Here is a 115343-nt window from a genome sequence, read left to right as displayed (position 1 = left end):
CCGGTGTATGGCCTCGACAGCGGCATCGTGCCCACGGTCGGCACGCACATCGACCAGAAGCGCCGCCAGGCCGGCTTCTACCTGCAGGACCAGATGCACTGGGAGCGCTGGAGCGTGGTGCTGGGCGGCCGCTACGACAAGGCCCACACGGCCACCCGCACGCTGACGCCGGCCAACGGCCGCGTCACCCAGGTCACGCAGAGCGACGGCGAGTTCACCGGCCGCGCCGCGCTGATGTACAGCTTCGACAGCGGCGTGGTGCCCTACCTGAGCTACTCGACCTCGTTCCAGCCCGCGGCCGGCACCGACCGCCTGGGCAACGTCTTCGAGCCGACGCAGGGCAAGCAGACCGAAGTTGGCGTGAAGTATCAGCCCGTGGGCTCGAAGGCGCTGTTCACCGCCGCCGCCTACGAGCTCACGCAGGCCAACGTGCTGACGCCCGATCCGCTGAGCCGCTCCTTCAGCGAGCAGACCGGCGAGGTGCGCGTGCGCGGGCTCGAACTGGAAGCGCGCGGCCCGATCGCGCGCGGCCTGGACCTGATCGCTTCCTACGCCTACACCGACAGCCGGGTCACGCGCGCCAACCCCAATGCCTCGGGCGCCAGCACGCTGGGCAAGCGCTTCGCCTACGTGCCCGAGCGCCAGGCCGCGGCCTGGCTCGACTACAGCTTCCAATCGGAGGCGCTGGCTGGCCTGGCCTTCGGTGTGGGCGAGCGGCACACCAGCGCGACCTTCGGCGACAACGCCAACGTCTACCGCGTGCCGGGCGTGACCATGTACGACGCGGCGCTGCGCTGGGACCTGGGCCGCGTGCGGCCTTCGCTCAAGGGCGTGCGGCTGGCGCTCAACATCGCCAACCTCGCGGACAAGGAATACGTCGCCACCTGCCTCGCGGCCGCGGGCTGCTACTACGGCGAAGGCCGCAGCGTCTACCTGACGGCTGGCTACAGCTGGTAAGGGCAGGCAGCGCCGGCCGCGCCGGCCGCCGGCTGCAGCTCAGCCGGCGGCCGCCCGCGGCGCGTTCACCGGCTCGAACACCGCCGTGTTGTCGCGGAGCCAGCGCTCGGACAGGCCGCTGTCGTGCTGCGACGGATGAAAATCTGCGCGGAAGTAGGCGCGCCAGGCCGGGACGTTGCCGCGCAGCAGGCCGTCGCGCCCCAGCAGGATGCGCGCGCCGCTGCGCCAGGTCGCCCACTTCCACAGCTGGCCTTCGTGGCGCAGGTTGGCCACGGTCTGCCGCGCGAGGTCGGCGAGGAACATGGTCGTCACGCGCCGGAACCATCGCGTGCGCCAGGCCTGCGAGCCGCCCGCCGCGCGGTAGAGATCGAAGGCCGTGTTCTTGTGCTCGGATTCCTCCGCGCAATGCCAGAGCCACATCGTCTTCAGCCGCGGCTCGGCGCCGTCGAGCACCTGCGGGCGGGCCAGCAGCCAGTCGGCGAACATCGCGGTGAAGTGCTCGGTCGCGGCGGTGATCGCCAGCGCATGGCGCGGGTCGGCACCATCCAGCGCCTTCATGCGTGCCATGGCGCGCGGCGTCCAGCGATCGACCAGGCCCTGGCGTTCGAGCTGTTCGTTGAACAGCGCGTGGATGCGGCGGTGCGTGGCCTCCTGCCCGATGAAGCCCTTGACCTCGGCCCGGTGCCGCGCCTGCAGTTCAGGCGGCAGCGTCTCGACGGTGTCGCGCACCGCATCGATGAAGAACTGCTCGCCGTAGGGAAAGCTCATGGAGAGCGCGTTGAAGAACGCGGTCGAGAAGGCATCGCCGCCGCACCAGTCGCGCGCGAAGGGCGGTTGCAGGTCGATGAGCAGGCGGCGGACGACGAGATCGGTCATGGCGGTACGGTGTGTGGGCTGGCCAATGGATGCTGGCAGGTGTTGGTACGGTTGCGTACCGTCATCGTGAGCGACCGATCTGGTACTGTCAAGTACCAACCCCTTCGACAATCAGGCCGCATGACGTCCACCGACACCGCCTCAGAGCACGCCGAACTGCAGCACGCGCATCACTACCGTTTGCTCGAAGGCATGGCGAAGGCGGTGGCGGCCAAGGGCTATGCCGACACGACCATCGCCGACATCGTGCGCGAGGCCGCGGTGTCGCGGCGCAGCTTCTACGAGCATTTCGCGACCAAGGCCGACTGCCTGATCGCGCTCTACGAATCGGCGAGCGAGCAGGCGCTGATGGTGCTGAGCGCGGCGGTCGATCCGCTGCAACCGTGGCAGACACAGGTCGAGCATGCGGTCACGGCCTACCTCGATTTCCTCGCGCAGGACCCGGTGCTGCTCAAGACGCTGTTCGTCGAGATCCTGGGCCTGGGTCTGGCCGGCCTAGCGGTGCGCCGCAAGGTCAACGCGCAGATCGCGAGCTTCGTGGCGCTGGCCACCGGCTCGGAAGGCGGCGCGCGCCTGTCGCCCGAACTCGCGATGGCCGTGGTCGGCGGCATCAATGAGCTGATCCTGCAGGCCGTGGAGCAGGACCGCTCCAGCGACCTGCGCGCGCTGGTCGCGCCGGCCACGCGCTTGATCCGCGCCGTGGCCGAGCCGCGCTGATCAGCGTGCCGTGCCGATCGCCGTGATGCGGTCGGCCGCGGGCGGCACGAGCGCCGGGTGGGCCTGGAGGTAGGCCTCGAAGGCGTCGATGTCCAGGTCGCCGCCGAGCACCTCGGTGCCCTGGTTGAACACCGTGAAGTTGTCGCCGCCGCTGGCCAGGAAGCTGTTCATGGTCACGCGGTAGGCGCCGCCGTCGGCCAGCGGCACGCCATTGAGCGCCATCCCGTCGATGCGCTGGCCAGCCGGCCGCGACAGGTCGTAGCGGTAGCGGAAGCCGCGCGAGGGCAGCAGCACGCGCGGCGTGGCCACGGTGTTGGTGCCGCTGGCGAACTGCTGCTCGAGCAGGGCGCGGATCTGCGCGCCCGTCAGCGTCTTCACCACCAGGCTGTTGCCGAAGGGCTGCACGCTGAACAACTGGCCGTAGCGCAATTCGCCGCTCGCTCCGGGCACCAGGTCCGCGCGCACGCCGCCCGGATTCATGAACGCGATCTGTGCGCCGCCCTTGGCCGCGGGCGCCGTGGCCGCCAGCTGCGAGTCGGCAATCAGGTTGCCCAGCACGCTCTCGCGCGACGCCGTGAGCGCGCGGGGGGCCGGTGCCGTGAGCCGACCCACCACGCGCTGCACCAACGGTGCCGCGACCGCGCGGTAGCGCGCGATCAATGCTTCGATGCCGGCATCGGCCGCGAAGCGCGGGTAGTGCTCGCTCAGCGCCACCGTGCTCGCGCCGCGCGTGAAGGCCTCGCCCTGGACGATCCGGTTGTTCGCCGACTTCGCAGTGACCTTGCGCGTCGTCGTGTCCACCACCAGGTCGATGTCGGTGAGCAGCGTGCCGTACTGGCCTGCGCTGGTCAGCAGAAAGGGCTTGGCCGGATTGATCCGGCCGTAGTCGCAGACGTAGGCGCTGTGCGTGTGGCCGGAGATCACCACGTCGACACCCGCGTCGAGCCGGTCGAGGATCGGCCGCACATTGCCGCTGAGCCCGGCACAGGTGTTGTCGTTGTAGCCCCCGGTGGTCGTGCCGCCCTCGTGCATCACCACCACGATCACGTCGGCGCCCTGTGCGCGCAGGCCGGGGATCAGCGCATTGGCCGTGTCGGCCTCGTCCTGGAACGCGAGCCCCGCCACGCCCGCGGGCGTGACCGCGGTCGGCGTGGCCTTGAGCGTCAGGCCGATGAAGCCCACCGTGACTTTCGCGTCGCCCTGCCTGAAGGTCTTGAGCCCCGTGGCCGGGAACAGCGTGGTGCCGTCGCCTTTCACCGTGTTGGCCGCGAGAAAGCCGAAGTTGGCGCCCCCGAAGGCGGCGTTCACCTGGCAGGGCGCGAGCGCTGTGTACTTCGCGCAGCCGCCATGCTGCATGCGCAGCAGTTCGGCCTGGCCCTTGTCGAACTCGTGGTTGCCGACCGCATTGAAATCGATCTGCATCGCGTTCACCGCCTCGATGGTCGGTTCGTCGAGGAACAGCGCCGACACCAGCGGCGAGGCGCCGATCATGTCGCCGGCCGATACCACGGCATGGTGCGGGTTCGCTGCTTTCAGGGCTGCAATGGCCGAAGCCATGTACGCCGCACCGCCCGCCGGGACGGCCACCGTACCGCCGGTGGCGGAGGGCGCCGCGATGGCGAGCTTGGGCGGTTCCAGGTTGCCGTGGAGGTCGTTGAAGGCGATGAGCTTGAGGGTCAGCGACGAGCGGACGGTGGCGCCTGGGGCCGCGCCTGCGTCTGCTTCTCCGGGAGGCGTGCTGCAGGCGACCAGCGCCGTCATCAGCAGGATGCCGACTGGCCAAGGCTTTCGCCAGAGCAGGCGCATCTCCAAACTCCAATGTGGGGGAAGACCGATGGTCGGAAGGGCGCGTGACCGCGTGATGACGCGTACGCTTCGCGTGTCGGATTTTTGCATGGCAGCAATGGCCAGGCGATTCCAACGAGATGCATGCCTTCGTACCGGCGTGTCCCGCAGCAAACAGCGCGGGACACTTGCATCGATGGGACGCGAAGCGGTTCTGTGGTCTCATGCGTTCGATCGTTTGCGCGTATGCCCAACCCATAAACCAGCGAAAGGAACCCAGGACCATGGGACTGTTCGATTTCCTGAAGAAGAAGCCCGCCATGCCGGCGACCCTGGAAGCCGGCATGGCCTCGCAGGCCAACGACTTTGTCGACGCGTTCTCGCATCCGGACGCGCCCATCGACAGCGCGCAGCTCGACTACACGGCCGCTTCGCTGGCCCTGGTCGACCGTGTGCTCGACGATTTCTTCAAGCAGCAGGCGCCCTTGCCCGACGACCTTCACTTTCTGGCGTCGGCTTATGTGTTCGAAGTGGCGCGCCGAGAGTTCGGCGGACGCTACCTGCGCGGCGACGAGGAAAACCCCTTCGTGCTCGTCATCGGCCAGGGCGATGCGGAGGTGGGAGTGTGCGTGATGGGCAAGGTGCGCGGACGCGCCGTGAACGGGCCGGAGGACGACCTGGGCTTCTTCTATGCCGGCATCGCTCCGGTGGTGGCGCGCGGAGTGAGCGCCACGCTGATCTGAAGGCCGCGCCGTGGGCCACACCGTACACGCGGTGGCACCCGACAAGAAGGCCGGCGACTGGGTGCACACCGCCATCCACGACTTCGAGGGCGCACAGACCTACAGCGAAAAGCCGGGCCACCGCTTCACGCTGAACGCCAACTTCGCCGACGTGAAGCCCGAGGCCTATGACGCACTGGTCATTCCCGGCGGCCGTGCGCCCGATTACCTGCGCATGCACAGCCGCGTGGTCGAGATGGCCAGGCACTGGGCCCTCAGTCCTGTGCCGGGGCCGGGGGCCGCACGCTTTCGCGCGCATAGGCTTCGATCAGCGCCGGGAAGGCCTCCATCGCGGGCAACTGGCCGAAGCTGTGCACCGCGGGCGTCGACGCCCAAGGCAGCTTCTCGTCGGTCCAGGTCTCGGCGAAGGGCACGAACCATCGGTGTTCGTCGAGCATCGTCGGGCGCAGATTGACGAATTCGTCCATGCCCTCGATGCGCGTGAACATCCAGCTCTTGCAGTGCGGGCAGCAGTAGTGGTGCAACGCGCCATGCAGGCCGCCGAGCACCGGCTCGCCGGCGGTGATCTCGAAGCCCGGCGTGGGGATCGCGATCGACAGCGAGAAGGCACTCGCGCTCATTCGCTGGCAGCCCGTGCAATGGCAGGCCATGGCCAGCAGCGGCGGTGCGCTGACGCGCAGCCGAACCTGGCCGCAGCGGCAGCCGCCTTCCCAGGGGAGTTGCCAGTCGTCGGTGGGGCGTGCGTGGTCGGTCGGTGTGGTCATGCAATGTCTTGCTCGGAAGTGGGGTGTGGATCGGCGAGGCGCGAGAAACTGCCCTCGATCGACCGGACCCCCGAAGCGTAGCCGCCCTCGAAGCCGACATGGCCACCGTGCGCTTGCGCGATGGCCTGCAGCAGCACGCGGCGACGGGCCTGCGCGCGCGCCGGTGCCGCCTTCGGCTCGTCCGCGGCCGGCGCGGCGTCAGCCGCTCCCTCGGCATGGACGGCCATGCGGAAACGATCGCCCGCGACCTCGCTGATCACGATGACCCGGACCGGCGCCGCCGCGCTGCAGAGCTCTTCCAGCGCCAGGTTCAGGAACTGCGCCATGCGTGCTGGATCGCCCATGCAGTCGCCATCGCCGAGCCGGTCGTGCTCGACCGCCACGCCCGGCACGATGAACCGACAGGCATCGAGCGCATCCCGCACGATGGTGTGCAGCGCGCAGCGCACCGGCGAGACCGGGAGCGTGCGTCCCGCGGCCAGGCGCGTCAGGTCATCCAGTTCGACGACCAGGGCTTGCGCCCGTTGCGCGGCGTTGTCCATGTGCGCCAGCACCGCGGAGGGCGGTTGTTGTTGCTGCTGCTGCGAGGCACCGTCGCGCCGGCCCAGCAGTTCGAGCCCCAGCTGGATGGCGGACAGCGAATTGCGCAGGTCGTGCAATGCGAGGCTCAGCATCGGCTCGACGGCGGGCCCGGTGGCGGTTTCCTTCGATGGCCGTGTGATGCGCGGGAGCGCGGTCGAGCCGACACCCCAGGCAGAGCGCGCCCACGATGCAGCCGAAAAAGAAGTAGAAGTCGAAGATGGCGACACGGCAGTGGCACCCGCCTGAGCGGGTGGACCCGGCACACCGTCGACGGGGGCCGGGGCCGGGGCCGGGGCCGGGTCGGCATCGACGGGTCGCATGGAAGCAGGCATCGGGACTTTCCCCGCAGGGCGTTGATGAGAAGAAGGCAGGGGGCCTCGAGGGCAACTGCGTCGAAACCCATGCCGCAGCCGGTGTCCCGACCGGTTCATGCTGAGGTCGGCGGCGCAGCCCGTTTGTAAGAGTTCGTCACCGCGCTTGTAGGATAGGCGACCGCCGGTGTGCATCGTGTCCGGCGGCCACCGCTTGACATCCCGCCGCATGCCCTGATGTGATGAAGCCGTGCCTCTCGCCGCCTTCCGCCCTGCCGTCGCCCGCTGGTTCCAGCGGACCTTCCCCGCCCCCACCGCGGCCCAGGTCGCCGCGTGGCCGGCGATCCGGGCGCACCGCGACACGCTGGTGGCCGCGCCCACGGGGTCGGGCAAGACGCTGACCGCTTTCCTGGCTGCGCTCGACGACCTCGTCGTCCGGGGGCTGGAGGACGACGGCTTGCCCGACGAGACGGTCGTGCTCTACGTCTCGCCGCTCAAGGCGCTGTCCAACGACGTCAGGCTCAACCTCGAGGCGCCGCTGGCCGGCATCCGGGCCGAGCTGGCGGCACTGGGCCTGCCCGACGTCGACATCCGCACGGCGGTGCGCACCGGCGACACGCCCCAACGCGAGCGGCAGCAGAGCCTGCGCAAGCCGCCGCACATCCTCGTGACCACGCCAGAATCGTTGTATGTGCTGCTGGGCTCGGTCTCGGGCCGCAAGATGCTCTCGACGGTGCGCAGCGTGATCGTCGACGAGATCCACGCGGTCGCGGCCAGCAAGCGCGGCAGCCACCTGGCGCTGTCGCTGGAGCGGTTGCAGGCGCTGTGCGACACCCGCCCCGTGCGCATCGGCCTGTCGGCCACGCAGAAACCCATCGACGAGGTGGCGCGCTTCCTAGTCGGCGCGGGCGCGCTGCGGCCCGACGGCTCGGCCGACTGCACCCTCGTCGACATCGGCTATGCCAAGCAACGTGATCTGGCGCTCGAATTGCCACCCACGCCGCTCGAGGCCGTGATGTCCAACGAGCAGTGGACGCAGGTCTATGCGCGCGTGGCCGAACTCGTCTGGCTTCATCAGACGACGCTGGTCTTCGTCAACACGCGCCGCATGGCCGAGCGCGCGGCCCGGCATCTGGGCGAGATCCTGGGCAAGGAGGCGGTGGCCGCGCACCATGGCAGCCTGTCGAAGGAAACGCGGCTCGAGGCCGAGCAGCGTCTGAAGCGCGGCGAACTCAAGGTGCTGGTCGCCACCGCCTCGCTCGAGCTGGGCCTGGACATCGGCGACGTCGACCTGGTCTGCCAGCTGGGCTCGCCGCGCTCGATCGCGAGCTTCCTGCAGCGGGCAGGGCGTTCGGGCCACGCGGTGGGCGGCGTGCCCAAGGCGCGGCTCTTCGCGCAGTCGCGCGACGAGCTGGTCGAATGCGCGGCGCTGCTCGACTGCATCCGCCGCGGCGAACTCGATGCGCTGCGCATACTGCCCGCGCCGCTCGACGTGCTGGCCCAGCAGATCGTGGCCGAGACCGCCTGCCGCGAATGGCACGAGGATGAACTCTTCGCCCTGGTGCGCCGTGCCTGGCCCTATGCGCAGCTGACACACGCGCGCTTCATGGAGGTGGTGCGCATGGTGTCCGAGGGCTTCACCACGCGCCATGGTCAGCGCGCCGGTTATGTGCACCGCGACGCGGTGAACCACCTGCTGCGCGAACGCAAGGGCGCGCGCATGACCGCGCTGACCTCCGGCGGCACGATCCCCGAGACCGGTGACTACACCGTGATGCTCGAGCCGCAGGCCGACAAGATCGGCACGGTCAACGAAGACTTCGCGGTCGAGAGCCTGGCCGGCGACGTGTTCCAGCTGGGCAACACCAGCTACCGCATCCTCAAGATCGAGCCCGGCCGCGTGCGCGTGGAAGACGCGCATGGCGCCGCGCCCAACATTCCCTTCTGGCTGGGCGAGGCGCCGGGTCGCAGCGACGAGCTGTCCTTCGGCGTGTCGCGACTGCGCGAGGAGGTGGCGCAGGCGCTGGCAGACGGCGGGCGCGAGGGCGCGATCGCGTTGCTCACGCAGAGTCTGGGCCTGGACGAAGAGGCCGCGCGCCAGATCATCGAACACCTTGCGCACGCCGCGGCCGTGCTGGGCACGCTGCCCACGCAGCGCACGCTGGTCATGGAGCGCTTCTTCGACGCCTCGGGCGGCATGCAGCTGGTGATCCATTCACCCTTCGGCAGCCGGCTCAACCGCGCCTGGGGCCTGGCGCTGCGCAAGCGCTTCTGCCGCACCTTCAACTTCGAGCTGCAGGCCGCGGCGACCGAGGACGCGATCGTGCTGTCGCTGGCCACCCAGCACAGCTTTCCGCTCGACGAGGTGGCGCGCTACCTGCATTCGAACTCGGCGCTCGACGTGCTGGTGCAGGCGCTGCTCGACGCGCCGCTGTTCGGCGTGCGCTGGCGCTGGAACGCGACCACCGCGCTCGCGCTGCCGCGCTTTTCCGGTGGTCGCAAGGTCGCGCCGCAGTTGCAGCGCATGCGCTCCGAAGACCTGCTTGCGGCCGTGTTCCCCGACCAGGTGGCCTGCGCCGAGAACCTCGTGGGCGAGCGCGACATCCCCGAGCATCCGCTGGTCGCGCAGACGCTCGACGACTGCCTGCACGACGCGATGGACGCCGAGGGCTGGCTCGCGCTGTTGCGTCGCCTGGAATCGGGCGAGGTGCGCATGCTGGCGCGCGACCTGCCGGCCCCGTCGCCGCTCGCGATGGAGGTGCTGAACGCGCGGCCCTACGCCTTTCTCGACGATGCGCCGCTGGAGGAGCGCCGCACGCTGGCCGTGCAGAACCGGCGCTATACCGACCCCGAGAGCGCCGACGACGTGGGCCAGCTCGATGCCGAGGCCATCGCCAGCGTGCGCGAGGAAGCCTGGCCGCAGCCCCGCGGCAGCGACGAGATGCACGAGGCGCTGGGCATGCTGGGCGCGGTGAGCGACGACGAGGTCGCGGCGCATGCCGACTGGAAGCCATGGCTGACGGCGCTGGCCAAGGCGGGCCGTGCGACGCGGGTGCTCGTCGAGGGCAAGGGCCGCAGCGCCCGCGGCCTCTGGGTCGCGGCCGAACGCCTGCCTTTGCTTCAGACCCTCGCGCCCGAGGCGCCGACGCAGCCTGCCATCCAGGCGCCCGCCGATGCCGAGCGCCACGAGGACCGCGACGCCGCGCTGCGCGAACTGCTGCGCTCGCGGCTGGGCGGTCTCGGTCCGATGACGGTGGCGCAACTCGCAGAACCGCTGTGCCTGCCGGTGGCCGATGTCGAAGCCGCCTTGCGCGCGCTGCAGACCGAAGGCAGCGTGCTGCAGGGCCGCTTCACGCCGGGCACCGAGACCGTCGAGTGGTGCGAGCGCCATCTGCTCGCGCGCATCCACCGCTACACGCTCAAGCGCCTGCGTCGCGAGATCGAACCGGTGGAACCGCGCGACTTCGCGCGCTTCCTGTTCGAGTGGCAGCACCTGGGCGCAGCCTCGCGCGTGCGCGGGCCCGAGGCGTTGTCGGGTGTGCTGTCGCAACTCGAAGGCTACGAGGCGCCGGCACCGATCTGGGAGGCCGAACTGCTGCCCGCGCGCGTGGCCGACTACGCGGGTGCCTGGCTCGACGACCTGTGCACCGCCGGCCGCGTGCTGTGGACGCGGCTGCGGCCGTCGGCGAGCGAAGGCCGCAAGGGCGCGGGCAGCCTTTCGCTGCGCGCCACGCCGGTGGTGCTGTTGCCGCGCCGCAGCGCCGCGCTGTGGACCGGTCTCGCGCCCGCGCCGATCGACGACGACACGCTGGGCTCGCGCGCTGCGCGCGTGGCCGCGCACCTGCAGCAGAACGGCGCCTGCTTCTTCGACGAGATCGCGGGCGGCACGCGGCTGCTGCCGGTCGAGATCGAGGAGGCATTGACCGAACTGGTGGCCAAGGGCCGCGTGCGTTGCGACAGCTATGCCGGGCTGCGCGCGCTGTTGGTGCCGGCCTCGAAACGTGCCTCGGCCGACACGCGGCGGCGCCGCCGCGTGCCCTTGTTCGGCATCGAGGATGCGGGGCGCTGGACGCTGGTGCGCCCGCCGACGAAGGACCACGCCAGAGACACCGCGGAACCGGCTTCGCCGGGCCGCCGGTCTCGCCCCCTTGAGGGGGAGGCGGCTGCACGAAGTGAGCCGCATCGGGGGTGGGCCGATGAACAGGTCGTCCACGTGCTGCTGCGCCGCTACGGCGTGATTTGTTGGCGCCTGCTCGAACGCGAGGCCGCGTGGCTGCCGCCCTGGCGCGACCTGGTCCGTGTGTGCCGAAGGCTCGAAGCGCGCGGCGAGATCCGCGGCGGCCGCTTCATCGCGGGCGTCACCGGCGAGCAGTTTGCGCTGCCCGAGGCGGTGGCCGCGATGCGGCAGGTGCGGCGCACGCCGGGCGACGGCGCCTTCATCGTGCTCGCGGCCAGCGACCCGGCGAACCTGCTGGGCACGATCGTGCACGGCGCCAAGGTGCCGCGCGTCGCGGGCTCGCGCGTGTTGTGGCGCGACGGCCTGCCGATCGCGACCAGCATCGCGGGCGAGGTCGCGTGGCTGGTGTCGCTCGATGCGGCCGAGGCGCAGGCCGCGCACCGTGCGCTGGGCGGGGTGCCCTCGCTCAGCGCGGCGCTGGAATGATGCGTTCGGCCTCGAGCCGGCGGAACAGGTCGAAGAAGGCGTCCGGCGTGCTCTGGTAGTCGAGGAAGCCGGCCTGTCGACTCTTCGTCATGTCGGCCAGCACTTCCATCGGCCGGCCCAGGTCGGCGTCGGTGTGCCACCAGGAGGCCAGCTTGCCGATGTCGGGCTCGGCGAGCTGATACCGGGCCGCGATCCCGGCCCATTGCGCGGGCGCGTCGGCCGTGCGCTCGGCCAGCGGGCGCGTCGTGCCGTCGAAGGGCGCGGCCTCGATGCCGAAGTACGCGGCCAGGCGCGGCCACAGCCATTTCCAGCGGAACACATCGCCGTTCACGACATTGAAGTCGGCATCGTGGCCGCCCGCGTGGGTCGATGCCCAGGCAAGGTGCCGGGCCAGCAGGCGCGCATCGGTCATGTCGGTCAGGCCGTCCCATTGCGCGGCCGAGCCGGGGAAGACGAAGGGCTGGCCGGTTTCCCTGCACAGCGTGGCGTAGACCGCCAGCGTCACGCCCATGTTCATCGCATTGCCCACCGCGTAGCCGATGATGGTGTGCGGCCGGTGCACGCTCCAGCCGAAGCCGTGGCGCGCGGCCGCTTCGAACAGGCGGTCTTCCTGCGCGTAGTAGAAGTTGTCGACCGGCTGGCGGCCCTGTTCCTCGCGGAAGGGCGTGGTCGGCACCACGCCGGTGGCGTAGGCCTCGAACGGGCCGAGATAGTGCTTGAGCCCGGTGACCAGCGCCGCATGGCCACCGCGCAGCGACGGGCCGACCGCATCGAGCACGTTGCGAACGATGGCGCCGTTGACGCGGATGTTCTCCTTCTCGTTGGCCTGGCGCGACCAGGCTGCGAAGAAGACATGGCTGAACGCGGTGCCTTGCAAGGCGCTGCGCAGTTCATCGGGCTGCGTCAGGTCGGCCGTGATCGGCACGCAGCCCGACGCGACGGCCGTGCGGCCGCGCGACAGTCCATGCACCGACCAGCCATCGGCCAGCAGGTGCTCCGACAGTGCATTGCCGATGACGCCGCTGACGCCGACGATGAGCGCTCTGTTTTGCATGACCAACCTTCGGAAGACGGAAGCGGCGAAGCCTACGCGTTTCGCGCCGTTCGCCGCGACGGTCGATGCCTTGACCTTGCGGCGCGAGACAGGACTCCAGCAGCGGCACTAGACCATGAGCCTGGGCGTGTACTGCTCGGCTTTGGGGGCCTTGGGCGATGGATCGCAAGCGGTCAGGGCCAGTGCGGCCACACAGGCGATGGCAGTCAGGACGATGTGTTTCATGGAGGACTCCTCGGCGACGTTGCGTGGGTGGGCGCGCTCAGTGCGCGTCCTTCCGGGGCTTGGCGGTCTTGGCGGACTTCTCGAAGTCTTCCTTGTCGGGAGCGCCAGGCGAACCCGGTTTGCGCATGTGCTCGCCACTCCCGTTCTGGATGCGCTCCTGCTTGGCGTGGATGTTGGCATACAGGCCTTTTTTCTTCGCGGGCATGGTGGGTCCTTCGAGTGGCGGTGGCGCTCACTCTAGAAGGGGTCGCAGGGCGCTGCGCCCGATAGGACCGCGTGCGGACGTAGGAGAGCCGGCGGGCCCTCTAGTGAGGTAGCGGCTTCGGACTGAGCGTGTAGACCAGCGCGCCGAGCAGCACCATGCCCGTGGCACACAGGAAGATGCCCGAATAGGTGCCGGCCGCGGTCCAGCCGTTGCGCAGGCTCGCGTCGGCGATCAGGCCGAAGAACCACGAGGTGGCGGCCGAGCCCAGAAAGACGAAGGTGTTGAGCACGCCCAGCCCGCGTCCCCGCAGCGACTGCGGCACCAGCCCGCGGCCGTGCGCCATGACCATCGGATGCACCATGCCGACGGTGGCCAGCAGCGTCAGCAGCAGCACGCCGGGCAGCAGGCCGGCGTCGGGAAAGAGGGCCAGCAGGGTGCCGCTGGCCATCGACATCAGGGTCCAGCAGAGCAGGGTGGTCTTGATCGAACTGCGCCGCACGAGCACCGGCAGCAGCAGCGCGGTCAGGAACCCTCCGAGGCTCACGAAGGCCAGTGCCAGCCCGCGCGCGCCCGCATCGAGCCGGAACACGTCGGCCAGGTACGGGCCGCCCCAGGCGTTGCGGAAGGTGGTGCCCGCGGCCAGCGCCACGCACAGCGGGATCAGCGTCCAGAGCGCGGGCACGGTCAGCAGGCGCGCGCTGCCCATGAGCAGCGCGCCGGTGGGTTCGTGCCGCGCTTCGGCATGGCCTTCGTCACGGACGCCGCGCCACACGCCGATGCAGGCCAGCAGCATGAAGATGGCGGCCAGCGCCATCGCCGGGCGCCAGCCGATGCTGTGCGCGGCCCAGCCCAGCGGCACGGTCGCGCACAGCGCGCCGACCATCGAGATCGCATTGGCGCGGCCGACCACCGTGGCGTAGCGGTGCACGGGCAGCTGTTCCGAGGCGTAGTGCATGAGCCCCATGAAGACCGGGGCGCAGGCCAGCCCGAGCCCGACCTGCGCGACCATGGCGGTCGCGCCGTTGGGCGCCACCACGAAGAGCAGCGCGGCGATCACGCCCACGGCGCTCAGCAGCCGGGTCGGCGCGCCGACGCCGTAGCGGTCGAAGGCGACGCCGATCGGGATCTGCGCCACCGCAAAGGCCAGGAAGAAGCAGGACGACAGGGTGCCGAAGCCCGCGGGCGACAAGCCGAGGTCGTGCTGGAGTTCGGGCGCGATGACCGCAAGGCAGGTCCGGAAGAACTGGCTGAGGGCGAAGGCGAAGGTCAGCGCGCGGATGCCGCGCGTGGGGTCGGAAGAGGGCATGGAGAAGGAGAGGCGCGCGTCAGCCGCCGAGCATAAGCGTTCCCGGTTTGGCGCGCTGTCGCGGCAGCGCGAGAATCACGCCCATGAACCGCCTGACCCTCGCCATCCTCCCCTTCGCCATCGTCCTGAGCTTGTCCTCGGGCGCTTCGGCCGACACCCTCAAGAAGCCGCAGCTCGATGCACTGGTGGCCACGCCCGCGCTGCGGAAGGCGCCGGACTTCCCGCGCTTCCTCGCGCAGGCCGCCAAGGCCGACCCCAGCCTGAAGCGCGCCGCCGCGGCCTATGCGGCCAAGCGCCCGCTCGCCGGCGACGATCTGGTCAACGTGAGCCGTGTGCTGGGCCTCTACAACCGGCTGCACCATCACGACGCGGTGATCGCCACCATCGGCGAGATGGTCGCGATGCCCACGGTGCGCGCGGCCGACGTGCCGCCGCACGAGAGCCCGGCCATTCAAGAGATCGGCCGCAAGATCGAGGCCATGGCACGCGACTTCGGCCTGCAGTACCGCAACGTCGACAACCGCATCTTCGAGGTCAAGCTGCAGGGCAGTGGCACCGAGGAGTTCGGCATCCTCACGCACGCCGACGTGGTGCCGGCCAACGCGGCCGAATGGGTGCTCGACGACGGCACCAGGCTCGACCCCTTCAAGCTCACGCGCGTGGGCGACTATCTGTATGGCCGCGGCACCATCGACGACAAGGGCTCGATCGCGGCCGTGCTCTATGCGATGAAGGCGGTCAAGGACAGCGGCCTGCCGCTGGCGCGCACCATCCGGCTGATGGTCGAGACCACCGAGGAGACCGGCGGCGATGCGATGAAGTACTACCGCGAGAAGACCACGCTGCCCGCCCACAACATCGTGCTCGACAGCAAGTACCCGGCGGTGGTGGCCGAGAAGGGCTCGGGCGCGCTCAAGGTCTCGTTCGCGGGCGGGCCGGCCGATGCCTCGGCGACGGCTGTCACGGCGATGACCGGCGCGCCGTCGGCCAATGCGATTCCGCAGACCGCCACCGCGAAGCTGCAGGGCGGCGACCTCGCGGCCGTGGCCATGAAGCTCGAGGCGGCCAAGGCGGCCTTCGTGCAGAAGTACGAGGGACAGGGCGGCAAGTTCGGCATCGACGTGGCACGCGGCGCCGACAGCATCGACCTCAAGGTCACGGGCGTCTCCGCCCACGGCTCGCGCCCGGAGGAGGGCGTGAACCCGGTGCCGCGGCTCGCGCTGTTCCTGCAGGAGGCCGGCGTGCCGCTGGCCGACAACGGCTACGCGCGCGCAGCCCGGTACATCGCCACGCTTTACGGCCCCGGCTACCTGGGCGAACGCATGGGCGTGGGCTACCAGGACGACTTCATGGGCCCGCTGACGCTGTCGCCGACGCTGATCCGCGGCGCCGCCGACGGCAAGGTCGACGTCACGGTCAACGTGCGCATGCCGCGCGGCCGCACGCCCGATGAACTCAAGCAGCTGATCACCGAGAAGATCGGCGCCTGGTCCGCGAGCGCGGCGATCCCGGCCGAGGTGGCCTACGACCAGGGCAACTGGATGGCGCGCGACCCGAGCGGCGCCTGGCTGTCGACGCTGCTCAACATCTTCGGCGACACCACCGGCCTCGAAGCCAAGCCCGTACCCACGGCCGGCAGCACCACGGCCAAGCTCATGCCCAACGCCATCAACTTCGGCCCGGCCATGCCCGGCAAGAAGTACACGGCGCACAACGCCAAGGAGTTCAAGGAAGTGGTCGACCTCGACGCCGACATGCAGATGTTCACCGAGATGCTGGTGCGCATCGGCAACCTGCCGCGCATGCAGTAGCCGTCGCGCAGTTCAGCGCGGCGCCATGCGCTGGTGGTGCGCGCGCAGCCCCTGCACCGCCAGCAGCACGAAAGCGCCGATCACGCCATGGAGATGCGCCACGGCGACGATCCGGCCGCCGATCTGCCGCTCCTCGGCCGCCGCGGGGCCGGCGATCAGTTGCCAGGTCATCCAGCCCAGCACCGTGGCCAGGCCGAGCCCTGCGATGCGGTCGCCCCGGGCCGCGGCCGGCGCCAGGCCCAGCACGAACAGGCCATAGAGCACGCCCGACAGGCCGACGTAGTGCGACAGCTGCGGCGAGAAGGCGAGCAGCAGCAGCGACACGCAGCCGCCGAGCCACAGCCCGTCGCACAGCAGCCGTCGCACGCCGAAGCGTGCCGGCGCGATCCAGGCGCAGAGCAGCAGGCCGCAGGCGTTGAGCAGTGCATGGGCCCAGCCCAGGTGCACGAGGTGCGCGGTGAAGAGCCGCCAGAGTTCCCCGTGCAGCAGCGCCTCGCGCTCGTAGCGCAGCAGCAGCCTCGGCGCATCGCCGGCCGCCTGCAGCGCGACGAGCAGCAGCGCCGCAAGGGCCGCATGCGTCAGGGCGCGTCCCGGCGTGGCCTCAGGCATGAGGCTCGGGACGCCGCCAGAGCCAGGCCAGCACGCAGGCCATCGAGCCGATGCCCAGGGCCGCGAGCCAGGGCTTGTGCGCGGTCAGCAGGATCACGACTGCGCAGAAGGCCATCGCCGCGGTGGCGCTCCACTTGGCGCGGCGGCTCACGGTGCGGCCGTTTTCCCAGTCGCGCAGGATCGGGCCGAACAGTTTGTGGTCGAGCAGCCAGCGGTGTAGCCGCGGCGAGCTGCGTGCGGCCGCCCAGGCGGCCATCAGCACGAAGACGGTGGTCGGCATGCCCGGCACGATCACGCCGATCACGGCCAGCACCAGGCACAGGCCGGCGAAGGCCAGCAGCAGCCAGCGCGCGACGAGCGGCAGCGGGGGGCGCTGCGGTGGCGGCACCGGGGTTTCGGCGTTGCGGTTCTGTTCGACGGACATCACGGTCGATTGTGTTCCTTGTGGAGCGCGCACCGGCTCAGCGCAGCACGCGCAACGCGATCGCGCCGTGGCGGTTGCCGATCAGGTTGAGCACGTGGGCCAGCGCGTCCTCGCGTCCGGCTTCGGCCTGCGCCTCGCCGCGGAAGCGCAGCTGGCCGGCGGTCCATGCGCCCTGGCCGCGGAGTTGCAGCGGACCCTGCAGCGTGGCGAGCGTGAAGCGCAGCGGGCCCTTGCGCGCGCCGGGCGTCGCGTCGCCGTCGAGCTCGAAGCGGTAGCTGCCCAGCGGGCGCAGCGCCGAGATGCGCGACGAGACCGATTCCGCGGTGAGCGAGAGCCGGCCGTCCAGCTGCATCCGGCCGTGCTGCCGGCGCAGGTGCAGCGCCTGGGTCGACACCCGCAGCCGGCCCTCGAAGCCCAGCGTGTTCCACGGCGTGCCCAGGCCTTGCACCACCTCGACCGGGCCGTGCCAGTCGAGCGCGGCCAGCCGCAGGTCGGCGCCGCCCGGGCCGATCGCGATCCGCGCCTGCGCAGGCCGGTCGAGGCAGCAGCTCTGGTCGATCGCGAGCCTGAAGCCGGCGGCGAGATCCGGGCGCTCGGGCATCGCGGGCCGCAGCCGCCAGTGCGTGCGTCCGGGCAGGGCGCGCAGCCCGTGGCTGCCCGGACCGGCCGCGAGGCTCAGCACGGCCGAGCCGTTCCAGAGCGTGCCGCGCACATCGGCGAGCCGCAGGCGTTCGCCCGTGGCGCGTTCCACGGCGGGCGTGAGCCAGCGCGCGGGCAGCTGCAGGCCGAGCGTGGCGAGTGCGCCGCACAGCGCACCGGCCGTGGCCCAGGGCCACAGGCGGCGCGTGGGGCGCGCGCCGTGAGAAGAACCCGGCAGCGTCAAGCCGCGGTGTCCAGCGCGAACTGCGCCGCCAACAGGTCGCCGAAGCGATCGTAGGCGGCCACTGCGCCGGCGATCACGCGCTCGTGCACGTCGGACAAGGCCGGTGCATCGAGCGCCTCGACGAAGCGCTTCCACACGCGCGCCCGGCCTTCCGGATAGGCCGCGAGGTTGCGTGCGCCGAATTCGGCCGTGAGGCCGAGCTTGTCGCCCACTTCCTTGAACAGGAAGGCCGCGCCCAGCGTCGAGCCTTCCGACACGTAGAGCCAGCCCAGCGCCTCGGGCATCGTCACGCCCTCGGTCGCGAGGGCATCGGTGGGCACGCGGGCCTCGAGGTCGTGCAGGTCGGCCAGCGAGGCCTCGGCGCGGCCGCGCTCGGCCAGGTCGGGCACGGCGGCCTGCACCTGCGCATCGGCGAACAGGTGCTCGACGTCACGCTGGAACACGTACTGCGCGGCGACGAAGCGCGCGTACTGCGCGCGGCTCGCGAAGGGGTCGGCCGTGGCCATCAGCGCGTGCATGCGTTCGTGCTGGGGGGCGGTCTCGTGCTTGAGGCGCTGCGACAAGGCGGAAGAAGAAGTGGTGGTCATGTCGTGGAGGTCGTGGTCGTGGGGAAATGAAAGGATCAGCCGCGCCGCGCGAAGCGGCGGGCCAGGCCGAGCGCGGCCAGCGGCAGCAGCAGCCAGGGGCTCAGCGGGCCGCCGCCGTCGCTGCGGTTGTCGTTGCGCTCCCAGGTGCCGGTGCCCGAGCCGTCGGAGGTCGCGGGCGGCGCCACGGTCACGGCCTTGACGGTGATCGACACCGTCTGCACCGCGGCCGGCCCGCCCGCGTTGCTCTCGCAGCGCAGCGTGAAGGTGTTGACGCCGGTCTTGTTCAGCGCGCCCGACAGCGGGATCTGGCTGCCTTGGGTCTGCTGCGCGCCGCGCCAGGTGTCGCCGTTGCTGCCGCTGGCGGTGCAGCTGGCGGCGTTCTGCGTGGCCCAGCTCAGGGTCGGGCGGTCACCGATCAGCGCGCTCGAAGCCGAGGCGGTCAGCGGCGTGGTGAAGCTCACGCTGGGCAGCGGCACGTCGATCGAGAACACGGTGCCGTTGCCGGTGGTGTCGGGCGATGCGGGGTTGATGGTTTCGCCCGGTCCGCCGCTGGCCGTCGCGCCGTAGAGCTTCTGCACGCCGTCGACCGAGGTGCCCAGGCTCAGGCCCACGGGGCGCGCGCCTTCGACGGCCACGTCGAAGCGGTGCAGCACTTCATAGCTGTCGTCCGCGCGGTCGGCCTTGCTGCCGACGACGACGCGGAACAGCGTGCCTGCGCCCGAGGGTGTGGGCAGGCCCGTCGCGGACCTGGACAGGCTGGAGCCGTCGCGCGCGGTGGTGCCGTAGATGTTGCCGTCGGCGGCCAGCACCAGCGGGCCGTTGGGCGTGGCGCCGTCGGCCTGCGCCGTTTCGTCCTTCGCCAGCGTGTCGGCGCCTCGGAAGCGGTGCAGCACGGTGAAGCTGGCCGGGTCGTCCTTCTTCACGCGCCACAGCGTGCCGCCATAGCGCAGGTCGTTCACGCCGCCGGCGGTTGGGGCGTTGGCGTAGCTGGTGCCGTAAAGCCACTCGCCGGCCTCGACCAGCGCGCTGTAGCGGTCGCCCACCGAGGTCGGCGCGCCATCGCGGTTGCGCAGGAAGGTGTGCAGCACCTTCACCTTGTCGGCGGAATCGAGCTGGCCGTTGTGGGCCGCGCCTTCGTCGAGCGCGGCCTGGTCGATCTTCACCAGGGTTCCGAAGGCCCGACCTGCGTTGTCGCTGGCCTGGGTGCTGTCGAACACGCCGGCGGCGCCGACACTGGTCAGCACGTAGAGCGCCTGGTCGGTTCTGCTCCAGACGCTGGCCACCGGAGCGCCCCCCTTCTCGTGCAGCTGCAGGCGGCCCACGACGGTGAAGAACTGACAGAAGTCGAAGGCCTTGGCATAGCTGCCGTCGGGGTTCATGCGCCACAGGCCGGCGGCGAGCGATCCGTTCGCGTTGCAGGTGCTCGGCCCGTCGCCGCCGCCGAAGTACACACGCTTGTCGTCGTCGATCGCCAACTGGCCGCGTGGGCGCACCGGCGGGGTCGGCAGCGCGGTCGCCACGTTGGCCTTGAGGCTGAACATGGCGGCGGTCGAGCCGAAGGGATTGGCGCTGGTGTCGTTGGCGACGTTGGACGAGCCGGCGCCGCCGTAGAAGTTGCCTGCCGCGTCCTGCACCAGGGTGGTCGTCGATTTGGAGATGTCGCCCAGCAGCCGGGCCTGGTAGCCCGTGCCCTTGAGTGCGTCGAGCCGGTAGCTCACGCCCTGTCCGAGCACGAAGGTCAGCGGTGTGCCGCCGTTGAAGGTGTGGCCTTGCAGCTGGCCGCTGCCGTCTTTTGCCAGAACCGGCGGCACCATGGGCATGCCGCCGAGTTGGGCCGTGTCGGCGGTGCCGGTGAAGCGGTGCAGCACGGTGGGCTTGAAGGCCATGCCCGTGGTCTGGGCGATGGCGGGCAACGCGGCCAGGCTGGCGAAGGCCAGCGCGGTGAGCAGCAGGGGCCGCGATCCGAAGGAGGGCGTGGACGAATTCTTCATGTCAGTTCTTCTGTGTGTTGGAAGTCGATGCGGTGCTGCGCCGGGCCTTGCGCTTGCGGCGCAGTGCGGCCGCGCGGCCCAAGGTGGCCAGTGCGAGCAGCCAGACCGGGGAGGCCGCGCCGCCGCCGCCGTTGCCGAAGCTCACGGTGTTGCCGTCGGCGGCCGTGGCGTCGGTGCCCACGTAGACCGTGGTGCTGGCCGAGACCTGCGCGCCGAAGGCGCTGCCCGCAACGTTGCAGGTCAGCGTGTAGCGGTAGGTGCCGGGCTTGGGCGTGACCGAGACGGCGCCGAAGTCGGCCACCGCGCCGCGCCAGTCGTTGGCCGACGAGGCCGCGGTGCACTGCGTGGCGTTGCTGCTGATCCAGGTCAGCGTGCCGGTCTCGCCGGCCTTGAGCTGGGTCGGGCTCGCCACCAGGCTCACGCTGGCGTCGGGCGCGCCGTCCGAATCGACCGCCGCCTGGAACACGGTGCCGAAGTCGGTCGGCACCATGACGCCCTGGCTGTCGGCGTAGCTGCCGCCCATCGAGGTCACGCCGTAGAGCCGGCCGTCGGCGCCGTTGCGCACGCCCAGCGGGATGCGGCCGTCGTTGCCGGAGAAGCTGTGCACCTTCTCGAAGCCGCCGTTGGCGACATGGCCGCCGCCCTCGACCGCGATGGCCGAGGGCCGGATGCGGTAGAGCGTGCCGCATCGCACCTCGGCGTTCGCGGTGTTGCGGTGGCTGCAGACGTTGGTGCCGCCCGCGAGCGTGGTGCCGTAGATGGCGCCGTCGGCGGCCAGCGCCAGCGGGCCGCGCGGCGTGGCGCCATCGTTCTCGTTGAAGGTGTGCAGGACCTGCAGGCTGCCGCTGCCGTTGCGCGCGATGCGCCAGACCGCGCCATAGGGTCGGGGGCCGTCGTGGTACGGATAGGCGCCGGGGTAGGAGAAGGCGTTCGGGGCGGCCGCCCACGAACGGAAGCCGCACAGCGGGCTGTTGCGCGTCACCGATGGCAGCGCCGTGAGCGTGTTGAGGTTGTTGACGTAGGTGTAGCAGTCGGCCACCGAGGTGGTGCCGTACAGATAGCCGTCGCCTCCGTCGACCAGCGACGACAGCCCGTTCTGCTCGCCCGAGCTCAGGCTGCGCAGCGTGGCCGGTCCCGTCGTTCCGGGGAGCACCCGCTGCTCGCTGGGGTACAGGCGGTAGCCTTCGTGCGTCACGTTGTCCCCCACGTTGAGCTCGCCCTCGGCCAGCGTGAAGGTGTGCAGCACGCTGAAGCCCGACGCCGCGTCGGGGTCGATGCGGTAGAGCGTGCCGGTCGGCGTGTCGGGCGCGTTCGGCGTGCCGGGGGCCAGCGGCAGGCCGCGGCGGTAGGCAGTCACACCGTAGAGCAGGCCGTCGGCGCCCAGCACGATGTCGTTGGCCACCTGCTTCATGCCGTTGGGGCCGACACCGAACTCGTGCACCGTGCTCAGCACGCCGGTGCCCAGGTCGATCCTGAAGATCCGGCCCTGGCCCTGCGGTCCCTTGTCGACGCCGTAGAGCTTGTCCTTGGCATCGATCACCAGCGCGCCGTTGGGCGCGTAGAGCTTGCCGCGCGACGACTCCACCACCGAGGGATAGGCGCCATCGAAATCGGTGCGCACGATCAGGCCTCGGCCGACGGTGGCCGAGTAGGTGTGGTTGCTCTTCTCGTCGGTGCCCGCGTACTGTTCGCCGTAGAGGCTGGTCATGACCGCGTAGAGCGCGCCGCTGCTCGCGCGCACCGGCGTACTGTTGATCCGGCCCTGCAGGTCGGCGTCGACGTCGAAGGCCAGCCGCTCGTAGACCGACACGCCGGCGCGCATGCTGTAGAGACCGACCGCGGTGTACAGCGTCGGTCGGCCGGCGGTCCACCCGGCCCCCAGGAAGCCGCCGTAGAGGTAGCCCGTGGTGGTGCCGGGCTTGACCGCGAACAGCGGCGGCGAGGTGGGGTAGCGCGCGCCGGGCCAGCCCACGGTGCCGTCGGACGAAGTCACGTCCTCGCCCGACGGACGCATCGAGGCCAGCGAGGTGACGCGCACGCCGGAGACGTGCGTCTGCGCTTGGGCGACGGGCATGGCGGTGACGGCCAGTGCGGCCAGAAGCGCGAGCGAGAGGCCGAAGCCCGCGGGTCGCGACGCGGCGGAAAGAGGGTGTGGAGAGTGCATGCGGACAGGGGGTGAGGGAAGACGGGTCGGTGCGCGCGGCACCGCTTAGAACTTGAGCGACAGCGTGACCATCGCGGTGCGGCCCGGACCGACGAAGTAGCCGCCGCCCTGCATCTCCGCGTAGTTCTTGTCCATCAGGTTGTTGATGGCCAGCCGCAGCGTGGTGTGACGGTTGAGCTCGTAGCTGGCCCAGAGGTCGTACAGGTGCCAGGCCTTCTGGTTGTAGGCATCGCCCTGCAGCGTCCAGACGCTGGTGGTGGCGGTGGGCGACTGGAAGCGCATGCGGCCGCCCAGCGTCAGCTTGTCGTCGAGAAGCCGAACGCCGGCCGAGACGCTGAGGTTCTTGCGCGGCGGCAGCGTGTACCAGATGTTGGCGTCGCCCGGGGTGCCCAGCGTGTTCGACGGGAAACCCATCATGCTGCCGAGCGGGAAGGGGTCGTAGCCGCCCTTGCCGGTCTTGACCATCATGTGCGTGTAGCTCAGGCTGCCGAACACACGGCCGGTGTCGTAGTCGGCTTGCAGCTCGAGCCCCTTGCTGCGGAACGGGTCGTCGAGGTTGACGTAGGCGTAGGGACCGAGCAGGCCGCCGCCCGCGGTGTCGTTGGGCGCCATGATGCGGCCCAGCGTGACGTAGTTCTTGACCTTGCTGTCGAACCACGCGGCCTTGACGCGCAGCGCGTCGCGCCCGGTCAGCAGGCCCTTGAAGATCGCGTTCACGCCCAGCTCCTGGTTGCGCGAGTACTCGGCGCGCAGGTCGGGATTGGGGTAGTAGGGGAACAGGCTGCCCACGTGCTGGCCCCATTGCAGTGATTCGGTGATCGCTGGTGGCCGCATGCCGCGCCCGATGCTGGCGAAGAACTGCAGTTCCTCGATCGGCTTGACGGCCACCGACAGCCGTGGCGCCATCGAACCGCCATGGCGGTCGGTCTGGAAGCGGGTGTAGAGCGCGGTGGTCGAGGGGCGCACGCCCGCCGGGTTGCTGATCGAGCCGATGCGCATGCGCCCGTCGCCCTGCAGGCCGTACCAGTCGTAGCGCAGGCCGCCCGTCACCTCGAGCCAGCCGCCGTGCAGCAGCGTGGCCTCGCCGAAGAGGCTGGCGACGGTGCGCTTGCCCTCGGGCGTGGCGCCGGTGTAGAGCGCGGTGGTGCCGGCATCGGCGCCGATCGACAGCGACTGTGCCTGGGGGCTGGTCCAGTCGTGGAAGAACTCGCCGCCGGTCTTGAGCACCGCGTCGGTGGTCTTCGCGAGCGCCAGGCGCGCCGTGTTCTCGAGCGTGCCGCCGACGGTGCTGGTCTGGTAGCGCAGCTGGTAGGCGTTGTCGTCGAGTTGGCCGCCGGCGTGGCGGAAGGCTTCGTTGCGCGTGCGCGTGTAGTAGAGGCTGGTCTTGAGGTCGATCAGTTTCGAATCGGCCGGGTTCCAGCTGTAGTTGGCCAACAGCGTGTCGGTGCGCACGTGGTTCGTGAGACCGCCGGCCGAGGCCGACTGCGCCTTCTCGCCGAACTGCGCGTCGAGCCCGATGTAGCTCAGCTTGACCTGGTGGCCGGGCGCGAAGCGCCAGGTGCCCTTGAGCAGCGCCGAGCTCTGGTCCTGGTCGGTGAGCTGGCTGATGCCGTGCACCACCGCATCGAGGCCTTCGCGCACCGAGCCGCGCTTGCCCTTCTCGAACGCGCCGACCTTCTTGCGGCTGAGCACCATCACGCCGTCGAAGTCCTCGCCGGCCTTGAGGCCCAGCGCGGCGCTGCCCGCGAAGTCGTAGGCGTTGCTGCCGGTGGTGGTGTTCACGCGGCCGCCCAGCGTCTGCCCGTCCTGCAGCAGGTCGGCGACCTCCAGCGTGCGGAAGTTGACCAGGCCCGCGATCATGCCCGCGCCGCCCACCGTGGAGGTCGGGCCCTTGGCGATGTCGGCGCCGCCCAGCAGCTCGGGGTCGAGGTAGACCGAGCCGTTGGAGCCGTGGCCGCTCTGCTGGTAGTTCTGGCGCGTGCCGTCGATCATCACGTTGACGCGGCCGAAGTCCTGCAGCCCGCGGATGTTCACGCTGATGCCCGGGTCCATGCGCGACTGCGAGGTGTAGACGCCGGGCACGTCGGTCAGCAGATCGGCGGTGTTGCGCGGCGGCAGCCGGTCGATCTCCTCGCGGGTGATCACCGCCACCGAGCCGGGCGTGTCGTAGACCTCCTGTCGGCGGTCGCGCGCGGCGGTCACGGTGGTGGTGGGCAGCGTGACTTCGGTGGCCGGCGGTGGCGCGGCGTCGGCGGCCCGCGGTGCAGCCGAGCCCACCCGCGGCGCGGTGGTCTGCAGCACGTAGTGGCCGGGTGCCTGCAGCCGTGCGGCGTAGCCGCTGCCGTCGAGCAGGCGCGTGAGGCCGGTCTCCACCGAGAAGCTGCCCTCGAGCCCGCGGCTGCGCAGGCCGTCGACCTGCCGCGGCGTGAAGGACAGCGTGATACCGGCCTGGCGCGCGAAGCGGTTGAGCGCGTCGTCGAGCGGGCCCGCGACGATGCGGTAGGGCCGCGCGTTGGCATCGACGGCCGGAGGCGTCTGCGCAAAGCCGGAAGAAGGCAGCAGCGCCAGGCACAGCGCGCCGTGCAGGCAGACCGCCAGCGTGGAAGGCCGGAAGCGGGCGGGCAGATGTGGGAGTGGCATGGGAGGCAAAGAAAAGCGATGTGTCCTGTCCATGCCGGACGGGACGGCGAAACCCGACAGAAAAAATGAGAAAGAGTTTTTTCAGCGCATCGAGACCTGCACCCAGAAGCGGGTGCGGTGGTCGATGCGCACGGGCAGCACGCTGGGCAGGAGCGCCAGCAGCCGCTCGGTGTCGTCGAGGCGGTAGACGCCCGACAGCCGCAGATCGGCCGCGCGTGGGTCGCAGCCCACATGGCCGCGGCGGTAGCGGCCGAGCTCGGCCAGGAAGTCCGCCAGCCGCATGTCGCGGATCACCAGGGCGCCGTCGGTCCAGCCCGTGGGGTCGAGGCCGCCGGTGTCGGCGGGCACGGCCTCGGTGCGGCCGAGCCGGTACACCGTGCCGGCGCGCGCGACCACGCGCTCGGCGCCCGCGGCCGCCTGCGCCGGCTGCATCGCGACCGCGCCTTCCTCGACCGACAACAGGCTCGCGTCGGCATCGAGCCGCACCACGAACTGCGTGCCCAGCGCCTCGAGCAGGCCGTCGCGCGTCTGCACGCGCAGCGGGCGCTTGAGCGCCGATTGCGCATCCGCGCCCGAGACCAGTGCGATCTCGCCGCGCGTGAGCACCAGCAGGCGCTGCAGGCCGTCGAAGCGCAACTGCACCGCGCTGTCGGTGTTGAGTGCGAGGGCCGTGCCGTCGGCGAGCGTGATGCTGCGCCGTTCGCCCTTGGCCGTGCTGTGGTCGGCCGTGAGCCGCTGCCAGGGCGCGAGCTCGCCGGTGAGCCACGCGATCGGGCCCACGACGGCCGCGCCGACCGACAGCTTGGCCAGCAGGCGCCGCCGGCTCAGGCGCTGCGCGCCGGCCTGCAGGGCTTCGAACGATGCGCCACCGGCACCGGAGGGCAGGGCGCCGAAGTCGGCGCGCAGCGCCTGGCCGACCTCCTGCGCTCGTTGCCAGGCGCGTTCGTGTTCAGGGTCGGCGCTGCGCCATTGCGCAAACGCGCGCTGCGTGCGTGCATCGGCGGGGCCCGATTGCAGGCGGACCATCCAGCCGAAGGCCTGGCGCACCGCCGAGGGCGCCGGGGATGCGGGCTGCGCCATGTCAGTCCGAAGCCAGCGCGAGGTGGCAGTGGTACAGCGCCTCGGCCACATAGCGCTCGATCGAACGCACGGTCACGCCCATGCGCTGCGCGATCTCGGCATAGGGCAACTCCTCGATCTGCGCGAGCAGGAACGCGGCGCGCACCCTGGGCTTGAGCCCGTCGAGCAGGCGGTCGATGCGCGCCAGCGTCTCGACGATCAGCAGGTGCGCCTCGGGCGAGGGCGCGAAGTGCTCGGGCTGCAACGCCAGCGCTTCCTTGTAGGCGCGCTCGATCTCCTGGCGGCGCCAGCTGTCGATCACCAGCCCCTTGGCGATGGTCGTGAGGAAGGCCCGCGGTTCGGCGATGCGCGTCCGGTTGCGCGAGGCCAACACGCGAACGAAGGTGTCATGCGCGATGTCCGCCGCGTCGGCCGCATTCGCCAGCTTCTTGCGCAGCCACATTTGCAGCCAGCCGTGATGCGCCAGGTAGAGCGATTCGACGGCAGGCGCAAAAGCGGGCAGTGGCGGCAGGGCTGGCACGGTGAAGAAGCTCCATTCGGGCGAGCTGCTTCACTGCCGGAACGTACCGGATGCAACAACTCAAATGAGAATTGTTCGCATTGTATGCGGCTTGTCAGACGCTGGCATTTGCTCTTGCCATGACGGGGCCGGCAAGGGCTTCGCACCGTGCCTTGCATCCTGCCATGAAAGAAGTGCGTGCACGGCCCCCGGAGGAATCAGGGTGCAGCTTCTCCCGCATCGGCACCCATCACCCCGCCCAATCGGACGTGCACCCGACCGATGCCATCCAGTTGCGCCTCGATGGCGTCCTCTGACTGGGCCAGCATCAGCGGGAGGCATGAACCCGTGAGGATGAGTTGACCTCGCCGCAGCCCGATCTCGCGGCGAGATGTGTGGTTGGCCAGCCAGACCAGCAAACGTGTGATGTCTCCAGCCGGGTTCTGACTGACGGAGGCGAGCGCCGGGCCCGAGTGCAGCCGCAGCCGGGCGTGGGGCCACTGCCATGCGGTGACGGGATGGGTGCCCACTCCGGTGGGCAGATAGACCGCCGCGCCGTGGCTGGCCAGGTCTGCGAGGGTGGAGAGGCGACCCACCCGATCCCGGTCCCGAAAGCGTGACTCGACGATCTCGACCGCCACGCAGACGTAGTCGATGGCCGCCAGCACCTCGTCCAGCAGGTAGGGCTGTGCGCGGGGTGGCAGGTCTTGCCGGAGCACCACGCCGGCTTCGACTTCCACGCCGCGCAGGTGCAAGCGATCCGCATCCAGGCCCGCGGGGCCCGCCTGGATGCCGGCCTGTGGCAAGGGTGCGCAGGTGGGCTCCGCATCGGGGCTGGGCGCGCCCACCTTCCACCCACCCACCGGGCCCAGCTGTTGCAGGACCAGGTCCTGAATGGCATAGGCCTGTTCCAGCGTGGTGGGGCGGCAGGATATTGGAAGCTCGTCCAGCGTCTGTCCGCTGTGGTGGGCCTGCACCAGCAGGCGTGCGGCTTCCTGGAGGGGGTCGAGGTGCGTGTGCATCACCATTTCAGCAACGCGCGGCCGAGAGCGACAGCGACGGTGGCTTGCGTAGGTTCCACCACGGGAATGCCCAGATGGCTTTGCAGCTCCTCGCGCATGCCGGCCATGCCGGCGCACCCGAGAACGACGGTGTCGGCGCGGTGCTGGTCGCGCAACTGACGGCCCACGGCCACCAGGCGTTCCATGGTTTTCGCCCGGTCGACCAACTCCTTGACGCCCATGCCGATCGACAGGTCGGCTGCCAGACGGTCGGTGACGCCCATTGCACCGAAGTAGCGCAGATGGCGCGGAATGGACGCCGGCAGGATGGAGATCACGCCGAAACGGTGGCCCAGGCTGAGCGCGGTGAGCACGCCGGTTTCGGCAATGCCCAGCACCGGCACGCGGGTGATCTCACGCAGCGAGTGGAGGCCCGGGTCGCTGAAGCAGGCAACCACGAAGGCTGAAGCCTCGGCTTCCAGCGACTGCGCCTGGCGGCACAGCGGGTCGACCAACTGGTCGATGTCGCGCTGGCTCTGGATGCCGGGCGGGCCTTCGGCCAGCGTCATGCAGTGGATTGCCGGGCCACCGGGCAGGCGCAGCGGCGCCATGGCGGCGTCGATGCCATCGGTGACGACCTGGCTGGAATTGGGGTTCAGGACAAAGATCTTGGGGGTCATGGCAAAAGCCTTTCTTCTTTTCGGCGTGCTGTCCAGGCGTCCAGCGTGTACTTGGTGGACTGGAAGCGGGACTTCATGTCCACATACCAGTCGGTGCCGTGGATGCGGCCGATGGGGTCGAGCGCATCGATGTCGATGTGCCCCTTGTCCGTCAGGATGTCGTCGCGGCAGTGCAGGTGCACGATCTCGCCGATGACGACATGGCGGTGCGGCCCGATCTCCAGCGTGGTGTGCAGCCGGCATTCGAACTGCACCGGCGACCCGGCGATGCGCGGCGCGGCGATCTGCAGGCTGGGCAAGGTCCCCAGTCCCGCGTGCTCATGCTCGGACTGGCCCGAGGGAAAGGGCACGCCGCAGACGCTCATGGCCTCGGCCAGCGCCTTGTCGACCAGGTTGACGACGAATTCCCGCGTCGCCAGGATGTTGCGCGTCGTGTCCTTCAAGCCGTCGGCCGCGTTCGCGTCGCCCTCGAGGCCCAAGGCCACGATGGGTGGCTCGGAGCCCATGACGTTGAAGAAGCTGAAGGGGGCGGTGTTCACCACCCCCTTGGCGCTGCGCGTGCTGACCAGTGCGATGGGCCGGGGCAGCACGGTGTTCACCAGCAGCCTGTAGATCTGACGTTCCGTCAGCGCGTCCGCGCGCCAGTCCATGCGCGCTTACGCCGTCAGGCGCTGGTCCAGCGTCAGCAGGGTCTGGCAAAGCACGCGCGTGCCGTCCAGCAGTTGCTCGGGCGTGATGGACTCTTCGGGGCAATGGCTGCGGCCGTTCAGGCAGGGGATGAAAACCATGCCCACCGGGCCGGCCTTGGCCAGGTAGACGGCGTCGTGACCCGCGCCGCTGGGCATGCGCCGGCTGGCGTAGCCCAGCTCGGCGGCAGCATCGGCGATGGCCTGCATCACGCCTTCGTCGCAGTCGGTCGGCGCCGCCTGGCTGACGCGGCTGTAGCGCAATTCCAGGCCCAGGGCCTTCAGGTCCGGCTCGACGGCGGCGAGCAGTTCTTCGCTGAACACATCCAGGATGGCCTGCCGGTCGCTGCGCACTTCCAGCATCATCTCCACGCTGCCGGGCACTGCGTTCGAGGCGTTGGGCGTGAGGATCAGGTGGCCGATGGTCGCGACCAGGTAGTCGGTGCCGTCCAGGAAGGTGCGGGCTTTCTGGTCCACGGCGCTGATGATCTTCGCCGCGCCGACCAATGCATCGCGCCGGATGTCCATCGGCGTGGTGCCGGCATGGTCCGGACGGCCCATGACGGTGACGCGGTGGCGGCAGATGCCGACGATGTTGGTGACCACGCCGATGGGCAGGCCCAGGCTTTCGAGCACCGGGCCTTGCTCGATGTGCAGCTCGACCATGGCGGCCATGCTGCCGGCCGGACGGAGCGCGCGGCCCAGTTCCTCGGGGCGACCGCCGACGCGGGCGATCCCCTGTGCCAGGGTTTCGCCCTGCGCGTTCTTTTCCTGCAGCATGGCGGCCGACAGCACGCCGGCCATGGCGCGGCTGCCCACGCAGGACACGCCGTAGTCGCTGGGCTCTTCCGAAAGGAAGTCGACCACCTCGAAGGGGTGGTCGAGCATGACGCCCTGTTCGTTCAGTGCATGGGCGATCTCGATGCCTGCCAGCACGCCGATGATGCCGTCATAGCGGCCGCCGCTCAGCACGGTATCGCAGTGCGAGCCGGTCATCAGGGGCCGGGCCGCCGGGTTGCGGCCTTCACGGCGCCCGACCAGGTTGCCGCCGGCGTCCAGCGTCACGGTCAGGCCTGCGGCTTCGAATTGCTGGCGCAGCCAGACACGGCTGTCCATGAACAGCTCGGAGAACGCGCGGCGCGTCCACGGTTGTCCGGGGCGCGTCATGGTGGACAAGTCCTCCACGAGCCGCCACAACCGGGCCTTGTTCAATGACGGCTCGGCCACCTTCATGACGCTTGGCCTGCCTTGTGCGGACGGATGAACTGGCCGCTGCCCGCCGTGTTGCGGATCTGCTGGCCGTCCCAGGCCTGCTGGCCGCGCACGTAGGTGGCTTCGATGCGGACCTGGAATTCACGGTCTTCGAAGGAGCTCCACTTGACGGCCGACAGGCTGGTGGACGGATCGAAGCGGTAGGTTTCAGGCTTGACGACGACGATGTCGGCGTCGGCGCCCACATTCAGCGTGCCCTTGCGGTGTTCCAGCAGGAAGTGCTTGGCCGGGCCATGGCACAGCTGCTTGACGACCATGCTCGGCGAGATGCCGTGCTCGGCGCAACCCGTCCAGAAGGCGGGCAGCAGCGTTTCGAGACCGGGGCCGCCGGACGAATTCTTGAACACGTTCTCGTTCTGCTTGCGCTCCAGGCCCCAGCTCACGTGGTCGGAGGACACGAAGGTGCACTCGTCGTTGGCGATGTGCGTCCAGAGCAGGTCCATCTCGGCCTTGGGACGGATCGGTGGGTAGTGCTTGGTCTTGGCGCCGAAGCGGCGTGTGTGTTCTTCGTGGTTGAGCATCAGGTACTGCACGCAAGTCTCGATGGAGGCATGGTGGCCGGCCTGGCGGTACATGTTGCAGATCTGGAAGCCGCGGGACAGCGACACGTGCACGGCGTGGGCGCGTGCGCCGGTCAGGGCGCCGAGTTCATAGATCGTGGCGGTGGCCAGGTTCTCGATCAGCGGCGTGTGAGCGCGCAGGAAGGCGTCCCAGCCCGTGTCGCCGGCTTCGACCATGCGCGAGATGTTCTTGCGCGTCAGTTCCTGGTCCTGGTTGTGCACGCCGCAGGCCAGGCCCGACGGGGCGATCAGCCGGAAAGCCTCCATCAACACGTCCTCTTCCACGCGCGGGAAACGGCCGGGGCTGGCCTCGAAGGTGGAGAACTTGAAACCGCAGACGCCGCCTTCGATCAGGCCGGCTGCCGCTTCCAGCCCGTGCTTGTCGTTGAGCGTGCCGTAGCAGGCCACGTCCACATGGCAGTCGCGCTCGATCTCGGCGACCTTGTTTTCCAGTTGGGGGCGCGAGGCCACGGGTTCCGGGTCGTCGTAAGGCATTTCGACCATGGTGGTCACGCCGCCGGCGGCTGCCGCGCGGGACGCCCAGCCCAGGCCTTCCTGGTTGGCCTGGCTGCCGGAGTGCACCTGGCCGTCCAGCACGCCGGGCATGACCCACATGCCGCGCGCGTCCACGCTGTCGCGTGCCTGCGGGGCCGGACCCACGCCACGGGCGGCGACACGACCGCCGGATACGGCCACCCAGCCGTTGTCGATCACGCCGTCGCATTCGACGATGTTGCCGCGTACTACCAAATCAAAATCACTCATCTCGTTCCTTGTGATCGAAGCGCCTGTTGCACCGCAATGGTGGTCAGTTCCTGGGGTTGGGGGTCGTCCAGAGGGGGGCTGGGCGGGGGGGGGAGAGGGCAATTTAAGCAAGAAGAATCCAAAATGTCTTATGCTTATTTATCAATCATTCATAACATTGAATTAAGCATGCTTCTCAATCTCCGGCAGATCGAAGTCTTCCGCGCCATCATGATCACGAGCTCCATCAGCAAGGCCGCCCAGTTGCTGAATGTCTCCCAGCCGGCCATCAGCCGCCTGCTGTCGTACACCGAGTCGCGAATCGGTCTGGTGCTGTTCGAGCGCATCAAGGGCCGCCTGTACCCGACCCCCGAGGCGCGCCGCCTGTTCCAGGAAGTCGAGCAGGTCCACCAGAGCGTGCAGCGGGTCAACGAGGTGGCCAGCGACCTGATCGAAAAACGCCAGGGCAGCCTGCACATGGCGGTCAGCCCCAGTCTGGGCCAGACGCTGATCCCCATGGCGGTGACCAAGTTTCGCCAGGCCTTTCCCGATGTGAAGGTGTATGTGCGCACCCTGATTTCCACCGACCTGGTGCAGGCTCTGCTGACGCAGCAGGTCGAGGTGGGTGTGGCCATCGTGCCCCTGACGCATCCGAGTCTGCACGCCGAGGCGATCTACGAAAACCACCTGGTGGCCGTGTTGCCGGCGACCCATCCGCTGGCCGACAAGGAGGAACTGCACACCAGCGATCTGGAGGGGCTGGACCTGATCGGTTATGGCGTGGAAACGCCCTATGGGCAGATGGTTCAGCAGCTTTTCGGCAACCGTCCAGGCCTGCCGCGCCTGGTGGTCGAGGTGCGCCTGACCCACATCGCCTGCGCCATGGTGCAGGCGGGTGCTGGAATTGCTGTGGTGGACGAGTTGGCCGTGATGGGGCGGGTGTGGCCCGACGTGGTGGTCCGTCCCATCAAGCCGCGCACGAAGATGTCCTTGCACATGCTCTATTCCAACGTGGCGCCGGTGTCCCAGACGGCCAAGGAATTCATGCAAATCCTGAAGACCACCGAGTACCGCGGCATGCGCACGACCTTCTAGTGGTAATTACTAGGATTAATTTGATGTTATGCAAAGGAAATAAAAAAGCATATGACGTCAAGTTTCGAAGCCTCCAGAATCCGCAGCTCGATATCCCCGCAACTAGGAAGCTCATGCACAGCCTTTCATTTTCTGTTCGTTCGCCGCGAGTGCCCCCCCGCCAGTGCCTTGGCACGTTCAGTACGTGCCGTCACAGGCCTGGTGTTGGCGGGCTTCCTGGCGACGGTGGCCCTGTCGGGACCCGCTGTGGCCCAGGTTCAGAACAAGCGCTTCAAGGTCGCTGCCGATATCGGCCTGGTCCCGTTCTTTATGAAGAACAGCAACGGCCAGATCGACGGTTTTTCCAACGATCTGGCGACCGAGCTGGCCAAACGCATGGGGAACGATGGCCTGGAGGTGGTCGACACGCCTTTCTCGGCCATCTTTGCCGGCCTGTTTTCGTCGCGCTATGACATGGTGGCGGGCCCGATCAACATCACGCCCGAGCGCGCGCAACAGATGCTGTTCACCGAGCCCTACATGGCCGGTGGCCTGAGCTTCCTGACCAGGAAGGGTGTGACCGTTCGTTCGCTGGACGATCTCAAGGGCAAGATGATCGCCGTGAACAACGGCAGCTTCTCCGACAAGTGGCTGCAGGACAACCAGGCCAGGTACGGCTACGAAATCCAGCGCTTCAACAAGAACACCGATGCCGTCCAGGCCGTGGTGATCGGCCGCGCCTTCGCCAATCTGTCGGAGACGCCGCTGGCGCGCTACATCGCCACGCAGACGCCCGCGCTGGTCTCCGCCTACGACTACACCACCGACAGCAACTACGGTTTTGTGTTCCGCAAGGACGACGCCGCCCTGCGCAACAAGGTCGAGGATGCCCTCGAGTGCATGAAGGCCGACGGCGCGCTGTCCAAGCTCCACGTCAAGTGGTTCGGCGCGGAGCCGGCTGCCGGCACATCCATGACCAAGGTCTACCCCGGGTATGGAACGCCGGGCACCCCTGGCTACGACGCCACCGAGCACAAGCCGAACTGCGCCAAACCCTGAGGCGCTTCCGTGCCGGCCGTTTGTCGCCCAGTGGGTGGCAGGCGGCTCTTTTTTTGCCCAAAAGACCCCACATCAGGCCCGCACGCGGGCGCAACAAGGTAATGCCATGAGTGACATCGTCCAGATCAAGGAGCTGCGCAAATCGTTCGGGGACACGGAGATCCTCAAAGGAATCAACCTGGATGTCAGAGCTGGAGAGGTGGTTGTCATGATCGGCGGCTCCGGCTCCGGCAAAAGCACCTGCTTGCGATGCATCAACCGGCTGGAGACGCCTACCAGCGGCTCCATCGTGGTGGCCGGCACGGAGATCACGCATCCCAAGACGGACCTGAACCAGGTCCGCCAGAACATCGGCATGGTGTTCCAGGGCATCCATCTCTACCCGCACATGTCCGCACTGGCCAATGTCACGCTGGCCCTGCGCAAGGTCAAGAAGATGCCCAAGGCGCAGGCCGACGCGCTGGGTCGCAAGCACCTCGAACAGGTCGGGCTGGCCGAGCGCATGGACCATCACCCGAGCCAGTTGTCCGGTGGCCAGCAGCAGCGCGTGGGCATCGCCCGCGCCCTGGCGCTGGAACCCAAGGTCATGCTGTTCGACGAACCCACGTCCGGGCTGGACCCGGAACTCGTCGGCGAGGTCCTGAACGTGATGATGCGCACCCGCGACGCGGGCATGACCATGGTCATCGTCACGCACGAGATGCAGTTCGCGCGCGAAGTCGGCGACCGCGTGGTGTTCATGGACAAGGGTGTGATCCTGGACCAGGGCACGCCGGAAGAAATCCTCATCAAGCCCCGCCACAAACGGATTCAGGAATTCCTGAGCCGGCTGAACTGAGCCCGCCATGGAAAAGATCTTCTATTACTTCTTCAACTGGCCACTGATCAGCCCGCACCTGCCGGCGATCCTGCAGGGTTTCTGGGTGACGCTGCAGATGGCGGTGCTGACGGTGGTCTGCGGCACGCTGCTGGGCCTGGCGCTGGCGGTGATCCGCAGCTACGGCCTGCGGCCCGTCAACCTGTTGATGGTGCTCTTCGTCGACATCTTCCGCGCGATTCCGCAACTGGTCATCATCGTGCTGGCGTTCTTTGCGCTGCCGGCCTTCGGCATCGTGATCGAACCGTTGCCGGCCACGGTGCTGGCGCTCAGCCTGGTGCTGGCGGCTTTCGCCGAAGAGATCTTCTGGGCCGGCATCGCCGCCGTGCCGACCGGCCAGTGGGAGGCGGGGCGCTCGTCGGGCATGAACTTCACGCAGACGTTGTTCTCCATCATCTTGCCGCAAGCGATCCGGATCGCCATTCCGCCTCTGACCAATCGCGCCATCGGCATCACCAAGGGCACCACCCTGGGCTCGGTCATCGCGGTGCCCGAACTCCTGAACGTGTCCAGCAATGTCCAGTCGACCATTGCCAACCCCACGGCGCTGACCGCCGGGGCCATCTTGTTCTGCCTGATCTTCTTTCCGTTTGTGCATTTCACGCGCTCATTGGAAAAGCGTTACGCGATCAAGAAATAGGCCGGGACTTCCATGAACCTGATTGAAACCTTCTTCAACCTGGAAGTGCTCGAGGCCAGCTGGCCGATGCTGCTCCAGGGTCTGTGGCTGACCATCAAGCTGGCCGTCGTGATCGTGCCGGTCTCGGCGCTGCTGGGCCTGCTGATCGCCTGCGTGTACTACCAGGGCCACAAGATCATCAACCGGCTGATCCTGCTGTACGTCGATTTCTTCCGCGCCTTTCCTCCGCTGGTGCTGCTGATCTTCATCTACTACGGCCTGCCTTTTCTGAACGTGCCGCTCGACGAGTTTTCGGCGACCGTGCTGGCGCTGGTGCTCAACAGCAGCGGCTACTTTGCGGAGATCTTCCGCGCCGGCCTGCAATCCGTGGGCGTCGGCCAGAACGAAGCGGCCCGATCGACCGGTCTGAACGCTCGTCAGGCGATGGCCTTCGTGATCGTGCCGCAGGGCGTGCGCAACGTGATTCCCGACCTGGCCAGCAACACGCTGGAAGCCGTCAAGCAGACCTCGATCGCCTCGGCCGTGGCATTGCCCGAGTTGTTGCGTGCGGCGCAGATCGCGCAGGGGCAGACCTACAGCCAGACGCCGTTGATCGCAGCGGCCCTGATGTATTTCATTCTTCTCTGGCCCCTGGTGCGCGCGATCTCCCGCATGCAGAAACCAGTGGTGATTCCCCGTTGATCGAGGACACCCCATGATGAGAGCAGAAGGTGTCTTCTCCATTTGTCCCACCCCGTTCACGCAGACCGGCGAACTGGACCTGCCCAGCCTGATCCGGCTGGTGGACTTCCAGCTGTCGGCGGGCATCCATGGCCTGGCCATCCTCGGCGTCATGGGTGAACTGCACAAGCTGACCTCCTTCGAGCGCCGGCGAGTCATCGAAACGGTCGTGGCCCATGCCGAAGGCAGCGTTCCGGTCTGGGTCGGTGTGCGTGCGTTCGGTACGGCCAGCGCGGTGGAGCAGGCCCGCACGGCCGAAGACCTGGGCGCCGACGCCGTGTTCGTCGCGCCGCTGGCCGGCGTGGACGACAACATGATGGTCAGCTACTTCCGGCAGGTCAGCGCGGCGATCCGCATTCCGGTGGTCATCCACGACTTCCCGGAACTGTTCGGCAGCAAGGTCAGCCCGACACTGGTCCTGCGCCTGCACCAGGAAGCCGCGGTGCACATCCTGAACAGCGAAGACCCGCCGGTCGGCCCCAAGATCAGCGACGTGCGGGCCCTCACCGGCGACGCGGTCAGGATCCTCAGCGGCCTGGGCGGCACGCACTTCATGGAAGAACTCGAGCGCGGCGCCGATGGCATCGTGACCGGTTTCTCTTTCCCCGAGATCCTGCTGCGCGTGCATGCGCTGTTCAGGCAAGGCGAGCCCGTTCAGGCCGCGGCCGTGTTCGACCACTACTGCTCGCTCATCCGCTACGAGTTCCAGCCGCAGATCGCGCTGGCGCTGCGCAAGTATTCCTATATGCGGCGCGGCGTCATCACCAGCGACACCATGCGCACACCGTCCACCCTCATCGACGAGGTCAGCCGGCGGGAGTTCGAGGCCGTGGTCAGGCGCGTGGGCCTGAACCCCGATGCACCCGGCCTGCAACCCGTTATCAGCGAGCGGCCGCGCTAAGGCCGAGACAAGGAAATTTCCATGTTGATTCTGAGAGCCAAACACGCACTGATCGATTCCCATCTCAAGCAAGAAGGCGTGCTGGACAACGTGGCCGTGGTCATCGACCAGGGCCGTGTGCTGGAGATCGTGCCGGACACGCCGGCCAGCCTGGCGCGCTTCCCCGAAGCGCAGGTGCTGGGCAATGGGCGGCAACTGCTGATGCCGGGCCTGATCGACGCGCACAGCCACGGCCGCGGCCTGTCGCCCATCCAGAAAGGCGTGCGCAACGACTTTCTCGAGAACGCCCTGTTCGACTGGTCGGCCATGATCGTGTTGCCGCCCGAGCTGACCTCCGCCATGTGCGCCTACCGGCACTTGCGCAGCGGTTGCACCACGCTGCATCACAACGGCTTCGACGACGACGTGTCCGGCGCCCAGGCCGCACACACCGCCATCGACCATTACCTGCGCACCGGCCTGCGCCTTGCGTTCTCGCCCGGCCTGCGCAACGAGTCCAAGCTTGCGCTGGATGAGTTCGCCTTTTTCGAAACGCTGCCCGACGACCTCAAGGACTGGGCGCGGCCCCGCGTGTTCTATGACAAGCAGGCGCTGGAAGACAACTACTTCGAGCTGTTCGACGACCTGCACAGCCGCTACGACGACGAGGACACGCGCATCCTCCTGTCGCCCTCGTGGGCGCATGGCGCCAGCGCGTCTTTTCTGCAGCGCAGCCGTGCCGAGTCCGATCGCCGTGGCGGCGTCAAGATCCACATCCACACCTTGCAGACGCCGGTGCAGAAAGCCTACGGCTTCAGGCAGCACGGGGTGTCGACCGTGCAGTGGCTCGACGACGTGGGCTTTCTCAACGAGAACGTGGTGTTCGGCCATGCCATCCACATCACCGAAGCCGACATCGACCTGATGGCAAAACGCGGCGTCGCCATGACGCACCACCCCAGCTGCAACTTCATCATGCGCAACGGCCTGGCACCGTTGCCCCAACTGCTGGAGGCGGGCGTGCTGGTGGCCATGGGCATGGACGACAAGACCATCAACGACGACGAAGACGCGATCATGGAAAGCCGCATGATCCACAAGATGCACCGTTGCGCGACCTACGACCTGACGCAGTCCGCCATGGACGCCTACACCGCCCTGGAGCTGTCCACCGTCAACGGCGCGCGGGTCTGCGGCTTCGGCGGCACCCTCGGCACCTTGAAGCCCGGCATGAAGGCCGACGCCATCCTGGTCGACCTGGACAACATCAGCGACGACCCCTGGCTGGACTCACGAGCCGACATCGTCGAAGCCTTTCTCCAGCGCGGCTTGGGACGGGATGTATCCAGTGTCGTGGTGGGCGGCAAGGTCGTGGTGAAGGACCGGCAGTTCCAGCAGCTGGACGTCGAATCCCTGTTCCGCGAAGTGCGCGACTTCTGTTCGCGTGGCATTTCCGACGCGCAGCGCGAGCGCATGGCCCAGTTGCAACGTCTCAAGCCCTATGTGCATGCCTGGTACGAGGGCTGGCACGACACCATGCTGGATACCCCTTTCTACCGTTTCAACAGTCGAAGCTGAGCGGCCCTTCGAGCGACGTTCCCTAGCGCTCGCCCTTGCGATAAGGCTTCATCAGCGCCTGCGGATAGCTGGCCTTGCGCGCCACCAGCACCAGCGCCAGGATCGACAGCAGGTAGGGCAGCATCAGGTACAGCTGGTAGGGCAACGCGGCGTCGCCCGACTGCTGCAGTCGCAGCTGCAGCGCATCGAAGAAGGCGAACAGCAGTGCGCCCAGCAGCGCCTTGCCAGGCCGCCACGAGGCGAACACCACCAGCGCCACGCAGATCCAGCCGCGGCCGTTGACCATGTTGAAGAAGAAGGCGTTGAAGGCCGACAGCGTGAGGAAGGCGCCCGCCACGCCCATCAGCGCCGAGCCCGCCACGATGGCGCCGGTGCGCGTGGCCGCGACCGACACGCCCTGGCCCTCGGCCGCCTGCGGGTTCTCGCCCACCATGCGCACGGCGAGGCCGACCGGCGTGCGCAGCAGCACCCACGCGACCACCGGCACCGCCAGCAGCGCGAACAGCGTGAGCGCGGTCTGCGCATTGAGGATCGGGATCGGCAGCCAGTCCATCGGCGCGAAGGGCGTGACCGTGGGTGGCGTGCTCACCTTGGGAAAGCTCACGCGGTAGCCGAAGTAGCTGAGCGCCGTGGCCAACAGCGTGATGCCCAGCCCCGAGACGTGCTGCGACAGCGCGAGCCCGACCGTCAGGAAGGCGTGCAGCAGGCCGAACACCGCGCCGGTGAGCGCGGCCACGCCCACGCCGATCCACAGCGGCGCGCCCGCGTACACCGCGAGCCAGCCGGTGAACGCGCCCGCAACCATGATCCCTTCGATGCCGAGGTTGAGCACGCCCGCGCGCTCGCACAGCAGCACGCCCAGCGTGCCGAGAATCAGCGGCGTGGCGATGCGCAGCGTCGCGACCCAGAAGGAGGCGTTGGAGAGGATGTCGAAGAGATCGGTCATTTGTCTTTGCTCCCTCCCCTTCCGGGGGAGGGCTGGGGTGGAGGCACGCGGCGCGCGATGGAGAGGCTGTGGCCCCCATCCCTGCCTTCCCCCGGAGGGGGGAGGAGCAAGTCCGCAGGGGCGCTGACCATCATTTGCGCCGCACCCGGTACTGCGTCAGCAGCGTCGCCACCAGCACCGCGATCAGCGAGGCGGCGACGATCACGTCGGCGATGTAGGTCGGCACACCGACCGCGCGGCTCATGCTGTCGGCGCCGACCAGCACGCCGGCCACGAACACGCCCGCGGCAATCACGCCCAGCGGGTGCAGGCCGGCGAGCATCGCGATCACGATGCCGGTGTAGCCATAGCCCGGCGACATGTCCAGCGTCACGTAGCTGGTGCGGCCCGCGACCTCGATCGCGCCGGCCAGGCCGGCCAGCGCGCCCGACAGCAGCGCCACCATGACCACGGTGCGCGTCACGGGCACGCCAGCGAAGGCCGCGCCGCGTGCGTTGGCGCCCACCGCGCGGATGTCGAAGCCCAGCACCGTGTACTTGAAGATCGCCCAGACCATCACCGCCAGCGAGACGGCCCAGATCAGCCCGGTGTGCACGCGCGTCTGCGCGATCAGCTTGCCGAGTTCCAGATCGCCCTGCAGCGCCACGCTCTGCGGCCAGCCCATGGCCGTCGGGTCCTTCATCGGGCCGTCGAGCATGGCCGAGACCGCGAGCAGCACGATGAAATTGATCAACAGCGTGGTCACGACCTCGTCGACGCCCAGCCGGGTCTTCATCAGCGCCGGGCCCAGCAGCAGCAGTGCGCCCGCGACGGCCGCGGCCCCCATCATCAGCGGGAACAGCAGCCAGGGCGAGAGTTCGAAGCCCGTGCCGCCGTGCATGCCGCCGACGGCGATCGCGGCCAGTGCGCCCGCGTAGAGCTGGCCCTCGGCGCCGATGTTGAACAGCCGCGCCTTGAAGGCCACGGTGGCCGCGAGGCCGGTGAGGATCAGCGGGATGGCGCGGGTCAGCGTCTCGCTCCAGGCGAAGACCGAGCCGAAGCCGCCCTGCAGCAGCAGCGCGTAGGTCCGGCCCACGGGGGCGCCCGCCCAGAGCACCAGCAGGGCGCTGACGGCGAGCGTGAAGACGACTGCGCCGACGGGGGCGAGCACGAGGGCCAGGGGGGAGGTCCGGTGACGGCGTTCGAGTCTCATGAGGGTTCCGTGCCGGCCATGGCCAGGCCGATGGCTTCGCGCGTCCAGGCTGTGGCGGGCCGCGGTTCGCCCAGGTGGCCGCCGTGCATCACCGCCACGCGGTCGCCCAGTGCCAGCACCTCGTCGAGGTCGTCGGAGATCACCAGCACCGCTGCGCCGGCATCGCGCGCGGCGATCAATTGCTGCTGCACATAGGCGACCGCACCGATGTCCAGGCCCCAGGTCGGCTGGTGCGCGACGATCAGCCGCGGCGGCCTGCGCTGGCCGTTGGCGGACTCAGGCGCCATCAGCGCGCGGCCCAGGATCAGCTTCTGCATGTTGCCGCCCGAGAGCGAGCGGGCGGGCGACGACAGGCCCGCGCCGCGCACGTCGTAGGCCTTCTCCACGCGTGCCGCATAGGCACGCGCCGCGGCGCGCCGGACCCAGCGCAGGCCCAGCGGCGTCCAGCGCGAGAAGGCCGGGCTGCGCAGCCGTTCGGACACCGCGTTCTCCCAGACCGGCAGGTCGCCGATCACGCCCACGGCGTGCCGGTCTTCGGGAATGCGCGCGACGCCGCGCGGCACCAGCCGGGCGGGCGAGGGGGGCAGCGCGCGGCCCATCAGCTGCACCGAGCCGGCCACCGCGCGGCGCGTGCCGCTCAGCAGCTCGGCCAGTGCGACCTGGCCGTTGCCCGACACGCCCGCGATGGCGACGATCTCGCCGGCCCTGAGCGTGAGCGTCACGCCGTCGAGCCGGTCATGGCCGCTGCCGCCGGTTTGCACATGGTCGAGCACGCAGACCGCGTCGCCCACGCTGCGGGACGGCCGGCGCGCGGTCTTCTCGACCGCATGGCCGACCATCCAGAGCGCGAGCTCGGCCTGCGTGGTGTCGACCGCGCGCGCCTGCGCCACCAGCTTGCCGCCGCGCAGCACCGCGACGCGGTGCGACACGCGCAGCACCTCGCCCAGCTTGTGGCTGATGAAGATGATCGACAGGCCCTGCGCCACCATCTGGGCCAGCGTGTCGAACAGCGCCTCGCTCTCCTGCGGCGTGAGCACCGCGGTCGGCTCGTCGAGGATCAGGATGCGCGCGCCGCGGTACAGCGCCTTGAGGATCTCCACGCGCTGGCGCTCGCCGACCGACAGGTCGCCGATCTTCGCGTCGGGCTGCACCGGCAGGCCGAAGCGCTGCGACACCTCGAGCAACCGCGCCCGCGCCGCGCTGCGTCGCGAGAAGGGTTGCCACAGCGGCTCGGTGCCCATGAGCACGTTGTCGAGCACGCTGAGGTTGTCGGCCAGCGTGAAGTGCTGGTGCACCATGCCGATGCCCGCGGCCAGCGCGGCCTTGGGGTTGCCGGGCGCAAGCGGCTGGCCGAAGGCCTCGATGCGGCCCTCGTCGGCCGTGTAGTGGCCGAACAGGATCGACATCAGCGTCGACTTGCCGGCGCCGTTCTCGCCCAGCAGCGCCAGCACTTCACCGGCCTGCAGTTCGAGGGAGATCGCATCGTTGGCCACCAGCGCGCCGAAGCGCTTGGTGATGCCTTGAAGGCGGAGGACAGGGGTCTGGGTCATTGTTTTTCTCCTTCCCCTTCCGGGGGAAGGTAGGGATGGGGGCTCGCGATCCATAGCAACGTCTTCTGGTAGCGCATGCCCCCACCCCAACCCTCCCCCGGCGGGGGAGGGAGCGAGAGCGGGGTCACTTCCAGGCCGCGAGGAAAGCCAGCATCACCTTGGCCGAATTGTCGGCCGCGATGCCCATGAAGGTGCCCATCTCGTTCTCGCCCTCGCCGCCGCCCGCGAGGTCGCTGAGCGAGCGGAAGGCGATGTAGGGCACGCCGTTGCTGTAGGCCACCATGCCCACGGCCGCGGTCTCCATGTCGATCACGTTGGCCTGGAAGGTCCTGAAGGTGTATTCGCGGTATGCCTTGTTGTCCATGAAGGCCTGGCCCGAGACGCCGTTGCCGCCGACCACGAGCTGCGGCTTGCGCGGCAGGCAGCGGCCGGCGCTGCAGTTCGCCAGGTCGACGTTGCGGATGCTGCGCGCGACCGCGAGCATCTTGGGGTCGACCTCGAACCAGAACTTGCGCTCGATCTGCGGCTTCGCTTCGGTGCGCACTTCGACGGCGCGCGGATGCACCATGCCGAAGTTCGGGAACATGGCCGCATCGGTGATGAAGGGCGGTGCGCTGAACCGGCCCGGCGCGGTCTCGCGCGCCATCAGCACCTCGAGGTACTGGCCCCATTGCGCGGGCACGGTGACGTCGCCCACGTGCAGCGCAGGGTTCACGCCGCCCGCGATGCCGCTGAAGACGATGTGGGTGACGCGAAAGCGATCGAGCACGCGCTGCGTGTTCATGGTCGCGTTCGTCATGCTGATGCCCGAGAGGAACAGCACCACCGGCTTGCCTTCGAGCGTGCCGGTCGTGAAGTCGACGCCGTGCACGCTGTGCGTGACCGGTTTCTGCAGCCGGGACAGCAGCAGCGTGAGCTCGGGCTGGAAGGCCGAGATCACCGCGATGCGCGGCGTGTCGTCGAGGCGGGTGTCCTCGATCGCGCCGGCACTCTTGTAGATGCCGATGCAGCCCGCGAGCGCGACCACGCCGGCCGCCAGCACGCAGGCCGACAGCGCCGAGCGCCAGCGCGTCATCGCGGCGGCCTTCATTTGGCCGTCGATTTGGGCTGCGCGTCGTCGACCTTGACGGTGAACTTGCCTGCCACGATGTCGGCTTCCTTGGCCTTGACCTTGGCGAGCGTGTCGGCCGGCACCTTCTTCTCGAAGGTGCCCAGCGGCGCGAGCTCGGAGCCCTTGTGCTTCATCATCGAATACTGGCCGTAGTCCTCGGCGGTGAACTTGCCTTCCTTCACCAGCTTGATCGCACGGTCGGCCGAGGGCTCGAAATTCCACAGCGCCGATGCCACCACGGTGTCGGGGTACTGGGCCTGGGTGTTGATCACGTTGCCGATCGCGAGCTTGCCCTTTTCCTTGGCCGCGTCGCTCACGCCGAAGCGCTCGGCGTAGAGCACGTCGGCGCCCTTGTCGATCATCGCGAACGCGGCTTCCTTGGCCTTCGGCGGGTCGAACCAGCTGTTGATGAAGCTCACGGTGAACTCGACCTTGGGATTGGTCTCCCTGGCGCCGGCCATGAAGGCGTTCATCAGCCGGTTGACCTCGGGGATCGGAAAGCCGCCGACCATGCCGATCCGGTTCGACTTGCTCATGCTGCCCGCGACCATGCCGCTCAGGTAGGCCGGCTCCTGGATGTAGTTGTCGAACACGCTCAGGTTGGGCGCCTGCGGCTTGCCCGAGGAACCGAGCAGGAAGGAGGTCTTGGGGAAGTCCTTGGCCACCTTGCGCGCCGCGGCCTCGACGCCGAACACGTCGCCGATGATCAGCTGGTTGCCACCCGTCGCGTACTCGCGCATCACGCGCTCGAAGTCGGCGTTGGTCACGTTCTCCGTCGCCTTGTAGTCGATCTCGCCGCGCGCCTCGGCCGCCTTGAGCGCCTTGTGCAGCCGGCTGACCCACTGCTGCTCGAAAGGCGAGGTGTAGACCCCCGCCACCTTGAGCTTGGCCTGCGCCAATGCCAGCCCCGGCGCACCCGCCGCCACGGCGGCGGCCAGGGCCACCGAACGAATGATCAATTGACGACGAGCTGTCACGATTTTTCCTTGGGTTGTTGGATCGACAGAAAGAACAAGGCGATAGCGGCGCACTCTTCACGTGGGATACCGCGGAACCGGCTTCGCCGGGCCGCCGGTATCGCCCCCCAGTGGGGGGAGGGGCGCCGCGACACGCAGTGCGCAAGCCCTCGGGGGGCGTCCTACTTCGTCCCGAAGATCCGGTCACCCGCATCGCCGAGGCCCGGCAGGATGTAGCCGTGGCTGTCCAACTCGCGGTCGATGGCGGCGGTGTAGATCGGCACGTCGGGGTGCGCCTCCTGCAGGTTCTTCACGCCCTCGGGGCAGGTCAGCAGGCAGACGAACTTGATCGACTTGGGGTTCATCTCCTTGAGCCGCTCGACTGCCGCGATGGCCGAGTTGCCGGTGGCCAGCATCGGGTCGACCACGATGATGTCGCGGTTCTCCATCTCGCTGGGCATCTTGAAGTAGTACTCGACCGCGGTCAGCGTCTTGGGATCGCGGTACAGGCCGATGTGGCCGACGCGCGCGCCCGGCACCACGCTCAGCATGCCTTCGAGGATGCCGTTGCCGGCGCGCAGGATCGACACCAGCACCAGCTTCTTGCCGTCGATCACCTTCGACGTCATGGTCTCGAGCGGGGTCTCGACCTCGATGTCCTGCATCGGCATGTCGCGCGTGACCTCGTAGGCCATGAGCATGCTGAGCTCGTTGAGAAGGCGGCGGAAGCTGTTGGTGGACGCATCCTTGCGGCGCATCAGCGTGAGCTTGTGCTGGACGAGGGGGTGGTCGAGGACATGGACGTTGCTCATAGGGCGGAGATTCTGAGGAAAAGCGTGGCGGCGTTGCCGTGTTTCTTTCGAAACGGAGGAGGGAGAGTTTAAAAGACGGTGCCGTCGCTTTCGATCCGCAGCGGAGGCGAACCATCACGCAAGCGTTGTGCCAGCACGCGCCCCGCGGCCCAGGTGCCGCCCTCCAGCACGCAGGCCAGCGGCAATTCATCGGCGCTGCGGCCCAGCAGCTTGCGCACGCGCGGCGCCAGTTCGTCGAGCAGCGCGACCGTGAGCGCGCGCCATTCGACGATGAACTCGTCGCTCACCTTCCAGCTGCGCGTGAGCGATGCCGCGTCGCGCGGCACGATCACGCCGCTGTCGATCAGCAGGCCGCCGTTGCGGTACTCGGGCAGGCCGGTGAGCGCGTCGAGCCCGCGCACCTTCACGCCCGCGCCCTCGATGGGTTCGAGCAGCGAGTAGGTGAGCCACTGCGAGAGCTTGTGGAAGGGCACCCAGCCGTTGGTGAGTCCCGGGCCGTGCACCGCGCTGTGGCGCCAGCAATCGCCCAGCGCGAAGGCCGGATCGCCCGAGCCCATCGGGATGCCGCCGGGCGCATCGCTGCCGTCGATCGCCAGGCTGTCGACCGCATTGGCCGCGGGCCAGATGCGCGACAAGGAACTCAGCACCAGCGACAGCAGATCGTGCGCCTTGACCTCGGCGGTCGGCGGCAGCGCCGGGCCGTAGGGGCCGACCAGCGCATCGAACAGGCGGCCCGGCCGGCCTTCCTGGCCGAAGACTTCGGGCTGTTCGGTCAGCGCCTCGCCCAGCCGCCGCAGCAGCATCGCGCGGCCGGCGATGCCCACCAGCGGGTTGACGTCGCTCAGCTGAAAAGCCTGGGCCAGCCGGTCGGTCACGAGCGCCCGCAGGCCCGCGGCATCGGCTTGCAGCGGCCGGTCGGGATCGGAGGAGAACAGGCCGCTGGTGAAGGCGTGGAAGCTCGCCACGCCGAGCCCCTCGGAGCGCGTGAAGCGCTGGCCGCTGGCCGACTCGACGTAGTGCCAGTCGGGGCCGGCGCCGGCATCGAGCAGCACGCTCACCAGCACCAGGTCGATCTGCACGCGGGCGCGTTCGCGGGGCGTCACCTTGTCGCCCAGCAGCCGGTCGAGTTCGGCCAGACGGTCGACGCCGCCGGCCTCGAAATGGCGCCAGCGGCTGTGGAAGGGGATGCGTCCCGAGGGGTAGCGCTCGCGCGTCACATCGGCCACGGTCTGCGCGGCGCCGTCGAGTGCGGCCGTGTCGCCGATCGTGAACCAGGCCGACTCGCCGCTGCGGGCCCGCGCCAGCAGCTGTGCCGCGCGCTCGCGCACGGCCGTCGTGTTGCGCAGCCAGGTGGCAGCGGCGGCGGGCTGGGTGAAGTCGGGCGTCAGTTCCTGCATCGGGTCGACCCGTCCCTGCGCGTCGGCGTGGCGCACCGCCTGGTTGGCGGTGGCGTGTTCGGGGTCCAGTCCGTAATTGTCCTTGCTCATTCGGTGAGTCCTCGGCCCTTGGCCTGCTTGAGTTCGTCGGCGTCGGGCACGTGGCCCGGCGTGAAATAGCCGGCCGCCTTCTTGGCGTCCATCTCGACCTGGGCGTCGGCCGGGATCAGTTCGTCGGGGATGTTGACCCGCTCGCCGATCTCGATGCCCGAGCCGGTGATGGCGTCGAACTTCAGGTTGCTCATCGACACCAGGCGGTGGATCTTGGTGATGCCCAGCCAATGGAAGACGTCGGGCATGAGCTCCTGAAAGCGCATGTCCTGCACGCCGGCCACGCATTCGGTGCGGGCGAAATACTGGTCGGCCGTGTCGCCGCCGACCTGGCGCTTGCGCGCGTTGTAGACCAGGAACTTGGTGACCTCGCCCAGCGCGCGGCCTTCCTTGCGCGAATAGGCGATCAGGCCGACGCCGCCGCGTTGCGCGCCGCGGATGCACTCCTCGATGGCGTGCGTGAGGTAGGGCCGGCAGGTGCAGATGTCGGAGCCGAACACGTCGGAGCCGTTGCATTCGTCGTGGATGCGGGCCGTGAGCTCGACCGCGGGGTTGGCCAGGTCGCGCGGGTTGCCGAAGATGTAGAGCGTCTGCCCGCCGATGGGCGGCAGGAACACCTCCAGGTCGGAGCGCGTCACCAGCTCGGGGTACATGCCGCCGGTTTCCTCGAACAGCGTGCGGCGCAGGTCGGTCTCGGAGCAGCCGAAGCGCTTGGCGACCTCGGGCAGGTACCAGGCCGGCTCGACCGCCACCTTGGTCACCATGGCCGCGCCGCCGTCGGTGAGGAACTTGCCGTCGGCCTGGAGCCGGCCGGTCTGCAGCGCCTCGATCACCTCCGGCAGGATCACGTGCGCCTTGGTCACGGCCAAGGTCGGGCGGATGTCGTAGCCGGCCGCGAGCTCGGCCGAGAACACGTCGGCCACGATCGCGCCCCAGGGGTCGAGCGACACGATGCGTCCGGGCTCGCTCCACTGAGGGTAGGGGCCGATGGCGTCGGTCGGCGAGGTGTTGGTCAGGTCGGCCTTGTGCTCGCGCTTGAGCGCGCCCGCGGCCACGGCCAGCGCGCGGTACACGCTGTAGGAGCCGCTGTGGGTGCCGATCACGTTGCGGTGCGCGCGCGAGGTGGTGGTGCCGACGATCGGGCCGCGTTCGGTCGCGGTCGCCGCGCCCCAGTGGATCGGCAGGGCGCCGAAGCCGCTCGCGTGCGAGGTCAGCCGGATGTGGCGCGGTCCGGCCGCATGGACTGCGGTGGCCGCGGCGGCGTAGATCGGGGACAGCGAGATCGAGGCGAGGTCGTCGGGCCCCGCGGGCGGGGTCTCGTTCAGCGGGGGCGTGGCGGAGGTGGGATGGGGAGAACTCGGAACGGTGTCGACAGACATTGCAGGCCCTCAAAAAATGCAATGTACCGACGGACCCCGCGACTGGCAAGCGGAGGTACGCCATCCGCCGTAGGCGGGCGCCGCGACCGGTCCACGGCACAATCGACCCGTCTTTTTTCACCGGCCCCGCATCCCGCTGTAACCCGCAGAGCGAATGAAACGAACAACATCCGGGAGCCCGCAGCAGCTGCACGACGCCGAAGCGGCGCTGCACGACCTGTTCGTGCGCGGCCAGGCCGGCGACGCGACGGCCTACCGTGCATTCCTGGTCCAGCTGGGCGCGCACCTGCGCGGCTTCCTGGGTCGGCGCCTGTTCGGCTGGCCCGATGAAGTGGAAGACCTTGTCCAGGAATGCCTGATCGCCATGCACAACCAGCGCCACACCTACCAGAGCGACCAGCCCTTGACGGCCTGGGTGCACGCGATCGCACGCTACAAGATGATCGACCTGCTGCGCGCCAAGGGCAGCCGCGAGGCGCGGCACATTCCGCTGGAAGACGATCTCGAAGTGTTCGCCGAGTCGACCACCGAGGCCAGCGACGCGCGGCGCGACCTGTCGGGTCTGCTCGACACCTTGCCCGACCGCCACCGGCTGCCGATCGTCCACGTGAAGCTCGAGGGCCTGTCGATCGCCGAGGCCGCCGAGAAGACCGGCATGTCGGAGTCGGCGGTCAAGGTCGGCATCCACCGCGGGCTCAAGGCGCTGATGCAGAAGATCAAGGACGCCCGATGAAGACCGATGCACTGATCTCGATGCTGGCGGCCGATGCCGCGCCGGTGCCCCGCCATGCCGCGGCGCACCGGCTGTCGCTGGCCCTCGGCGTGGCGGTGCCGCTCTCGCTGGCCCTGCTGCTCGTGGGCTACGGCGTGCGCCGCGACTGGGCCGATGCGATGCAGTTGCCGATGTTCTGGCTCAAGTTGCTGATCCCGCTGTGCATCGCGCTGGCGGCCGGTGTGATCCTGCAGCGCCTGGCGCGGCCGGGCGTGCGCCTCGGGGCGGGTTGGCCGCTTCTGCTCGGCGCGCCCGTGGCCCTGATCTGGGCGCTGGCGGCGGCCGTGTGGATGCCCGCCACCGAGCCCGAACGAACCAGGATGCTCTGGGGCATCTCGTGGCAGATCTGCGCGGCCAGCATCCTGCTGATGGCCGCACCCGTGTTCGTCGGAGCCATTGTGGCGCTGCGCAGCCTGGCGCCGACCCGGCCCGCGCTCGCGGGCGCCGCGGCCGGTACGCTGGCGGGCGGCGTGGGGGCAGCGGTCTACGCGCTGCACTGCATGGAGCTGGCGGCGCCTTTTCTGGCGGTCTGGTACGTGAGCGGCATCGCAGCGACGGCCCTGATCGGCGCCGTGCTCGGCCCGCGCCTGCTGCGGTGGTAAGGCCTCGCCAGCAGACTTCGGGCGGCCGCACGACAATCGCGCGCTGAACCCCCAGGAGACCCCATGGCGCTTTCGTTGTACGACCTTTCCGTTCCCGTCTTCCTCCGCGGCCTGAACCAGTTGAACCACCTGCTCGACAAGGGCCTGGCGCACGCCACGGCCACCGGCATCGACACCGCGACCCTGGTCAACGCACGTCTGGCGCCCGACATGTACACGCTGGCCGGCCAGGTGCAGGGCGCGAGCGATGCCTCGAAGCTGGGCAGTGCGCGGCTTGCGGGCCTCACCGCGCCGAGCTTTCCCGACATCGAGACCACCTACGCCGAACTGCAGGCCCGGGTCGCGAAGACCATCGACTACCTGAACACCATCGAGCGCGCCCAGGTCGACGGCTTCGAGGACCGCGCGGTGGTGATGAAGAGCCGCGGCAACGAGGTGCAGTTCACCGCCCAGCGCTACCTGCTGCAGTTCGCGCTGCCCAACTTTTTCTTCCATGTGACCACCGCCTACGACGTGCTGCGCCACAGCGGCGTGCCCATCGGAAAAATGGACTACCTCGGCAAGTTCTGAGCCTCAGGGCTTGCGCGCGCTCAGCGCATACATCAGCGGGATGCTGGGCATGCCCTCGGGCGGTGCCATCCGCCGGCCGCCGATGTCGCGCATGCCGTCGAAGGGTTTCCAGCCGTTGGCATAGGGATACTCGTCGAAGCGCTCGAGATGCAGCCCGGCCTGCGCGAGCGCCGTCATGACCTGGCCCACGCCCCATGAAAACTCGAAGCTCGGGTGCGGGTTGCAGAAGTCCTGCACGCCGGCCTGGTAGCCCTCGCGAGCGAGCCCGTCGCCTGATTCGGCCACGTAGTCGCCGACGCCGGCTTCAGGCACGGGCGCGGTGTTGAAGTAGTCGTAGTGAAACTGCCAGGCCGGATCGAACACCATCGCGAAGGGATGGAATTCGACGAAGACGAAGCGCCCGCCGGCCCGCAGCGACTGGGACACGCCACGGGCCCAGGCTGCGATATCCGACAGCCAGCACAGCGTGCCGTAGGAACAGAACACGATGTCGTGCTGCTCGCCGCGCGCCTGCGCATGGCGGAAGTGGTCGTAGACATCGGCACGCTCGAAGTGCGCCGCGATGCCCGATTGCGCCGAGAGCTGTGTCGCGAAGGCGATCGCCTCGTCCGAGATGTCCACACCCGTCACTTCGGCGCCGAGGCGCGCGATGCTCAGGCTGTCCTGGCCCGCATTGCATTGCAGGTGCAGCACCCGCAAACCCCTGACGTCGCCGAGCAGTTCGGTTTCCTCGGGGAACAACGTGGAGCCGCCGGATCGGAAAAAAGCCGCCTGATCGCCCTTGTGGCTGTTGTGCGCGACGGTCGCGGCGTTCCACGAGCGTCGGTTGGCCTCGTGCAGATCCTTCTTCATGGCGCCGGCGCCGAGGGCTTCGTCGGCCAGCCCGCGAGATGCCGCTCGGCGATGCCCGTGAGCGCATCGATCCACAGCGGGCTGTCGTTGAGGCAGGGGATGTAGTGGAATGCCTTGCCACCCGTCTCCAGGAATGCATCACGACCTTCCATCGCGATTTCCTCCAGGGTCTCGAGGCAGTCGGCCGGGAAGCCCGGGCACATCACGTCGACCCGCTGCGTGCCCGCAGCGCCCAGTTCGCGCAGTGTCGGCTCGGTGTAGGGCTCGAGCCATTTGGCGCGGCCGAAGCGCGACTGGAAGGTCACGCGGTGCTGCGCCGCCGTGAGCCCCAGCCGCTCGGCCAGCAGGCGCGCCGTGGTCAGGCATTGCGACTGGTACGGATCTCCCAGCCGGATGTTGCGCTCGGGAATGCCGTGGAAGCTCATCACCAATTGGTCGGGCCGGCCGTTCTGCTTCCAGTAGGCCTCGACGCTGCGGGCCAGCGCCTCGATGTAGGCCGGGTCGTCGTGGTAGTCGTTGACGAAGCGCAGCTCGGGCAGCCGGCGCTGCTTCAGGGTCCAGGCGTTGACCGCGTCGATCACGCTGGCCGTGGTGGTGGCCGAGTACTGCGGATAGGCCTGCAGCACCAGCACGCGCGCCGCGCCTTCGGCCATCAGCGCATCGAGCTGCGAGGCGATCGACGGGTTCGCATAGCGCATCGCATGGCGCACCGAGACGCGATGGTGGCCGCGCTCGCCGAGCCAGCCGGCCAGCAGCTTGGCCTGCTTCTCGGTCCACACCTTGAGCGGCGAGCCCTCGGCCAGCCAGATGCTCGCGTACTTGGCGGCCGACTTGGCGGGCCGCGTGCGCAGGATGATGCCGTTCAGGATCAGCCACCAGATCGCACGCGGGATCTCGACCACACGTGGGTCGCCCAGGAATTCCGAGAGGTAGGGCCGCACGGCTTTGGCGGTCGGGGCATCGGGCGAACCGAGGTTGCACCAGAGCACGGCGGTGCGTGGCGTGGTGGGGGAGGTGGGCAAGGGCGTGACGGACGGGGCGATCGAAGGCATGCGATATTCTCGACCATGACTTCCGAGACACCGGCCCTTGCGGCACCCGACGGCCTGGATTTGACGCGCATCGCCGCGATCTCGCTGGACCTCGACGACACCCTTTGGCCGATCTGGCCCACCATCGCGCGTGCCGAAGAGGTGCTGCACGACTGGTTGCTGCGCGAGGCGCCGAAGACGGCCGAGCTGCTGCTCACGCCCGGCGTGCTGCGCGAACTGCGCGAAGCCACCGAGCGCGAGCGCTCCGACCTCGCACACGACCTGAGCGCGCTGCGCCGCGAATCGATCCGTGCCGCGCTGTCGCGCGTGGGCGAGGATCCGGCGCTGGCCGATGCGGCCTTCGACGTGTTCTTCGCCGAGCGCCAACGCGTGGTGCTCTACGACGATGCACTGCCCGCGTTGAAGTGGCTCAGTGACCGCTACCCGCTGGTGGCGATCTCCAACGGCAACGCGGACCTGAAACGCACCGGCGTCGACCCCTGGTTTCGCACGGCCTTCAGCGCCAGCATCTTCGGCAGCGGCAAGCCGCACGCGCCGATCTTCCACGCCGCCGCGGCCTCGGTCGGCGTGCAGCCGCACGCGGTGCTGCACGTGGGTGACGATGCCGCGCTCGACGTGGTGGGCGCGCTCGCGGTCGGCATGCAGGCGGCCTGGGTGGTGCGCCATCCCGAGGAAGAGAACAAGCCCTGGACACACGGCGCGCGGCCGCAGCTCGTGGTGCGTGATCTGCAGGCCCTGTGCCGCGCGCTCGGCGCCGACTGAGCTCCTGCTTTCCCTTCGCTGCGGAACTATTCGGCGGTGAGGGACCCGGAGAGGCTGGCCACGGTTCGCGTGGCCGCTTTTCTGTTTCTCTCCTGTCCCCGAAAGGTCTTCACCGCATGACGCATTCCCGCCGCCTGCCCGCATTTCTTCTGACCATCGTCCTGCTGTGGCTGTCCATGGTGTCCATGGCCCACGCGCGAGAGATGGTGAGCGTGGCGCGTGGCGAAGTGAGCATGCGTTCGGGCCCCAGCACGCGCAGCGAGGTGCAGTGGGCGCTGAGCCGCGGCTATCCGTTGCAGGTGATCTCGCGCAGAGGCAACTGGCTGCAGGTGCGCGACTTCGAGAATGACCGCGGCTGGGTGCCGCGCTCGCTGACCGCGCGCACGCCGTACCACGTGGTGCAGTCGCGTGTCGCCAATCTGCGCAGCACGCCCGGCACCAAGGGCCGCATCGTGGGCAAGGCCAGCCGCGGCGAGGTGCTGCGCACGCTCGAGCGCAAGGGCAGCTGGGTCAAGGTGCGCCACGGCAACGGCACCACGGGCTGGGTCGCGCAGGACCTGGTGTGGGGCTGGTAGGTTCCAAGGCCCGAGGGCTCAGTCGATCCCGAACTGGGTCCTGAAGGCTTCGCAGAAGTTCGCGCTGCCCCCGATCGACAGACTCAGCGTATGACGCGGCGGCGTGGTCGTGCCGGGCTCGACCGACAGGCTGCCGCTGCGCGCGTCGAAGGACAGCGTCTCGCCGATGCTGAATTCCCGTCGCGACTGCAGGTCGTAGTCCCACTCGCCGCCGTCTTCGGGTGCGCCGCGCCGGTCGGCGAAGGCCGCGTGCGCCCAGCGCAGCACTGCGGCGATCTCCGTGTGCACCTGGGGCAACTGCGTCGCGTTCACCGAGGCCAGCGCGTCGAAGCTGCCGTTGCCGTCGGCATCTTCGCTGTAGTCGAAATCGAGGTAGTCGAGGGCGAGCGTCATCCGCAGGGTCCGATCCATTGGGCCGTGGCCAGCCCGCTGCGCACCGCGGCTTCGAGCGTGGCGGGGTAGGGGCCGTCTAGGTAGTCGCCGCAGGCCGCGAGGCCGGGCGCGATCTGCATTGTCGGGCGCGCGAGGCCCGGCGTGCAGGCGAAGGTGGCGCGCTTCTCGACCACGGTCTGCACGATACGCAGCCGGGTCTGGCCGAGTTGCGTGGCGGCCTGGGCCAGCACCTGCGGGGCCAGCAGCTCGCGCGGCTGGTCGCTGGCGCTCACGACCAGCGCCAGCAGACCGTGCGGGCCTCCGAGCTGACCGCGGTCGAAGGCGAATTGCGCGGGTGCGCCCGAGCCGCTGCGCAGCGCCACCATCGGCGCGGCCAGTGCCGTGGCGCCGTCGGCATAGAGCGTGGCGATGGCTTCGAAGCGCAGCGCGTCGGCGGCGCCGAGCCAGTCCGGGGCGTCCACACCGGCCGCGCGCACCAGGCGTGCCGCATCCCAGGGCGCGCCGGCGATCACGACGCGGTCGAACAGCTCGTCCTCGACGCACCAGCCTCCGTCGGTGCGCGAGAGCGACGCCACGCGCCGGCCCAGCCGCACCGTGGCACCGCGCACCGCGAGCCAGCGCAATGCGGCATCGGGGAACAGCGCGCCCAGGTCGGCGCGCGGCAGCAGCAGGTCGGCGCCGCCGCGCTCGCCGAACAGCGCGTCGTGCAACACGCGCAGGAAGACCGTGCCGCTGGATTCCGCGACCGCGGTGTTGAGCGCAGAGACGCACAGCGGCTCGATCAGCTCCTGCATCACGCGCGGTGTGAGCCCGGCGCACAGCGTGGCGACCGTGGCCTCGGGCGCGCAGCGGAAACCGTCGAGCCGCCAGCGCAGCGCGGTGCGCAGCAGGCTGCCCTTGTCGCGCCAGGTCCAGCCGCGGGCCATCGCGATGCCGGCCAGCAGGTCGAGCGGCGGTTGCAGCTTCGGCAGCGCCAGCCCGCCGCCATCGGCGAAGCGCAGCGACAGCGGCTGGCGCAGCAGCACGGCCTCGGGGTCGACGCCGACCGTGCGCATCAGCGACAGCGTGTCGCGGTAGGCGCCGATCAGGATGTGCTGGCCGTTGTCCAGCGCGACGCCGCCGTGGCTCGCGTCGATGCGGCGGGCCCGGCCGCCCGGCTGGCGGGCGGCCTCGAACACGGTCACGCGATGGGCGGCGCGCGCGGTCTCGACGGCACAGGCCAGGCCGGCCCAGCCGGCGCCGATGACGGCGATCTTCATGCGGGGCGCTTCAGCTTCAGATCCGGCCCAGCGCCTGCACGCGCCAGGCCAGCCAGAACTTGCGCAGCGGCGTGAGGCTCACGCGCTGCTGCAGCACCTGAAAGTCGTCACGCTCGATCTCGCGCAGCAGCGCGCGGTAGATGCTGCCCATCATCAGGCCCGGCTTCTGGCTGCGGCGGTCGGCCACCGGCAGCAGCGCCAGGGCTTCGTCGTAGATGCGGTGCGCGCGCTCCGCCTGGAACTTCATCAGCGCCACGAAGCGCTCCGAGTACACGCGGTTGAGCACCTCGTGCGCCTTGACGTCGAACTGCTGCAGCTCGTTGACCGGCAGGTAGATGCGGCCGCGCAGCGCGTCTTCGCCGACGTCGCGGATGATGTTCGTCATCTGCAGTGCCAGGCCCAGCTTGTGCGCGTAGGCGGTGGTCTGCGGATCGGTCTGGCCGAAGATGCGCGCCGCGACTTCGCCCACCACGCCGGCCACCAGGTGGCAATAGCGCTGCAGGCCGGGGAAGTCGAGGTAGCGCGTCTGGTCCAGGTCCATCTGGCAGCCGTCGATGATCTGCTGCAGCTGCCGGGCCTCGATGCCGTATTCGGCGGCGAGCGGCATCAGCGCCTGCATGACTGGGTGGCTGGGCTGGCCGGCGAAGGACTGGGCCACCTCGGTGCGCCACCAGGCCAGCTTGGTCGCGGCCACGCCGGGGTCGCGCGCCTCGTCGACCACGTCGTCGACCTCGCGGCAGAACGCGTAGAAGGCGGTGATCGCCGCGCGCCGCGATTTGGGAAGAAACAGGAAGGCGTAATAGAAGCTGCTGCCCGAGGCCGCGGCTTTTTCCTGGACGTACTGCGCAGGATTCATCTCGGGTGTTCGCTTCTGTTCTCTTGGCTCATGGGGTCGATTGTCTCCGCATCCAGAGGGCCCGCCAGGCCAGCAGCGGTGCATCCGCGGTGCCGATGGTGGGACGGCGCGAGAAGCTGTCGAAGCCCTGGGCTTCGATCTTGTCGAGGATGCGCAGGCCGCCCTGGACCACGAGCCTCAGCTCCCAGCCGATGCGGCCGGGCAGGCGGTGCACCAGCGGTGCGCCCTGGGTCATCAGGGCGCGGGTCCAGGTGACCTCGGACCGGACCAGCGCGATCGCTTCGGGCGTCGGCGGGATGCAGCGCACGTCGTCCGGCGCCAGTCGGTGCGCCGCGCAGTCCGCGAGCGGCAGATAGAAGCGGCCGCGCGGCAGGTCGACGCTCAGGTCCTGCCAGAAATTGGCGAGCTGCAGCGCGCTGCAGATGGCGTCGCTCTGCGCGAGCGCGACCGCATCGTCGACGCCATAGAGATGCAGCAGCAACCGTCCGACCGGGTTGGCCGAGCGGCTGCAGTAGTCCAGCAGCTCCGCACGGTCGGCATAGCGGCCGCCGTCGCGCGTCTTCTCGATGTCCTGCACGAAGGCCGAGAGCAGGTCGGCCAGCAGCGCTTCGGGCAGCGTGAAGTCGCGCATGGCCCGGGCCAGCGGGCCGAACACCGCGGGCCAGCGGCCCGAGATCGGCAGACCCCGGGCGGTGGCCGCCAGATCGGCGCCAAAGGCGTGCAGGTCGGCCAGCCGCTGGGCCGGGCCGTCGTCGCCTTCGTCGGCGATGTCGTCGGCGGTGCGCGCGAAGCCGTAGATCGCGGCGATGGGCGGACGCAGGCGCGGCGGGCAGAGCCAGGACGCGACCGGGAAGTTCTCGTAGTGCGTCGGCGGCGGCGCGACGTCGGGGGGGGCGGGGGATGACACGGGCAGGATTGTCGGGCACGGCGCGCGGCCCTCCGCAAGCGACACGATTCGTTGACAGCGTCGGACGCATCCCACAAAATTACTAACCCTTCGGTCATTAATGACCCTCTCCGTGGCAATCAAGGTGGTTCATGACCGTATCGTTTCTTCGTTCTGCGCTCTCATTTCCCATGGCGGCCGTGCTGCTCGCGGTGGCCGTGGCGGGCTGTTCCAAGCCGCCGCCGGTCGAGGAGCCCCTGCGCTCGGTGAAGGTGCAGACCGTGGGCGCCAGCGCCTTCGACACCGTGCCCGAGTTTTCGGCCGAGGTGCGCGCGCGCACCGAATCGCAGCTGGGCTTCCGCGTGGCCGGCAAGATCCTGAAGCGCCAGGCCGAGCTGGGCCAGCACGTGCAGGCCGGCCAGGTGCTGGCGCAACTCGATCCGCAGGACTACCGGCTGGCCGCCGATGCGGCCCGCGCGCAGCAGGCCGCGGCCGTGACCAACCGTGACCTGGCTTCGGCCGACCTCAAGCGCTACCGCGAACTGCGGGCGCAGAACTTCATCAGCGGCGCCGAACTGGAGCGCCGCGAGGCCACCTTCAAGTCGTCGCAAGCCCAGCTCGACCAGGCGCAGGCGCAGTTGGCCTCCCAGGGCAACCAGGCCAGCTACACCACGCTGGTGGCCGACGTCGCGGGCGTGGTCACGGCTGTCGACGCGCAGCCGGGGCAGGTGGTCTCGGCCGGCACGCCGGTGGTGCGCATCGCGCAGGACGGCGCGCGCGACGTGGTGTTCGCGGTGCCCGAGGACCGCGCGGCGCTGATCCGGCCCGGCTCGGCCGTGACCGTGCGCGGCTGGGCCGGCGGTGCCGAGCTCGAGGGGAAGGTGCGCGAAGTCGCGGCCAGTGCCGACGCGGTGACCCGCACCTATTCCGTGAAGGTCGCGATCGACGCGGCCACCTCGCCGGCCCTCGGCGCCACCGTGTATGCGCGGCCCAAGGCCTTGTCGCAGGCGGGCGCGGCGGTGTTGAAGCTGCCGACCAGCGCGCTGCGTCAGGAAGGCAGCGGCAGCGCGGTCTGGGTGCTCGACACCGCCACCATGACGGTGCGTTCGCAGCCGGTGCAGGTGGCGACGGCCGACGGCAACGAAGCCGTGATCGCTTCGGGCATCGCGCCCGGCATGCAGGTGGTGGTGGCGGGCGTGCACGTGCTGTCGCCGGGCCAGAAGGTCACGGTTTACCAGGGCAAGACGCCCACGCCGGCCTCGGCGGCGACCGCTTCGGCGCCGGCCCCCGCTTCGGCAGCCTCGCGCTGAGGTCCCCGCGATGACGACCCCCAACGAGACGACCGGCAAGGCCGGCTTCAACCTTTCCAAGTGGGCGCTCGAGCACGCGGCGCTCACCCGCTATCTGATGGTGGCGCTGATGGTGCTGGGCTTCGCGGCCTACTTTCAGCTTGGCCAGGACGAGGACCCGCCCTTTACCTTCCGCGTGATGGTGGTGCGCACCTACTGGCCCGGCGCGACCGCACAGCAGGTGGCCGAACAGGTGACCGACAAGCTCGAGCGCACGCTGCAGGAGGCACCCTACGCCAGCAAGATCCGCAGCTACTCGAAGCCCGGCGAATCGCAGATCATTTTCGAGATCAAGGATTCGTCCAAGTCCAGCGAGGTGGCCAACGTCTGGTATGTGGTGCGCAAGAAGATCGGCGACATGCGCGGCACGCTGCCCAGCGGCGTGCAGGGGCCGTTCTTCAACGACGACTTCGGCGATGTCTACGGCGTGATCTACGCGCTCGAGACCGACGGCTACACGCCCGCCGAAATCAAGACCTTTGCCGACGACGTGCGCCAGGGCCTGCTGCGCGTCAAGGATGTGGCCAAGGTCGAGCAGTTCGGCCTGCAGGACGAGAAGGTCTACATCGAGGTCTCGCAGAAGCGCATCGCGCAACTCGGCCTGGACTTCAACGCCGTGCTGCAGCAGATCGGCGCGCAGAACGCGGTCGAGAGCGCGGGCACGATCCAGTCGCCGCTCGACGTGGTGCAAGTGCGCGTGGCCGGCCAGTTCACCAGTGTGGAGCAGCTGCGCGAAATGCCGATCCGCGGCAGCTCGGGCAACCAGCTGCGGCTGGGCGACATCGCCGAGATCCGGCGCGGCACCATCGATCCGCCGGCCACCAAGGTGCACCACCAGGGCAAGGAAGTGGTGGCGCTGGGCGTGTCGATGGCCAAGGGCGGCGACATCATCGCGCTGGGCAAGGCGCTGCGCGTGGCCGTGGCCGACATCGGCCAGCGGCTGCCGGCCGGCGCCGTGCTCACGCAGGTGCAGGACCAGCCGGTGTCCGTCGCGACCTCGGTCAACGAATTCATCCATGTGCTGATCGAGGCCGTGGCGATCGTGCTGGCGGTGAGCTTCATTGCGCTCGGGCTGCACAAGGGCGGGCGCTTCGGCTGGTACATCGACGTGCGGCCCGGCCTGGTGGTGGCCATCACCATCCCGCTGGTGCTGGCGGTGACCTTCCTGGCGATGAACTACTTCAACATCGGGCTGCACAAGGTGTCGCTGGGCTCGCTGATCATCGCGCTGGGCCTCTTGGTGGACGACGCGATCATCGCGGTCGAGATGATGGTGCGCAAGATGGAGGAGGGCTACGACAAGGCGCGCGCCGCCACCTTCGCCTACGACGTCACGGCCAAGCCGATGCTCACCGGCACGCTGATCACGGCCGCCGGCTTCCTGCCGATCGGCATCGCGAAGTCGGTCACCGGCGAGTACACCTTCGCGATCTTCGCGGTGACGGTGATCGCACTGGTGCTGTCGTGGATCGTCTCGGTCTACTTCGTGCCCTACCTGGGCACGCTGCTGCTCAAGGTCAAGCCGCACGACCCGGATGCGCCGCCGCACGAACTGTTCGACTCGCGCTTCTACAACGCCTTTCGCCGCGCGGTGAACTGGTGCGTCGAGTACCGCTGGCTGACCATTGGCGCGACTGTTCTGATTTTCGCGCTGGGCATCGTGGGCATGGGCCGGGTGCAGCAGCAGTTCTTCCCCGATTCGAGCCGGCCGGAAATCCTGGTCGACCTGTGGTCGCCCGAAGGCACTTCCTTCGCGGCCAGCGAGGACATCGCCAAGCGCGTCGAGCAGCGCCTCATGCAGGAGCCCGAGGTGGCCACCGTCACCACCTGGATCGGCAACGGCGTGCCGCGCTTCTACCTGCCGCTCGACCAGATCTTTCCGCAGAGCAACGTCTCGCAGATGATCGTGCTGACCAAGGACCTGACGCAGCGCGAGACCTTGCGCCGCCGGCTGCCGGGCCTGCTGGCGCAGGAGTTTCCGGAAGTGCGCGGCCGCGCCAAGCTGCTGCCCAACGGCCCGCCCGTGGCCTACCCGGTGCAGTTCCGCGTGATCGGCACCGAGCCGCTGGAACTGCGCCGGCACGCCGACGAGGTCAAGGCCCTGATGCGCGAGAACGCCAGCACGCGCGGCGTCAACGACAACTGGAACGAGTCGGTCAAGGTGATCCGGCTGGAAGTCGACCAGGCCAAGGCGCGCACGCTGGGCGTGACCAGCCAGGCCATCGCGCAGGCCTCGCGCACCATGTTCAGCGGCACCACCGTGGGCCAGTACCGCGAGAACGACCGGTTGATCGACATCGTGCTGCGCCAGTCGGCCGACGAGCGCGAAGCGATCTCCGACATCGGCAACGCCTACCTGCCGACCGCCTCGGGCCGCTCGATTCCGCTCTCGCAGATCGCCAAGCCGGTGTTCAGCTGGGAGCCGGGCGTGATGTGGCGCGAGAACCGCGACTACGCGATCACGGTCAACGCCGACATCGTCGAGGGCATGCAGGGCGCGACGGTCACGGCGCAGCTGCAGCCTCAACTGCGTGCGCTCGAGGCCAAGTGGCGCGCGGCCGGGCAGGGCGCCTACCGCATCGAGACGGCGGGCGCGGTCGAGGAAAGCAGCAAGGGTTCGGATTCCATCGTGGCCGGCGTGCCGATCATGCTGTTCCTGGTGTTCACGCTGCTGATGCTGCAGCTGCACAGCTTCAGCCGGTCGCTGCTGGTGTTCATCACCGGCCCGCTGGGCATCGCGGGCGTGGCGGCGGCGCTGCTGCTCTTGAACCGGCCCTTCGGCTTCGTCGCGCTGCTGGGCGTGATCGCGCTCATGGGCATGATCCAGCGCAATTCGGTGATCCTGATCGATCAGATCGAGAGCGACCGCGCAGCGGGCGTGCCGGCCTGGGATGCGATCGTGGAATCGGCCGTGCGCCGCCTGCGGCCGATCGTGCTGACGGCCGCCGCGGCGGTGCTGGCGATGATCCCCCTGTCGCGCAGCGTCTTCTGGGGACCGATGGCCGTGGCCATCATGGGCGGGCTCATCGTGGCCACCGTTCTGACCCTGTTGGCACTGCCCGCGATGTACGCCGCGGCATTCCGTGTGAAGCGCGAACCAAAAGCGGGTCCCATTAGCGTCTAAAATGCGCGGTTGACCGATTTCGAAACGGGTGGTCTGCAACAGGAGGCCGCCCGTTTTTGCTTGATTCACCTGACCGCGCGGGTGGCGAAATTGGTAGACGCACCAGGTTTAGGTCCTGACGTTCGCAAGAACGTGCCGGTTCGAGTCCGGCCCCGCGCACCAGCCCCATCTCTCTTGAGGAACAAAGAATGACCGTGAATGTTGAAACCCTCGAAAAGCTCGAGCGCAAGATCACGCTGACCTTGCCGGTCGGCACCATCCAGTCCGAGGTGGATTCGCGCCTCAAGAAGCTGGCCCGTACCGTGAAGATGGACGGCTTCCGTCCCGGCAAGGTGCCGATGAACGTCGTGGCCCAGCGCTACGGCTATTCGGTGCACTACGAAGTCATGAACGACAAGGTCGGTGAAGCCTTCTCGCAGGCCGCCAACGAAGCCAAGCTGCGCGTGGCCGGCCAGCCCCGCATCACCGAGAAGGAAGAGTCGCCCGAAGGCGAGCTGGCCTTCGACGCGGTGTTCGAAGTGTTCCCCGAAGTCAAGATCAACGACCTGGGCGCCGCCGAGATCGACCGCGTGACGGCCGACGTGAGCGACGAAGCCATCGACAAGACGCTCGACATCCTGCGCAAGCAGCGCCGCACCTTCGCCCAGCGCGCACTGGACGCCGTTGCCGGCGACGACGACCGCGTGACGGTCGACTTCGAAGGCAAGATCGAAGGCGAGACCTTCCAGGGCGGCAAGGCCGAAGACTTCCAGTTCGTCATCGGCGAAGGCCAGATGCTCAAGGAATTCGAAGATGCCGTGCGCGGTCTGAAGTCCGGCGACAGCCGCACCTTCCCGCTGTCGTTCCCGGCCGATTACCACGGCAAGGACGTGGCCGGCAAGCAAGCCGACTTCCTGGTCACGGTGAAGAAGATCGAAGCCACCCACCTGCCCGAAGTCAACGAACAGCTGGCCAAGTCGCTCGGCATCGAAGAAGGCACGGTCGAAGGCCTGCGCGCGGACATCAAGCGCAACCTCGAGCGCGAAGTGAAGTTCCGCCTGCTGGCGCGCAACAAGAACGCCGTGATGGACGCGCTGATCGCCAACGCCGAACTCGACCTGCCGAACGCCAGCGTGCAATCGGAAGTCGAACGCATGATCGAAGGCGCCCGCGCCGAACTCAAGCAGCGCGGCATCAAGGACGCCGACAAGGCGCCGATTCCCCAGGAAGTGTTCCTGCCCCAAGCCGAGCGCCGCGTGCGCCTGGGCCTGGTGGTGGCCGAACTGGTGCGTGCCAACGAACTGCAGGCCAAGCCCGAGCAGATCAAGGCCCACATCGACGAACTGGCCGCCAGCTACGAGAAGCCGGCCGACGTGGTGCGCTGGTACTTCAGCGACAACCGCCGCCTGGCCGAAGTCGAGGCTGTGGTCATCGAGAACAACGTGACCGATTTCGTGCTGGCCAAGGCCAAGGTCAACGAGAAGGCCGTGTCCTTCGACGAACTGATGGCGCAGCAGCAACAAGGCTGATCGCCGCCGCCCGTGTGACACCGATGGGGCTTGTGCTTTGCGGCACGAGCCCCATTTCACTCAGGCGTACAGTTCAGTCACAGCAGCGAACGACTTCATCTTCCCGGAGAGCAACTACATGATCGCAAACGAAATTCAAGGCCTCGGCATGGTTCCGATGGTCATCGAGCAGTCGGGCCGCGGCGAGCGGTCCTACGACATCTATTCGCGTCTCCTCAAGGAACGCATCATTTTCCTGGTGGGCGAAGTCAACGACCAGACCGCGAACCTGGTGGTCGCGCAGCTGTTGTTCCTCGAGAGCGAGAACCCGGACAAGGACATCTCGTTCTACATCAACTCGCCGGGCGGCAGCGTGAGCGCCGGCATGGCGATCTACGACACGATGCAGTTCATCAAGCCGGCCGTGTCGACCATGTGCCTGGGCTTCGCGGCCAGCATGGGCGCTTTCCTGCTGGCGGCCGGCGAAAAGGGCAAGCGCTTCTCGCTGCCCAACTCGAAGGTCATGATCCACCAGGTGCTGGGCGGCGCCCGCGGCCAGGCCACCGACATCGAGATTCATGCGCGCGACATCCTGCGCACCAAGGACCAGATGAACAAGATCCTGGCGGAGCGCACCGGCCAGCCGCTGGAAAAGGTCCAGCGCGACACCGAGCGCGACTACTTCCTGACGGCCGACGAGGCGAAAGACTACGGCCTGGTCGACCAGGTCGTCGCAAAACGCGTCTGACACGCTGGAAGCCGCTTGGCGCCGCAGGGTGCCGAATGGCAAAAAATGGCGTTTCCCATGCGGGAAGCGCCGTTTTTGTTTTAGTTATCATTGAACCTACTGCGTAACGAGGCACCTGTCCATGGCCGATAAAAAAGGCTCTTCCAGCGAAAAAACGCTTTATTGCTCGTTCTGCGGCAAGAGCCAGCACGAGGTCAAGAAGCTGATCGCGGGCCCTTCGGTCTTCATTTGCGACGAGTGCATCGATCTTTGCAACGAGATCATCCGCGATGAACTCCCGGCCGGTGATGAAGCGCGCGACGCGCGCAACGACCTGCCCACGCCGCTGGAGATCAAGACCAACCTCGACAACTACGTGATCGGCCAGGAGCCGGCCAAGCGCATGCTGTCGGTGGCGGTCTACAACCACTACAAGCGTCTTCGCCACAAGGAGAAGAACATCAAGGGCGAAGAGGTCGAGCTCAGCAAGAGCAACATCCTGCTGATCGGCCCGACCGGTTCGGGCAAGACACTGCTGGCGCAGACGCTCGCGCGCATGCTCGACGTGCCCTTCGTGATGGCCGACGCCACCACGCTGACCGAAGCCGGCTACGTGGGCGAAGACGTCGAGAACATCATCCAGAAGCTGCTGCAGAGCTGCAACTACGAGGTCGAGAAGGCCCAGCGCGGCATCGTCTACATCGACGAAATCGACAAGATCTCGCGCAAGTCCGACAACCCCTCGATCACGCGCGACGTGTCGGGCGAGGGCGTGCAGCAGGCGCTGCTGAAGCTGATCGAAGGCACCATGGCCAGCGTGCCGCCCCAGGGCGGGCGCAAGCACCCGAACCAGGACTTCCTGCAGATCGACACGACCAACATCCTGTTCATCTGCGGCGGCGCCTTCGCCGGCCTGGAGAAGGTCATCGAGAACCGCACCGAGGCCTCGGGCATCGGTTTCGGCGCCTCGGTCAAGAGCAAGGCCCAGCGCAGCATCACCGAGGTGTTCCGAGAAGTCGAGCCCGAGGATCTGATCAAGTTCGGCCTGATCCCCGAACTCGTGGGCCGCATGCCCGTGGTCGCCTCGCTGGCCGAGCTCAGCGAAGACGCGCTGGTGCAGATCCTGACCGAGCCCAAGAACGCCGTGGTCAAGCAGTTCACCAAGCTGCTGCAGATGGAGGGCGTGGACCTGGAGATCCGTCCCGCCGCGCTCAAGGCGATCGCCCGCAAGGCGCTGGCGCGCAAGACCGGCGCCCGCGGCCTGCGCTCGATCCTCGAACAGTCGCTGATCGACACGATGTTCGAGCTGCCCAACGCGACCAACGTCGACAAGGTGGTGGTCGAGGAATCGACCATCGACGAGAACAAGCCACCGCTGCTCGTGTATCGCGAGGCAGCCAAGAAGGCCTGAGTGCCTGGGGTCATCCCATATCGCATTTCACGCGCTTTGCGCGTGGCCCCTACGATGAACGCGCCGCGCGGGCTTGAAATTCGCGCGGCGCGTTCCATCTTTGTCTGATCACTTCGAGGACTCGCATGTCTGGTCACACCCCCCTGCCTCCCGACGCCATCGACCTGCCGCTGCTGCCGCTGCGTGACGTCGTGGTGTTCCCCCACATGGTGATCCCGCTCTTCGTGGGACGCCCCAAGAGCATCAAGGCGCTCGAACTGGCCATGGAAGCCGAACGCCGCATCATGCTGGTCGCGCAGAAGGCTGCCGCCAAGGACGAGCCCTCGGTCGAGGACATGTTCGAGGTCGGCTGCGTCTCGACCATCCTGCAGATGCTCAAGCTGCCCGACGGCACCGTGAAGGTGCTGGTCGAAGGCCAGCAGCGCGCACGCGTCAACAGCATCAACGACGGCGAGACGCATTTCACGGCCAACGTGACGCCGGTCGGCGTGCCCGACGCGGCATCGCAGAAGGGCACCGAGATCGAGGCCCTGCGCCGTGCCGTGATGCAGCAGTTCGACCAGTACGTCAAGCTGAACAAGAAGATCCCGCCGGAGATCCTGACCTCGATCTCCAGCATCGACGATCCGGGCCGCCTGGCCGACACCATCGCCGCGCACCTGCCGCTCAAGCTCGACAACAAGCAGGCCGTGCTCGACCTCGACGACATCAAGGCCCGGCTGGAAAACCTCTACGGCCAGCTCGAACGCGAAGTCGACATCCTCAACGTCGACAAGAAGATCCGCGGCCGCGTGAAGCGCCAGATGGAGAAGAACCAGCGCGACTTCTACCTGAACGAACAGGTCAAGGCGATCCAGAAGGAACTGGGCGAGGGCGAGGACGGCGCGGACATCGAGGAGATCGAGAAGAAGATCAAGCTCGCCAAGATGCCCAAGGAAGCGCTCAAGAAGGCCGAGGGCGAGCTCAAGAAGCTCAAGCTGATGTCGCCCATGTCGGCCGAAGCCACGGTGGTGCGCAACTACATCGACGTGCTGATCGGCCTGCCCTGGAGCAAGAAGACCAAGATCAAGCACGACCTGGCCAATGCCGAGGCGGTGCTCAACGAGGACCACTACGGCCTCGACAAGGTCAAGGACCGCATCCTGGAATACCTCGCGGTGCAGCAACGCGTGGACAAGGTCAAGGCGCCGATCCTGTGCCTGGTCGGCCCCCCGGGCGTCGGCAAGACCTCGCTCGGGCAGTCGATCGCCAAGGCGACCGGCCGCAAGTACACCCGCATGGCGCTGGGCGGCATGCGCGACGAGGCCGAGATCCGCGGGCACCGCCGCACCTACATCGGCGCGCTGCCGGGCAAGGTGCTGCAGAGCCTGAACAAGATCGGCACGCGCAATCCGCTGTTCCTGCTCGACGAGATCGACAAGCTCGGCACCGATTTCCGCGGCGACCCGTCGAGCGCGTTGCTCGAGGTGCTCGATCCCGAGCAGAACCACACCTTCGGCGACCACTACGTCGAGGTCGACTTCGACCTGTCGGACGTGATGTTCGTGGCCACGTCCAACTCGATGAACATCCCGCCGGCGCTGCTGGACCGGATGGAAGTCATCCGCCTGTCGGGCTACACCGAGGACGAGAAGACCCACATCGCGCTGAAGTACCTGCTGCCCAAGCAGATGAAGAACAACGGCGTGAAGGACGAGGAACTGCTCATCACCGAGGAAGCGGTGCGCGACATCGTGCGTTACTACACGCGTGAAGCCGGCGTGCGTTCGCTCGAGCGCGAGCTGTCCAAGATCTGCCGCAAGGTGGTCAAGGGCCTGTTGCTCAAGAAGATGACGCCCAAGGTCACGGTCGACGGCAGCAACCTCAACGACTTCCTGGGCGTGCGCAAGTACAGCTTCGGCCTGGCCGAGAAGCAGAACCAGGTCGGGCAGGTCGTGGGCCTGGCCTGGACCGAAGTCGGTGGCGACCTGCTGACCATCGAGGCCGTGACCATGCCCGGCAAGGGCATCATCAGCCGCACCGGTTCGCTGGGCGACGTGATGAAGGAATCGGTCGAGGCCGCGCGCACGGTGGTGCGCAGCCGCGCCCGCCGCCTGGGCATCAAGGACGAGATGTTCGAAAAGCGCGACATCCACATCCACGTGCCCGACGGCGCCACGCCCAAGGACGGCCCGAGCGCGGGCGCTGCGATGACGACGGCCTTCGTGTCGGCGCTGACCGGCATCCCGGTGCGCGGCGACGTCGCGATGACCGGTGAGATCACTTTGCGCGGCGAAGTGACTGCCATCGGCGGCCTGAAGGAAAAGCTGCTGGCGGCACTGCGCGGCGGCATCAAGACCGTGATCATTCCGGAAGAGAACGCCAAGGACCTGCAGGACATCCCCGAGAACGTGAAGAACGGCCTCGAGATCGTGCCGGTCAAGTGGATCGACAAGGTGCTGGAGATCGCGCTGGAGAAGATGCCGACGCCGCTGTCCGACGAAGAAGTGGCCGCATCGGCCGCGGCCTTGGCCGAGCTGTCGAAGCAGCGCGCCGCGCAACCTTCCGAAGGCTCGATCAAGCATTGAAAATCTGCGCGCAGTTGCGAAACCTCGAAGAAGTGGCATATAATTCGAGGCTCGAAACGCGGGATTAGCTCAGTTGGTAGAGCGCAACCTTGCCAAGGTTGAGGTCGAGAGTTCGAGTCTCTTATCCCGCTCCAGTTTTGAAAAAGGGAAGCCGAGGCTTCCCTTTTTTTCGCAAGAGCAAGCACAGCGAGTTCATGGCGAAATCGCTTCAAACAAGCGTGGCGCGATAGCAAAGCGGTTATGCAACGGATTGCAAATCCGTCTAGCCCGGTTCGACTCCGGGTCGCGCCTCCACTGAAAAGCAAGCCCCGCCAACATTCGTTGTCGGGGCTGTTTTTTTTTGAGCCTGTCTTCGTCCTCGGATCCTGGTCCGGATGGTGAAATTGGTGGACACATCGGAGTCGCAACGCTCTTGTCAAGTCTTGTTCGGTGAGTGTCTGGAGGGCCGAAAGCCAGGAACGACGCAGCGGTCAGGCGCTTTTCAGTTGTTGGCGTTTTGTGGTTGATTTGGCGCCGGGAGCCAACGGGGGCCAAGCGAGATGAATAGTTGAAGCGAGCCTGGTGGGGAGCCAGGCAAGCATGCATTGATGGATACTGTCCTCATGCCCGAGTGGTGAAATCGGTAGACACAAGGGACTTGAAGTAATTTGAGCCCTTCGGGGGAAACTCTGAAGGTGAAGCCCGTCAAATTCGGTGAACGCCCTGGACGCGCAAGCGTCCGAGCCAACGCCGAGCCAAGCCCTGAAACGAAAGGTTCGAGGGAAGGTGTAGAGAGCAGACGGCGGGCACCTACGGCCGCGAGGCTATGGTGAAGGCGTGCTCCAGACCACGAACAGCGTTCGCGCTGGCGGCGAAAGCCGAAGTGGTAAGAAAATCCCTCGACCTCACAGTCGTGCCGGTTCGATTCCGGCCTCGGGCACCAATTGAAGTCAAACTGTTCCGCGCATGCGGGGCCGGTGCGGCCACGTGTATTCACGGTGAGCAGAAGGGGTCTGATGACCGGCGCGGGGGACCGCTGCCCACGGTGACACGGTGCCGGTCATTCCTCGGACCGTGCCAGCGGCCGCGACCGCACCCACTGTGCGACGTGCCGAACACCAGGCCGGTGGCAACCTCTGGCCAGATCCCCGGCACCCGCAGCGTGGGCGATACCAGCCTCAGCACGAGGGCATGGTCGACTGCCGGGTGCCGGCGCCGTCATCGGGGGATCTCGAAATATGCCTCGTTGATATCTCCGAGGTCTTGGATGCCCGTCGTTGGGGCATGGCAGAGCAATGCTCTTCAAGAGATCACGCTCCATCGACACGGCAAGCGTCTTCGCCGCACCGGTCGACCATTGACGAGATGCCATTGACATCGTCGCCCGATGGCCGCGTGATCTGCGTCGAGGGCGCCTCCTCGGCTGTCAGTTGGCCGATGGCGGCGCCGAGCGCCATGTCGTCGATCACGCCGAAGTGGCTCAGGCGGATGCGGCCTTGCTTGTCGATGAGCACGATGCTCGGCGTTCCCTGGAGCTGGTACGCGCGCATGGTCGCGGGAATGCTGCCCCGTTCAGGCGTGTCGATGCCGATCGGGAAGGTGTAGCGGTACTCGTGGACGAAGGCCTCCAGTGCAGCGGGCGTCATGACATCATGGTGCTCGAACACGGTGTGCAGGCCGATGACGGCGACATTCCTGGCGGCGAAAAGCTGGTGTGTCTTCTTCGCTTGCGGCAGGCCGTGCGTCACGCAGGCCGGGCACAACATCTGGAACGCATGTATCGCCACCACCCGGCCGCGCAGCGACTCGAGCGTGAGGGCGGTGTCTGTATGGAGCCATTGGGCGACCTGCAATGCAGGCGCTTCAGGGTAGATCTTCGACATGTTGGATGCTCCGACGTAGGTTGCGCCGGGGAGCGGTGCCTGCCGCACCCCGGAATTTTCACTGGACCCGCGTCAGGCAGCCGCACGCAGCTTGACGGACGGGAAATCGACCGGCACCTCGAACGCGACGTTCACATAGTTGGTGAAGAGGTTCAGGGCCACGTGCGCGAGGATCTCGACGATGTGCTGGTCGTCGAAGCCCACAGCGCGCAGCGCCTGCACGTCGGCCGCCCCAACCTGGCCGCGTTGGTCGACCACCTGGAGCGCAAAGCGCAATGCCGCCGCAGTTTGCGGATTGGAAGATTCGCCTGCCTGCGCCGCAGCCATGTCGGCGCCGGACACGCCGGCCTTGCGGCCCAGCGCGGTGTGCGCGGCCAGGCAGTAGTTGCATGCGTTGCGTTCAGCCACCGCCACGGCGATCTGTTCGCCCAGCTGCGCAGAAATGACGCCGCCGCCCAGCGCGCCGAATGCACCCCACATGCTCTTGAGCGCAGCCGGCGAATTGGCAACGGCGCGGAACATGTTGGGTGTGGCACCGAAGGCGCCGTGAATCTGGGACAGAAGCGCCTTTGTTTCACCGATGGCGGCGGCTTCGGTCACGAGGTTGATGCGAGACATGGCGTTCCTTTGAATGAAGTTGATGGAACGAGTGTCTTTGCTTTGTTCGTATGATGTGGTGCGTTTCATCCAAATTAAATGCCTTTTCGTCCATAGAAGGGCCGCATGCCACCCATCGACAGGCTTTCATCGCTCCTCGAGCGCTTCCACGTCCGCGCTCATCTTTTCCATGCCGGCCCCTTGTGCGGCACCACGCACTTCTCCGCGAAGAAGGGGCGTGGCTTTCTGCATGTGTTGCGCCGCGGCGAGATGGTTGTCACGCATTCGCCGCGCTCCGGCGTGCCGCGCAACATCGTGGTGAAGGAGCCGAGCCTGCTTTTTTATCCACGCCCGCTGGCGCACAACTTTCACAACGCCCCATCGGAAGGATCGGATTTCGTCTGCGCGACGCTCGATTTCGATGGCGGTGAGGCGCATCCCCTGGCGCGTGCGCTGCCGCCATTGATCCGGCTGCCGCTGCATGCGGTGGAAGGCCTCGAGCAATCGCTGGCACTGCTCTTTGCCGAGACCACGCGGGTGCTGTGCGGGCAGCGGCTGCTGGCGGACCGGATGTTCGAGGTGGTGCTGATCCAGCTGTTGCGCTGGCTGCTCGACCATCCGGAGGAAAGCGGGCTGCCGGCCGGCTTGTTGACCGGGCTCGGCGATCCGCAACTGGCGCGCGTGCTGGTCGCCATGCACGAACGGCCGGGCGAGCCGTGGACGCTGGAGCACATGGCGCAGCAGGCCGGCCTGTCGCGCAGCACCTTCGCCCAGCGCTTCAAGTCGCTGGTCGGCGCCACGCCCGCCGACTACCTCGCGAACTGGCGCCTGTCCATTGCGCAGGCCGAGCTCAGGAAGGGTGCATCGGTGAAGACGATTGCGCAGGCGCTCGGCTATGCCAATGCATCGGCGCTGTCGCGTCTCTTCACGCAGAAGGTGGGCGTGTCTCCGCGTGGATGGCTTGCTGCCCGGCAGTGAGGGGTGAGGACCTGCGCTCAGAGCAACTCTTCGTCCAGAAACAGCGAGATCGCCCAGTCCCGGATCGCGCGCGCCCAGCTCGTGCCAGGCTCGGTGCGGTGGACCGTCTCGCTGCCTTGCGCATCCCGCTCGACCCATTCCATCTGGCCGTCCGTTCCAAGTCGAACGACGTAGCCGCTGCGAAAGTCGTCGCCGCGCACGATTCTTGAAAAGTTGCGAGCGAGTTCGGGGCTGTCGATGATCAAACCGAGTTCCGTATTGAAGCTTGCGGAGCGGCCGTCGAGGTTCATCGAGCCGATGTACACGTGCCGTTCGTCCACGATGGCCAGCTTGGCGTGCAGCCTGCCGTTCGATGCACCGAAGTCGCCGAGCCCGCCGGAGCGCTTGGCCAGCGCCGGACTGATCTCGTACAGCGTGGTGCCGAGAGCCAGCATGTCCCTGCGATGGCGTGCATAGGCCGCGTAGACCAGCGGCTCGTCCGTGGCCGCGAGCGAGTTGGTGACGACCAGGGTCTTTGCGCCATTGGCCGCGGTTTCGCGCATCACGCCCAGGCCGACGTCGCCCGGGATGAAATAAGGCGAGCTGATGAGCACGCTGCTGCGGGCCGTGCGCAGCAGGTCCAGCGTGCGCCGGCTCACGCTGTCCCCGAAGCGGCTCTCGAAGTCCGAGCGCATGATCTTTTCGGGCGGGTCGACCAGCACTTTTGCGGGTGCCCAGAAGAGACGGAGTCGGCCCTGCCGCCACTGTTCGCCGACGGCGTTCTGCCCCAGGCGGTCGAGCGGCTGCACCGCGCGTGGCGGAGCATCGGGCAACACGCTGGTGGTCAGCAGTGCATCGACCGTCAACGCGCCGGCCACCGCCAGCTGTCCTACGGGATACACCTGCTCGCTGTTCCAGTACTGGTCGAAAGCGGCCGATTGGTCGCGCACGATGTCGCCGGTGGCGAGCACGTCGATGTCGATGAAGTTGGCGTCTGCCGCACGCATGAAATATTCATTGGCAATGTTGCGTCCGCCCGACACCGACAGGCTGCTGTCGGCAACCAGCAGCTTGTTGTGCATGCGACGGTTGACGCGCCGGATCTCGTGTAGCGAGCGCAGCACGCGCGACACGAGCGTGCCGCCGCGCGCCGGCAGCGGATTGAACATCCGCACTTCGAAACCCGGCAAGGCCGCCAATGCCGAGAACATCGCGTCCTTGTTACCCACATGCAGGTCGTCCACGATCAGCCGCACACGCACACCTCGCCGAGCGGCTTCGCGCAAAGCGAACAAAAACTCGAGCCCGGTGGCATCGCCGTCGAGCACGTAGTACTGGACGTCGATGGCGCGTTGTGCCTGTGCGATCAGCAGCAGCCGTGCCTCGAATGCATGGCCCGGGTCGGACAGAAGCCTGAACCCCGAGCGACCCGTCGCATTGGCCGGGCGGCTTGCTTCGACCATCCGCGCCAACGGGCTGCCGGCCACGTCGGTGATCGCCCATGTCGACGCAGACCGCTCGACCGGCGGCAGCGATGCGCAGCCCGACAGGCACGCGATCGCCAATGCAAAGGCCGTGCCTGTGCAGCGGAAGATCCGACGTGCGATCGAGGCCATCGCGCGGCAAGACAAACGGCCTGCCCGCTCGGTCAGTAACTCGACTCGCCCTTGGCCTTGATTTCGCCGGCCTTGTTGGCGCGCGCGGCTTCCGTGCGGCGCACCTGGCGGGCCACCGCGCGCTCGGCGCGCGGTACTTTCGCAGTGGCGGCGGGCAGAGGATCGCCTTCGCCCTGCTGCTGGCCGTGCGAGGCGAGTGAACCCTTCTCCTTGCGGGCCTGCCGCGCGGCGGCGCGCTCCCCCGGCAATGCTTTTGGCCGCGCATCGGGGACCGGATTGCCCTCGCCGATCTGAGGACTCCGTGCCGCGGCCGTGCCGGCGGCCTTGCGTTCAGCCCGCGCCTGCGCCTTGTCCGTGGCCGCCGGTTGGGCATGCGCCGGGTTGCCCAACGTCCAGATGGCGATGGCCAGGGCGAGGATGGAAATCTTCATGACAGGACCTCTTTCTGCGGAGTGAATGCGTCAGCGATCCTCCGCCTTCGTCCGAGCGAGACCTACCCGCCTTGGGGTCAGTCCGACTACCTCGAAAGAAAGAGACACACCCTTCAGCGGTCGACGCGATGCTGCACCTGTGGCTGCACGCGACCACAGGCCACAGGTCGCGCTCCTCGAACTGTCAGCTCGACATGCACACAGACCAGAGCGCCTCTCACCCAGGAGGGAGGTCATCTCTCCCTTCCGCACAGTGCGACGTGTGGCCTCGGAGGGATACCGCGCGTGCCGGAACGGCGCACACTCATTCGAACCTTTCACGCAGCGTCCCACGCCGGCCCCTCGTGTTCGCCATGGCTGGTTCGACTTTCTTCCCACGAGGCCCCTCGCATGAACGACGGAAAAAATTTGCTGACCACCGCCTTCGGAGCACCGGTGCCCGACAACCAGAACATCGCCACCGCGGGTCCGCGCGGCCCCGCGCTGCTGCAGGACGTCTGGTTCCTGGAGAAGATGGCGCACTTCGACCGCGAGGTGATTCCGGAGCGGCGCATGCACGCCAAGGGCGCGGGCGCATATGGCACGTTCACCGTCACGCACGACATCACGCGCTACACGAAGGCGAAGATCTTCTCGGAGGTCGGCAAGACGACCGACATGTTCGTTCGCTTCTCCACCGTGGCGGGCGAGCGCGGCGCGGCGGATGCGGAACGCGACATCCGCGGCTTCGCGCTCAAGTTCTACACCGAGGAAGGCAACTGGGACCTGGTCGGCAACAACACGCCGGTCTTCTTCCTGCGCGACCCCCTCAAGTTTCCGGACCTGAACCATGCCGTGAAGCGCGACCCGTGCACGGGCCTGCGCAGCGCCGAGAACAACTGGGATTTCTGGAGTTCGCTGCCGGAGGCGCTGCACCAGGTGACCATCGTGATGAGCGACCGCGGCACCCCTCGCAACCATCGCCACATGCACGGCTTCGGCAGCCACGCCTTCAGCTTCGTGAATGCCGCGGACGAACGCTGCTGGGTGAAGTTCACCTGGAAGACGCAGCAGGGCATCCAGAACCTCAGCGATGCGGAGGCTGCCGCGCTGGTCGGGCAGGACCGCGAAAGCGCGCACCGCGACCTGATCGAGAACATTGGAAGCGGGAACTTCCCGCGCTGGACCTTCTGCGTGCAGGTCATGTCCGAAACCGATGCGCAGCGCTCACCGTTCAATCCCTTCGACCTCACGAAGGTCTGGCCGCACGCCGACTACCCGCTGATGGAGGTCGGGGTCTTCGAGCTCAACCGCAACGTCGACAACTTTTTTTCCGAAGTCGAGCAGGCTGCCTTCAATCCGGCCAACGTGGTGCCGGGCATCGGCTTCTCGCCGGACAAGATGCTGCAGGGACGGCTCTTTTCTTACGGCGACGCGCAACGCTACCGGCTCGGCGTGAATCACTTCCAGATTCCGGTCAATGCGCCGCGTTGCCCGGTGCACAGCTACCACCGGGACGGGCAGATGCGTGTCGACGGCAACGCCGGCGGCGCCACACCGTATGAGCCCAACAGCCGCGGCGAATGGCGCGAGCAGCCGGCTTTCAGGACGCCTTCGCTGGACATCTCCGGCGCCGCGGATCACTGGAACCACCGCGCCGATGACGACGATTGCCACAGCCAGCCGGCCGCGCTCTTTCGCCTGATGGACGCGGCGCAGCGCCAGGCCCTGTTCGACAACACGGCGCGCGCGATGCGCGGCACGTCTGCGTCCACGCAGGCGAGGCACCTCGCCAACTGCACGAAAGCCGATCCGGCCTACGGCGCTGGCGTGGCCGATGCGTTGGCGGCCTTGGCACCCACGAACTCTCCACTCTGAAAAAGGAACATCCCATGTTCGGACTGACCACCCTCGGCACGATTCACACGGCCATCAGCCTCGTTGCGCTGGTGAGCGGCGTTTGGGCGTTGTTGCGCTTCTACGAGATTCCCGCGTCTCACCCGCTGGGCCGGACCTACATCTGGGCAACGGTGCTGACCTGCGTGACGGGGTTTGGCATCTTCCAGCGTGGTGGCTTCGGCCAGCCGCATGCGCTGGGCATCCTCACGCTGATCGTGCTGGCCGTTGCCGCATGGGCGGGACGTGGCCGCTTCGGCGGCGCCTCGCGCTATATCGAGGTCGTCGCCTACTCGAGCACATTGTTCTTCCACATGGTGCCGGGGCTCACGGAGACCTTCACGCGCGTGCCCGTGGGCGCACCCTTCTTCAGCGGACCGGAAGACCCGGCGCTGTTCAAGACGGTCGGCGTCTTCTTCCTGGTACTCGTTGCGATCTGCGTGCTGCAAGTCCGCCGGCTTCGTGCCGATCCGCGTCCCTGGAGCGCAACGCGCATGGGCGGCGCGGGCTGAAGTGCCCGCAGCCCGCGTCTTTTCAAAACACCCACGGAGAACCAACGACATGAATGCAATCCCAGGCTATACCTTCGGCAGTTCGGAGGTCGCGCGTTCGCCCCTGTCGGACGAAGACTTCGAGAACCTCAAGCGCACCGTGTTGCTCGACGACAGCGATCTGGCGGCGTTGCGCATGGCGCACGACGTGCTTGAAGACCAGGTCGAAGCCGTGCTCGACGTCTGGTACGGCTTTGTCGGCAACAGCCCGCACCTCGTGCGCTACTTCAGCGGCAAGGACGGGCAGCCCAGTGCGCAGTACCTGTCGGCCGTCAGGCAACGCTTCGGGCAGTGGATCCGCGACACCACAGCGGCCCGCTACGACCGCCAGTGGCTCGACTATCAGTACGAGATCGGCCTGCGCCACACGCGGGCCAAGAAGAACAAGACCGACGAGGTAGCCTCCACGTCCGACGTGATTCACCTGCGCTACCTGATCGCCTTCATCTATCCGCTCACCGCCACGATGAAGCCCTTTCTGGCCCAGCGCGGGCATTCGGCGGAGGACGTCGCCCGCATGCACGAGGCGTGGTTCAAGGCGGTCACGCTGACGGCCGTGCTGTGGAGCCAGCCGTACCTGCCGGCCGCGGATTTCTGAGCGGCGCTGAACGCCTTGTCGTCATGGCGCCATCCTTCTACACCGCCAGCGATACCGCGCTGCTCCTCATCGATCCGTACAACGACTTGCTCAGCGACACCGGCAAGCTGCAGGGCAGGGCGAAGGACGTGATGACGCAGCTTTCGACGATTGCGCACATGCGCGAGGTAGTCGTCGGCTGCCGCTCGGCCGGCATCGCGGTGGAGACCACCGGCAAGTTCGGCGTTGAGCTCGGTTACCACGTGACGCTCGTGCGCGATGCCACGGCCGCGTTTTCGACCGAGGCCATGAACGTAGCGCACGAGATCAACGGTCCGACCTGCGCCCATGCGATCGTCGATACCGCCGAGCTGCTCGCGATGCTGTCGCCCTGACGGAGAAATCCATGAACAAGACTGTCGTCCCCGGCGCCATCGACGCGCCCAATCTTTTCATCGAGACGCACGGGCGCAACCTGGCGTACCGATCGATCGGTGACGGAAAGCCCATCGTCCTGTGCACACGGTTTCGCGGCAACATGGACGTGTGGGATCCGCTGTTTCTCGATTCGCTGGCGGCGAGCGGATTCAGAGTCATTACCTTCGACTACAGCGGGCTGGGCCTGTCCGGCGGCAAACCCGACTACAACCCCGTGTCGCTCGCCCGGGACGCCAACGACCTGATCGAGGCATTGAAGCTCGACGATGTCGTCATCGGCGGTTGGTCGCTGGGCGGGCTGGCGGCGCAGGTGGTGCTGGCGATGTTCAACACACGCCTGAGCCACGGCGTGCTGCTCGGCACCTCGCCGCCGGGCCCGATCGTGAAGCCGGCCGAGCAGCTGTTCTTCGACACCGCTGTCGTCCCGGAGAACGACCTCGACGACGAGTTCATTCTGTTCTTCGAACCGAAGTCCGAGGCCAGCCGCCAGGCCGCGCGCGCCTCGCATGAACGCATCGCGCGTCGCACGCAAGGGCGCAGCGTGCCGGTGCCGCCGCAGTGGGCGGCCGACTACCTCGGTTCGAAGCCGAAGATGCCTCCGTTTCCAGCCGATGCCGTGCTGGCTGCGCTCAAGTCCACGCGCATCCCGATCCTGCACATCGGTGGCGACCACGACATCGTCTTTCCCGTCGAGAACTGGTATGCGCTGAACGGCCAGTTGCCGACGCTGCAACTCCTGACCTATCCGGCCGCGGGACATGGCCCGCAGCATGAGCATCCAGAGGCGGTGGCCGCGCACATCGCAACGTTCGTGAAGACGGTGCCGCGATCCCGGGCATGAGCAGGCCCATCTCTTAAGGGCGATGCCGCGCAGCTCGAAGCGCAGGCGCATTGCCGTCATTGACCTCGTTCGTTTCTCATCATCAGAAAGGCTACACATGAACTTCGTGACCGCAAAGGACGGCGCCCAGATCTTCTACAAGGACTGGGGCAAGGGCCAGCCGCTCGTGTTCTCGCACGGGTGGCCGTTGAGCGCCGACGACTGGGATGCGCAGATGCTTTTCTTTCTGCACCAGGGCTACCGCGTGATCGCCCACGACAGGCGTGGCCATGGGCGCTCGTCGCAGACCGCGACCGGCAACGAGATGAACACCTACGCCGACGACCTGGCCACGCTGACCGAAGCACTCGGCTTGCAGGACGCCATCCACATCGGACACTCCACCGGCGGCGGCGAGGTGGCGCGCTATCTCGGTCGACACGGGACGCGGCGCGTGGCCAAGGCCGTGCTGATCGGTGCGGTGCCTCCGCTGATGTTGAAGACGGATGCGAATCCAGGCGGCCTGCCGCTGGAAGTCTTCGATGGCATCCGCGCCGGCGTCGCGGGCAATCGTGCGGAGTTCTACCGCGACATCACCTTGCCCTTCTACGGCTACAACCGACCGGGAGCCAAGGTGTCGGAAGGCATTCGCCAGCACTGGTGGCTGCAGGGAATGAGGGGCGGGATCAAGGCCCAGTACGACTGCATCAAGGCCTTCTCCGAAACCGACTTCACCGAAGACCTCCAGAAGATCGACATCCCCACGCTGGTCATGCATGGCGACGACGATCAGATCGTTCCGATCGGAGCCTCCGGCCTCGTGTCGTCCAAGTTGGTGCAGGGGGCGGAGCTCATCGTGTATCCGGGGTTGCCGCACGGCTTGTGCGCGACGCATCCCGACGTCGTCAACGCCGACCTGCTTGCGTTCATCAGGCGCTGAGCCGACCGCACCTTCACGCACGCGCCACGGGGGCGGGCCGAGGTCTCGTCACGCGAGACAGCGGTTTCCGCCTGTCGCAGTTCAGGAAACAAGTTGAGTATTTGACACTTGAGTAATAAAATTCACGATCACTGTCAGCCAACTTGTCACCATGACCGAGAAGGTCCGGTTCGCATTCGGCCGCTTCCTGCTGCTGCCTGCGCAGCGCCTGCTGCTGCATGACGGAGAAGCCGTCGCCGTGGGCAGCCGCGCTTTCGACCTGCTGACGGTGCTCGCGGAGCATGCCGGCACGGTGGTCAGCAAGGAAACGTTGCTTGCGCGCGTGTGGTCGCATGTGATCGTCGACGAAGGCAGCCTGCGTGTGCACATGACGGCGCTGCGCAAGGCGTTGCGCGAGGAAGAGACCGGCGAGCGGCACATCGCCAACGTGCCGCGTCGAGGTTACAGCCTCGTGACTCTCGTCACCACGTCCCATCTACACCCGCCCCAGCCTTCGGATTCACCGAAGACTTCCCGCCGCCGATGCTCGCGTTGAATGCACCGTTGGCGCCGGCTCCGCTGATCGGCCGCGAGGATGCCATTCACAACGTCGCCGACGGGCTGATGCGGCGCGGCTTTCTGACGGTGACCGGCCCGGGCGGGATCGGCAAGACCTCCGTCGCGGTGGCCGCCGCCACGCGGCTCAAGGCGCAAGAACGCATGCACGCCTGCTTTGTCGATCTGGGCGCACTGGGCGCGGGAGAGGCGGTGGATGCCGCGATCGCTGCGGCGATGGGCATGCCCGTGTCGCAGATCGACGCATATGCCGGACCCAGGACGGTGCTGATACTGGACAACTGCGAGCACGTGATCGATGCCGCTGCCGCCTTCGCGGAACGGACCGCTGTCCATGCGCCTTCGATCCTGATACTCGCCACCAGCCGCGAGCCGCTGCGCGCGCAGCGTGAATGGGTGCAGCGTCTCCAGCCCCTCGCGTCGCCGCCGCTCATGGCCTCGCTTTACTACGGCGATGCGCTTCGCTATGCGGCCTTCGAGCTCTTCGTCGAGCGTGCTGGCGCAACCCAGCTGCACTACCGCGACGGCGATGTGGCGCTGATCGCGCAGCTGTGCCATCGCCTGGATGGCAATCCGCTGGCGATCGAACTCGCCGCATCGCAGGCCGGCTTCTTCGGGCTGGCCGGCTTGCTGGCGCAAATCGCGTCCGCAGGAGACATTCCCGTCGCCGGCTGGCGCACCGCCCAGCCTCGCCACCATTCCATGACCGAGTCGCTGCGCTGGAGCTTCCAGCTGCTGACGCCCTGCGAGCGGCACCTGTTCAAGCGGCTCTCGGTATTGAGCGAGCCATTCCTTCTGGACGCGGCCGTCGAGGTGGCATCGGAGGTCGGGAGCGCCGTGGCGACCGAAACGCTGATGGGCCTGGTTCGGAAATCCCTTGTCTGGGCGGACCCGTGCGGCCCGGCGATGCACTACCGCATGGACGAGACCACGCGCGCCTTCGCGGCCGTCCAGTCGGCATGACACCTTCCAGATGAGCGCCCACCTCAGACTGCTGCGGATCCAGAACGACCTGACCCTCGACCAGCTCGCACGGGCTGCCGGGCTGACGCGCAGCTATCTTTCGAAGGTAGAGCGGGGGCTTTGCTCACCATCGATCGCGAGCGCGCTGCATCTGGCCAAAGCCCTGAACGTCACGGTGGAAGAGCTGTTCCAGGTCGAAAGCGCGAAGGTGCTGTCGATCCTGCGCGCCCCGCAGACGGAGTCCGCCTCCGCTCGGCCGATCTCCGGCCAGATCGCCAACGGCCGGATCAGCGCCTTCGTCCTGCGTCCTTCACAGGATCGGCTTCGCAATCCTTCGAGCCGACACAGCGGCGAAGAGATGGTCTATGTGTTGAGCGGGCAGGTCGAACTGCAGCTGTCGGACAAGATGGAATTCCTGAACGTCGGCGATTGCGCGCATTTCGATGCGGCCATTCCGCACAAGATCACCTCGATCGGCGAGACCGAGGCGCAGATTCTCGTGGTGGTCGGGCCCGCGCCAGAGGTGGCGAAGACGCGGCACCGCCGCATGTCGAAGCCGATGTCCGGCGGGCGTGGGCCGGGCGGTGCCTGAGGTGCACCCCCTCAATCCACGCTCACCCGCGCCGCGCGGATGACCCGCTCGTAGAGCGGCCGGTCGCGAACGAGCCGGTCGCGAAAGGCGTGCGCCCCACCGGGCAAGAGATCCATGCCGCGCTCGGTGAGCAGAACCTGCAGCGACGGCCGCGCCAGGGCCCGCTCGCTGGCCGCCTCCAGCAGATCCCGCCTCGGGCTCGTCACGGCGGCCGGTGCGACAAGGCCGAACCAGGGGACGGGCACGTCAAAAGTGGGAAAGCCCTGTTCAGCCGCCGTCTCGACATAGGGCAGCACGGCGCACCGCCGCGCGCTGGGCGCACACAGGGCCTGCATCTGCCCGGCCTCGACGAAGGGGCGCACGACGGCGGCTGCTTCGACCAGCAGGTCAACGGATCCGGACAGCAGCGCGGCCGCGGCCTCCGCGCCGCTGCGAAATGGGACATGGGCGACATCCACGCCCATCTCGAGCTTGAACAGTTCCATGCCCAGGTGCGGTGTCGTGCCGGCCCCGGCCGATGCGTAGCTGAACCGGCCGGGATTCGCACGCGCATGCTGAACCCACTTCGACAGGCCCAGCGGTCCGCTTCGGGGCTGCGCGACCAGCACGACGGGACTTTCGGCGAACAGCGACACGGGAACGAAAGCGCGCTCTGCGTGGGAGGGCCATCGCGCATGGATGAGTGGATTCACGATCAGCGTCGACGGCGTGGCCAGCATCAGCGTGTAGCCGTCCGCAGGTGACTGAGCGACCCATTGCGCACCGATCGCCCCGCTGGCGCCGGTGCGGTTCTCGACGACGACCTGCTCCCCGAGTTCCGCCGCCAGGTGCGGTGCGGTCAGGCGCGCGACCATGTCGGCGATGCCACCCGCGCCGAAGGTCGCGACCACCCGCACCGGCCGCTGCTGTGCCATGGCCAGCGGCGAACAGGCGAGGCCGGCGCCCAGGAACGCCCGGCGGCCAAGGCAGGAATCGGCAAGTGTCATGGGAGCCTCCGGTCGGGAGGGCGATCCTAGTGGCGCAAGCTGACCGCGACAAGGCCCGTTTCGTTCGATTGCGGGGAGCCGACGAGGCCGCGCGCCACCGCCACGCTTACGGCCTGGGTGCGGCTGGAGGCATCGAGCTTGGCCATGATGCCCTTCATGTGCGCCTTCACCGTGCCGACGGCGATGTCGAGCTGGCGCGCGATCGTCTTGTTGCAGCAGCCGCCGACCAGCAGTTCCAGTACCTCGGATTCGCGCGAGGTGAGGGTCTCGTGCGCCATGCTGTCAGCGACCCGTTGTGCCGCCGCGGTGCACATGTAGCGTCGACCCTGAACCAGTGCGAGCACGCCCTCGAAGAGTTCCTCCATCCGGCAGCCGTTCATCAGGTACGCGTGCACGCCGCATTCCAGCGCATGCCGCACCTCCTGCTCGCGTCCTTGCTGCGCCAGCACCATCACGCGCGGGCGCTGGCGCATCGCCGCGCGGTTGTCGGCAGCGAGGCGCAGGCCGTGGTCGTAGTTGCTGATCGCCACGTCCGCGCCGGCCGGTGCTGTTTCCATGCTGCCCACATGCACGTGGATGCGGTCCTTGCGTCCGAGGGCAGCCGCCAAGCCCATCGCCAGCAGCGGGTCCGGATGATCGACGATCACATGGATTTCGTTCGTGTCGACTGCGTTCATGAGGCTCTCCAGGAAGCGTGAGGGGGCTCGATGCAAGATGGCATGGTCGCCAGGCCTGGCCGGAACATCCAGTTAATGCTTGTCCAAAGTTGTTCAGCGCGCCGCGCGCACAACAAGAATTAGCGGAACTTAACTTGAGTGCCCCAGGTGCGCTGGCAAGATCGGCGCCGGCCGTCTTCCCCCACGAGTTCATGTCCACCCACTCTCTGTCCTGGGGACTTCTTCACCTGGCACCCGCCCAAGGCAAGGCCTTCTATGCCGGCCAGGAGCTTCCGCTGGGCAGGGTCGACGTGAACTTGCTCGTGCGCCTCATGGAAAGCCTGGGCGAGTTCGTGCCCGATGCGTTGTGCGAGGCCGCAGCCGGCGAGCCGCTTGCGCCTCTGACGGGCCGCCTCAACCAGGTGCTGCGCACCGCGTGCAGCGGCGCCTACTGCCTGATGCACATGCCGGGCCACGGGGTCGGGCTGGCGCTGCCCGGCCTCACGCCGAGGCCAGCCAATCCGGCGCCCGGGTTCGGCGCCCGCAATTTCCCGCGGCTGCGAAACCGGGTGGTAGGCCGCGAAGATGTCACGGGCTACCTGGTCGCCAACGTTCCGCGCGCGCGTCTGGTCACGCTGGTGGGGGCCGGCGGAATCGGCAAGACCACGTCGGCGGTCGACGCCGGCAATCGCTTGCAGGGAGGCTACGGCGACGGCGCCTGCTTCGTGGATTTGTCGTACCTGGCCAGCGGTGAACGCGTTCCGTCGGCGGTCTCGGCGGCATTGCAGATGCCCGAGCCCGGCAACATGGGCGTGCCGGAGCTCGTCGCCTTTCTGCGCGACCGACAAATGCTGCTCGTGCTCGACAACTGCGAGCATGTGGTGGCGGCCGTGGCGTCGCTGTGCGAGGGCGTGTTCAAGTCGGCGCCTCGCTGCCATGTCATCGTCACCAGCCGCGAGCCGCTGCGGTGCCGCGGTGAAGCCGTGCTGCGCATGAAGAGCCTGCCAGCACCTGCGAAAAACGCCGCAAGGTCGGCCAGCCAGGCATTGGGCTACGCGGCCGTGGAGCTGTTCACCGAACGGCTTGCCGACCGCCGCCCCGGCTACGCGTTGCACGACGACGATGCCGAACGCGTCGCCGCGATCTGCCGCCAGGTCGACGGCCTGCCGCTGGCGCTTGAACTGGTCGCGGCGCTGACGGACCGCTACGGGCTGGAGCCGATGTCCCGGCGACTGGCCGAGTCGCCGCTGAGCCTGCGCAATGAGCGGCAACCGCTGGCGCCGCGCCACCAGAGCCTGGAGACGCTGTTCGCCTGGAGCCATGAGCTGCTGTCGCCGCTGGAGCGGAGAACCTTCGAGGAACTGTCGATCTTCCGCTCCAGCTTCTCGTTGGCCTCGGCCGCGGCGGTCGCCAGCGCCGGCCAGGCGGGGCTGGCCGCCATTTCCGACGCGGTGGTGGCGCTGGCGCAGAAGTCGTTGGTGGTGCTGGAGCCGAGCGAGGACGGCCCGCTGTGCCGTTACCTCGAGACCACGCGCGCCTTCGCCTTCCAGAAGCTCAAGGACAGCTGTGCCGCGGCCACGGTGGCAGGCGGGCATGCGCACCATCTGTGCGCGCTGTTCCATGTGGCCGGAAAAAAAAGTCTGACGATCGAACGCGCCGCGTGGCTGCGGCTGTATGGCCCGCTCATCAACGACGTGCGTGCGGCACTCGACTGGGCCTTCGCGCCCGGCGGCGAGCCGCTGGTCGGCGTCGAGCTCACCGTGGCCAGTGCGACGCTGGCGCCCCAGCTGTCGCTGTGGGACGAATACTGGGCCCACCACGAACGGGCTGCTGGCTACATCGATTCCACGGGGGCGCACCCCGCACCGCAGGTCGAATTGCCGCTGCGCAACGCCTTTGCATTGTTCATCGGCCAGAACCGCGGGCCGGTGGCGGAGATGATGCGCAACTACGATGCCAGCGTCGAACTGGCGCGGCAGCTCGACGAGCCGGCGTTCACCGCACTGGCGCTGGATGGCGCCTGGATGGGGGCCTTTCTGAGCGGCGACTATCCGGGCGCGCTGGCGCTGGTGCATCGCTGCCGCGCCGGCACCGGCGAGGGCTTCGAGCAGCCGGGGCAGATCCGCACGGCGCGCATGCTCTCGCAGACCCTGCATGCGATGGCGCAGCACGATGCGGCGCGCGAGGTCGCCGAGCAGCTCCTGGTCGGCACGGCCGGGGTGCGGCGCGTCTCGGAATCGGCGATCGACCCGCAGGTCTCCGGTCGGGCGGTGCTGGCGCGGCTGCATTGGCTTCAGGGCCGTCCCGACGAGGCGGCCGAGGTGATCGGAGAGGCGCTTCGGCGCGCTGAGGATGACACCAGCGTGTCGCTGGCGCACGCGATCAGCTGGGGTGCGCTGCCAGTGGCCTTGTGGCGAGGCGACATCGACCTCGCGCAGCGACTGCTGCGCAGGCTGGCCGAGCATTGCACTGCCTTTCACCTGCCTTACTGGGGAAGTTGGGCGCTCACCTACCAAAGCGCGATCGCAGGCGCGCTCGAACCTGGCGCTACGGCCAGCGGCAATGAGACCGATTTCAAGCGGCTGGACATGCTCGTGACCGTCGCCCCCTTCGCCGTGACACCGCAAGCCGTGGCGCGTGCGGAGGCCGGCCAGGCGCCGTGGTGCGGCGCCGAGGTGCTCCGGGCCGATGGCGATCAACTCTTGCGTGCCGGCTGCGCTACCCAGGCAGAGGCCCGGTTCGAACAGGCCCTGGCATTGGCCCACGCGCAGCAGGCGCCGGCATGGGCGTTGCGCGCGTTGACCAGTCTCGTGCAGCTCGGCGGGCCGTATGTCGCGGCGCGGCGCGATCGGCTTGCCGCCGCCCACGGCCGCTTCCACGAAGGCCTGGACACGCGGGACCTTCGCGCCGCACGCGAGGTCCTCGGCGCGCCCTTGCCCGAAGCGGCACCGGCCTTCAGCGCTTAACAACGCTTAACTTGCGCCCACCGCGCCGCAGCCGTCATGCTCGAACCATGTCGGCCGCGTACCCCGTGGCCACCCGAGCGCGAGTCCCGTTCCCATGTGCCCGACAACCGTCCTCCACGAACAGGTTCGCCGCGGTTGCGCGGCCACTCCCGCCGGGTTCGGCGCGAGCCTGTTCGTCCGGGCCACGAAGGAGCGCGCATGAACGACCGCGGGCCGTCGACGGATGCCATGTATGCATTCGGGCCCTTCCTGCTCCTGCCGACGCAGCGCGCGCTGCTGCACGGCAACGAGCCGGTGCGCATGGGCAGCCGTGCCTTCGACCTGCTCGCGGTGCTAGTGGAGCGTGCCGGCCAGATCGTCGGAAAGGACGAGCTGCTGGCGCGTGTGTGGCCGAGTTCGGTGATCGACGAAGGCGGCCTGCGCGTGCATGTCGCGGCGCTGCGCAAGATCCTGGGCGAGACGCCCTCGGGTCCGCGCTACATCAGCAACGTCCCGACGCGCGGCTACTGCTTCGTGGCACCGGTGGTGTGCGCGGCCGGTGCCCCGCCGGCCGCCGGGCGCGCCGAGGCGGGCCGGCAACTGCCGGCGATGATGACGCGGCTGGTCGGCCGCGACGCCTCGATCCTGGCGCTGGTTCGCGCCATGCCGCAGCGCCGTTTCGCCACCCTGGTCGGGCCCGGCGGCCTGGGCAAGACCACCGTCGCGCTGGCTGCCGCTGCCGAACTCGAAGCGCACTACGCCGACGGCGCGCACTTCATCGACTTCTCGTACCTGACCGACCCCGCCCAGGTACCGGCCGCCGTGGCCATGGTCCTGGGCGTGGCGCACGGCTCGGGCAATGCGCTGGCCGCGCTGCACCGCTGGCTGGCGACACGCTCGGTGCTGCTCGTGCTCGACAACTGCGAGCACGTCATCGAGGCTGTCGCCACCTTCGCCGAAGCGGTGCTCAGCCATTGCAGCAGTCACTTGCTGAGCACCAGCCGCGAACCCCTGCGCGCGCGCAGCGAGTGGCTGGTGCGTCTGCCGCCGTTGGCCTCGCCGCCGCCCGGCGCGCCCTTGCCCTGGGCGGAAGCGATGCGCTTCCCCGCCTTCGAGCTCTTCGTCGAACGCGCATCGGCCTGCGCCGAAGGCGTGATGCTCGGCGACGACGACGTCGAGAAGATCGCGCACCTCTGCCGTCGCCTCGATGGCATTCCGCTGGCCATCGAGCTGGTGTCGGCGCAGATCGGCTTCTACGGTCTCAACGGCTTGGCGACGATGCTCGACGGCCGCATGTCGCTCACCGCGCTCGGCCACCGCACGGTGCAGCCGCGCCACCAGACGCTGCGCGGCACTCTGGACTGGAGCTATGACCTGCTGCCGCCCATCGAGCAGCGGGTGCTGGCCCGGTTGTCGGTGTTTCGCGAGCGCTTCACCCTGTCGGCGGCCATGGCCGTGGCGGGCGAACGGCCCAGCGACGCTGCTCATGCGCTGGTGAACCTGGTCAACAAGTCGCTGGTGGCAACCGATGCGGCTGAAGGGTGCGAGGGCAGCGTTGCCTATCGCCTGCTGGAGACGACGCGCGGTTACGCGTTCGAGAAGCTGGCCGTCGGCAACGACGCCGACGAGGTGGCGCAGCGCCACGCCGCGCATTGCCTGTGCCTGCTGCAGAGCGCGACCATCGAACGCGCCGACGTCGACCCGGCGCGATGGCGCGAACGCCAGTTGCGGAGGCTCGACGACATCCGCACGGCACTGCGTTGGACCCTGCACGACAAAGGCGATCGCGAAGTGGGCGTTCGGCTTGTCGCCAACGCGGCCGTCTTTTTCTCGGGGCTGCGCCGGATGAAGGAATACCTGGAGTGGCTGGAGCGTGCGCGCCAGGTCGTCCCTTGCGCCCTGGAAGACAGCGAGCTGCACATGCAGCTGTGTCTCGAGTTCGGGCAGGCCTGCGTGGCAGTGCGCGGAGGCGGCTTGGAAGGCCTCGACGCGCTTCGACGCGGCGTGGCCATTGCCCGCAGCCTGGGCGACGGCAGCAGCGAGCTGGCGGCGCTCCGGTTTGAATGCAGCAGCCGCGTGCTGCATGGCGACTATGCCGGCGCGCATGCCGCCGCAACGTGCTATGCCGATGTGGCCACCCAGGCGCAGGATGCGCGCGCCATCCTGTCCTCGCATCGCATCCTGGGGTTTTGCCTGCATCTGCAGGGTCAGCATTCGCATGCGCTCGAGCGGGTGCGGCGGGCGCTGCACTCGAGCGGACTGTCGCTGCGCCCTTCGCCTGGCAACGTATCGCATCCGGACGAACGCACCGCGGCGCTCACGCACCTGGCGCGCATCTTGTGGGTCAGCGGTGAAACCGAGCGGGCGCAGATGGCGGCGCGCGACGCGATGGACAGCGTCTTGGCCTTGGACAACGGCATGTCGCTGCTGTATGCGCTGACCTTCGCCGTCTGTCCGGTGTTGATCTGGTGCGGCAACCTCGAGGCTGCCGCGCGCCAGGTCGAGCAACTTGAGAGATGCGCCCAAACCCACGTGCTCGAGTGGTGGCAGACCTGGCCGAAGCTCTACCGCAAGGCCCTGGATCACCTGAGCGACGGCCTGCCGGATGCGCCCCTCGGCGCGAGCAAGGCTTGCGGAACGCTGCGCGGTGCGCAGGCGGACATGCTGGCCACCTTCCATCCTGCGATGGTGGCGGACGATGCCGGCGAGCGGGCCTTGTCCGACCGCAACCTCTGGTGCGCGCCCGAGATCCTGCGCAACCTCGCAGAGCGCGCCCATTCGGAAGGACGCACCGAGCGTGCGATCGAGCTGGTACACCGCGGCCTGGCCATGTCGCGTCTGCAAGGCGCCTACGCATGGCAGCTGCGCTGTGCCATCACATGGGTTCGCCTGGAAGACAGCGCCGCGGCGCGCGAGGCCCTGAACGCGATGCTGGCGCGAACGGTCCAGCGCGGTCCGAGCGCCGACACCGAGTTGGCGCAGCGTCTGCTCCGCAGCGCAGGTGCGCCGAGCGCCATGCGGCTGCGGACCACGACGCTCGACATCAGCTGATCGCCAACGTCGGTCCATGCGACCCATCGAACCGTGCCATCCGATATGCGGTCGAGCCTTGCGCCGCTCACCCGCGCGCTTCGTTCAGTTCACCGACCGGCCGGCATAGCCGCGCGGACAGAAGCACAGCACGAGCAGGCTGAGCACCAGCGTGCCCACGATCACCGAGGTCATGGCGACCACGCCGACGCCATGAAGCAGCGGCAGCAGCACAAAGGGCGCGGCGGCGGCGCCGATGCGATTGAAGGCCCATGCGATCGAGCTGTAGCGCGCTCGGTGCTGCGTGGGAAAGACTTCCGAACCGTACATGGTCATCGTCGGCACGAAGAGCGCCGCGGAGAGCGTGAACATCACGCTGGTGGCCATCAGCCAGGCCGGCGTGGTGCTCAGCGCGAACCCCAGGCCGCTGAGGGCCATCGCGACCGCGCACACGGCGAGGGCGCCGCGCCGCTGCATGCGGTCAACGAAGGCCGCGGAGAGTCCGCTGCCGATCATCAGGCCGAAGGTCGAGACCCCGACGAACAGCAGCGTGTCGTGGATCCGGAATCCCTTGTTGACCAGCACCGCCCCGATCATCAACGGAAAGGCAACGGTCGACCACGGGCTGAGGAAGTAGAGGAACGAGACGATCGGCAACGCGCCGCGCCGTGCGCCTTCGGCCCGTGCTTCGGTCGCCGCCTGAGGCACCGGCGGCGAGGACAAGACCGTCCTCGAACGCTCGAAGCGCGCGCAGGTCGATGCCGCCTGTTCGTAGCGCCCCTTCACCTGCAGCCAGCGTGGAGACTCGGGCAAAAGCCTGAAGAGCAGGGCGACGAGTGCGGCACCGACCGCGCCCGCGATGAAGGCCCAGCGCCAGGCTTCCAGGCCCAGCGGGGCCACCGGTGTCAGCGCACGCACGAAGAAGACGCCCATCGGGGGGCCGATCGCGCCAGCCGCGACCGTGAGGAAGGTCAGCAGGCCGCGGCGCGCAGGCGGCAACAGGTCGGTGAGGTAGGCGAACATCAACGGCGGATACGCACCCAGCGCGAACCCGCTCATGGCGCGGGCCACCGACAGCGTGCCTGCATTCGGGCTCGCAGCGGCCAGAGCGGATGTCGCCGCCAGCCAGGTCAGCGCGCCGATCAGCAGCACGCGCCGGCCGTGGCGATCGGCCCAGTGGCCCAAAAGGGGCGCACCGAAGATGGCGCCGATATACACCGACGACAGCAGCAGCGCGAGCGCCTGGCGCGGCGCGTTGTAGGGCGCCGCCGAAAACACGGCAGACAGCACATTGCCCAGCGCCATCTCCATGAGATCGAAGGAAAACCCGAGCGCACACAGCGCCACCGCGGCGAGGTGCAGGCGCGTCACGGGCAGGCGATCCATGCGCTGCGCAATGTCCGGGGGATGGCTGTCCGGTGCCAGGCCACCACAAAGCGAATCCGATTGAGAACGCATTGTTCAGTCTTTCGCGGCCCACGGGGCGCGCATGCAACGGGCGCAGTGTGTGCGTGCGCGCGGCGTGCGGCAATGGGCTCCGAGGTCTTCTTATCGACTCTTAACATGTCTTAACTTGCCCGCCCGGTGGCGCAGGCCATGCCCGCCGCCTGCAACGCCGATGCCGTCGGCGTGACCGGCTGGCTCGCGACGCGTACCGAATTGCGGGTGCTCGACAACTGCGAGCAGGTACTGCCCGCCGTCGCGGCGCTGGTCGAAGCGCTTGCAAAGACCGCGGGTGTGAATGTGCATGCAACCAGCGGAGGGGCGCGCGGCGGTGGGGTGTCCTGAGCGCTGTGGCTGCGCCTCGGGGAGCGGTGACCGGCTGGCGCAGGGGTGGATTCTGCGGGGAAACCGTGCATCTGTAATGAGGCAGTCACGCGTCGCTGACACCATGACAGGTTCCCAAATGGTGCCTATCTTTTGCCGCATCGATCATTTTCCCTGCCATTGCGTCTGCGGTGCGACCGCAGGCTTGGCGTCGCTCGTGACATTGCGGGGTGCAAGGATTGGCCTGGATGCGCATTCACCCACGCAGCCTGAACCATTTCATGCGAGCCCTTTCGGTATGCGGCCTCGTATCGTCGTGCTGGGCGACTGACGGCACCAGTTCGCCGCTGTCGAGCAGTGCGACGTCGCCGTCGCCTGCAACTTCTTCTGCCACGGCCAGCGCTCCTCTCTTCGATTTCGACCTCCCGGCGCAGCCCTTGATCGAGGCGCTCCAGCGCTACGGCACCTTGACGCGACAGCCTGCCTTGTTCCGCAGCGAGATCGTCAATGGCCGAACCTCCGCCGCCGTCTCCGGTCGGTATTCGACCGAAGCCGCCTTGCGCCTGCTGCTGGCCGGCACCGGTCTGGTGGCCGAGAAGTTCGACCACGGTGCGGGCGGCGCCTTCATCCTGAAAGCGTCCACCGATGCGCCGACTGATGCCTCGCGTGTCGCCAACCTGGGCCGCTTGAGCGGCTATCCCGGACGGGTCCAAACCCGTGTCTGGCGGGCGTTGTGCGACAACCCACGCACGGTGCCTGGGGAATATCGCTCCTTGCTGCGTTTCCAGGTGGATGCGGCGGGGCAGATCCAGCGCCCGCGCCTGATCGGTTCCACCGGCGATGCGGGGCGTGACGCCGCTGTGCTGGATGTGCTGCGGCATGTGCGCATGGACAGCACACCGCCGTCCGACCTGGAGCAGCCCGTGACCATGCTCCTGCTACCTTACGATGTGCACTTCGATATGCGCTGTGATCAGGTCGGCGGGCTGTCCTGACCATGTCCGAAGACACACCTGTCGTCCTGACGGACTATCTCACCAAGCACTACGAAAGCCTGAAATCACGCGTGGCGCGGATGTTGGGCAATCGCGACCTGGCCGGCGATGCGCTGCAGGACACCTGGCTGAGCGTCAACAGCAAAAAGCCAGACGAAGGACTGATCTACAGTCCTTCCGGTTATCTGCTGCGCATGGCTGTCAACATCGCACTGGACATCCAGCGGCGCCAGGGCAAGTCCCTGCCGATCGATGAGATCAGCGAACTGATGGAGATGGCCGATGCAGCCCCCGGACCGGAGCAGGTGGCCGAGGCCCGCTCCAGCATGGAAAGCTTGCTCAGGAGCATCGACCGCCTGCCCAAGCGGCAGCGTCAGGTCGTCTTGCTGGTGCATTGGGAAAGCCTCGAACAGAAGGACGTGGCCAGGCGCCTCGGGGTGTCACTGCGCACGGTGGAGTCGGACTTGAAGAAGGCCCACGACTATCTCATCGCCCGGAGGAGCAAATGAAAAGAATAATCCGCGGGTGGCCAAGGGTGTCATTCGTCTTGGCAGGCGACTCACCTCTCCGCCCGCGTTGCAAACTGGCCGATATGCTGGCAACCCCCGCCTTTGCGGGCCAGCATCGCCGTGGGGCGTGACGTCATGAAGACGCCCGTTGACGATCGCACTTCTGCTGACGAACTGGAGCGGCAAGCTTGGGTCTGGTTGCGGCGGCTCAGTTCCGGCGACGTCAAGACGATGGACGCCGAGGCCTTCAAGCGCTGGCTGCGTACCAGCCCGACGCACAAGTCGGTTTTCAGCGCGGCCAAGAAGGAATGGGCGCTGATCAAGCCGGCGGCTGGCGGCGTGTTGCGCACCAATGTGGAAGCTGCCTCCCTCCACGAACAAGCGCTGCACGGCCTCCACCACGGTCGCCGGGCCTTTCTGGGCGCGGCGATAGGCGCCAGCGCGGTCGCGGGCGTTGCCGTGCTTCATCCTCCGCTGAGCCTGTGGCCATCCCCCAATGAATGGGGCGCGGACGACCGCACCGCCACTGGCGAACAACGCACTCTCGCGGTGTCGCAACGCGTCCAGGTCACCCTGAACACACAAACCAGCGTGCGCCGCCAGACCGTCGACGGTGAAACGACCGGCATCGATCTGCTCACGGGGGAAGCCGCCGTGGACCTGTTCGGTCCTGGCATGTCCTTCACTGTCATCGCCGGTGTCGGTCGTAGCCTTGCCGAATCCGGACGTTTCGAGGTCCGACATCTGGACGGCAAGGTGTGCGTGACCTGCATCGAGGGCACCGTGCGGGTGGCGCATCCATCTGGGGTCCGGTCGCTCCAGGCCCGTCAGCGGGCGATCTATGACGCGGCGTCGGTGAGCAGTGTGACCCGCATCGAGCCGGCCGACACGTCGGCGTGGCGCAAGGGCGAGTTGGTGTTCCAGCAGACGCCGCTGGCGCAGGTGGTGGAGGAGATCAATCGCTACCGGCCGGGTCGCGTGCTGTTGATGAACACGGCGGCGCGCAGCAAGCCGGTGAGCGGCAGCTTTGCCATCGGTTTGCTGGATGTGGCGCTGGCGCAGTTGCAACGCACCTTCGATCTTCGTGCCCGATCGCTGCCCGCCGGCCTGTACGTTTTGAGCTGAGTTTCAGCAGGTTTTTCATGACAAGCAGATGACGTGTTCAGCACGTCGTCCGGTTGGTTTGCACCTTTCCGTGCCGCACGCGGATGCCTGCAAATCCGCTGAAAGACTGGGGATTAAAAATAATCTGCGGGTGAGTGGGGTCGTCGTTCGTTCTTAGCCATCGGGAAGTTTTGCGCAAGCCTGCGATCACTCGCTGCGCTTGTGCCGAACTCCAAGAACATGGCTGGCCGATGCGACGGACAGCCGATTCGACATCGTCTCCAACTTGGCAGGAACTCACATGACCACACGGGCGCGCAACGGCAAGGATCGGAAAGCGATACGAACCGAGAGACGAACTTTCCGAATGGCGCCGATGGCGCGGGCCATCGCGCTCACGCTGGCCGCCGGTAGCATGGTCGGCGTTGCGCATGCCCAGCGGACCCTCAGTCCGGCGTGGTTTGCCAGCAAGGGGGCTGCGCAGAACATCGCATTGCAGACCGGCAAGCTGTCCAATGGAATGCCGGCATCCAGCCTGGGATCGCATGCGGCACCGATCAACGCCAATGTCGCGCGCTCGATCAACAACCTCAATCTGGCCGCACGTGGTATCGCAGCGCAACAGGCCGCGCAAGCGGCGGCGCGAGAAGCCACATTGAATGCGGGCTCGAGCGTTCCCGATGGACTCGTCGACGGCGGACTCAAGGTCGACACCCACAGCCTCACTGCTGGCTGGATCAATGCCAATGGTCCCGTACAGACGGCAGCCGGCGGCAAGACCGAAGTCAAGATCGAGCAGACCGCCGAGAAGGCCATCCTGAATTGGGAGACCTTCAACGTCGGCAAGAACACCACGGTGAACTTCGACCAGAGCAAGGGCACCCGCGCCAAGGACGGCAGCAACACCTGGATTGCGCTGAACCGCATCAACGATCCCAGCGGCAAGCCCAGTGAGATTGCCGGGCAGATCAAGGCCGATGGCTCGGTCTACCTGATCAACCGCAACGGCATTGTTTTCGCAGGCAGCAGCCAGATCAATACGCGCACGCTGGTGGCATCGAGCCTGAAGCTGTCGGATGAGCAGTTCAAGCTGGGTATCAACAACCCGCAAAAGTTCGCAAACGGGGGCAACGACTTTCCCATCCCTCAGTTCGGCGAATTCACCTCGCTGACACCCGACATCTACTACGCCGAGGCTGCGTTCAAGCCGGGCAACGGCACCACCCCGGACCAGTTGGGCTCGGTCGATCGTTTCGAGCCCGGCCTGCCGCCGGGCGCGGTCACGGTCGTCGCCGGTGCGCAGCTGGAAGTGCGCAGCGGGGGCAAGCTCATGCTGTTCGCGCCAAAGGTGAACAATGCAGGCCACCTCTCGGCACCGGATGGCCAGGTCATCCTGGCCGCAGGCGAAAACGTCTACCTTAAATCGCCCCAAGGCAACGACACCAATGGCGTTCGTGGCCTGGATGTGGCGGTGTCGGCGGTACCGGGTTGGGCGTTCACCGGCGGGCAGATGGTCGGTGCCCTGGGGCTGGATCGTGCCTGGGCGGATGCCTCGTTCGTCGAGGGCATTCGCACGGTGGTGCTGCCTGAAATGGCTGCGCGAGCCAAGGCGGTCGGCTACGAGGTGGTCAATACCGGCAGCGTGCGCGCCGACCGAGGCAACGTCACCCTGCAAGCGCAGGACATCCGGCAGAACGGCGTGCTGATGGCCACCACCGCACTGAACAACCGCAACGGTTCCATCCTGTTGCGTGCCTGGGGCCTGGGCACGCACATGTATGCGGACGGTGTCGATGACCTGATGAACTGGTCGGCCGGTACGCTGACACTGGGCGCAGGCAGCCTGATCCAGATATTGCCCGACACGACCGATACCAGCGAGATCGAATCGACGGCATTGGCGACGCGCTACCGGCCGGGTCGGGTTGAGCTGTATGGCCAGTTGATCGATATCCAGCCACGCGCCGGGGTGCTGGTGCCATCCGGCACCATCAGCATGGAGTCGGCGGTCAACCCGCTGTTCACTCAGCAGGCCTGGCGCAAAGGCAGTCTGGGCGATGCCAGCCGCATCTACCTCGATCGTGATGCCTTCCTGAGCGTGGCCGGCCTGCAGGACATGCAGGTGGCCATGTCGCGCAACTTCGTCGAGGCCGAGCTGCGCATCAACGAACTGCGCGACTCGCCGCTGCAATTGGATTCCTGGCTGCGCGGCAAGAAGGTGATCGTCGACCGGCGTGCCAATGGCGTGTTCGAGAAAGGTCCGATGGCGGGCGTCCAATGGGTCCAGAAGCGAGACGCCAACGGGGTGGTGGTCACCATGCCTGGCGAATGGGTGGGTACGCCGCTGGCCGATGTGGCCGGCTGGGTCGGCGTGGGCAAGACCGATCTCAATGAACTGTCTGCCGATGCCGGCAGCATCACCTTGCGAGCAGGCGGCGCAGTCATCACGCGCGCGGGTTCGGTGATCGATGTGTCGGGCGGTTCAGTTCGATATTCCGACGGACTGAATACGGCGACCAAGCTGCGGGGAGCAGACGGCAGAACCTACGCGATGGACAAGGCCCTGCCGGACATGGTCTATACCGGCCTCGCCGGCCGGTACGTTGTCAACCACGCGCGCTGGGGCGTCGAAGAGACCTACCAGAACCCGCTGATCGGTGGCCATCAGAGGGAGACCGGTTATACCGAAGGCCGCAGCGCGGGCGAGGTGAAGATCTTCGCGGGTGATGCCATGGTGCTTGAAGGCGACTTCCGCGGCAACGTGGTCGTGGGCGACCGACAGCTCAGGAATCCCACCAGCAACAAGGGGGGGCTCCTGCAACTGGGCGAAGGCAGCCCGGACCAGAAGCCCTGGTCGCCGGGCACCATCATCGTCAGCCATGACCCGAAAAGGCTGGATGAAGCCTTCAACGCCGCGACCCGACTTTCAGATGAGTTTTACGTTCCACTCGATCCGGACCCTGAAAAACAGAAGTCACTCAAGCTGACCTGGTTGTCCGACAACATGCTCAGCCGGTCGGGCATGGGCGAGATCGTCTTCAACACGATTCGCGGCGACTTCGAACTCACTTCTGGCGCCAGTCTGGACCTGTCGCCGGGCGCGTCGCTGTACATCGGCGGCAACGAAGGCTCCGGCGGCGATCTGCGCATCCATGGCCTGATCCGCGCCGCGGGTGGGTCCATCAATCTGGACTCGAGGAACGGTGAGCTGATCCTGGGCACGGACGGTCGTTTGGATGTCAGTGGCCAATGGGTCAATGCCTGGCGCGACGGCCTGCCCACGGGGCCGTGGGCAATGGACGGTGGTTCGATCGGTCTGAACGTAGGACAGTGGCGGGCCGCCCCTGAAGCGTACCTGGATGTCTCCGGTGGCGGCCGGGTGGATATCGGCAGGAACGGCCTGCCTGTGCTGCGCGTGGGCGATGCAGGTGCCATCACCTTGGCAGGCATCTCTCCCGGGATGGCCCTGGCAAGCCTGAACCTTCGCGCGCACGCGGCCGGTTCGGCCGGCAGTCTGGTGCTGCAAACGGGTTCATCGGTGCAGATCGGCGGCGCGCTTGCCGATGCCGACGCCGATGTCGTGCTGCTGCCCGCCTCGCTGTATGGGGAACTCGGCTTTGGCCGTGTTTCCGTCAGCGTGGGTGATGAAGGCCGCATCGTCGTGCCGGAAGATGTCACGGTGTCGCAACTGGCCTCCAGCATCGACCTGACGAATTTTGACTTCCGCAACCTGGCCACCGGAAAAAGCCTGGCGGGAGCGGCGCCGATCGGCATCTTGCGACCTGAGCAGCGCCTGGTGCGCAAAGCCACCTCGCTCCATCTGGGCAGTTCGGGCAGCAGCATCGACATCGGCAAAGGCGCAGTGGTACGTACCGACACGGGGGGGCAGCTCCACTTTGCCGCGGGCAAGGACAGCGCATTGACCGTGCATGGCACGCTCGAGGCGGCGGCGGGACGCATCGAACTGGAAGCCAATGTGCTGAACATTGCTTCCGATGCGCAGTTGTTGGCGCGGGGTGTGCCGGTGATCCACCTGAACAGTTCCCGGCGCCGTGTTGGTTCCGTACTGGACGGTGGAACAGTCAGCCTGCGAGGACGCAACATATGGCTTGAGTCGGGTGCGCTGATCGACGTCTCCGGTGCCACGGGTGAAATCGATGGAACGCCGTATGGCATGTTCGATCGGAAAGACCCGCAAGCCATCACCCTGGACAGCAATGGTGGCTTGATCCGGATCAGCGGCAAGGGATTGATCGAGGGCACCCTGGTGGGCGCGGCCGGCGGTCCCGGCGCGAGCGGTGGCAAGATCGAGTTCGACATGCTTGCTCCTTCTGGGGCGGGCGGCACGCCGCTGGAGAGGTTGCAGCAGGCGCTGCAATCGATGGACCCGGACTGCTACGGCCTGGCGGGCAATGGCGCCTGCGACAACAGCAACTGGAAGGAAGCGCTGGATTTCGACTGGAGTCCCCTGATAGGAGGAACCACCGCGTTCATCATTCCTTCCTCGTTGCTTGGGCATCTGGATGACAGCAAGGAACTGGTGTTGTCCGACACCATGCCCGCACCCGCGGCAGACGCGGTGCCCCTGGATCCTGCCCGCTTTGGCTTGACGCCCGAATCGCTGGATTTCTTCCGCGACAATCTGTTGTACACGGAACTGCTGCGCGAGATCCTGCAGACGCCCGGGCAGGCCCATGCATTGACCGTGCGGCCGCAATCGTTTCAGGCAGGCGGCTTCGCGGACCTGTCGCTGGTCAACTCCTCGCAGGGCGCGATCAGGCTGGACAACGCGCATATCGCGATGGGGCGGTCCATTTCGCTGCAGGGTGAAATCAAGGGCAATCAGGGTGCAACCTCTTCGTTGCACGCGCCCTACATCGCGCTGAGTGCGAATTCGAATGTCTCGTTGTCTCCCGCTCCCGGTAGCGCCGAATCCTCCGGCCAGCTGACGCTGCGTGGCTCGTTGATCGACATCGCCAACGAAAACGAAACAGGCGTGGTGATGACAGGCGCTGTCCGCATCACTGGTTTCGCCAGCACCCTGCTGGAGGCCGACGAGATTCGATTTGGGAGCGCATTGCCGACGCAGTTCAACAGCGACACCTTGCTGCAGGCCCATCTGGATGTGGACGGCAAGCTGGTGTTGAAGGCCGGACAGATATATCCGGCCATGGCCATGAAGGCGATCATCCGTGCCGGCGATTCGATCCATGTCGACCGCTTTGGTGTAGCCGGTGTGGCGCCCTTGTCGGCCGGCGGCACGTTGCGTCTGGAGGCACCGGTGATCGAGCAGAACGGCGTGCTGCGCGCCCCCTTCGGCCAGATCGAGTTGATTGCTGGTGAGCGCCTGACGCTGGGCGCGGGCAGCATCACCTCGGTCTCCGGGGCGGGGTTGGTGGTGCCTTACGGCACCCTCACCAACAACGAACACTGGCACGATCCGACCCAGCCGCTGGACGATGCCGCTCCCGCGAAAGGTTCGCTCACCGCGCCGCCGGAGAAACGCATCACCCTGACCTCGCCCGACGTCGCACTGGACAAGGGTGCGGTCGTGGACATCACCGGCGGCGGCGACCTGTATGCCTGGGAATTCGTGCCGGGCCCGGGCGGCTCGCACGACGTGCTGAACCTGCCGGGCATGTACGCCGTTCTTCCCAGTCGCAACGGTGCTGCGCCGGCCAGCGGCATCGAAGCTGGCCAGCGTGTCTGGCTGGCCGGTGGCAAGGGTCTGGCCGCAGGTTGGTACGCCTTGCTGCCCGCACGCTACGCGTTGCTGCCCGGCGCTTTCGCGGTGCAGGCCACCGGCAAGGACTGGGCGGGGGCGGCCAGAGCCGGCGTGGTTGTGGCCGACGGAAGTCTGATCATGCAGGGCAAGGGCGGCAATGCTCTCGGCAACACCCAGGATGCCATCGCATCGGCCTGGCGCGTGATGCCGGGTGCCACCCTGCGCAAGTACAGCGAGTACAACGAAGCCTTCGCCAACGACTTCTTCTCGTCCGACGCGTTCAAGCTCACCCAGTACCGATTGACCGGCCAGAACGTGGTGACGCCACGCCTGGCGCGCGACGGCGGTGCGGTGGTGTTCGATGCCACCCAACGTCTGATCCTGGACGGCACATTGCTGTCGCAAGCCGACAAGGGTGGTCGTGGTGGCCTGGTGGACATTGCCAGCAAGAAGATCGCCATCGTCGGAGGTGGGCAGGACGCGGGTACGTTGCAGGCCGATGGCTACCTGATCATCGATGCGACCAGCCTGTCCAACTTCGGTGCCGGCAGCCTGCTGATCGGGGGCATACGCAAGGGCGACCCACTGGGCCTGCAGTTGCATGTGACCGCCAGTGACATCGTGGTGCGCAACGATGCGGGCTCGCAACTGTATGGCCCGGAGATACTCCTGGCCGCCAGCGAGCAGGTCGCCATCGAGGCGGGCAGCGTGGTCAGTGCGAAGGGCGCCGGTTCCAGCAATGCGGGCGACCTGGTGATGAAGCCGCAGTTGGCCGCGGTCTATACCGATCCGGACGGCCAGCTGGACGACAACTGGGATGGCGTGGTCGACGCCCAGGATGCGAAGGATGACGTGCTCACGGCGCCGGCCCGCGACTGGGGCGCGCTGGTGCGCGTGGCCAACGGCGATGCGGTCAAGGTACTGCGCGAGAACGTGGACACCACCCGGGGCGGCCTGGTCCGCATCGGTGCCGGGGCGATCATCAACGGCGGTGCGGCGCTGCTGATCGACGCCACCCGCACCACCGAACTGGCCGGCTCGGCACGGATCTCGGGTACAGACCTTTCCGTGGCGGCCGGCCGCATCGGCCTGGGCGGTGGCACCGAAGGCATGGTGCTGGACACCGGCGCATTGGCGCAGTTGGCCAACTCCAAGCGCCTGACTCTGCGCAGCTACTCCAGCTTCGACTTTTACGAGTCACTCGATCTGGGCGCGGCCGGGCTGGCCTCGCTGGCCTTCGACGGCGCGGCCTTCGTCGGTCATGGCGCGGGCGCGGTCGTCCTGAAGGGCGACACCATCACGCTGCTCAACAGCGGGGGCAACGCCAGCGTCACCGGCATCGGCAGCGGTTCCTTCACCCTGGACGCCGGCACGTTGGTGCTGGGTGCGGGGCAGAAGCGTTTCTCCGGTTTCAATGCGGTCACCCTCACCGGAAGCAGGCAGATCGTCGGCGAGGACGCAGGCGGGATCCACGTCGGCAACGCCGCGCTCACCCTCAACACGCCGCTGCTGACCGGTCGCGGCGGTGCCACCCAGTCCTTCGTCACCGAGGGCGCACTGCGGGTCGCGGCACTTTCTGGCGGTGCATCGACACCGCAGGACCTGCAGGACAGTCTGGGGTCACGGCTTGCCTTGACCGGCGGCAGCATTCAGTTCGGCGGTCACGCCGTGGCCCTGGGCGGCAGTATCGACCTGACCGCGACCGATGGCAGCCTGGCACTGGCCGAAGGCGCGCGGATCGATGTGGGCGGCTTTGCCAAGCAGTTCTTCGACGTGTCCGAATACGCGGACGCGGGTCGCATCAACCTGTCCGCCATCGGCGGCGATGTGCATCTGGGCCGTGACAGCATGCTCAACCTGGCCGCGCACCAGGACGGTGGCAGCGCCGGCACCCTGAGCGTGGCGGCCTCGAACGGAGGTACGGTGATCCTGGAGGGCACGATTGCCGCGCGGGCGGGCAACGGTGGCAAGGCGGGTGCCTTCTCGCTGGACATCGAGGCGTTGCCGAACTTTGCCGCCTTCAGTCATCGTCTGAACGAAGCCGGTTTCGATCGCTCACGTCAGTTCCGTATCCGCCAGGGCAATGTGTTGTTGGACGGCACGACCACGGTGGACGACTTCGCCCTGACCACCGACCAGGGCAGCATCGACATCACCGGCACCATCGACGCGCGCTCGGGTTTCGGCGGCGCGATCCGCATCACCGGCGGCAATGGCGTCTCCATGCAGCAGGGTGCGCAATTGCTCGCAGGGGCCATGGGCGAACTCGGCAGTGGCCGGGTCACGCTGGAGGCGGCGGGTGGGCAACTCGACTTGCAAGGCGGACAGATCGATGTGGCAGGCAACGAGGGCGGCAAGGTGCGCTTGCGCGCCCGGCAGACTGCCGGCCACGACGGGATCCATGCCACTGCGCTGAAGGTGAATATCACCGGGGCGCGTTCCGCGGTGCTGGAGGGCGTCAGCACCTACGACGTGGCTGACTACGACGGCCGCACGGTGGACTCGGTCAAGGCCGACGCCATTGCCGATGCCCACCGGTTCAACGCCGCAGCCTTCGGCATGGCCTCCCGGCTGGGCACCCACCTCGCGATCCTGGCCGGCATCGAGATCCAGAGCGCCGGCGATCTGGCCATGAACAGCGACTGGAACCTGTTCAGCGATTTTTCCGGTCACCGCGAAGGCACGCTGACCCTGCGCGCGGGCGGCAACCTGCTCATCAACGGCCACCTGAGCGATGGCTTCGACCAGGCCGATCGCAGCGGCGTCTTGCAGAACACGGCCTCGTGGAACCTGCGCCTGGTCGCCGGTGCTGACCTGGCTTCGGCCCACACGCTGGCACTCAAGCCACTGGCCGCGCAGGTGGCGGGGCAGGGCAACCTCATCGTCGGTACGGCCAACACCGCCGTCCCCTCCGAGGGCGATCCCACGCCGGACAATGGCGCGGGCAAGCTGATTCGCACCGGCACGGGTGATCTGGAAGTGCGTGCTGGCCGCGATCTGACCCTGGCGCACAAGGAATCGGTGATCTACACCGCAGGACGCAAGGACACCACGACCTGGAACGATTTCACCACGGCCAACCCGGCGGCGACTTACGGTATCGACGGGGGTCACCTGGACATCAATGCCCAGGGCAGCATCGAGGCGCAGCACTCGGGGCAGCGCTTCACGCAGTGGCTCAACCGCCAGGGCAACCTCAACGATCAGCGCTACTTCGGCGCCTATGAAAACGGTGAGTCCGGCTGGAGGCCCGATGGCAGCTACGGCCCCTTGCTGCGGCCATCCGAGCAGTCCAGCTGGTGGATCAACTACGGCGCCTTCCAGCAGGGGGTGGGTGCGCTGGGCGGTGGCAACGTCACCGTCAACGCCGGCGGCGATCTGGGCAACCTGCTGGTCGCACTGACCAGCAACATGCGCATGCGTGGCGGCCGCAGTGCCACCGAGGCCATGGCCATGGAAACCCGCAATGGCGGCGCGATGACGGTGGAAGCCGGCGGCGCCATCCGCGGCGGCCAGTACTACGTGGCGCGCGGTGCCGGCACGATACGCGCGGGCGAAACCACGACCGGCCACTCGGTCAACGTCGACTGGGATGACAGCAGTGGAACGATCAGGCGCTCCAGCTATACGGTGGCGCCAGTGCTGGCGCTGGGCGATGCCACCCTGAGCCTGAGTACCGCGGGCGACCTGCGCCTGCAGACCGTGGTCGATCCCTTGCTGGTGCGCTATGGGGATGGCCTCACGGCCAATGGGCAGATCCTGGACCATGGCGCCTACATGAGCGGATACACCGACCGCAGCGCCTTGAAGCTGCTCTCGACCGGCGGCGACATCACCTTCGACAACCGCGCGGAGTTCATTTTCAGTGACCGTGAACTGCGCACGAATGACAGGGACACCCTGGTCGGTCATGGTGGCAATCGCTACCCTGCGCGGCTGTCCGTGGCGGCCCTGAACGGCGATCTGGCCATCGATGGTCCGCTGTATGTGCTGCCCGGATCGACCAACGACGTGAGGTTGGTTGCACAGAACGACATGCGCTTCGCCGCTCCGGTGCTGATGGCCTATGCCACGCCGGCCATGATGCCGTCGGCGTTCATGCCCACTGGCGGCGGCGGATACGAGGTCGGCCAGATGGATCTGGAACCCCTGCTGGAGAACTGGATCTGGAATGGCCCGTCCTCCCATATCAAGGACGCCTACCTGCGCAGCGTGCACAACCCGGACGTGCTGCCACTGGCGGGCGACTTCGAGCCCAGCCGCTTCTACACGGCGAAAGGCTCGATCCTGGGGCTGGACCTGCGCGCCAGCGAGCAGACCTGGGTGCGTGCAGGCACCGACATCCGCGGCATCCGCCTGCAAGGCCGCAACCTGCGTGCTTCGGATGTGACCCTGCTGGAAGCGGGCAACGACATCCTCGCGATGACGCCTGTTGCTCCGATCAATCCCGAGAGCGCCGTCTCGCGCAGCCTGACCGGTGACATCGCCATGCAAGGGCCCGGCACGCTGGCCGTGTCTGCAGGCCGCGATGTCTACGCCGACGATCTGTCGATCCAGACCCTGGGCAACCGGCGTCACGACAACAACAACCGTCCGGTGGCCGATTCGGATATCAAGGGTCTGCCCGAGCAGGGCGCCTCGATCACGGTGATGGCGGGCATGAACCAGGCCGCCGGCTATGAGGCCTTCGCCAGTGCCTACCTGGACCCGGCCCAGGTGGCCTCGATGCCCGACTACCTGAAGTCCACCGGCAGCGACGGCACGGTGCTGCCGATCTACCTGACCGATTTGGTGGAAACCCGCAAGGACGACCAGCAGAAAACGGTCCGTCGCGGACTGGTGTCGTACATGCAGGACATGACCGGCGAGAAACTGGAGCCGTTGCAGGCCTGGGCGCGTTTCCAGGAATTGCCGGCACTGGCGCAACGACAGTTCCTGCGCCAGGTCTATCTGCTGGAACTGCGCGAGGCCGGCCGCGACCAGAACCAGCCAGGCACCGGTGGCCTGCCGCGCAACGGCGGCTACAACCGCGGTTACGCGGCCATCGCCACCTTGTTCCCCGGTGATGCCTGGAAAGGCGACGTGGCGGCCAACAAGCTGATGCTGCGCACCATGGCCGGCGGCGACGTCAGTGTGCTGACCCCGGGCGGTGGCCTGCAACTGGCGGCGCTGGGTTCCAGCGTGCCGGCGGGCTATGGCCTGGTCACGCTGGCTTCGGGTCACATCAATGTGTTCGCCAGGGAAGACGTGGTGGTGAACCGCTCGCGCATCCTGTCCTTCGTGCCCGAAGCCACGCGCCAGGGCAGCGACCAGATCATCTGGTCGACCAAGGGCGACATCGATGCGGGCCGCGGGTCCAAGACCGTGCGCGTACCTGCGGCCCCGGAAGTGCTGACCGACCTGGATGGCTTTACCTCGGTCCTCGAGAAATCGGACATGAGCGGCAGCGGCATCGGCACGGTGGGCGACGGCGACGTGGATCTGGTCGCACCGGAAGGCACCATCAACGCAGGCGATGCGGGCATCCGCTTTGCCGGCAACCTGAACCTGGCGGCCTTGCATATCGTCAATGCCGACAATATCGCGGGCGAGGGTGAGATCACGGGCTTGCCGGCAGTGGTGTCGGTGAACATCGGTGCCTTGACTGCAGCCAGTGCCGCGGCATCGCAGGCCAGTGCAGCGGCTCAGGAGGCGGTGCAGCGTGAGCGTGCTGCGGCACGCGGCAACCTGCCGTCGGTCTTTACGGTGAAGGTGCTGGGTTTTGGCAATGAACCGATAGGGCGCGGTGAGCAAGCACCGCCACCCAAGGCGGGATTGCAGTCCGATGCAACGCGTTACCGCGAGGCGAGTCCAGTGCAGATCGTCGGTTTGGGCGGCACCCTCGATTCCCGGCATGCGGCACGGCTGACCTCGGAAGAGCGGCGTCTTCTGCAGCAGGACCGCTAACCCACCTCTCGACGCTGTGTTCTCTGTAGCTCCCCGTCTTGGCGGGAGCTACTTGGGACCGCTTTGCCCATCTGTCGCCGGGCGTCGTGCACCTGCTCACCGAGGCCAAACCGTCATGGATCCGAGTGCTTGGCATTGCCCCGCGTCGTTTGAAACAACGATGGATGCCGCTGCCACCGAGACGCCTGCAGAGGAAGACCACGGCGCCGTGCTGCGCGAGGTCCTGGCGTCGAACTACCAACGGCTGCACCAACGCCTGCTGCGCCACCTGGGCTGCCCCGACCGGGCCAGCGACTGCCTGCACGATGCCTGGCTTCGTCTGGGTGAGATGCACGTATCCGAGCCCGTGCAAAGCCCTGAGGCCTACGTCTATCGCGTGGCCTGCAACCTGGCGATGGACCGCCTGCGCAGCAACCGCCCCATGCAGTACGCGAGCGGCGTGGAGTCCGAGCTGGACGCACTGGCCGACCATTCGGCCGGCCCCGACGTCATTGCCGAGGCCCGCTCCGATCTGGAAGCGGTGGAGCGCGCGCTGCAGCGCCTGCCGCGTCGCCACCGTTCGGTGCTGGTCGCACTTCGCCTGGAAGACAAGACCCGCCAGGAGGTCGCCGCCTGGCTTCGCATCTCCCTGCGCAGCGTGGACTCCGCGCTGCGCCAGGCCCTGGACCACTGCGCCGAAGCCTCCGGCCAGACGGTGATGGTGGGCGTCGGCTCACCCCGACGCGGCCTGTCCCTACGCTGGCAGACCCCGTCCGCCGCGGGGAGCACCGTGAAATCTTGTGTGAGGCGTCAAGAAGGGGACATCGAATGCGGAGGGATTTGAGGCACCTGCGCTACTTCATCGCCATCGGCTAGGAGTTGTATTTCGCGCGCGGTCGAACGTCTGCACATTGCACATTGATCAGTCGGCTCTGTCCAAGGCGATATGCCTCCGCTGTGGGGTGTCCTGGACGCTGGGATGGCAGCGCGACATGGGCGGATGATCCGCCACTGATACGTTGCTTTGTCGGGAAATCCGGTTGCGGCTTGCATCTGTAACGAAGCAGTCACGGGGCGCTGCCACCATGACAGATTCCACAATGGTGCGTACCCCTTGCCGAGCCAATTACTCCCTCTGTCATGGTGCCCGCGGTACGGCCACGGGCATGGCGGCGTTCGTGGCAATGCAGGGCGCGAAGATCGGCCGGGATGTGCTCGCACACGGCCGGAGTGACCCGTTGCGGCATCGTCTTGTGGGCGTTGTGCGCATACGCGCAAGTCTGGGCGACTGACGACGCAAAGGTCGTCGTGCCGCGCGCCGCGGCGCCGGCGCAGGCCAGTCGTGCGCTTCTGGATTTCGACATCCCCGCTCAGCCGCTGGCATCCGCCTTGAATCGTTATTCGGCGGTGACTGATCGGCCGGCGGTGTTTCGCAGTTCTCTGGTGTCCGGGCGAACATCCTCGCCGCTTCGCGGAGCCTATTCGCCGGAAGCCGCCCTGCCTCTCCTGTTGAGCGGCACCGGTTTGGTTGCCCACCATGTCGGCACCGGGGACACCCATGCCTTTGTCCTGAAGCCGGCCAGCGCGAGCGAGCCGGCGACGGTCGCCACAACCGCCGGCACGAGCAGCCCGTCGACCTATGACGGGCTGGTCCAAGCCACAGTGTGGGAAGGTCTTTGTGCCAACCCACAGACCACGCCCGGCGATTACCGCGCCTTGCTGCGTTTCCAGATCGATGCTGCCGGTGCCGTCCAAGACGCCGGCTTGCTGGGCTCGACCGGCGACAAGGGACGCGATGCGGCCGTGTTGCAAACGCTGCACCGGGTGCATATCGACCAGTCGCCGCCTGCCGGACTGGTCCAGCCGCTGGTCATGCTGGTACTGCCCCGCGACGAGATTGCGGGTCGCGCTTGCGTCAAGAGGTCCTCGCGTTGACCGGAGAAGCACAGCCCCTGCTGCTGGACTATCTGGTCAAGCGCTACGACCAGCTCAAGAGCCGTCTGAGCCGCCGGCTCGGCAGCGATGAGTTGGCAGGCGACGCCTTGCAAGATACGTGGCTGCGGCTGCAGCGCCTGGAAGATCAGGGGCCTGTCCTGAATCCCCATGCCTTCCTGCTGCGCATGGCGGCCAACATCGCGGTGGACCAGCAGCGCAGCCAAAGCCGTGCCGTGCCGCGCAGCGAAGCGGACGCCTTGCTGGAAGTCGTGGATCCCACCCCTGGTCCCGAGCAGACCGTTGAGGCCCGCTCCGACATGGAGCGTCTGTTCAAGGTCATCGACCGCATGTCCAAGCGTCGCCGGGAGATCCTGATGCTCGTGCGCTGGGAGGGGCTGTCGCAAAGAGATGTCGCCAAAAAGCTGGGGGTTTCGCTGCGCACGGTCGAGCACGAACTGAAGCGCGCGCACGACTATTGCGCGGCCCACATGGTCGACACACGAAAATAATTGGGGGATTTGTAGCGTGGCAGACGTCTTCACTCTGATGAAGCAATACACCGTGGTCGCCAACGCCTGCATCAGCAGGCCAGGTTGGCCGTTTGACGTGACACTCTGAAGCCCCCATGCCCCTGAACGAGGATCGCCGCACATCGTCAGACGCACTCCAGGAAGAAGCGCGTATCTGGGTGCGCCGGCTCGCGTCGGACGAGGTGACGCAGTGGGACATCCAGGCGGTCAAACGCTGGCAGAAGATCAGTCCCGCCCATCAGGCGGCGTTTGAAGAGGCCAAGCGCCAGTGGCACCAGATGAAGCCGGTGCTGGGCGAGCTTCTGCAGGCCCGCCCCAAGGTGGCGGCTTTCCACGATCGCGCGTTGCGCGGCGCGGTCATGGGTCGTCGGGCGTTACTGGGCGCGGCCGTCAGCACCGCCGCCGTCGCGGCCATCGTGGTGGTGCATCCGCCTCTGGGCCTGTGGCCCGCCGCAAAGGAATGGAATGCCGACTACCGCACAGCCACCGGCGAACAGCGGAACCTGGCGCTGGCCGACCGTGTGAGCGTCACCCTCAATACGCAGACCAGCATTCGTCGCCACGCGACGAACGAGGTCACCACGGGCATCGACCTGATCACCGGGGAGGCGGCCGTCGATCTGTTGGCAGGTGGCAAGTTCTTCCGCGTCATGGCGGGTGTGGGCCGTAGCGTCGCCGAATCCGGGCGTTTCGAGGTGCGGCACTTGGATGGCAAGTCCTGTGTGACCTGCCTCGATGGTGTCGTGCGAGTGGAGCATCCCAGCGGCATGCGAACGCTGCGGGCTCTTCAGCAGACGGTCTATGACGCCGGATCGATCAGCCGTGTCACCAGCATCGAACCCGCGACGGCGGTGGCCTGGCGCAACGGCGCGTTGGTGTTCGAGCAGACACCGTTGTCCGTGGCGATCGATGAGATCAACCGCTATCGGCCGGGCCGTGTCGTGCTGATGGCCCGCGCCATGCAAGACAACACCGTCAGCGGGCGTTTCTCCATCGCCGCACTCGATGGCGTCTTGCTACAGATCCAGCACTCGTTCGATCTGAAGGCCCGCTCATTGCCGGGCGACGTGCTCATCCTGAGCTGAGACGCTCCGCCTCTTTCATCGTGTATGACGAAACGATGACGTGCGCCATGCACGTTGTCGGATTGGTCATGCGCATGCGGCGGGCGTGCTGACATGTATGGGAGCGTTTCTCTGGATCTGCAGACGATCAAAAAATTGTTGGGGGTTTCTGAATTTTGCCGTCGTCCTATCAGTAACCGAGGCACGTTTCGCCGGCGCATGGCGCTGGCAGTGCCTTCTTGAACAGGGCTGTCCGGCGCGGAACGGACGGCCCGATAGGCATCGCCTCCAACTACGGCAGGAATTTCATGACCCCACGCACACGCAACGGCAAGGATCAATCCAAACGCACAGAGGACCGTGTCTTTCGCATGGCGCCCATTGCGAGGGCCATTGCCATCACATTGGCGGCCGGCGGGGTGATCGGCACTGCGCATGCGCAGCGGGCCTTCAGTGCGGGCTGGATGGCACAGAAGAACCTGGTCCAGAACAACGTCATGCAAACGGGCCGTCTGGCCAACGGCATGCCCGCGTCGAGCCTGACGAGTCCGCTCGGGCAGCAGCAGAAGGCCAACGAGCAACTGCAGCGCTCCATCGGCAACCTGAACCTCGCTGCGCGCGGCATCGCCGCCCAGCAGGCGGCACAAGAAGCCGCACGCCGTGCTGCGGGCCTCGCCCCTTCCGATGTCCCCGACGGCCTGGCCGAAGGCGGCCTGAAGGTCGATACGAATTCGCTCACCGCCGGCTGGCTCAACGCCAAGGACCCGACCCAGACGGTCGCAGGCGGCCGCACCACGGTCGACATCCAGCAGACCGGCGACAAGGCGATCCTGAACTGGGAGACCTTCAACGTCGGCAAGAACACCACGGTGGATTTCCAGCAGAACGCCGACTGGGCGGTGCTCAACCGGGTCAACGATCCGAGTGCCCGCCCCAGCCGGATCCTGGGCCAGATCAAGGGCGACGGCACGGTGCTGCTCGTCAACCGCAATGGCGTGGTGTTCGATGGCACCAGCCAGGTCAATGTGCGCAACCTGGTGGCCGCGGCGGCGCGCATCAGTGATTCGCAGTTCAAGGACAACGGGCTATACAGCGCCGACAACAACGTCGCAGCGCTGACTGAGGCGCATGGGAAAGTGCTGGTGGAGCGCGGCGCGCGCATCACCACCCACGAACCTTCGACGGCCACGCGCGGCGGTGGCTATGTGCTGCTGGCCGGCCACGGCGTGGAGAACGCTGGCCACATCGAAACCTCCAACGGTCAGACCCAGTTGGCGGCGGGTGATTCATTTGTGATCCGCCGCGGTGTCGGCACCGCGCAGAACACCGCATCCACCACCCGCGGCAATGAGATCGCCCCGCGTTTTGTCACTGGCAGCACTGCCGGTGAAGTGAGCAACACCGGTCTGATCCGCGCGCGGGAGGGCGACATCACCCTGGCCGGGCGCACCGTGGAGCAGGCCGGTGTGGCCGTGGCGACCACCACGGCCAACCAGCGCGGCAGCGTGCATCTGCTGAACGCCATTGGCGACCGTGCCGGTTCGGTCACTTTGGCCGAAGGCTCGACCACCACCGTGCTCATCGAGGACGACGGCAAGACCACCGCGCTGGACAGCCAGCGCGACGCGTTGATCGCCGAATCGGCGGTGCAGGATCCGCTGCGCGCCACCAGCAACAGCGGCACGTTCGACAACCTGTCGCGGATGCAGGACCGCCGCGACCAGTCCCGCATCGAGATCGTGTCAGGCGGCAACGTCGCCTTCGAAGGCCGGTCGCTGACCCTGGCCACCGGCGGTCAGGTGGTGGTTGACGCCGCGGGCCGCAGCTTCCTGGCCGATGGCGCAAGAGTGGATGTCTCCGGTGCCACCGGGGTCCAGGTGGCGATGGAGAGCAACAACGTCCGGGTCAACGTGCAGGGCAACGAGCTGCGCGACTCGCCGCAGAACCGCGACAGCGGCGCGCTGTTCAACAGCAACGTCTGGGTCGACCGACGCGACCTGATCCTCGTGCCCAAGGGCACCGGCGGCTACGAAAGCGACCGCTGGTATGCGGCCGGCGGCTTGTTGGAAGTCAGCGGGTATCTGAGCAACCAGGGTCACCGTCTCGGCGAATGGGCCGCCCAAGGCGGCACGGTCATGCTGGGCGGCAATGAGGTGATGACCCAGGCCGGATCGCAGGTGAACCTGTCCGGCGGCACGCTGGACGTGCAGACCGGCTACATCCATCAGACCTGGCTCAAGGGCAGGGATGGCCGGCTGTACACGGCCAAGCACGCGCCGGCGACGATGCAGTTCACCGGCCTGTACAAGGGATTCGAGGACAACCATGAGCGCTGGAACATCACCGAAACCTACTACAGCCCGCTGATCGGGCCGCAGAAGCGACTGGAGAACGGCTACACCGTGGGCCGCGATGCCGGTGAATTGCGGCTGTCTGCCCCCACGGTGGTGCTGGAAGGCGAGATCGACACCAGCACCTTCCAGGGCGTCCGTCAGGACCGTGGCCCGGACGTGGGCCGGGACGGCTACGAACAGGCACAGACCGCCGTGGCGCGCAACGCCTCATTGCTGTTGGGCAGCTACAGTGCGCGCGGCCGCGATGGCACGTTCGCCACCGATATCCGCTTCAGCGACGAGGCATCGGCACCGCTAGCGATGGACCTGCAGGCACCGTTGGACGCCAGCCGTCGCAACACCTTCTGGATGGACGGCGGCACGCTCAGTGCGCAGCAGTGGGGGCGGCTCGATCTGGTCACCAGCGGCACCCTGCGTACCGACGGCGATCTGCATCTTCAGGATGGCGCGGCCATGGCATTCACCGCGGCACGCGTGGAAATCAACGGCAACATCACCGCCCATGGTGGTTCGCTGCAGGCCGGCAACTTGATGAGCGTGCTGGGCACGCCGCAGCCGCTGCTGCGTGATGGACGTGGTGCCGTGGTGGTGGGGGACAACGTTCGCATCGACCTGACCGGCACCTGGGCCAACACGTTGATGGAGCCCGGATCCATGAGCCGTGCGGCCTGGATCGACGGCGGTAGCGTGCAGCTGGAAAGCAGCCACGATGTCCAGTTGGGCCAGGGCAGCCACATGCTGGTAGATGCTGGCGGGCGGGTGAATGCCCGCGGCGATCTCAGCGGTGGAGAAGGCGGCAGCGTGCTGCTGCGCGCCGACGATGCGCGTGTGGCCAGTGATGGGTCCGGGCGCGTTAGCCTGGGCAAAGGCACCACGTTCAGTGCGCTAGGTATCAGAGGCAGTGGCAGCTTCGCACTTGAGACCGGTGGCCTGGTACGGATCGGCGGCGATGCAGCAGCGGGCGCCCTGAACCTGGATAGCACCTTTTTCGGCGGAGGCTTCTCGTCCTATGACATCAATGGTCATGCGGGGCTGGATGTTGCCGATGGTGCGTTGCTGAAAGTGCTGCGCCCAACGCTGCGCGCCACCGCCGGGGCGCTGGTGGCAACAGAGCGCACGGCCGCGCTGGAAGCCTGGCTCGCACCGCTGTACCAGATGGACCCGCGGAGCGGTGCGGTCAGCCAGCGCGATGGTGCGAGCCTGACCCTGCGCTCGGAGCACGCCTTCCAGGGCGGCGACCTGCGCATCGGCCACGGTGCGCTGGTCGAGGTCGACAGCGGCCAGTCCATCGCGCTGCGCGCGGGCAACAACATTGCGGTGGAGGGCACGCTGCGCGCACGCAGCGGACACATCTCCGTTGACGGCACCCGCAATCCGCTGGCCTTGTTCCAAGGCACCCCGGGCATGCGCACCTGGCGGATCGGCGAGGCGGCGGTGCTCGACGCCAGTGCGGACAGTTTCGTGGCAGTCGATGCCAGCGGGCGACGCCGAGGCAGCGTGCACGCCGGTGGCAGTATCACGATCGGTGGAGACCTCGACTGGGAACAGCACAACGCGATCGCTGATCCTGTGGAGGCCTTCGTCGTGGTGGACGAGGGCGCGCGCCTGAACGCGTCGGGCACCACCGCGCGGCTGCACGTGCAGGGCAGAGGCGAGCAGCAGCTTGATACCGACGGCGGCCGCATCGTGCTGCGTTCCGGCAACGCGCTGTATCTGCATGGCACGCTGGAGGCCGCAGCAGGCGGCAGCACGGCCGAGGGTGGCACGCTGGGCGTCGCCTTCGGTGGCGGCACGTATGCCAACACGGCCGTGGATGTGGTGCTGGCAGCGCGGGCGCTGACCCTCGGCCAGCAGCGCGGACAGGCGGCCGACAGCAACGCCCCGGCGTACGGCCATGCCTATCTGAGCGCGGAACAGATCCACCAGGGTGGATTCGATCACCTGTCGCTGTTCGGCAACGTGCGCGCGACTGAAAGCGTTTTGCTGGCCATGGACGGCAGCCTGCGCCTGTATGGCAGCAGCGGCTTCGCGCCCGGCGCGCCCGGACAAAGCACGCTGCAGCTGACGGCACCCTACCTGCGCCTGGCCCAGGGCAGTTGGCGGCAGGTTACCGGCGAGGGCCGGATACAGGCTGCACCGCCCGCGCTGGACACGGGCGCAGGCCACGTCCTGCGTGCTGCGGCGGACCTGGTCGATGTCCGCGACGTGATCAACCTGGCCGGCTTCGATCAGGTCGATCTGCGCAGCAGCGGCGACCTTCGCCTGCTGGCTGGCAGCGCCAATGGCGCGGCCAGCGGGTTCACCCAGCTGGTAGCCCCGTCGTTGATGGACATCACCGCTGCGCAGATCTATCCCACCATCGGCGCGCGGGCCAGCATCGCCGTAGGCCTGGCGCCGCAGAGCGCGGGCAGCGACGGCATCGCGACCTGGGTCAATGCAGACGCGCGGCTGCGGATTGCCCGTACCGAGGGCAGCACGGCGCCGATGCCGCAGACCGTCTTCGGTTCGTTGAGCCTGATCGGACCGGTGGTTGAACAGGGCGGCATCGTGCGGGCGCCGCTGGGTAGGATCCGCATCGGAGGCACCAGTGACCTGGGTGAAGGGTCGCAGGTGCGCCTGCGCGACGGCAGCGTCACCTCCACCAGTGCGGCTGGCCTTTCGCTTCCATACGGCGGCACGGTGGACGGGCTGCAGTGGTATCTGGATGGTGCGCAGGTACAGCCGCAGAAGATCGGCGGTGCGATCGGGACCGAACCCATCGGCGTCACGCTCGATGCACGGCAGACACTGGTCGAATCCGGTGCCGTGCTGGATCTGTCCGGTGGCGGTGTACTGACCGGCGCGGCCCATGTCAGCGGACGCGGTGGGTCGGTGGACATCCTGCGCCATACCCTGGCCGAGGCCAATCCAGCGTATGCGTTCAGTGACGCAGGCCATGCGGTGTATGCGATCGTGCCGGGCTACGCCGGCAGCGTGGCACCGGTGGGCATGGGCCAGGGCACCGCAGATCCTGCAACCGGCCAGCGGATTGTGGTGCCTGCCGGCGTGCCCGGCCTGGCGGCCGGAACCTATACCCTGCTGCCGGCGGTGTATGCGCTGCAGCCGGGTGCGTTCCGGGTGGAACTGGGCAGCGCCGGCACCACCGGCTTTGCCGGCGCGGTGGCCACCGGCACCGGTTCGTGGCGGGTCGCCGGGCAACAGGGCAGCGGCCTGGACGGCGCGGTGTCGCCGCTGCTGACCGACCTGCTGATCACGCCCGCCGACGTGGTGCGTCGTCATTCCGGTTACAACGAGACTGCCTACAACACCTTTGTCTCCCGCGATGCGGAACGTCGCGGGCTGCCGCGCGGCATGCAGACCGTGGATGCCGGTCAGCTCAAGCTGGCGCTCAGCCTGGGTGCCGGTCAGAACGGCATGAGCGCCTTGCGGATGGACGGCGAGACCCGTTTTGCCGCCGCCGCTGGAACGGCGGGATACGGCGGCAGCCTGATCGTGATCACGACGGGCGGCACGCTGGATATCGTCGCGGACGATGCGGTGATGGGCGGGGACCCTTCAGGTGCCGTGCTGGAGGCAAGGGCACTGAACGCGTTGAAACCGGCGCGGATGGTGCTGGGCGGCAACCTTTCCGTGGGCTCCAACGTGAACATCGAGGCGACGGCCGACAGCGTCCGTGTGCACGCGGGTGCTGCGCTGCACGCACCTGAGCTGATTCTCACTGCAAGGCCAGGTGGTGAGGGCATCGTGGTCGAGCAGGGCGCCACGCTCAGTACCCTGGGCCAGGGCGCGGCGTCGTATGACGCTACGGACGGCTATTTCTACCAGGGCATCAGCTCAGGCGTGTTCGCGCTGTCCAATGGTGAGTTGAACGTGCTTCCGGTCAGCGGAGCGGCGGACGTCGATATCCATCTCGGCGCGTGCCTGAGTGCCACGTGCAGCGGACAGGCGCTGGTCGTGTCCGAAGGCAGCATCACGTCGGCGACCAATGGCCGCCTGGAGATCGGCGAGAACGCCAGCTACGGCACGCGCCGGCTCAGCCTGGCGGTATCGGCGATCAACCTGGGCCAGGCCGAGGCCTTGCGCGATTTCGCCGCCGAGGGCGGCCTGCCGCCCGGCCTGATGCTCAACCAGCAGGTGCTGCAGCAGCTGCTGCGGGGCAACACTGCCACCCAGGCGCCGGCGCTGGAAACGCTCAGCCTGAGCGCGCGCGATGCCATCAACGTGATCGGCAGCGTGGACCTGGATACGCGCGATCCCGGCACCGGGGTCAGCCGGCTGAAACAACTGGTGCTGGGTGCGCCAGCCATCCACGGCTACGGCGGTGCCGACGCGCGTGCGCGCATCGTCGCCGACACCCTGCTGTGGGACGGTGCCATGGCGGCCAGCCAGCAGATCGGCAGCGACGCCAGCGTGCCGCAGGGCGCCGCGATGGTGAACCGGCTGGGCAGCGGCCAGCTGGACATCATCGCCTCGACCATCGAGCTGGGATCTGCCGCATTCACCCGCCGCCCCTCGGAATCGCGCGCGAACCGACAGCTGCTCGGTTTTTCGTCGGTCAACCTGCAGGCAAGTGACCGTGTGCTGTTCTCCGGCAAGGGCAGCCTGGATGTCTACCAGCAGCAGGGCGACTACGTGGCCGGGCAAGGCTGGCAGTACAGCGGCGGCGCGCTGGACATCAGCGCGCCGTTGCTGACCGGGGCCGGGGCCGCGCAGCTGGCGGTACGTACCGGTGGCACGCTGGCGCTGCACGGTGCCAGCGCGACGGCAGGGGACAATGCCGCACTGGGTGCGGAGCTGTCGCTGCGGGCGCATGACATCGCACTGGACAGCAAGGTGCTGCTGGCCTCCGGCCGCCTGACCGCGCAGGCCACGCGCGATGTCAGCCTGGGCGCGGATGCGGACCTTGACCTGGCCGGCCGCAAGATCAGCCTGCTGGACGTGGACAAGTACAGCTGGGGCGGCGATGTGCTGCTGGGCGCCAGCGAGGGCGACATCCGTGCCGACGCGGGGTCACGCATCGACCTGTCCGCGCGCAACAACCGCGGCGGTCGTTTGACCGTTGATGCGATGGGTGAAGCGGGCGGCCGCGTCGCGCTGGCCGGCAGCGTGCTCGGCAGCGCCAGCGGGCAGACCGGTGCCGGCGGCAGCGTGGTGCCGTGGGACGGTGGCGAGCTGGTGCTGCGCGCGCGCCAGTTGCAGGACTTCGCGGGTCTCAACCAGCGGTTGAACGCGGGCGGGGTGACCGGGGCGCGCAGCTTCCAGCTGGGCGAGGGTGATCTGCAGGTGGGCGACGAGGTCAGGGCACGCTTCGTGGACATCAGCGTGGATGGCGGCAGCCTGGACGTGGTGGGCCGGATCGACGCCAGCGGTGTGCAGGTCGGCAGCATCCGCCTGGCGGCGCGTGACGCGCTGCGGGTCAGCGGCACGCTGGACGCCCACGGGACCGGACTGCGGGTGGATGGCCACGGCAAGATCATCGACAGCCCGAACCGCGCCGATATCGAACTGACCAGCGGCCAGGGGCGGGTAGAACTGGGCAGCACCGCGCTGCTGGACCTGCGCAGCGGTACCGATGTGACGATCGGCACTGCTGCCGGGCAGAACGACGGCGCAGCGCGCGGCAGCCTGCGCATCAACGTGCCGCGCGTGGGCAGCGACGACGCCGCGATCAACGTGGCCGACGGTATCCGTGTCGAGGGTGCGCGCGACATCCATCTCAA

Annotated in this window: 87 protein-coding genes, 3 tRNA genes and 1 pseudogene (2 of these 91 cut by a window edge); 49 read left to right on the top strand and 42 right to left on the bottom strand. The window is 67.8% G+C overall.

The window, feature by feature from the left end; translation table 11 throughout:
* On the top strand, positions 1–957 hold the final stretch of the coding sequence (locus ACSFBC_RS13340) for a TonB-dependent siderophore receptor (RefSeq protein WP_435510811.1). It extends 1560 nt beyond the left edge of the window; the window shows 957 of its 2517 coding nt (coding positions 1561–2517); its start codon lies beyond the left edge, outside the window; it ends in the stop codon at positions 955–957.
* 39 nt (positions 958–996) lie between these two features.
* Here the strand turns inward: ACSFBC_RS13340 and ACSFBC_RS13335 are convergent, their stop codons facing one another.
* Complete coding sequence (locus ACSFBC_RS13335) at positions 997–1833, bottom strand: metal-dependent hydrolase (protein ID WP_435510810.1); 837 nt, start codon at positions 1831–1833, stop codon at positions 997–999.
* Between the two features lie 120 nt (positions 1834–1953).
* Here ACSFBC_RS13335 and ACSFBC_RS13330 point away from each other — a divergent pair, with 120 nt between their 5' ends.
* Positions 1954–2550 carry a TetR/AcrR family transcriptional regulator gene (locus tag ACSFBC_RS13330; protein ID WP_435510809.1) on the top strand — a complete coding sequence of 199 codons (597 nt, stop codon included), beginning with the start codon at positions 1954–1956 and terminating at the stop codon, positions 2548–2550.
* On the opposite strand, the gene ACSFBC_RS13325 is transcribed toward ACSFBC_RS13330, so the two are convergent.
* Positions 2551–4311 carry a bifunctional metallophosphatase/5'-nucleotidase gene (locus ACSFBC_RS13325; protein ID WP_435511175.1) on the bottom strand — a complete coding sequence of 587 codons (1761 nt, stop codon included), beginning with the start codon at positions 4309–4311 and terminating at the stop codon, positions 2551–2553.
* Positions 4312–4619: 308 nt separating this feature from the next.
* Here ACSFBC_RS13325 and ACSFBC_RS13320 point away from each other — a divergent pair, with 308 nt between their 5' ends.
* Entirely contained in the window at positions 4620–5078 is a 459-nt protein-coding gene (locus ACSFBC_RS13320) for a hypothetical protein (protein ID WP_435510808.1), read from the top strand.
* Positions 5079–5085: 7 nt separating this feature from the next.
* A pseudogene (locus ACSFBC_RS13315) lies at positions 5086–5328 on the top strand (DJ-1/PfpI family protein); the annotation flags it as partial.
* Between the two features lie 4 nt (positions 5329–5332).
* Here the strand turns inward: ACSFBC_RS13315 and ACSFBC_RS13310 are convergent.
* The gene (locus ACSFBC_RS13310; protein ID WP_435510807.1) at positions 5333–5842 is read right to left on the bottom strand and encodes a GFA family protein; all 510 of its coding nucleotides are present in this window, start codon (positions 5840–5842) and stop codon (positions 5333–5335) included.
* A complete protein-coding gene (locus tag ACSFBC_RS13305) occupies positions 5839–6516 on the bottom strand; it encodes a histidine kinase dimerization/phospho-acceptor domain-containing protein (protein ID WP_435510806.1) in 678 nt (225 codons plus the stop codon). The genes ACSFBC_RS13310 and ACSFBC_RS13305 overlap by 4 nt, the downstream gene beginning before the upstream one ends.
* 469 nt (positions 6517–6985) lie before the next feature.
* Here ACSFBC_RS13305 and ACSFBC_RS13300 point away from each other — a divergent pair, with 469 nt between their 5' ends.
* Positions 6986–11398, top strand: coding sequence for a DEAD/DEAH box helicase (locus ACSFBC_RS13300; protein WP_435510805.1), 4413 nt, complete (start codon positions 6986–6988; stop codon positions 11396–11398).
* Here ACSFBC_RS13300 and ACSFBC_RS13295 read toward each other — a convergent pair.
* The 3 genes from ACSFBC_RS13295 to ACSFBC_RS13285 all read right to left on the bottom strand — a co-directional run bounded on the left by ACSFBC_RS13295 (position 11379) and on the right by ACSFBC_RS13285 (position 14188).
* Positions 11379–12452 (bottom strand): SDR family oxidoreductase, encoded by a 1074-nt coding sequence (locus ACSFBC_RS13295; RefSeq protein ID WP_435510804.1) that lies wholly within the window; start codon positions 12450–12452, stop codon positions 11379–11381. The genes ACSFBC_RS13300 and ACSFBC_RS13295 overlap by 20 nt on opposite strands.
* A gap of 262 nt (positions 12453–12714) precedes the next feature.
* Positions 12715–12882 carry a hypothetical protein gene (locus ACSFBC_RS13290; protein ID WP_435510803.1) on the bottom strand — a complete coding sequence of 56 codons (168 nt, stop codon included), beginning with the start codon at positions 12880–12882 and terminating at the stop codon, positions 12715–12717.
* Positions 12883–12982: 100 nt separating this feature from the next.
* The gene (locus ACSFBC_RS13285; protein ID WP_435510802.1) at positions 12983–14188 is read right to left on the bottom strand and encodes an MFS transporter; all 1206 of its coding nucleotides are present in this window, start codon (positions 14186–14188) and stop codon (positions 12983–12985) included.
* Positions 14189–14271: 83 nt separating this feature from the next.
* Between ACSFBC_RS13285 and ACSFBC_RS13280 the strand changes: the two genes are divergently transcribed.
* On the top strand, positions 14272–15999 hold the full coding sequence (locus ACSFBC_RS13280; RefSeq protein ID WP_435510801.1) for a dipeptidase: 1728 nt from the start codon (positions 14272–14274) through the stop codon (positions 15997–15999).
* A gap of 12 nt (positions 16000–16011) precedes the next feature.
* On the opposite strand, the gene rrtA is transcribed toward ACSFBC_RS13280, so the two are convergent.
* From rrtA to ACSFBC_RS13210, 14 genes are all read right to left on the bottom strand, one after another.
* On the bottom strand, positions 16012–16608 hold the full coding sequence (gene rrtA / locus ACSFBC_RS13275) for a rhombosortase (RefSeq protein WP_435510800.1): 597 nt from the start codon (positions 16606–16608) through the stop codon (positions 16012–16014).
* Positions 16601–17032, bottom strand: coding sequence for a YbaN family protein (locus ACSFBC_RS13270; protein WP_435511174.1), 432 nt, complete (start codon positions 17030–17032; stop codon positions 16601–16603). The genes rrtA and ACSFBC_RS13270 overlap by 8 nt, the downstream gene beginning before the upstream one ends.
* A gap of 37 nt (positions 17033–17069) precedes the next feature.
* Positions 17070–17915, bottom strand: coding sequence for a type II secretion system protein N (gene gspN / locus ACSFBC_RS13265; protein WP_435510799.1), 846 nt, complete (start codon positions 17913–17915; stop codon positions 17070–17072).
* Positions 17912–18502, bottom strand: a complete 591-nt coding sequence (locus tag ACSFBC_RS13260) for a biliverdin-producing heme oxygenase (RefSeq protein WP_435510798.1) — start codon at positions 18500–18502, stop codon at positions 17912–17914. Before ACSFBC_RS13260 ends, gspN begins: the two co-directional genes overlap by 4 nt.
* Before the next feature lie 35 nt (positions 18503–18537).
* On the bottom strand, positions 18538–20493 hold the full coding sequence (locus tag ACSFBC_RS13255) for a choice-of-anchor tandem repeat GloVer-containing protein (RefSeq protein WP_435510797.1): 1956 nt from the start codon (positions 20491–20493) through the stop codon (positions 18538–18540).
* 1 nt (position 20494) lies between these two features.
* The gene (locus tag ACSFBC_RS13250; RefSeq protein ID WP_435510796.1) at positions 20495–22657 is read right to left on the bottom strand and encodes a choice-of-anchor tandem repeat GloVer-containing protein; all 2163 of its coding nucleotides are present in this window, start codon (positions 22655–22657) and stop codon (positions 20495–20497) included.
* A gap of 45 nt (positions 22658–22702) precedes the next feature.
* Complete coding sequence (locus ACSFBC_RS13245; RefSeq protein ID WP_435510795.1) at positions 22703–25297, bottom strand: TonB-dependent receptor; 2595 nt, start codon at positions 25295–25297, stop codon at positions 22703–22705.
* Between the two features lie 81 nt (positions 25298–25378).
* Positions 25379–26377 (bottom strand): FecR domain-containing protein, encoded by a 999-nt coding sequence (locus ACSFBC_RS13240; protein ID WP_435510794.1) that lies wholly within the window; start codon positions 26375–26377, stop codon positions 25379–25381.
* A gap of 1 nt (position 26378) precedes the next feature.
* Complete coding sequence (locus ACSFBC_RS13235; RefSeq protein WP_435510793.1) at positions 26379–26897, bottom strand: sigma-70 family RNA polymerase sigma factor; 519 nt, start codon at positions 26895–26897, stop codon at positions 26379–26381.
* A 197-nt stretch (positions 26898–27094) separates the two neighbouring features.
* Positions 27095–27898 carry a 2-keto-4-pentenoate hydratase gene (locus tag ACSFBC_RS13230; RefSeq protein WP_435510792.1) on the bottom strand — a complete coding sequence of 268 codons (804 nt, stop codon included), beginning with the start codon at positions 27896–27898 and terminating at the stop codon, positions 27095–27097.
* Entirely contained in the window at positions 27898–28557 is a 660-nt protein-coding gene (locus ACSFBC_RS13225; RefSeq protein WP_435510791.1) for an aspartate/glutamate racemase family protein, read from the bottom strand. Before ACSFBC_RS13225 ends, ACSFBC_RS13230 begins: the two co-directional genes overlap by 1 nt.
* Positions 28554–29207 carry a flavin reductase family protein gene (locus ACSFBC_RS13220; protein ID WP_435510790.1) on the bottom strand — a complete coding sequence of 218 codons (654 nt, stop codon included), beginning with the start codon at positions 29205–29207 and terminating at the stop codon, positions 28554–28556. Before ACSFBC_RS13220 ends, ACSFBC_RS13225 begins: the two co-directional genes overlap by 4 nt.
* 6 nt (positions 29208–29213) lie before the next feature.
* On the bottom strand, positions 29214–30476 hold the full coding sequence (locus ACSFBC_RS13215; RefSeq protein ID WP_435510789.1) for a Zn-dependent hydrolase: 1263 nt from the start codon (positions 30474–30476) through the stop codon (positions 29214–29216).
* The gene (locus ACSFBC_RS13210; protein WP_435510788.1) at positions 30473–31840 is read right to left on the bottom strand and encodes a dihydroorotase; all 1368 of its coding nucleotides are present in this window, start codon (positions 31838–31840) and stop codon (positions 30473–30475) included. The genes ACSFBC_RS13215 and ACSFBC_RS13210 overlap by 4 nt, the downstream gene beginning before the upstream one ends.
* A 168-nt stretch (positions 31841–32008) precedes the next feature.
* Here ACSFBC_RS13210 and ACSFBC_RS13205 point away from each other — a divergent pair, with 168 nt between their 5' ends.
* The 7 genes from ACSFBC_RS13205 to ACSFBC_RS13175 all read left to right on the top strand — a co-directional run bounded on the left by ACSFBC_RS13205 (position 32009) and on the right by ACSFBC_RS13175 (position 38647).
* Positions 32009–32914: a LysR family transcriptional regulator gene (locus tag ACSFBC_RS13205; RefSeq protein WP_435510787.1), complete on the top strand. Its 906-nt coding sequence runs from the start codon at positions 32009–32011 to the stop codon at positions 32912–32914.
* 168 nt (positions 32915–33082) lie between these two features.
* Positions 33083–33952: an ABC transporter substrate-binding protein gene (locus ACSFBC_RS13200; protein WP_435510786.1), complete on the top strand. Its 870-nt coding sequence runs from the start codon at positions 33083–33085 to the stop codon at positions 33950–33952.
* Positions 33953–34058: 106 nt separating this feature from the next.
* On the top strand, positions 34059–34790 hold the full coding sequence (locus ACSFBC_RS13195) for an amino acid ABC transporter ATP-binding protein (RefSeq protein WP_435510785.1): 732 nt from the start codon (positions 34059–34061) through the stop codon (positions 34788–34790).
* Between the two features lie 7 nt (positions 34791–34797).
* The gene (locus tag ACSFBC_RS13190) at positions 34798–35469 is read left to right on the top strand and encodes an amino acid ABC transporter permease (RefSeq protein WP_435510784.1); all 672 of its coding nucleotides are present in this window, start codon (positions 34798–34800) and stop codon (positions 35467–35469) included.
* Between the two features lie 12 nt (positions 35470–35481).
* Positions 35482–36150: an amino acid ABC transporter permease gene (locus tag ACSFBC_RS13185; protein WP_435510783.1), complete on the top strand. Its 669-nt coding sequence runs from the start codon at positions 35482–35484 to the stop codon at positions 36148–36150.
* 13 nt (positions 36151–36163) lie between these two features.
* Positions 36164–37090: a dihydrodipicolinate synthase family protein gene (locus ACSFBC_RS13180; protein ID WP_435510782.1), complete on the top strand. Its 927-nt coding sequence runs from the start codon at positions 36164–36166 to the stop codon at positions 37088–37090.
* Positions 37091–37111: 21 nt separating this feature from the next.
* The gene (locus tag ACSFBC_RS13175; protein WP_435510781.1) at positions 37112–38647 is read left to right on the top strand and encodes an amidohydrolase family protein; all 1536 of its coding nucleotides are present in this window, start codon (positions 37112–37114) and stop codon (positions 38645–38647) included.
* Positions 38648–38669: 22 nt separating this feature from the next.
* Here ACSFBC_RS13175 and ACSFBC_RS13170 read toward each other — a convergent pair whose 3' ends face one another.
* The 8 genes from ACSFBC_RS13170 to ACSFBC_RS13135 all read right to left on the bottom strand — a co-directional run bounded on the left by ACSFBC_RS13170 (position 38670) and on the right by ACSFBC_RS13135 (position 48080).
* A complete protein-coding gene (locus ACSFBC_RS13170; RefSeq protein WP_435510780.1) occupies positions 38670–39593 on the bottom strand; it encodes an ABC transporter permease in 924 nt (307 codons plus the stop codon).
* Between the two features lie 130 nt (positions 39594–39723).
* Positions 39724–40785: an ABC transporter permease gene (locus ACSFBC_RS13165; protein ID WP_435510779.1), complete on the bottom strand. Its 1062-nt coding sequence runs from the start codon at positions 40783–40785 to the stop codon at positions 39724–39726.
* Positions 40782–42335 carry an ABC transporter ATP-binding protein gene (locus ACSFBC_RS13160; protein ID WP_435510778.1) on the bottom strand — a complete coding sequence of 518 codons (1554 nt, stop codon included), beginning with the start codon at positions 42333–42335 and terminating at the stop codon, positions 40782–40784. Before ACSFBC_RS13160 ends, ACSFBC_RS13165 begins: the two co-directional genes overlap by 4 nt.
* A gap of 124 nt (positions 42336–42459) precedes the next feature.
* Positions 42460–43425 (bottom strand): 5'-methylthioadenosine/S-adenosylhomocysteine nucleosidase, encoded by a 966-nt coding sequence (locus tag ACSFBC_RS13155; protein WP_435510777.1) that lies wholly within the window; start codon positions 43423–43425, stop codon positions 42460–42462.
* Entirely contained in the window at positions 43422–44423 is a 1002-nt protein-coding gene (locus ACSFBC_RS13150) for a BMP family protein (protein ID WP_435510776.1), read from the bottom strand. The genes ACSFBC_RS13155 and ACSFBC_RS13150 overlap by 4 nt, the downstream gene beginning before the upstream one ends.
* Before the next feature lie 161 nt (positions 44424–44584).
* On the bottom strand, positions 44585–45214 hold the full coding sequence (gene upp / locus ACSFBC_RS13145; protein WP_435510775.1) for a uracil phosphoribosyltransferase: 630 nt from the start codon (positions 45212–45214) through the stop codon (positions 44585–44587).
* 68 nt (positions 45215–45282) lie between these two features.
* On the bottom strand, positions 45283–46611 hold the full coding sequence (locus ACSFBC_RS13140) for a URC4/urg3 family protein (RefSeq protein WP_435511173.1): 1329 nt from the start codon (positions 46609–46611) through the stop codon (positions 45283–45285).
* 86 nt (positions 46612–46697) lie between these two features.
* A complete protein-coding gene (locus tag ACSFBC_RS13135) occupies positions 46698–48080 on the bottom strand; it encodes a GTP cyclohydrolase II (RefSeq protein WP_435510774.1) in 1383 nt (460 codons plus the stop codon).
* Between the two features lie 154 nt (positions 48081–48234).
* Between ACSFBC_RS13135 and ACSFBC_RS13130 the strand changes: the two genes are divergently transcribed.
* The 3 genes from ACSFBC_RS13130 to ACSFBC_RS13120 all read left to right on the top strand — a co-directional run bounded on the left by ACSFBC_RS13130 (position 48235) and on the right by ACSFBC_RS13120 (position 50024).
* Positions 48235–48813 carry a sigma-70 family RNA polymerase sigma factor gene (locus tag ACSFBC_RS13130; RefSeq protein WP_435510773.1) on the top strand — a complete coding sequence of 193 codons (579 nt, stop codon included), beginning with the start codon at positions 48235–48237 and terminating at the stop codon, positions 48811–48813.
* The gene (locus tag ACSFBC_RS13125; RefSeq protein WP_435510772.1) at positions 48810–49454 is read left to right on the top strand and encodes a DUF1109 domain-containing protein; all 645 of its coding nucleotides are present in this window, start codon (positions 48810–48812) and stop codon (positions 49452–49454) included. Before ACSFBC_RS13130 ends, ACSFBC_RS13125 begins: the two co-directional genes overlap by 4 nt.
* Positions 49455–49517: 63 nt before the next feature.
* Entirely contained in the window at positions 49518–50024 is a 507-nt protein-coding gene (locus ACSFBC_RS13120) for a DUF1993 domain-containing protein (protein WP_435510771.1), read from the top strand.
* 3 nt (positions 50025–50027) lie between these two features.
* Here ACSFBC_RS13120 and ACSFBC_RS13115 read toward each other — a convergent pair whose 3' ends face one another.
* Positions 50028–50876 carry a class I SAM-dependent methyltransferase gene (locus ACSFBC_RS13115; protein WP_435510770.1) on the bottom strand — a complete coding sequence of 283 codons (849 nt, stop codon included), beginning with the start codon at positions 50874–50876 and terminating at the stop codon, positions 50028–50030.
* The gene (gene hemH, locus ACSFBC_RS13110; protein WP_435510769.1) at positions 50873–51928 is read right to left on the bottom strand and encodes a ferrochelatase; all 1056 of its coding nucleotides are present in this window, start codon (positions 51926–51928) and stop codon (positions 50873–50875) included. The genes ACSFBC_RS13115 and hemH overlap by 4 nt, the downstream gene beginning before the upstream one ends.
* 15 nt (positions 51929–51943) lie before the next feature.
* On the opposite strand from hemH, the gene ACSFBC_RS13105 reads away from it, so the two are divergent.
* Complete coding sequence (locus ACSFBC_RS13105; protein WP_435510768.1) at positions 51944–52690, top strand: HAD family hydrolase; 747 nt, start codon at positions 51944–51946, stop codon at positions 52688–52690.
* Between the two features lie 116 nt (positions 52691–52806).
* Positions 52807–53265, top strand: a complete 459-nt coding sequence (locus ACSFBC_RS13100) for an SH3 domain-containing protein (protein WP_435510767.1) — start codon at positions 52807–52809, stop codon at positions 53263–53265.
* Positions 53266–53283: 18 nt separating this feature from the next.
* On the opposite strand, the gene ACSFBC_RS13095 is transcribed toward ACSFBC_RS13100, so the two are convergent.
* Genes ACSFBC_RS13095 through hpnC form a run of 4 tightly spaced genes read right to left on the bottom strand, consistent with a single transcriptional unit; the run spans position 53284 to position 56686 of the window.
* Positions 53284–53658, bottom strand: a complete 375-nt coding sequence (locus tag ACSFBC_RS13095; RefSeq protein WP_435510766.1) for a hypothetical protein — start codon at positions 53656–53658, stop codon at positions 53284–53286.
* Positions 53655–54917 (bottom strand): hydroxysqualene dehydroxylase HpnE, encoded by a 1263-nt coding sequence (gene hpnE / locus ACSFBC_RS13090; RefSeq protein WP_435510765.1) that lies wholly within the window; start codon positions 54915–54917, stop codon positions 53655–53657. Before hpnE ends, ACSFBC_RS13095 begins: the two co-directional genes overlap by 4 nt.
* 16 nt (positions 54918–54933) lie before the next feature.
* Entirely contained in the window at positions 54934–55773 is an 840-nt protein-coding gene (gene hpnD, locus ACSFBC_RS13085; RefSeq protein ID WP_435510764.1) for a presqualene diphosphate synthase HpnD, read from the bottom strand.
* Between the two features lie 28 nt (positions 55774–55801).
* A complete protein-coding gene (hpnC, locus tag ACSFBC_RS13080; RefSeq protein ID WP_435511172.1) occupies positions 55802–56686 on the bottom strand; it encodes a squalene synthase HpnC in 885 nt (294 codons plus the stop codon).
* Positions 56687–56850: 164 nt separating this feature from the next.
* Here hpnC and ACSFBC_RS13075 point away from each other — a divergent pair, with 164 nt between their 5' ends.
* The 9 genes from ACSFBC_RS13075 to ACSFBC_RS13035 all read left to right on the top strand — a co-directional run bounded on the left by ACSFBC_RS13075 (position 56851) and on the right by ACSFBC_RS13035 (position 67618).
* Positions 56851–57969 (top strand): efflux RND transporter periplasmic adaptor subunit, encoded by a 1119-nt coding sequence (locus ACSFBC_RS13075; protein ID WP_435510763.1) that lies wholly within the window; start codon positions 56851–56853, stop codon positions 57967–57969.
* A gap of 10 nt (positions 57970–57979) precedes the next feature.
* Entirely contained in the window at positions 57980–61132 is a 3153-nt protein-coding gene (locus tag ACSFBC_RS13070) for an efflux RND transporter permease subunit (RefSeq protein WP_435510762.1), read from the top strand.
* 75 nt (positions 61133–61207) lie between these two features.
* Positions 61208–61294, top strand: a tRNA-Leu gene (locus ACSFBC_RS13065).
* 26 nt (positions 61295–61320) lie between these two features.
* Positions 61321–62640: a trigger factor gene (gene tig / locus ACSFBC_RS13060; RefSeq protein WP_435510761.1), complete on the top strand. Its 1320-nt coding sequence runs from the start codon at positions 61321–61323 to the stop codon at positions 62638–62640.
* A 118-nt stretch (positions 62641–62758) separates the two neighbouring features.
* The gene (clpP, locus tag ACSFBC_RS13055) at positions 62759–63367 is read left to right on the top strand and encodes an ATP-dependent Clp endopeptidase proteolytic subunit ClpP (RefSeq protein ID WP_435510760.1); all 609 of its coding nucleotides are present in this window, start codon (positions 62759–62761) and stop codon (positions 63365–63367) included.
* Between the two features lie 121 nt (positions 63368–63488).
* Complete coding sequence (gene clpX, locus ACSFBC_RS13050) at positions 63489–64757, top strand: ATP-dependent Clp protease ATP-binding subunit ClpX (RefSeq protein WP_435510759.1); 1269 nt, start codon at positions 63489–63491, stop codon at positions 64755–64757.
* Between the two features lie 125 nt (positions 64758–64882).
* Positions 64883–67324 (top strand): endopeptidase La, encoded by a 2442-nt coding sequence (lon, locus tag ACSFBC_RS13045; protein WP_435510758.1) that lies wholly within the window; start codon positions 64883–64885, stop codon positions 67322–67324.
* Positions 67325–67382: 58 nt separating this feature from the next.
* Positions 67383–67458 (top strand) — tRNA-Gly (locus ACSFBC_RS13040).
* Positions 67459–67544: 86 nt separating this feature from the next.
* Positions 67545–67618: transfer RNA gene (locus ACSFBC_RS13035), tRNA-Cys, on the top strand.
* 995 nt (positions 67619–68613) lie between these two features.
* Here the strand turns inward: ACSFBC_RS13035 and ACSFBC_RS13030 are convergent.
* Together ACSFBC_RS13030 and ACSFBC_RS13025 are read right to left on the bottom strand one after the other, a co-directional pair.
* Positions 68614–69186 (bottom strand): peroxiredoxin family protein, encoded by a 573-nt coding sequence (locus ACSFBC_RS13030; RefSeq protein ID WP_435511171.1) that lies wholly within the window; start codon positions 69184–69186, stop codon positions 68614–68616.
* A 72-nt stretch (positions 69187–69258) separates the two neighbouring features.
* A complete protein-coding gene (locus ACSFBC_RS13025; protein ID WP_435511170.1) occupies positions 69259–69804 on the bottom strand; it encodes a carboxymuconolactone decarboxylase family protein in 546 nt (181 codons plus the stop codon).
* Positions 69805–69909: 105 nt separating this feature from the next.
* Between ACSFBC_RS13025 and ACSFBC_RS13020 the strand changes: the two genes are divergently transcribed.
* On the top strand, positions 69910–70761 hold the full coding sequence (locus ACSFBC_RS13020) for an AraC family transcriptional regulator (protein WP_435510757.1): 852 nt from the start codon (positions 69910–69912) through the stop codon (positions 70759–70761).
* A gap of 17 nt (positions 70762–70778) precedes the next feature.
* On the opposite strand, the gene ACSFBC_RS13015 is transcribed toward ACSFBC_RS13020, so the two are convergent.
* Positions 70779–72356: a phospholipase D family protein gene (locus tag ACSFBC_RS13015; RefSeq protein ID WP_435510756.1), complete on the bottom strand. Its 1578-nt coding sequence runs from the start codon at positions 72354–72356 to the stop codon at positions 70779–70781.
* 32 nt (positions 72357–72388) lie between these two features.
* Entirely contained in the window at positions 72389–72787 is a 399-nt protein-coding gene (locus ACSFBC_RS13010) for a hypothetical protein (RefSeq protein WP_435510755.1), read from the bottom strand.
* A gap of 390 nt (positions 72788–73177) precedes the next feature.
* Here ACSFBC_RS13010 and ACSFBC_RS13005 point away from each other — a divergent pair, with 390 nt between their 5' ends.
* From ACSFBC_RS13005 to ACSFBC_RS12965, 9 genes are all read left to right on the top strand, one after another.
* Complete coding sequence (locus tag ACSFBC_RS13005) at positions 73178–74644, top strand: catalase (RefSeq protein ID WP_435510754.1); 1467 nt, start codon at positions 73178–73180, stop codon at positions 74642–74644.
* Between the two features lie 14 nt (positions 74645–74658).
* Positions 74659–75174 (top strand): DUF2306 domain-containing protein, encoded by a 516-nt coding sequence (locus ACSFBC_RS13000; protein ID WP_435510753.1) that lies wholly within the window; start codon positions 74659–74661, stop codon positions 75172–75174.
* Between the two features lie 49 nt (positions 75175–75223).
* Positions 75224–75811, top strand: coding sequence for a protoglobin domain-containing protein (locus ACSFBC_RS12995; RefSeq protein WP_435510752.1), 588 nt, complete (start codon positions 75224–75226; stop codon positions 75809–75811).
* Between the two features lie 23 nt (positions 75812–75834).
* Positions 75835–76185 (top strand): cysteine hydrolase family protein, encoded by a 351-nt coding sequence (locus ACSFBC_RS12990; RefSeq protein ID WP_435510751.1) that lies wholly within the window; start codon positions 75835–75837, stop codon positions 76183–76185.
* Positions 76186–76196: 11 nt separating this feature from the next.
* On the top strand, positions 76197–77069 hold the full coding sequence (locus ACSFBC_RS12985) for an alpha/beta fold hydrolase (RefSeq protein WP_435510750.1): 873 nt from the start codon (positions 76197–76199) through the stop codon (positions 77067–77069).
* A 97-nt stretch (positions 77070–77166) separates the two neighbouring features.
* Entirely contained in the window at positions 77167–77988 is an 822-nt protein-coding gene (locus tag ACSFBC_RS12980) for an alpha/beta fold hydrolase (RefSeq protein ID WP_435511169.1), read from the top strand.
* A gap of 151 nt (positions 77989–78139) precedes the next feature.
* Positions 78140–78523 carry a winged helix-turn-helix domain-containing protein gene (locus ACSFBC_RS12975; RefSeq protein ID WP_435510749.1) on the top strand — a complete coding sequence of 128 codons (384 nt, stop codon included), beginning with the start codon at positions 78140–78142 and terminating at the stop codon, positions 78521–78523.
* The gene (locus ACSFBC_RS12970; RefSeq protein WP_435510748.1) at positions 78511–79506 is read left to right on the top strand and encodes an ATP-binding protein; all 996 of its coding nucleotides are present in this window, start codon (positions 78511–78513) and stop codon (positions 79504–79506) included. Before ACSFBC_RS12975 ends, ACSFBC_RS12970 begins: the two co-directional genes overlap by 13 nt.
* A 10-nt stretch (positions 79507–79516) precedes the next feature.
* Positions 79517–80098 carry a cupin domain-containing protein gene (locus tag ACSFBC_RS12965; RefSeq protein WP_435510747.1) on the top strand — a complete coding sequence of 194 codons (582 nt, stop codon included), beginning with the start codon at positions 79517–79519 and terminating at the stop codon, positions 80096–80098.
* An 11-nt stretch (positions 80099–80109) separates the two neighbouring features.
* Here ACSFBC_RS12965 and ACSFBC_RS12960 read toward each other — a convergent pair whose 3' ends face one another.
* Both ACSFBC_RS12960 and ACSFBC_RS12955 read right to left on the bottom strand, forming a co-directional pair.
* A complete protein-coding gene (locus tag ACSFBC_RS12960; RefSeq protein ID WP_435510746.1) occupies positions 80110–81084 on the bottom strand; it encodes a Bug family tripartite tricarboxylate transporter substrate binding protein in 975 nt (324 codons plus the stop codon).
* Positions 81085–81110: 26 nt separating this feature from the next.
* On the bottom strand, positions 81111–81761 hold the full coding sequence (locus ACSFBC_RS12955; protein ID WP_435510745.1) for a response regulator transcription factor: 651 nt from the start codon (positions 81759–81761) through the stop codon (positions 81111–81113).
* A gap of 311 nt (positions 81762–82072) precedes the next feature.
* Between ACSFBC_RS12955 and ACSFBC_RS12950 the strand changes: the two genes are divergently transcribed.
* The gene (locus ACSFBC_RS12950) at positions 82073–84706 is read left to right on the top strand and encodes an ATP-binding protein (protein ID WP_435510744.1); all 2634 of its coding nucleotides are present in this window, start codon (positions 82073–82075) and stop codon (positions 84704–84706) included.
* 198 nt (positions 84707–84904) lie between these two features.
* On the top strand, positions 84905–87736 hold the full coding sequence (locus ACSFBC_RS12945) for an ATP-binding protein (protein WP_435510743.1): 2832 nt from the start codon (positions 84905–84907) through the stop codon (positions 87734–87736).
* A gap of 84 nt (positions 87737–87820) precedes the next feature.
* Here ACSFBC_RS12945 and ACSFBC_RS12940 read toward each other — a convergent pair whose 3' ends face one another.
* Positions 87821–89101: an MFS transporter gene (locus ACSFBC_RS12940; RefSeq protein WP_435510742.1), complete on the bottom strand. Its 1281-nt coding sequence runs from the start codon at positions 89099–89101 to the stop codon at positions 87821–87823.
* 210 nt (positions 89102–89311) lie between these two features.
* Here ACSFBC_RS12940 and ACSFBC_RS12935 point away from each other — a divergent pair, with 210 nt between their 5' ends.
* From ACSFBC_RS12935 to ACSFBC_RS12890, 10 genes are all read left to right on the top strand, one after another.
* Complete coding sequence (locus ACSFBC_RS12935) at positions 89312–89503, top strand: hypothetical protein (protein WP_435510741.1); 192 nt, start codon at positions 89312–89314, stop codon at positions 89501–89503.
* A 227-nt stretch (positions 89504–89730) separates the two neighbouring features.
* On the top strand, positions 89731–90477 hold the full coding sequence (locus tag ACSFBC_RS12930; RefSeq protein WP_435510740.1) for a secretin and TonB N-terminal domain-containing protein: 747 nt from the start codon (positions 89731–89733) through the stop codon (positions 90475–90477).
* A gap of 2 nt (positions 90478–90479) precedes the next feature.
* Positions 90480–90986, top strand: coding sequence for an RNA polymerase sigma factor (locus ACSFBC_RS12925; RefSeq protein ID WP_435510739.1), 507 nt, complete (start codon positions 90480–90482; stop codon positions 90984–90986).
* A gap of 135 nt (positions 90987–91121) precedes the next feature.
* Positions 91122–92111: a FecR family protein gene (locus tag ACSFBC_RS12920; protein WP_435510738.1), complete on the top strand. Its 990-nt coding sequence runs from the start codon at positions 91122–91124 to the stop codon at positions 92109–92111.
* A 280-nt stretch (positions 92112–92391) separates the two neighbouring features.
* Complete coding sequence (locus tag ACSFBC_RS12915; RefSeq protein WP_435510737.1) at positions 92392–103761, top strand: filamentous haemagglutinin family protein; 11370 nt, start codon at positions 92392–92394, stop codon at positions 103759–103761.
* Between the two features lie 160 nt (positions 103762–103921).
* On the top strand, positions 103922–104584 hold the full coding sequence (locus ACSFBC_RS12910) for an RNA polymerase sigma factor (protein ID WP_435510736.1): 663 nt from the start codon (positions 103922–103924) through the stop codon (positions 104582–104584).
* Between the two features lie 386 nt (positions 104585–104970).
* Entirely contained in the window at positions 104971–105675 is a 705-nt protein-coding gene (locus ACSFBC_RS12905; RefSeq protein WP_435510735.1) for an energy transducer TonB, read from the top strand.
* On the top strand, positions 105672–106184 hold the full coding sequence (locus ACSFBC_RS12900) for an RNA polymerase sigma factor (RefSeq protein ID WP_435510734.1): 513 nt from the start codon (positions 105672–105674) through the stop codon (positions 106182–106184). Before ACSFBC_RS12905 ends, ACSFBC_RS12900 begins: the two co-directional genes overlap by 4 nt.
* 116 nt (positions 106185–106300) lie before the next feature.
* The gene (locus ACSFBC_RS12895) at positions 106301–107290 is read left to right on the top strand and encodes a FecR family protein (protein ID WP_435510733.1); all 990 of its coding nucleotides are present in this window, start codon (positions 106301–106303) and stop codon (positions 107288–107290) included.
* Positions 107291–107577: 287 nt separating this feature from the next.
* Positions 107578–115343, top strand: the 5' portion of a protein-coding gene (locus ACSFBC_RS12890) for a filamentous haemagglutinin family protein (protein ID WP_435510732.1). The gene runs 4675 nt beyond the window's last position; the window shows 7766 of its 12441 coding nt (coding positions 1–7766); the start codon lies at positions 107578–107580; its stop codon lies off the right edge, out of view.

The organism is Variovorax frigidus (assembly GCF_051216515.1).
In the GTDB taxonomy this organism is placed as follows: Bacteria; Pseudomonadota; Gammaproteobacteria; order Burkholderiales; family Burkholderiaceae_C; genus Variovorax.
The sequence above is the reverse complement of the archived record's forward strand: the minus strand, read 5'-3'. Positions and strand labels throughout refer to the sequence as shown.

Coding starts and splice junctions, on each gene's coding strand:
- ACSFBC_RS12970 (WP_435510748.1), top strand. CDS start 78,511: ATGCTCGCGTTGAATGCACCGTTGGCGCCGGCTCCGCTGATCGGCCGC.
- tig (WP_435510761.1), top strand. CDS start 61,321: ATGACCGTGAATGTTGAAACCCTCGAAAAGCTCGAGCGCAAGATCACG.
- ACSFBC_RS13155 (WP_435510777.1), bottom strand. CDS start 43,425: ATGAAGGCCGCCGCGATGACGCGCTGGCGCTCGGCGCTGTCGGCCTGC.
- ACSFBC_RS13290 (WP_435510803.1), bottom strand. CDS start 12,882: ATGCCCGCGAAGAAAAAAGGCCTGTATGCCAACATCCACGCCAAGCAG.
- upp (WP_435510775.1), bottom strand. CDS start 45,214: ATGAGCAACGTCCATGTCCTCGACCACCCCCTCGTCCAGCACAAGCTC.
- ACSFBC_RS13000 (WP_435510753.1), top strand. CDS start 74,659: ATGTTCGGACTGACCACCCTCGGCACGATTCACACGGCCATCAGCCTC.
- ACSFBC_RS12965 (WP_435510747.1), top strand. CDS start 79,517: ATGAGCGCCCACCTCAGACTGCTGCGGATCCAGAACGACCTGACCCTC.
- lon (WP_435510758.1), top strand. CDS start 64,883: ATGTCTGGTCACACCCCCCTGCCTCCCGACGCCATCGACCTGCCGCTG.
- ACSFBC_RS13305 (WP_435510806.1), bottom strand. CDS start 6,516: ATGCTGAGCCTCGCATTGCACGACCTGCGCAATTCGCTGTCCGCCATC.
- ACSFBC_RS12945 (WP_435510743.1), top strand. CDS start 84,905: ATGAACGACCGCGGGCCGTCGACGGATGCCATGTATGCATTCGGGCCC.
- ACSFBC_RS13070 (WP_435510762.1), top strand. CDS start 57,980: ATGACGACCCCCAACGAGACGACCGGCAAGGCCGGCTTCAACCTTTCC.
- ACSFBC_RS13115 (WP_435510770.1), bottom strand. CDS start 50,876: ATGAAGAAGGATCTGCACGAGGCCAACCGACGCTCGTGGAACGCCGCG.
- ACSFBC_RS12990 (WP_435510751.1), top strand. CDS start 75,835: ATGGCGCCATCCTTCTACACCGCCAGCGATACCGCGCTGCTCCTCATC.
- ACSFBC_RS13095 (WP_435510766.1), bottom strand. CDS start 53,658: ATGACGCTCGCCCTCGACTACCTCGATTTCGACTACAGCGAAGATGCC.
- ACSFBC_RS12950 (WP_435510744.1), top strand. CDS start 82,073: ATGGAAAGCCTGGGCGAGTTCGTGCCCGATGCGTTGTGCGAGGCCGCA.
- ACSFBC_RS13160 (WP_435510778.1), bottom strand. CDS start 42,335: ATGACCCAGACCCCTGTCCTCCGCCTTCAAGGCATCACCAAGCGCTTC.
- ACSFBC_RS13210 (WP_435510788.1), bottom strand. CDS start 31,840: ATGAGTGATTTTGATTTGGTAGTACGCGGCAACATCGTCGAATGCGAC.
- ACSFBC_RS12940 (WP_435510742.1), bottom strand. CDS start 89,101: ATGGATCGCCTGCCCGTGACGCGCCTGCACCTCGCCGCGGTGGCGCTG.
- ACSFBC_RS13120 (WP_435510771.1), top strand. CDS start 49,518: ATGGCGCTTTCGTTGTACGACCTTTCCGTTCCCGTCTTCCTCCGCGGC.
- ACSFBC_RS13175 (WP_435510781.1), top strand. CDS start 37,112: ATGTTGATTCTGAGAGCCAAACACGCACTGATCGATTCCCATCTCAAG.
- ACSFBC_RS12930 (WP_435510740.1), top strand. CDS start 89,731: ATGCGCATTCACCCACGCAGCCTGAACCATTTCATGCGAGCCCTTTCG.
- ACSFBC_RS13270 (WP_435511174.1), bottom strand. CDS start 17,032: ATGTCCGTCGAACAGAACCGCAACGCCGAAACCCCGGTGCCGCCACCG.
- ACSFBC_RS13105 (WP_435510768.1), top strand. CDS start 51,944: ATGACTTCCGAGACACCGGCCCTTGCGGCACCCGACGGCCTGGATTTG.
- ACSFBC_RS13130 (WP_435510773.1), top strand. CDS start 48,235: ATGAAACGAACAACATCCGGGAGCCCGCAGCAGCTGCACGACGCCGAA.
- ACSFBC_RS13255 (WP_435510797.1), bottom strand. CDS start 20,493: ATGAAGAATTCGTCCACGCCCTCCTTCGGATCGCGGCCCCTGCTGCTC.
- ACSFBC_RS13075 (WP_435510763.1), top strand. CDS start 56,851: ATGGCGGCCGTGCTGCTCGCGGTGGCCGTGGCGGGCTGTTCCAAGCCG.
- ACSFBC_RS12895 (WP_435510733.1), top strand. CDS start 106,301: ATGCCCCTGAACGAGGATCGCCGCACATCGTCAGACGCACTCCAGGAA.
- ACSFBC_RS13020 (WP_435510757.1), top strand. CDS start 69,910: ATGCCACCCATCGACAGGCTTTCATCGCTCCTCGAGCGCTTCCACGTC.
- ACSFBC_RS13140 (WP_435511173.1), bottom strand. CDS start 46,611: ATGCAGGAACTGACGCCCGACTTCACCCAGCCCGCCGCCGCTGCCACC.
- ACSFBC_RS13285 (WP_435510802.1), bottom strand. CDS start 14,188: ATGCCCTCTTCCGACCCCACGCGCGGCATCCGCGCGCTGACCTTCGCC.
- ACSFBC_RS13030 (WP_435511171.1), bottom strand. CDS start 69,186: ATGTCGAAGATCTACCCTGAAGCGCCTGCATTGCAGGTCGCCCAATGG.
- ACSFBC_RS13280 (WP_435510801.1), top strand. CDS start 14,272: ATGAACCGCCTGACCCTCGCCATCCTCCCCTTCGCCATCGTCCTGAGC.
- ACSFBC_RS13245 (WP_435510795.1), bottom strand. CDS start 25,297: ATGCCACTCCCACATCTGCCCGCCCGCTTCCGGCCTTCCACGCTGGCG.
- ACSFBC_RS13185 (WP_435510783.1), top strand. CDS start 35,482: ATGAACCTGATTGAAACCTTCTTCAACCTGGAAGTGCTCGAGGCCAGC.
- ACSFBC_RS12935 (WP_435510741.1), top strand. CDS start 89,312: ATGCCCGCCGCCTGCAACGCCGATGCCGTCGGCGTGACCGGCTGGCTC.
- ACSFBC_RS13230 (WP_435510792.1), bottom strand. CDS start 27,898: ATGCACACGCACCTCGACCCCCTCCAGGAAGCCGCACGCCTGCTGGTG.
- ACSFBC_RS13005 (WP_435510754.1), top strand. CDS start 73,178: ATGAACGACGGAAAAAATTTGCTGACCACCGCCTTCGGAGCACCGGTG.
- ACSFBC_RS12910 (WP_435510736.1), top strand. CDS start 103,922: ATGGATGCCGCTGCCACCGAGACGCCTGCAGAGGAAGACCACGGCGCC.
- ACSFBC_RS12995 (WP_435510752.1), top strand. CDS start 75,224: ATGAATGCAATCCCAGGCTATACCTTCGGCAGTTCGGAGGTCGCGCGT.
- ACSFBC_RS13190 (WP_435510784.1), top strand. CDS start 34,798: ATGGAAAAGATCTTCTATTACTTCTTCAACTGGCCACTGATCAGCCCG.
- ACSFBC_RS13295 (WP_435510804.1), bottom strand. CDS start 12,452: ATGCAAAACAGAGCGCTCATCGTCGGCGTCAGCGGCGTCATCGGCAAT.
- hpnD (WP_435510764.1), bottom strand. CDS start 55,773: ATGAATCCTGCGCAGTACGTCCAGGAAAAAGCCGCGGCCTCGGGCAGC.
- ACSFBC_RS13225 (WP_435510791.1), bottom strand. CDS start 28,557: ATGACCCCCAAGATCTTTGTCCTGAACCCCAATTCCAGCCAGGTCGTC.
- ACSFBC_RS13170 (WP_435510780.1), bottom strand. CDS start 39,593: ATGACCGATCTCTTCGACATCCTCTCCAACGCCTCCTTCTGGGTCGCG.
- ACSFBC_RS12985 (WP_435510750.1), top strand. CDS start 76,197: ATGAACAAGACTGTCGTCCCCGGCGCCATCGACGCGCCCAATCTTTTC.
- ACSFBC_RS13010 (WP_435510755.1), bottom strand. CDS start 72,787: ATGAAGATTTCCATCCTCGCCCTGGCCATCGCCATCTGGACGTTGGGC.
- ACSFBC_RS13015 (WP_435510756.1), bottom strand. CDS start 72,356: ATGGCCTCGATCGCACGTCGGATCTTCCGCTGCACAGGCACGGCCTTT.
- ACSFBC_RS13220 (WP_435510790.1), bottom strand. CDS start 29,207: ATGGACTGGCGCGCGGACGCGCTGACGGAACGTCAGATCTACAGGCTG.
- ACSFBC_RS12920 (WP_435510738.1), top strand. CDS start 91,122: ATGAAGACGCCCGTTGACGATCGCACTTCTGCTGACGAACTGGAGCGG.
- ACSFBC_RS13195 (WP_435510785.1), top strand. CDS start 34,059: ATGAGTGACATCGTCCAGATCAAGGAGCTGCGCAAATCGTTCGGGGAC.
- clpP (WP_435510760.1), top strand. CDS start 62,759: ATGATCGCAAACGAAATTCAAGGCCTCGGCATGGTTCCGATGGTCATC.
- ACSFBC_RS12955 (WP_435510745.1), bottom strand. CDS start 81,761: ATGAACGCAGTCGACACGAACGAAATCCATGTGATCGTCGATCATCCG.
- ACSFBC_RS13135 (WP_435510774.1), bottom strand. CDS start 48,080: ATGTCTGTCGACACCGTTCCGAGTTCTCCCCATCCCACCTCCGCCACG.
- ACSFBC_RS13320 (WP_435510808.1), top strand. CDS start 4,620: ATGGGACTGTTCGATTTCCTGAAGAAGAAGCCCGCCATGCCGGCGACC.
- ACSFBC_RS13250 (WP_435510796.1), bottom strand. CDS start 22,657: ATGCACTCTCCACACCCTCTTTCCGCCGCGTCGCGACCCGCGGGCTTC.
- ACSFBC_RS13215 (WP_435510789.1), bottom strand. CDS start 30,476: ATGAAGGTGGCCGAGCCGTCATTGAACAAGGCCCGGTTGTGGCGGCTC.
- ACSFBC_RS13180 (WP_435510782.1), top strand. CDS start 36,164: ATGATGAGAGCAGAAGGTGTCTTCTCCATTTGTCCCACCCCGTTCACG.
- ACSFBC_RS13335 (WP_435510810.1), bottom strand. CDS start 1,833: ATGACCGATCTCGTCGTCCGCCGCCTGCTCATCGACCTGCAACCGCCC.
- ACSFBC_RS13240 (WP_435510794.1), bottom strand. CDS start 26,377: ATGGCGCAGCCCGCATCCCCGGCGCCCTCGGCGGTGCGCCAGGCCTTC.
- ACSFBC_RS13125 (WP_435510772.1), top strand. CDS start 48,810: ATGAAGACCGATGCACTGATCTCGATGCTGGCGGCCGATGCCGCGCCG.
- ACSFBC_RS13310 (WP_435510807.1), bottom strand. CDS start 5,842: ATGACCACACCGACCGACCACGCACGCCCCACCGACGACTGGCAACTC.
- ACSFBC_RS13330 (WP_435510809.1), top strand. CDS start 1,954: ATGACGTCCACCGACACCGCCTCAGAGCACGCCGAACTGCAGCACGCG.
- ACSFBC_RS13325 (WP_435511175.1), bottom strand. CDS start 4,311: ATGACGGCGCTGGTCGCCTGCAGCACGCCTCCCGGAGAAGCAGACGCA.
- ACSFBC_RS12960 (WP_435510746.1), bottom strand. CDS start 81,084: ATGACACTTGCCGATTCCTGCCTTGGCCGCCGGGCGTTCCTGGGCGCC.
- ACSFBC_RS13100 (WP_435510767.1), top strand. CDS start 52,807: ATGACGCATTCCCGCCGCCTGCCCGCATTTCTTCTGACCATCGTCCTG.
- ACSFBC_RS13205 (WP_435510787.1), top strand. CDS start 32,009: ATGCTTCTCAATCTCCGGCAGATCGAAGTCTTCCGCGCCATCATGATC.
- ACSFBC_RS12925 (WP_435510739.1), top strand. CDS start 90,480: ATGTCCGAAGACACACCTGTCGTCCTGACGGACTATCTCACCAAGCAC.
- rrtA (WP_435510800.1), bottom strand. CDS start 16,608: ATGCCTGAGGCCACGCCGGGACGCGCCCTGACGCATGCGGCCCTTGCG.
- ACSFBC_RS12980 (WP_435511169.1), top strand. CDS start 77,167: ATGAACTTCGTGACCGCAAAGGACGGCGCCCAGATCTTCTACAAGGAC.
- clpX (WP_435510759.1), top strand. CDS start 63,489: ATGGCCGATAAAAAAGGCTCTTCCAGCGAAAAAACGCTTTATTGCTCG.
- ACSFBC_RS12915 (WP_435510737.1), top strand. CDS start 92,392: ATGACCACACGGGCGCGCAACGGCAAGGATCGGAAAGCGATACGAACC.
- ACSFBC_RS13260 (WP_435510798.1), bottom strand. CDS start 18,502: ATGACCACCACTTCTTCTTCCGCCTTGTCGCAGCGCCTCAAGCACGAG.
- hemH (WP_435510769.1), bottom strand. CDS start 51,928: ATGCCTTCGATCGCCCCGTCCGTCACGCCCTTGCCCACCTCCCCCACC.
- ACSFBC_RS13025 (WP_435511170.1), bottom strand. CDS start 69,804: ATGTCTCGCATCAACCTCGTGACCGAAGCCGCCGCCATCGGTGAAACA.
- ACSFBC_RS12975 (WP_435510749.1), top strand. CDS start 78,140: ATGACCGAGAAGGTCCGGTTCGCATTCGGCCGCTTCCTGCTGCTGCCT.
- ACSFBC_RS13165 (WP_435510779.1), bottom strand. CDS start 40,785: ATGAGACTCGAACGCCGTCACCGGACCTCCCCCCTGGCCCTCGTGCTC.
- hpnE (WP_435510765.1), bottom strand. CDS start 54,917: ATGAAGATCGCCGTCATCGGCGCCGGCTGGGCCGGCCTGGCCTGTGCC.